This is a genomic window from Pseudoflavonifractor sp. An176 (genome assembly GCF_002160435.1).
GTDB classification, from domain to species: domain Bacteria; phylum Bacillota; class Clostridia; order Oscillospirales; family Oscillospiraceae; genus Enterenecus; species Enterenecus faecium.
The window spans coordinates 1-115,343 of sequence record NZ_NFKO01000003.1; the positions used below are offsets into that span (position 1 = coordinate 1).

Genomic DNA, 115,343 nt, shown 5'->3' on the forward strand with positions numbered 1-115,343 from the left:
GATCTACACTCATGTGGACAGCGAGGCCATGCGTCAGGCTGCCCAACTCAACCCTTTGGGAGATCGGTGCAAGAAAAAGTGAGCCTATCTCCTGCTGCTTTGGCACTTCGCACAAAGGGTATTGGGGTGGTGTATATAATTTGTCTTAAAAAAGATGGCTTGATACCTTGCAATTTGGGGCGAACGCTGTTAAAATGATGAAGTGCAAGACCAATTAATTCTACTAAGGAGTTGATTCAAATGCCACTGGTCACTACTACCGAGATGTTCAAAAAGGCATACGATGGTGGGTATGCAATTGGTGCTTTCAACGTCAACAACATGGAGATCGTTCAGGGCATCACCGAGGCCGCCAAGGAGGTTAACGCTCCCCTGATTCTTCAGGTTTCCAAGGGCGCTCGTGCTTACGCCAACCACACCTACCTGGTGAAGCTGGTTGAGGCTGCCATCATCGAGACTGGCCTGCCCATCGCTCTGCACCTGGATCACGGCGACAGCTTCGAGACCTGCAAGAGCTGCATCGACGGCGGCTTCACCTCCGTCATGATCGACGCCTCTTCCAAGCCCTTCGCTGAGAACATTGAGCTGACCAAGCGTGTTGTGGAATATGCTCATGATCACGGTGTTGTGGTCGAAGCCGAGCTGGGCGCTCTGGCTGGCGTGGAGGACGAGGTCCAGGTTTCCGCCGAGGACTCTCACTACACCCGTCCCGAGGAAGTTGAGGAGTTCGTCTCCAAGACCGGCTGCGACTCTCTGGCCATCGCCATCGGCACCAGCCACGGCGCTTACAAGTTCACCGCTGCTCAGTGCACCCGCAACGAGAAGGGCGAGCTGGTTCCCCCTCCCCTGCGCTTCGACATCCTGGACGAGGTCGTCCGTCGTCTGCCCGGCTTCCCCATCGTTCTCCACGGCTCTTCTTCCGTGCCTCAGGAGTATGTGAAGATGATCAACGAGAACGGCGGCAAGATGCCCGATGCCGTTGGTATCCCCGAGGAGCAGCTGCGTCAGGCCGCCCGCGGCGCTGTGTGTAAGATCAACATTGACTCTGACCTGCGTCTGGCCATGACCGGCACCATCCGTAAGTTCTTCGCTGAGCACCCCGACAAGTTTGACCCCCGCGAGTACCTGAAGCCCGCCCGCGCCAACATCAAGGAGCTGGTCAAGCACAAGCTGATCAACGTCCTGGGCTGCGACGGCAAGGCCTAATCAGCGCGTTTCAAACGCATCACAACATTAGGAGGATTCAAACATGTCTCAACTGAAAGGCGCATGTATCATTGGTCAGTCCGGCGGTCCTACCTCCGTGATCAATGCCAGCGCATACGGTGTCATTCGCACCGCTCTGGATAACCCCAACATTACCGCCGTGTACGGCGCTGCTCACGGCATCAAGGGCGTTCTCAACGATCGTCTGTATGACATGAGCCAGGAGGACGCTCACGAGCTGGAGCTGCTGCTGAACACTCCCTCTTCCGAGCTGGGTTCCTGCCGCTACAAGATCGCCGATCCCGATGTGGACGACACCGACTACAAGCGGATTCTGGAGATCTTCAAGAAGTACGACGTGCGTTACTTCTTCTACAACGGTGGTAACGACTCCATGGACACCTGCTCCAAGGTCAGCCGCTTCATGGCAAAGTCCGGCTATGAGTGCCGCGTCATGGGCGTGCCCAAGACCATCGACAACGATCTGTTCGGCACCGACCACTGCCCCGGCTTCGCCTCCGCTGCCAAGTACATCGCTACTTCCTGCGCTGAGGTGTACAAGGATGCTCGTGTGTACGACACCGGCATGGTCACCATCATCGAGATCATGGGCCGTCACGCTGGCTGGCTGACTGCCGCTGCCGCTCTGGCTGGCGTCGTGGGCTGCGCTCCCGACCTGATCTACGTTCCTGAGGTGGACTTCGACATGGACAAGTTCCTGGCCGACGTCACCTCCATCTACGAGAAGAACGGCAACTGCATCGTGGCTGTCTCCGAGGGCATCCACTATGCTGACGGCTCCTTCGTTTCCGAGGCTAAGACCTCCGCTACCGACGGTTTCGGTCACGCTCAGCTGGGCGGTCTGGCTGCTATGCTGGCCAACATCGTCAAGGAGCGCACCGGCGCCAAGGTCCGTGGCATCGAGCTGTCCCTGCTGCAGCGCTGCGGCGCTCACCTGGCTTCTCAGACCGACATTCAGGAGTCCTTCCTGGCTGGTAAGACCGCCGTGGAGGCTGCTGTGGCCGGCGAGACCGATAAGATGGTGGGCTTCGAGTGCTCCCGTGAGAACGGCTATGAGTGCAAGACCAAGCTGTTCAACCTCTCTGAGGTGGCCAACTTCGAGAAGAAGGTGCCCCTGGAGTGGATCAACGAGGCTGGCAACGGCATCAACCAGGGCTTCATCGACTACGCCCTGCCCCTGATCCAGGGTGAGAACACCCGCGCCACCGAGCACGGTCTGCCCCGCTTCGCCCGTCTGAAGAAGGTTCTGGCCAGCAAGTAAGAAGAGTAGACCTCTTCCCTACTTTGTGCTATGATGATGAGGAATTACAGTGATGTAATTCCTCATCATTTTTTATGTTCCGAAGGAGATGAAAAAGATGCTTCATATGGCTATTTTGGGAGCTGGCCGTATTGCCGCAACCATGGCGGAGACCATCAACCGCATGAATCAGGCGGGAAACCATGCCGTCTCCCTGTATGCTGTGGCAGCCCGGGATTTGGAACGGGCCCAGCAGTTTGCCGATACCCACGGCGTAGAGCGGGCCTACGGCAGCTATGAGGAGATGCTCCAGGACCAGCAAGTCCAGCTGGTGTATGTGGCCACCCCTCACTCTCATCATTATCAGCATGTCATGATGTGCCTGGAGCAAGGAAAGCATGTTCTGTGCGAGAAGGCCTTTGCCGCCAATGCCCAGCAGACGCGAGAGATGCTCCAGCGGGCCAAAGACAAGGGCCTGCTGCTCACCGAGGCCATCTGGACCAGATACCAGCCTATGCGGGAGATCATCTCTCAGGTGGTGAACTCCGGTGTCATTGGAGAGCCCCGAATGCTTACCGCCAACCTGGGCTATGAGATCATGGGAAAAGAGCGCATTGTGGAGCCTGCCTTGGCCGGAGGTGCCTTGCTGGATGTGGGGATTTATCCCTTGAACTTTGCCGAGATGGTGTTTGGTGCCCCGGACCAGGTCCATGCTGTGGGCGTCCTCTCGGACAAGGGAGTGGACCTCCAGGACAGCATGACCCTGACGTGGAAGGATGGAAAGATGGCAGTATTGAACGCCGGGGCCAACTGTGTCTCTGACCGGATGGGAGTCATCTACGGTACCCGTGGCTTTGCTGTGGTAGAGAATATCAACAATCCCCAGTCCATCACCGTCTATGACGCCCAGTACCAGCAAGTAGAGCATCACCCCTGCCCTGCTCAGCTCACTGGCTATGAGTATGAGGTGGTGGAGGCAGCCCGCTGTATTGAGGTGGGAGCGATGGAGTGCCCCTCCATGCCTCATCAGGATACCGTGCATATGATGGAGCTGATGGACGAGATTCGCCATCAGATGGGTGTGCACTACCCCTTTGAATAAGACAGAAAACCCCTCCGGTGTAGTTAGCACTACATCGGAGGGATTTTCATAGATTCGTTTATTTTTGAGGCTTCATGGACCAGAACACCACATTCATCAAGATGACAATGAGAAACACCACGCCAATGGCGACCCAAAATCCCATGTCAATGCCCCAAAGAGAAGTGGTTCCAAATACGTCCATCCACAGGTTTGCCCAGTTCATCATGATATTCCTCCGTTCTTATAACAATTCACCGTAGTGCCGCACATAGGCCTTTTTGAGACTGGTGGCCAAAATCATGTAGAGGAGAATGCACGGAATCAGATAGGCGAAGTAGGCGGCAGGCAGCGCCACAAACCCCAGAGCGGCTCCCAGCGGGGCAAAGGGAATGACGGTGAGCACGGTGATACCCGTCAGGGTCAGAAGGGTCAAGGGAGCGGAAGCACGGCTCTGAAGAAAGGGCAGCTTTGGGGTGCGAATCATGTGAATGACCAAGGTCTGGCTCCACATGGATTCCACAAACCAACCAGCCTGGAACAGTCCGATATACTTGGCCTGCATCAGGGCCAGTTCTGCCCCGCTGAAATGTGCGGGCAGATCGTTGAACAGCACGCCACCGGAAATAAACATGGGACAGAAGACGAAGTACATAAACAGATAAGTGGTAAAGTCGAAAATGGAACTGGTGGGCCCAATCCAGAGCATGAAGTTGCCCACGCTGGAGGCGTCCCATTTCCGGGGCTTGGCGATAAACTCCTCGTCCACATTGTCCCAGGGAATGGCGGTGCAGGACAAGTCATAGATCAGATTTAAAAAGATCAGGTGCACGCTCATCATGGGCAGGAATGGCAGCAGCGCAGAAGCTGCCAGCACCGAGAACATGTTGCCGAAGTTGGAAGAGGCGGTCATTTTGATGTACTTGATCATGTTGGCGTAGGTTTTGCGCCCCTCGATGATGCCCTGCTCCAAGACCATCAGGTCTTTTTCCAGCAGAATGATGTCAGCAGATTCCTTTGCCACATCCACGGCGGTATCAACGGAGATTCCGATGTCGGCAGACTTCATGGCCGCAGCATCGTTGATACCATCCCCCATAAAGCCCACGGTGTGGCCGTTTTGCCGGAGAATGGAGACTACACGGGCCTTTTGCTCGGGAGTCAGCTTGGCGAACACGTCGGTGGATTCGGCTGCTTTGGCCAGTTCGGCATCGCTCATCTTCTCCAAATCAGAGCCTAGGAGCATATTGCGCACTTTGATGCCCACCTGTTTGCAGATGGTGCGGGTCACTTTGTCGTTGTCCCCGGTGAGAATCTTGGTGGTCACACCGTGGTCTTTTAGCGCTTGGATGGCGTCTGCTGTGGACTCCTTGGGTGGGTCCAAAAAGGCCAGATATCCCATCAGAACCATGTCGCACTCGTCTTTGACGCCGAACGCACCCACAGGAGAAGGATTGCTCTTTTGAGCAATGGCCAGCACACGGAAGCCCTTGTCGTTGAGGCTGTCTACGGTCTGGAGAATGTGGCGACGCACCTCATCGGTCAGCGGCTGCACGCCGCCGTCATACTCTGCAAAGGTGCAGACGGAGAGCATTTCTTCTACAGCACCCTTCGTCACCATCTGGGTCTTCCCTGTCTGGTCCTGCACCACGGTGGTCAACCGACGGCGCGTGAAGTCAAAGGGAATTTCATCCACCTTCACATAGTGTTCCGACAAGTCCACCAGCCGGGGGTCCTCTGCCTCGGCTTCCTCGGTCTTGTGGATGATGGCCAGGTCCATCAAGTTCTTATAGCCGGTCTGGAAATAGCTGTTGAGATAGGCGTGGCGCAGGACACGGGTGTCGTCCTCGCCGTTGATGTTCAGGTGATATTCCAGCACCACTTGATCTTGGGTCAAAGTCCCGGTCTTATCGGTGCACAGAATATCCATGGCCCCAAAGTTTTGAATGGAGTTGAGATTTTTCACAATGGTCTGCTTCTTGCTCATGGACACCGCCCCCTTGGCCAGGCAGGTGGTGACGATCATGGGCAGCATCTCCGGGGTCAGACCCACGGCGATGGAGATACCGAACAAAAAGGCGTCCAACCAGTCTCCCTTGGTGATGCCGTTGATGAAGAATACCAGGGGGACCATAATGAGCATAAATCGGATAAGCACCCAGGAGACGGCGTTCACACCCTTGGTGAAGCTGGTCTCTACCGCCTCGCCTGCCACGGCGGAGGCCATGGAGCCAAACAGGGTGTGGTCACCTACGCAGACGGCCACAGCGGTGGCGCTGCCGGAGACCACATTGCTGCCCATGAAAGCGATGTTGGTATAATCCGTGATGCTCTCTGCGGCGTCACATACATGAGGGGTCTTTTCCACCGGCTCGCTTTCACCGGTGAGGCTGGCCTGGCTGACAAACAAATCCTTGGCCTCCAGAATACGCACATCTGCGGGAATCATATCGCCGGCGGACAGATGCACGATGTCCCCCACCACAAGATCATCCATGGGAATCTCCGCCTTTTCCTGTCCCCTGCGGGTGACGGTGCAGGTGGTGGTGATCATGGCCAGAAGCTTCTCCGCTGCGTTGCCGCTCCTGGATTCCTGTACAAACCGAAGGGTACCGGAAATCAGCACCATGGTGAGAATCATCACCACCGTCAGACAATCGAAATCCTCCGGTGTGCTGCCCAACAGGGAGAAATAGGGGAAAATCATATCGGTCAGGGTGGATACCAGGGCCAAGCAGAACAAAATGGCGGTGAAGGGATTGATGAAAGCGCCGGCCAGCCGTTTGGCCAGGGATTTCTTCTTTTCATGGGTCACTTTGTTGTTGCCGTATTGGCTGCGGTGGTGAATCACCGTCTCCTCGTCCAAGCCGCACAGGGCGGCTTGTAGGTTCATCAGGACATGTTTGTTGGAAGTGGTTGCCGCATCTTGGATGCGGCGATTTTGCTGTTTACGGGCGTTGTCTCTCTCGGCGGTGGGACGGACCGCCATGGATTTTTCTTTCAGGTGCATTGGTCTTACCTCCTTGCATAGAATCAAGGCAAAGACAGACATGTGTAGACATGGGACTCCGGGTCCCACATGCCGTGCCAAGCCTTCGCGTATGATCGTCAGAGTCCATGTCGTTCACCTCTCTTTCTCCGTAAGTATAAAAAATCGCAAGGAGAATCCCATGGTCAAAACCTTGCGATTTCCTTGCGATTTGGTCAGAATAGGCGGTTAGAGTTTGTCGTTAAACTTGTACCCAATGCCCCAAATGGTCAGGATATACTCCGGTGCATCCGGGTTAGGCTCAATCTTCTTTCTGAGTTTTCGGATAAATGCCATGATGTTGCTGTCATCCATCAGATAATCATGTTCCCATACGGCCTGATAGATCTGTTCCTTGGTGAACACCTCGCCCCGGTTGCGAGCTAGGAAATAGAGAATGTCAAACTCCTTGGGGGTCAGGGAGATCTCGGTGTCGTCCCGTCTCACCCGCCGCAGTCTCAGGTCGATGGAGAGCGCGCCGCATTGGATGGTTTCGATGGAAGGAATAACAGAGTCGGACTCTCCTATCTCCACCATCAGAGAGCTTGTCCGGCCATCCATCAAATCGGTCAGACCTTCCAGCAGTTCCTTGGCGGCAGGAGTATCTGGTGCGGAGGTGCGAAGCTTTTCCGTCAGCCACTTGGTGAGGGAGAAATCCAGAGCGATAAAACCGATGTTCTTTTTCATTCCAGACTCCTCCTTTCTCAAAGTAGTTCACGGTACTTCTTGATATAGAAGCTTTTTGCCCATGTGACCAGCAACAGGTACAGCAGGACCACCACCACCAGGAAGATGAAATAAGGGATGGGCAGCGCAGTCAATCCGATGAGGTGCCCCATGGGGGTGAAGGTCAAAATGGTGAAAAACAGAATGCCCAGAGTGGTGACCAACATCACAGGACGGGAAGGCCTGCTCTGGAGCAGCGGCACTTTTTTGGTACGGAGTAGGTGCAAAATCAAGACCTGTGTCCACATGGACTCCAAAAACCATCCCGTTTGAAATAGGGCGATAAATCGAAGCTGCTCCTCGCTCCCTGCCAGAGAAACAAAACTTCCATGGCAGACGGTGGGACAGAGTACAAAGAGCAGGAAGGCAAAGGTCACAAGATCGAAAATAGAACTGATAGGGCCAAAAAAACGCATGAAACGGCCCAGTGTGCGCCCAGACCATTCCAGCGGCTGGGCACAGGCTTCCTCATCCACGTTGTCCCACGGGAGGACCAGACACAACATATCATAGAGCAGGTTTAGCAGCAACAGCTGCACCGAGGTCATGGGGAAAAAGGGCAGGAATACGCTGGCGATCACGATGGAAAAGATGTTTCCAAAATTGGAGGAGGCCGTAATCTTGATGTATTTGGATACGTTGGAAAAGGCTTTCCGCCCCTCCTGAATGCCTGCCTCCAGCACGTTGAGGTCTTTTTTTAGAAGGATGACATCGGCGCCTTCCTTGACCGCGTCAGCAGCTGTATCCACCGAAATACCTACATCCGATTCCACAATGGCGGGCAAGTCATTCATGCCGTCCCCCAGGAATCCCACAGTATGTCCATTGGTCTGTAGGGTCTGTACAATCTGTACTTTCTGTTTGGGGGACAGCTCTGCAAAGACGGTGGTGCGTTCAATTTTGATGGGGAGCTCGTTGTCACCCAATTCCTCCAGCTCTGCTCCCGTCAAGGTCTCGGTGGCGTCAATGCCAAGCCTGCGGCATATGGAGACTGCCACACTTTTTTGATCGCCAGTCAGCACCCGAATACCCACGTGGTGGTCCTGTAATGCTTGGATGGCGGCGGCAGCGGTATGTTTGGGGGCGTCGAAAAAGGCCAGATAGCCCAGGAGAATGAGGCCTTGCTCATCTACCGTTTCCAGGCTCTCATGGCCCAAGGGCTTATAGGCGATGGCCAGGACTTTCATGCCGTCCTCCAGCATTTCGTCCACAATGGCACGGACGCTGGTAAGGCCATCTGTACCCATGACGCTGCGCTGGCCTCGATACTCCACGTGGCTGCACCGAGAACACACAGCGTCAATACTACCCTTGACCAGGAGCAACTTCTCCTCCCCCTGTTTTACCAGAATGCTGGCCAGCTTCCGGTCGTAGTCAAAGGGAAACTCGTCCAGCTTTCTGTACTCCGCTTCCAATGCTTGAAAATGGTCACCATGCCCCGGCATATTCCGACATGTGAGAATGGCATCATCCAGATGATTGCGCACTCCGGTATGGTACAGGCTGTTCAAATAGGCAAAGTCCAGCACCTGCTGGCTTTCGTTGCCCAGCACGTCCATATAATACTCCAGGGCAATGCGGTCTCCGGTCAGGGTTCCGGTTTTATCTACACAGAGCACATCCATACTGCCAAAGCCCTGCATGGCATTGATGTTTTTCACCACCGTCTGCTTTTTGCCCATGGCAGAGCTGCCTTTGGCCAGACAGGCGTTGATGACCATGGGGAGCAGTTCCGGAGTCAGACCCACGGCCACAGATAGGGCAAACAGGAATGCAGAGAGCCAGTTGCCCTTGGTGGCGCCACAGGCGATAAAAACCACGGGGACCAGAGCGACCATGAAATGAATCAGGACCCGCGCGATGGAATTGGCCCCCCGGTCAAATCGGTTGTTGCGGCTTGTCTCTGAGCTGGAGAAACCGCCGTAGACGGTATCCGGACCCACGGCTAGGACCACGCCTTCTCCAGTGCCTCCGATGACAGAGGAGCCCATAAAGGCCAGGTTGCTGTACTCTGCATAGGAGTGGGCTTTCCCCTGGGGGAGTGTTTTTGCGTGTTTCTCCAGAATGGTGCTCTCGCCCGTCAGGACGGATTGGGAGACAAAGAGGTCCTTTACATCTGTGAGACGGAGGTCTGCCGGGACCCGATCTCCTGCAACCAGGCGAACGGTATCCCCCACTACCAATTGTGTGGATGGCAACCTGACCCACTGCCCATTCCGAAGCACTAAGACGTTTGAGGCGATCATCTTGGTGAGGTGATCTGCCACACGTTTTGCCCGCAGTTCCTGAGTAAACCGTACCACCCCGCTGATGAGCAGCATACTCACAATGAGGGTCACAGTAGTAAAATTTCGGCTGAAGTTGGAGGCCAGAAACACATCGGTCACCAGGGAGATGGCCGCCAAGACAAACAGAATGATGGAAAACGGGTTGATAAAGGCACGGCGCAAACGATAGAGCACCGTGTCCGATGCCCGGCCGGACAAAATGTTTTTACCATATTGTCCGCGACTGGCCTCTACCTGCTCGTCGCTGTACCCCTGTTGGGAAATGTGAAACTCTTTGTACAGTACATCGGTTCCGGTATATGCATAATCCAGTACACGTGGGTGAATGGTTCGATCCCCTTTCACTTGCCTCACCTCCATGTGGTCTGGTCTATCATACCATAGAATGGCCAGTTGGAAATCTTGCTTTTTCCTTGTTTTGCACCGTAGCGAAAAAATAGCCTCAAGCCAAACCTGTGGCTTGAGGCTATTTTATCAATCGTTGAATGAATTAGCCGTGGACGCCGGTGAGGTCACGGAGCATGCACAGGCTGCCCTCGTCAATTTCCTTCTTCATGCCCAGGGCTTCGTTGATGTCGTAGTCCACAATGTCGTCCCCGTTCATGGCCACCACACGGCAGGTCTTGCCCTCGGCCAGGAGGCGGACAGCATGATAACCCATGTTAGTGGCTACCATACGGTCACGGGCGGTGGGAGAGCCGCCGCGCTGGACGTGACCCAACACGGTGACACGGGTGTCCAAAGCGGTGTACTCCTTGATCTGCTGGGCCACGCCGTAGCCGCCGCCGGGCACGCCCTCGGCCACGATGACCATGAAGTGGGTGCGGCCACCCAGACGGGCCTGACGGATGGGGGTGATGACGTCCCGCTGGAAGTCCACGGGCTGCTCAGGGACCAGCACCACGGTGGCACCGCAGGAAATGCCGACGGCCACGGCCAGGTGTCCGGCCCGGTGGCCCATGACCTCCACCACAGAGCAGCGCTCGTGAGACTTCATGGTGTCACGGAGACGGTCGATGCTCTCCAGAGCGGTGTTGCAGGCGGTGTCGTAGCCGATGGTGTAGGAGGAACAGGCGATATCATTGTCGATGGTACCGGGGATACCGATGACAGAGATGCCGCTCTCAGCCAGGGTCAGCAGACCACGGAAGGTACCGTCGCCGCCGATACCCACCAGGGCATCCAGGCCCAGAAGCTTACAGGTGGCCAGGGCCTTCTCACGGCCGGCAGGCTCCTTGAACTCCAGGCTGCGGGCGGAGTACAGAATGGTACCACCCCGACGGGAGATATCGCTGACGCTTTCAAAATCCAGACGGGCAAAATCGCCGTTGATAAGGCCGTGATAGCCACGACGAATGCCGATACACTCAATTCCCATGTGCAGGGACGTTCTGACAACGGCGCGGATGGCGGCATTCATGCCGGGAGCGTCTCCGCCGCTGGTAAATACGCCGATACGATGCACTGCTGTATCCATGTTCATTCCTCCCAAAATATAAAATTGATGCGTGAAATTAAACCTTGAGTTCGGTGTGAACTCCAGTCAGAGCCTGAGAATGGGCCCCCAGTACGGGGGTGATGCACTCAGCAATGAAATCCTCCACCTGCTGGGGGCAGCGGCCAATGTAGCGGGAAGGCTCCATGTGGGCCACCAGCTCCTCCCGGCTCATGCCGAAGAGGGGATCTTCTGCAATGAGGTCGATGAGGTTGTTGTTCAGGCCCAGGTCCTTCACATTGCGGCCAGCTTCCAGGGCGTGGACGCGGATGCGCTCGTGGAGCTCCTGACGGTCGCCGCCCTTCTTCACGGCGTCCATCATGATGTTCTCGCTGGCCATAAAGGGCAGCTCCTCCAGGATGTGCTTCTCAATCACCTTCTCGTGGACCACCAGGCCGGCGGACACGTTCTCGTAGATGTTGAGAATGGCGTCCACAGCCAGGAAGGCCTCGGGCACGGAGATGCGCTTGTTGGCGGAGTCGTCCAGAGTGCGCTCAAACCACTGGGTGGCAGCGGTGAAGGTGGGGTTCATTACGTCGGCCATTACATAGCGGGCCAGAGCGCAGATGCGCTCGCAGCGCATGGGGTTGCGCTTATAGGGCATGGCAGAAGAGCCGATCTGCTTGCTCTCGAAGGGCTCCTCCACCTCCTTGAGGTGGCACAGGAGACGCACGTCGGTGGCAAACTTGCTGGCGGACTGGGCGATACCGGAGAGGGTGGAGACGATGGCGGAGTCCACCTTCCGGGAGTAGGTCTGGCCGGATACGGGGACGGAGGCCTCGAAGCCCATCTCCTTGGCGATGCGGCGGTCCAGCTCCTTGCACTTCTCGTGGTCCCCTTCAAACAGCTCCAGGAAGGAGGCCTGAGTTCCGGTGGTGCCCTTGCAGCCCAGCAGCTTCAGGTTGGCGATGCGGTACTCGATCTCCTCCAGGTCCATGAGCAGCTCGTTCATCCACAGAGTGGCGCGCTTGCCCACCGTGACCAGCTGAGCGGCCTGGAAGTGGGTAAAGCCCAGGGTGGGCAGAGCCTTGTATTTCAAAGCGAACTGGGACAGGTTGGACAGCACCCGCACCAGCTTGTCGCGAATCAGCTCCAGGCCTTCCCGCATGATGATCACATCGGTGTTGTCGCCCACATAGCAGCTGGTGGCCCCCAAGTGGATAATGGGCATGGCCTTGGGGCACAGGGTGCCGAAGGTATGAATGTGAGCCATGACGTCGTGGCGCAGCTCCTTCTCCTTCTGAGCGGCCAGGTCATAGTCGATGTCGGTCAGGTGGGCCTCCATCTCCTGAATTTGCTCCTGAGTCACGGGCAGGCCCAGCTCCATCTCGGCCCGAGCCAGCGCCACCCACAGCTTGCGCCATGTGGAGAACTTCTTGTCCGGAGAGAAGATGTACTGCATCTCATCACTGGCATAGCGAGACGAGAGAGGACTTTCGTAAATAGATTTGTTCACGGTGAAAAGAACCCCCTTATTGGATATGAGCAGGGAAAAACCTTGGATTCCCCACTTCGTTCAGGAACAAAAAACGGCTATCATTTCAATGTCCCGTAATGATAGCATTATATCACAGTTCGACAACCGGAACAAGACGTCCTTAGAAAAACGTTACCATGAACTGGACAAATAAAAACGGAGTTGCCGAGAAGGCAACTCCGTTTGGATGCAACAAAGATAGAGGCTTAGCCCTCTTCACGCATCTTGGCAAAGCACTCGCTGCAGTAAACAGGGCGATCGGACTTGGGCTCAAAGGGAACCTTCGCCTCACGGCCACAAGCGGCGCAGGTGGCGGTGAAGTACTCACGGGGACCACGGGCGGCAGCCTTGCGAGCGTCGCGGCAGGCCTTGCAGCGCTGGGGCTCATTCTGGAAGCCGCGCTCAGCGTAGAACTCCTGCTCACCGGCAGTGAACACGAACTCCTGGCCACACTCTTTGCATACTAAAGTCTTGTCTTCGTACATGGAAATACCCTCTCTTTTGATGCCCAGAACCGGGAAATGCCTCTGCTGGGACTGTAATATTTGCGTCAGCTCTCGCTGAAATCGCCATAATATGGGGCAACCTTTCGTCGAATCCGTTGTACTGCGTTGTCCACAGACTTCACAGAGCGACCGACGTGGCAACTGATTTCCTGATAAGAGAGTCCTTGCAGGAACAGGGCCAAAACCTGCCGTTCAAGACAAGACAAACACTTGGTGAGCTGTTCCATCCGCTCCGTCTCTTCCTCTCTGGAGATATAGAGCTCTTCCGGACTGGAACCGCTCTCTGCCTCAATGGAGTCAAAGGGGACGCTGTCGTTCAAAGGTGTGTGTTTCCCCCGGGATGCAGAGGTAACGGCGGAACGAATGCGATTGCGAATGCAGACGTCGGCAAAGGTGCGAAAGGTAGCGTCACGACTGGGGTCAAATTCACGGATGGCTTTGATCAGTCCGAACATGGCCTCCTGAATCAAATCCTCGCTGTCGCCACCTGCCAAAAAGAAGGGGCGGGCGCAGATGCGGACCTGCCGCTGATAGCGCAGAACCAACACTTCCTCAGCCGTCAAATCGCCCTCTCTGGCCTTTGCACAAAGTGCCTCATCAGAATATTCTGTTGTCAACTCCTCAATGTCCTTCATACTGTAACCTTGTTTATTTTTATCACAAACTGGCGCGATTGTCAATGATTTTTATGCAAAATCTAAAAAGCATCTGGAAAGGTTCTGGAAAACCCGGCAATCAAAAGGAAAGTTGTTCCATTTCTCCTCGGTTGGGTGGTGTCAACCCCAGGTGTTCAAAGGCCTTATAGGTGACGCAGCGGCCCCGGGGCGTGCGGGTGAGAAAGCCCAGCTGCATCAGATAGGGCTCGTACACATCCTCCAGGGTGACGGACTCCTCGTTGATGGTGGCGGCCAAGGTGTCCAGGCCCACAGGCCCGCCGTTGTAATTTTCAATGATGCTCAACAGCATGCGGCGGTCGATCTGGTCCAGACCCAGGGCGTCAATCTCCAGCGCCTGCAAAGCCCGGTCGGCTACTCCCTGGGTGATGACGCCTCCGGCAGTGACCTGGGCGAAGTCCCGCACCCGCCGCAGCATCCGGTTGGCGATACGGGGTGTGCCCCGGCTGCGCCGGGCAATCTCCATGGCTCCGTCTGGCTCGATGAGCACATTGAGAATGCCGGCCGAACGGGTGACAATTTCACTGAGCTCTTCGGGGGTGTACAGCTCCAGACGGAGGGTGACGCCAAAGCGGTCCCGCAGAGGGGCGGACAGCTGCCCTGCCCGGGTGGTGGCGCCGATGAGGGTGAACTTAGGCAGGTCCAGGCGGATAGAGTTGGCGGAAGGGCCTTTGCCAATCATGATGTCAATGGCGTAGTCTTCCATGGCTGGGTAGAGAATTTCTTCCACCGAGCGGTTCAGCCGATGGATTTCGTCCACAAACAGAATGTCATTTTCCTGGAGGTTGGTGAGCAGAGCCGCCAAATCCCCCGGCTTTTCAATGGCGGGGCCGGAGGTGATACGGATCTGTACCCCCATCTCGTTGGCGATGATGCCGCTGAGGGTGGTTTTGCCCAGGCCCGGGGGGCCGTGGAGCAGCACGTGGTCCAGGGGCTCGCCCCGCATTTTGGCCGCCTGGATGAACACCTCCAGGTTGGCCTTGGCCTTGGATTGGCCGATGTACTGGTCCAGGGTCTGAGGCCGCAGAGAGGCCTCCCCATCGTCCGCTCGCGTCAGAGAGGTGCTGACCAGGGGCTCGAAGTCCGACCCTTCATATTCGTGGTTGGAAAAATCAATGCTCATATCTGTCACACCTCATTTAGCGGACCATGCGCTTGAGCGCCTGCTTGATGATCTCTTCCAAGGTCAGCTGGTCCACATCCAGGCCCTTCAACGCAGCGGCAATCTCCGGTTGGCTGTACCCCAGGACGGCCAGAGCCGCCGAGGCCTCGCTGGTCTTGTTTTCGGGAATGATGGTCACGCCGCCGGCAAAGGCTTCCCCGCTGCTGGTGGTGAGCTGCCCTTTGGACAGCTTGTCCTTGAGCTCCAGGATGATGCGCTGGGCGATCTTCTTTCCGATGCCAGGGGCGCAGGTCAGGGCCTTCTCGTTTTCCGAGACGATGGCCATAGCCAGTCCCTCCGGCGTATTGGAGGAGAGAATGGCCAGAGCGGCCTTGGGGCCCACACCGGACACCCCAATGAGCATCTGGAAGCTGGACAACTCGCTCTCCGTGGAAAATCCGTAGAGTTCAAAAATATCCTCCCGGACGTGGAGGTAGGTGTAGAGCTTGGCCTGTGCCCCGCGGGTCAGACCAGTCAGAGTATGGTTGGTGGTGCGGCAGGCATAGCCCACGCCGCCGCAGTCAATGACGGCCAGATAGGGGCCAATATGGGCCACCGTTCCGTTGAGATAGTAAAACATAGTTTGCTCCTTAGGTATGGTTCATAGATCGGGACAGCAGCGAGGTGCAGCTGCGGGCATGGCACAGGGCGATGGCCACCGCATCGGCGGCGTCATCCGGCTTGGGCACACTGGCCAGGTGAAGTAACTTTCGGGTCATCTCCATCACCTGCCGTTTTTCCGCCTTGCCGTATCCCACCACGGCCTGCTTGACCTGGGAGGGGTTATACTCCACCACAGGCAGACCACATTTCTCTGCAGTCATTAAAATCACCCCTCTGGCCTGGGCCACGCCGATGCCAGTGGTGACGTTTTGGTTGAAGAACAGCTCCTCAATCGCCAAAACCTCCGGGTGAAACTGCCCAATCAGCTCCTCCAGGTCTGTGGCAATCTGCCACAGTCGGGCGGGCAGACGCACCCCTGCCGGGGTGTTGATGGCCCCGCAGGCCACCAGCTGTTGTCTGCCAGGCTGGGAGTCGATGAGGCCGAATCCCACAATGGCATAGCCTGGGTCAATCCCCAATATCCGCACTCGATTCTCCCTCCCCTGCCCTGGAAATTTACTCGAACTATTGTATCATAATTTGCCACCAGCCGCAAGGGAAAGGGCGTACCGGGTACCATGGAGTTTTCAGCCCAAGGGAAGCAGAGAGAGCAACTTTTGGCACAACCCCGGGAGAAGGAATGGGAGTAAATGCCCTTGCAGGAAGTAGGAAAGACCAAACAGGGCCCCACAGCAGACCAGCGCAGACCATGGAGGCAGGAGTTTGGCCGAGGACTCCTGGGGGATACATTTGCGCAGGGCGTTGGTAAACGACCATTTTGCCACATACAGGGTGAGAGGCAGCACCAGGATGGCGGAGACCCCGAAGAATAGAGCGCCCCATCCTAGACCAGAGAGGCCGAACATGGCCACAAAGCTGGAGCAGGCATAGCTGAGGAGAAAGCACCGGATGAGGAGTACGCATGGTACCCCCACTACGCCGGGAGGACCAAAGCTCAGCAGCACCAATAGCAAGGGCCAGCAGAGAATGTCCCAGACGGTGGACCAAAAGGAGACGGGAGGAACTGTTCCCTGGGCCACCGACTGAAAATAGCTGGTCAATTGGTCGGAGAACTGGGGATGACGGCCCCCAAGCGCAGCAAAAATGCTGCCCAGCAGTACCCCCACTAGGCAGAATATGCATAGAAAGAAGAGCGGGCCTCTCTCCCGCCGTTTCCCCTGTCCCCGGGATGTTCGTGGCGAATATAGCCGCTTGGGATGCGTCATCGTTTCATCACCTCTTGCTAACCTATGCATCCCAGGGGAAACTATGCAAAAGAGAATCGCCGCCCCCTGTACGAAAAGGGGCGGCGATTGAGATAGCCTGAAAAGGAATTAGACCATACCGGCACGGTGGGCCTTCATGGCGATGGCGCACTCCAGACGCTTGCGCTGCATGTCGCAGCCAAACCGATTGGGAATCATCATGTCCCCGTTGACCTCCAGATTAGAGGCGGAGCAGCCGCCGCTGCAATAGAAGCGGGCCCAGCAGTCCTTACAGTCAGGGCGGGTGTAGATGTTCAGCCCGGCAAACTTCCGGGAGATGTCCATGTCAAAGGTGTTGTCATACACGTTGCCCAGCTTGTACTCTTCCTTGCCCACAAACTGGTGGCAGGGATAGATGTCGCCATCGGGGGTGATGGCCACATACTCACAGCCAGCGCCACAACCGCGCATGCGCTTGATGACACAGGGGCCCTGGGTGAGGTCCACGTTGAAGTGGAAGAAGTTAATGTCCTCCCGGTCCAGCAGCTCCCGGGCCAGGTTCTCGTACTCCTCCAGGATGCCGGGCAGGTCCTCCTCCTTGAAGGTATAGTCATACTTGGCATCGCCCACCACAGGCTCCACAGACACGTTGCGGAAGCCCTGGTCAGCGATGTGGATGACGTCCTGGGCGAAGTCCCGGTTGTGACGGGTGAAGGTACCACGCAAGTAGTAGTCCTTGTCACCGCGCCCAGCCACCAGCTTCTGGAACTTGGGGAGAATCACATCGTAGCTGCCCTTACCGTTGACGGTGGGGCGCATATTGTCGTTGACCTCGGGACGGCCATCCAGAGAGAGCACAGCGTTGGACATGTTCTCGTTGATGTAGTCGATGGTTTCATCGTCCAGCAGAATGCCATTGGTGGTGATGGTGAACCGGAAGTTCTTGTTGTGCTCCTTCTCCAGGGAACGGGCGTAGTCCACGGTGGCCTTGACGGTGTCCATGGCCATGAGGGGCTCGCCGCCGAAGAAGTCCACTTCGATGTTGTGGCGCTTGCCGGAGCGGGCGATGACAAAGTCAATGGCCTTCTTGGCAGTCTCCACATTCATGGTCATGCGGTGACCGGTACCGAAGTCGCCGGTGGAGGCAAAGCAGTACTTGCAGCGCAGGTTGCAGTCGTGGGAGACGTGGAGACACAGGGCCTTGACGGGGGCGTCCTTCTGCATGAGCACAGCGGCCTCAGGGTCGATGTAGGTATCGTCCGTGAAGAGAAGCCCCTGCTGCTGCAGCTGGTAGAGATCGTCCCAGGCGCAGTTGAGAGACTCGCGGTCGTACTGGGGCAACTTGGCGGCCACCTCGTCCGGGCAGTGCTCTGCCATGGGGCCGTCCAGCAGGGACAGCAGGTCGTAAGCGGTCTGGTCCAGCACATGCACGGCACCGCTGTTCACATCCACCGCGATATTCGCATCCAAACAGTGAAAAGTATGTACCATAATAACTAGTTCTCCTTCAAACACACAGAAAAAGGGTGGGACAAGGCCCACCCTTTCCGGTGTCTAATCAATGATTAGTGATTGTTCTCACACTTCTGATTGGCGACAGTGCAGGAAGTCTTGCAAGCGGACTGGCAAGAGGTCTGGCACTCGCCGCAGCCACCGTGAGCAGCGCTCTGCTTCAGAGTAGCACCGTTGAGAGTCTTGACGTGAGTCATGGATATCCCTCCATTCAGCTTATTTAATGGCATTGTACCACAGTTTTCACAGCATTTCAATATGCAGTTTTTGCGGGTGGCTGTCAACCTGGGTGAGGATGGCATAGGATGATGTGGCATGTGATGCTAAAATGTTTGAGGAGGCTATTCTTTTGAATATGAACGAACCCACCAACCGCCCCTGCGGTGACGGGATGGGGACACTCCCATCCTGCGCGCCCTTGGCGGTCCCCTATGTTCCGTTTCAGCAGAACGGGAGCCAGACCTATTCCCAGCAGGACGCTCTGGCCAACGGCACCCTGTTTCCCGGCCTGAATCTGCCCTTCCAGATCAACACGGTGGCGGCCACTCCGGCCCAGACTGGGGCCTTGGAGCTCCAGGCCTTGAGTTTTGTCCTCACCGAGCTGGGCCTGTATCTGGACACCCATCCCCAGGACAAAGAGGCGTTCGACCTCTTCCGGGAGTATGCCAAGCTGGCCAAGGAGGGCCGACGCCGTTACGAGGCCATGTATGGGCCACTCACCCAGCAGGCGGCGGCCAATCAGGACCAGTACACCTGGCTCAATGATCCCTGGCCCTGGGAGTATCGTCAGGAAGGAGGAATGCGCTGATGTTTGTCTATGAGAAAAAGCTACAGTACCCCGTGCGTATCAAGAATACCAATCCCAAGCTGGCTGCCCTGATTATCAGTCAATACGGCGGCCCAGACGGCGAACTGGGTGCTTCCCTGCGCTATCTCAGCCAGCGGTATTCCATGCCATGGCCAGAGCTGAAAGGGCTACTCACCGATATCGGTACAGAAGGGTCAAAATGATACCATGCAAGGTGCAGGTTCACACAGCCAGCCGAGGCAATAAAAAAGACACCACCGACCTTTGTCGATGGTGTCTTTTTTATTGGTCGGAGTGTAATTATAGGACTTGGAAAAATCCAGTCATATCAATGGTTTGCAAGTAACAAGTAAGAGGTTCTTATTAATTAATCGCTACCCACTTATTGAGGGTAGCGATTTTAGTAAGTCAAGTATAATGAGTAATTTGTGTCTCTAGCTTTCGAATAAGATGTTGTAGCTGTTTTTGAAATGAAGTTTCCTCATAGCTACGGTCTACTAATGAAATTAGGAATGCTCTGTATCCACACATGTATTGTATAAACTGAAAAACTGTATTAAAAGGGTATTCAGTTAAATCCCGATGTCGAAGAGGCAGTTTATTTATTTCTTGAAGAAACCTTTCGCTTCCAAACTCTTCAATGAGATTACGATTCTTTTTTGCAAAAGAAACAACATGCCTAATATCTGAAAGTCGACTTCTTGATAGACAAATACCCTTATTAGAAATTATATATCCGTTGAGGACTAACTCGTTTTCCCCATATTTGATTTTTGAATAATTTAACTTTAAATTTTGAGAAGATAAAATGTATTTAATCTTCTTTAAAAACCAATTTTTACTTTTAAAATTAAATCCCTCGCTAGAAAAAAGCAGATCATCGGCATACCGTGTATATCTTATATCAAAGACTTGACAATATTTCGTTATTCTTTGATCAATTCTGGCCATCACTAAATTGGATATGGCTGGAGAAGTACAAGCACCTTGCGGAAGGCAGTCATTTAATGTAGTTATATCACATATTAATTTTAATAGCTTCTCTTTTTCTTCATTCGAATTGCATGCCAACAACCTTGATAGCTCATTTTTTATTTGTTTTTCTGTTATTGATGGAAAGAATGAAGAAATATCTATTCTTAAAAAGAATTTTGAGCCAATATGTTCAGCCAAGAAGGAATGATAGCTTTCACCTTGCCGAAATCCTTTTACACAAACAGGCAAATCCTGCTTCTCAAGAAAGTTTTTAAGCAGTTTGTGCTGCAGATTCCACATGCTCGTATCTCTACCAAGATAATTTATTACTCTCGATCCGCCTTTTTTCGGGATTTCAAATTCCCCATATTCTTCTTTCGTCACACCTTGAGAAACTTTTGAATAAGAGGTTTCCCAAATGGCATTACAAAAAGATTCTATTGTATACATGGAATCCTCCCAAGCAAAAAGAAACAGTAAGTAGCGCACAAGTACTTTCCTATTAAATCGCGAAGCGCGTGCTATGAGCTGCACATGGATAATGAACACACGGCATGGCGGCGGGGGTAGAGCCAAATAGTGACCTCAGTTCCTTGGATCTTCAGTTTGCTACACTGACATCAAGGCCTTGATTACTCAAGTATTGCTACTTGTACGCTACTTTACTGCTTATTCATCAATCATACCACATAATCTTTCGATAAGCGAGTATAGTTCCAAAAAATTATTTTGAAATGAACGCAACAGGTTTTTCCTGTTATCCTCATTTTCTAAATATCGACGAAAGCTTTTTTCAGAAAAAGTCCCCTCTATTTCAACTACTGACTGGAAAAATTCATCTAAATATTTAGATACCCAGCCCGAGGCCTTTCCGCCGATTGTCACTTTTTCAAGTGTAAGCCTAGTGTTAGGATCTAAGGCGTTAAAGGCATCTTTCCTTGATCTGAGGAGATCGCTTTTTCCGTTAAACAGCATGCGCAAGAGATTTAACTGATCAACTTTTTGGAGTTGTTCCCAATATGCATGAAACTTTTCAAAATCGCATTTTTTGGTATGGCTCTTTAAAAAATCTGATGCAAAATCAGTGGTATTAGGATTGATCAATGCCCCCTCTATTGTGGTGCTAAGGCAAAAAATGTTATAAGACAAAAGATATTGTTGCAATGCGGCAACAAATTCATAATAATTTCTATCATTACAACTTAAAAAGGGCAAATAGTAGTGTATATGCAATTTGCTTTGCATAGCGTTTATTCGTTTTCGTTGCAAATAAAGGTATGGTTCAGATTCATGTTTGTTTCGATAACGAAAACGCTCTTTTTTGTTTTCTGGAAAATACTCCGATCTCAGGACGAATCTTTTTTTGCCTTTATCAAATGACATGGCTTTATCAATATCAATTAGGCACAGATATGGTGTCTGGCTATTTGATAGCTTAGGGCTCATAATATTTAAGATGGGCTTTTCACTTACAGCTTTAAATACATCAACTTTCTTTAGCTTAGGAAACAGAATTCTAAGATAGGGATTGGAAAAAAGCTCTAATTCAGTTTCTCCCTCTACAAAAAGGTTTACCCTTGAAAAATAGGCATTAATGTGATCATCAGCAACCCGATACTTTGATGTAGGACTGTACTGAGGAAATTTTTTCATTTGATGGATGGAAGAATATTTGTTAATTAGCTTTACATTATACAAGGAAATCGTGTCGGATGCTGTGATAAGATTTTTGGTTAAGCGTGATGAATGCGTTGACACCAGTACATTTAACCTAGAGTTTACATCTGTTATAGCCTCAGCTAACTCATCCAAGTAATTAGTATGTAAGCTAATTTCAGGTTCGTCAAATAGTATTATGGGTTCCTTCATTTTGACACGAGATAAGGCATCTATGGACTTTAACAAGAGTTCAATATATTTCACGGAATTTGTACCGGTAGAATAGTAGTCTAAGTGCCTGCCGCGCTGACGAATGCTGTTTCCTGAAAAAAACACTTTAGTTAAGTTAGTCGCATACTCTTTTGCCATAGCAGGTTTGACACTGACATTTGCTGCTTCAAAAATGCCTGTTATTACCTTTAGCTTTTGCGATGTTTCATGAGCGGGATCAAGCAATACATCGCTAATTTTTGCAGAAATATTTTTTCTTTCTGTATTTGATACCTTTGCCAACTCACCTAAAATATCCCATATATATCCCCATTGCGTTACATCTAAATTTCTAGTGTCAATATAAAAAATAGGAAAAAGGCTTTTGAATATTAACCTTTCTTCATAGGTGCAGTTCCATCGTATTGAGCGTCCTTTTACTTGCGATAGTTCAACACGAAGTTTTTTGTTTGATACTTTCGATGCCATGGATATTATTGCTTTGTAATATCCGCTATATCGGCTCTTTTCTGCTGGTTCTTCTTCTCCGAAATCTGGTATTTCTTCGGTATTCGATTTTGAAATTTTAACAAATTCAGAAAGATCATAAGTAAGAGAAATCCGCACCTCATTACTATAATGATTGTTTTCATCGAAAATTTCTGTGCTAATATTTGAACCTGTGAGATTATAATAAAAATAACTTATAGCATCGAGAAGATTGGTTTTCCCTGTTCCATTTTCTCCGATTAGCACATTCAAGTCAGATAATGTGATATCACAGTATTTAATAGATTTGAAATTCTTTATTGTTAATCGTGTAAGAGGCACTTTTTTCCCCCCTTAATTTAATTGAATTTATTGTATCATATATTGTTCCGCTTTACGACAATAATCTGCAAAAACGCCGCCCAACGGGACTATGGGCGGCGTTTTCATATATCCCAACGAGAAAGGAGGGATGTTCGCCTACAGGCCAGCCATCGGGCTGGCTTTTTCTATTTCACAACGAAGGAGGTTTTTAGGTGGCTGACGATAAAAAGAATATTCCAGACGCTGGGAAGGTAGACGAGCCTCCCAAGCCGGGAAAGGTGGAGCCTATCAAAGCCGATTCCACGGTGCAGGATCAGCCCGCCCCGGCCAAGGCGGAGGCCCCCGTGATAGAAGATGCGCCCAAGGTGGTAAAGCCCCTTACGGCGGAGCAGCCGGCTCCGGCGGGTAAGGAGGCTCCCAAAGAAAAGGACGCTCCTGCTAAAGAGGGTGTGCCGCAGCCGGGCAAGGACGAGAAGCAGACCACGATCCCCGACAAGGCCAAGCCGCAACCTCGGGACAAAATGTCCCAAAGCAAGCCGCCTGCCGGGAAAGGCGCTCCCGTCAAAGCAGAGGCCCCGACTGCAACCGAGCAGCTGCCCGCCCCTCGGGACGCTGCCCGTGGTGTGAAAGAGGAGATCGTGTATCTCAATCTTGCCGAGCTGCACCCGTTCAAAAATCATCCTTTTGGCGTCCGGGACGATGCGGAAATGCAGGGGCTGGTGGAGTCGGTCAAGGCCGCCGGAGTCAATCAGCCTGCGCTGGTGCGGCCCCGTGAGGGCGGCGGATATGAGATTATGAGAGCATTTCTCTATTGCCGTGTCGCCCATGACGATTCTTTCGCGTTGGAACACCAGCGGTTTCTGCTCCAGCTCTACGCAACGCAGGCGGGATATACCATCATCGGCGCTGCGGACGAATACGGCAGCGGGCTCACATTAGACCGCCCGGCGCTCCAGAAAGTGACCGAGGCTGTGGTCGCTGGCAAGGTGGATGTGGTGTTAGTCCATAACCTGACCCGGATAGGCCGGGAATGGGGCATGACCAAAAGCTACATTGACCTGCTCACCCGGCACAAGGTAAAGCTCCTGTGTATCCGGGATCGGCTGCTGTTTGATGAAAACGGTGCCGCCCCAATTTTGACAATAAAAAATGCGGAGTGTCCTTTGTAGGATACTCAGATCCTATAAGGACACTCCGCATGGTCCGAGTGACAGGACTTGAACCTGCGGCCTCTTGACCCCCAGTCAAGCGCGATACCAAACTTCGCCACACCCGGATGTTCAATTTTGCTTGGCCGATTGACCTTAGATATATTAGCATGCGAGAAAGAAAAATGCAAGAGGGAATTTGCGTTTTCTTGAAAAAATTTTTCGCCCAGGCGGCGGGGCTCAAAACTGCCCCGCCGCCCCAGAGGTTAACCGTCGTTGGTCACATCTCCGTCTCCACTGACGGGAATGGCTTCGCCTAGATAAGTAGGCTCAGGCTTCCAGATGGAGGTAAAGAAATCTTTGACCCGAGCCAGGACTTCCCGGGCATCTCTCTGCCACTGCCCTGCGTAGTCCTCCCCGTCGGCGGCGACTCCATAGGCATCCAGCCCCAGCGCCTGGGCAATGTAGATGGCCCGATACAGGTGGTATTCCTGGGAGACAATGACCACCTTCTGGGCTTGGAAGATCTCCTTTGCCCGGTACATGCTCTCATAGGTGGAAAATCCGGCGTGGTCCATAAAGACGTCGGAGGACGGAACGCCGGCGGCCATGGCATACTGCTTCATGGCGTTCACTTCGTCATAGCCTTCCCGTCCGTGATCGCCGCTCATCAGCAGTTTCGGAGCAACATTCAGTTCATAGAGCTCCACGCTCCGCTCCAGACGATCCGCCAGCATGAGACTGGGGGTGCCATCGGCCTTGACGCCGCAGCCCAGCACCAGAATGCAGTCCACGTTGGTCAGGTCTGCGGCCTGCTCTGCGGTGAGGATTCGCTCCCCTCCCACATGGGTGACCCGTGCGTTAATGGCAAATACGGACACAATGCCCAGCACCGTGCACGCCAGCACAATGCAGGTAAAAATCTTGGTGATACGCAGCAAGAGTTTCATTGGGGAATCTTCCCCCTTTCTGTATAGGTAGCCACAGTGTATCTCATTTGGCCACCGTTGTCCAGAAACAAACTGTGAATAACAGCAGCGATAAGCCAGGACTTACCGCTGCTGTTCAATCATAAAGTATGGTGTTGTTCCAGGGATAGAAGAAATCGCTTTAGTTCCAGCCCTCCGGCGTAACCGCCCAAAGAGCCGTCTGCTCCAATGACTCGGTGGCAAGGCACCACCAGCATCATGGGGTTTCGGTGGTTGGCCATGCCTACGGCTCGGTAGGCTTTGGGCTGGCCAATTTCTTCGGCAATGTCCCGGTAGCTCCGTGTCTGGCCGTATGGAATCCGGCATAGAGCCTGCCAGACCCGCTCCTGAAACGGAGTGCCATGAAGGGAATATGGGATATTAAAGACCTTGCGGTTACCCTGGAAGTACTCCTCCATCTGGCTGGCCAGTTGCCGGGTCAGCGGCGTGGGGGTTCCGTAGTCCGGAACAGGACCTTGCACAGCGGAGATGGAGACGATACAGTTTCCGGCCTGCTCCACTCGAAACGAGCCACAAGGGAAGGTGTATACAGCGAAAATCTCCGCTGCTTTCCGCTTATTCATGGGAGCAGTGTTCCCCGTGGTCATGACCACCACAGCTATGGTCACCACAGGTGTGATCATGGTGATGGTGCTCCCCGTGGTGGCTGCACGTTACATCGGGGCTGTAGTTCAAGGTCTGGGCCAACAGAGCCGCTACCGCCTCATCTGCCCTGCCGGAGACACCACCGTAGAGCTGAATGTTGGCGTTGGCCAGGGCATTCTGAGCGCCTCCACCAATACTGCCGCAGATGACGGCATCCACATGCAGGTTGCCGAGGAATCCAGCCAGGGCTCCATGCCAGCTGCCGTTGGTGTCCACAATCTGGGTGCTCGCCACGGCTCCATCTACGATGTCGTATACTTTGAATTGCTTGGTGTGTCCGAAATGCTGATAAATCTGTCCGTTGTCATAGGTAACTGCAATTCTCATGATAAAAACTCCTCTCGGTATTTGATATACAGATTTATTTAACCCGCAGAGAGCGCAAAAATGTCTTTTGTTCCGGGTCAATGCGAAAACTCTCCGTGGCCTTTTGGATGGTCTTGTTGTGAATCCAGGGGGAGAGTCGGTGTTGGGTGAGATAGGGTAAGGCGGCGTCTGGCTGCTTCACTAGGGCCTCTGCAAAGTACCATGCCACCATCATCTGGACATAGTAGTCCTCGGTATTCACCTCTGCGGCCCAATCCAGATACTCTGGCGAAAAATAGCTATCCAGATAAAAACGGAGTAGGACACCCAGGCCAAAGCGCACCGTATAGGTGTGGTTCGATTGCATCCAGGTCCACGCCTGGCGGGGCAAAGCCTCCGGGTGTTTTCCAAAGGCCTTGGGGCTGAGCAAATCACAGGTGGCCCAGTTGTCTACATAGGGGAGAAAACGGTTCAGGGCCTCTACGGTCTCCTCATATCCCTTGTACTCACACAGCAACAAGCCGTGGAGGTTGTTTTCCTCGTAGTAGGTGTGGGGGAGCTGGTTGAGAAAGTGTTCCGCCTCAGGAGTGCCCCGCAATTGCTTTGCCAGTCGGCGGAGATCGGGCATGCGTACGCCGATGACCACGTCTGGGCTGACCGTGGGCATGAGTTTACACTGAAACTTCTGATAGGTCAAATCTTGCAGGGCGAACAGGCGCTGCACAATGGGAGTGTCCACGGTACCCCCTCCTTTTCTGAGGATACCATTAGTATAGTCTTTTTCCTGCCCGCTGGCAAGCGGCGCTCCGTCTCGAAATCGGAACCTCATGGGGAGATGACACAACTTTAGCTCCACAATTCGCTGGGGGCAGACCGTGATGCTCTCCACCAGCAGCTTACATAGGGCATCGCTGGCCTCTGGGTGTTGGAGAATGTGCTCCACTGCTTCCTCTGGGATGATATCTGGCGAAGGTGCCTGCAACCGCTGTTCCAGGCTGGTGAGCTTTCGGTCATACGTCTCTTTCATGAGGGCCAATTCCTCCTTGGTGATATGCCCGGAGGCGTAGGCATCCAGAAGGACGGCTTTCCGGTTCAAGATGCGCAATTGTTCCCGCTCCATCTGTTCCCTGTTGGAGTTTTCTCCATGGAGCAGATGGGCGATGGAAGCAAGCAAGCTGGAATGGCCCAACTCCAGAGCAAACAGGGCTTGACGGAACATCTGTCTGGCATCATCGTCCCGGAGCATGCGGGCAATCTTACACCCTCCACGGACGGATGAGGCGCAGATCCACCGGAGGCTGACCTTTCCGTCTGGGCGCTTACGCCGCCGTGCTACGAAGGTGGCGCCACATACCCCGCATTTGATCTTACCGGACAGGGCATAATGCACGGAACAGCTGCGAGGGGTGTGCTTGCTGCGCTGCTGTAACTCCTGTTGTACGGTATTCCACAGCTCCCGGGAGATGATGGGAGGGTGATGGTCTTTCAGAGTAACCAGCGGCTCTTCTCCGTGGTTTTGCCGTTTTGCATGGCTGAGATAGTCGGGAGTATAGGTCTTTTTTTGTACCAGGTCTCCTACATACTTTTCATTTTTTAAGAGCTTCACCAAGTGGCTGCTGCTCCAATGGGAGTTCCCAGAACAGGTGCGCACGCCCTCCTGCTCCAGCATCCGGGCGATTTGTGTGGTACTCAGTTTTTCCACTCCATAAAGGTGGAAAATACGCTGCACCAGACGGGCTCCCTCTGGGTTGATGGAGAGTACCCCATCTTTCACATCGTACCCCAGCATGGACCGCCCGAATACCACCCCCCGCTCCATCTGCCGGGTCTGTCCCCATTTCACCCGGGCTGAGGTCCTTCGGCTCTCCTCCTGGGCAATGGAGGCCATAATGGACAGCCGTAGCTCTGCGTCCGGGTCCATGGTGTTGATGCCGTCGGTGAGAAAGAGAACCGAGACCCCCAGGGCCTTGAGTTTCCTGGTATAGGCGATGGTGTCCAACAGATTTCGGGAAAAACGGCTGACTTCCTTGGTGAGAATGATGCGAAATTTCCCGTCCTGGGCGTCCTGAATCATCCGCTGAAAGGCTACCCGCCGTTTGGTGCTGGTGCCTGTGATACCCTCGTCGGCATAGATGCGATACAGCTCCCACTGGGGGTGCTGGCGGATGTACTGGGAGAAGTAGCGCTGCTGAGCGGCAAAGGAGTTTGCCTGGTCCTCCTTATCGGTGGAGACTCGGCAATAGCTGGCCACGGAAATCATAGCCGTTTGCCCTTCTCTAGCTGCTCTAAGGCCAGGTCTATCTGCTCCCGCTCCAATATCCCTTGTTCGCCTAGGGCCAGAAGTAGACTGGTACGGAGCAGCTGAAAAAATTCCGGGTCTGTCTCCGGTGAGACAGGGCGGGCATCTTGGATTTCGTACAGGGTTGCAAATCTGGGCTTCATGTGTCTCCCCTCCTCCTTCTTGGCTTCATGTATACGGAGAGAGATAGGCAAAAATCCCTTGACAACCATCTACTTCAAGTGTAGTATATAATTAACTACTACATATGAAGTTGGTGATACCATGAAGCATTTGCCAGACAGCGAGCTGGAAGTGATGAAGGCCCTGTGGGCCTGCGGAGGTGATGCCTCCCGGGCGCAGCTGGAGGAGACCTTGGCGCCCCTGGGGCTTGCCTCTAACACGGTGAACACGTACCTGACCCGTTTGACGGAAAAGGGGTTTGTCAGTGCCAGACGAGACGGAAAGCTCAACCGATACACGCCTCTGGTGAGTCGGGAGGAATACCTCACCTTTGACAGCCATTCCATTCTCTCCAAACTGTATGACGGCTCCCCCCGCAAATTTGTGGCCGCACTGGCCAAGGGGGGGATGACGAAACAGGAGGTGGAGGACCTCCGGTCTCTCCTGGACCAATTGGGTGGAGGGGACCATGGATGAGTGTTTGATGGATCTATTTGCCCTGTCCCTGGGGGGCGGCGTGGTGGCGCTGGTTCTCATGGGAGTGGCACGAGTTACCCGGGCCAGATATGCGGCCAAGTGGCGGTGTGTGATTTGGGCGCTGCTGTGTCTACGTCTGATCATTTTGTTGCCCCTAGTACCCCAGGTCCAAGCCCCGGTTCAGATGACCGTGCCCCAGATGGACCGCCCAGTGGCGGTATCCGCTGCCCCATCAGTTACTCCGGATGAGGGAACCTCTTCCCCTCTGCGTCCCGATGGAAAGGAAGAAGCGCCAGCGCCTACCTTGTCTCACATCGTAAGTGGGGTATGGCTGTTGGGGATGTGCGGGGTTCTGGTGTGGAGCGGGGTGTCCCACATGAGACTGCGCCGCTATCTGAGACGCTGGGCGGCAGTGGAGACCCGGGAAGAGGTGTGCTGCCGATATGCGGCACAGGCCCAGCGGTTGAATCTTAAGCGTGTACCTAAGTTATTGGCGTGCCCCGGGCTGGAGGTACCTATGTTGACGGGACTGGTGGCCCCTGCCCTGATGTTAGCTCAGAACGCATCGCCAGAGGATGGATTGGACTATGCTTTGCTCCATGAGCTGATTCACTACCGCCGCAGAGATATCTGGCTGAAAGCGTTGGTGATGCTGACAGGTTCGGTGCACTGGTTCAATCCGGTGATGTGGCTGATGGTGCGTCAGGTGGACCGAGACATTGAACTGGCCTGTGACGAGATGGCACTGACCGTGCTGCCGGAAGAGGAACGTTTGGCTTATGGGGAGACCATCCTCCAGGCGGCAGCCAGAGTCCATCGACAAACATGATGGGAGGGATGGGAGATGCACAAGAGAAAAACCCGGGTGATGATCCTGGCAAGTGTAGGAGTTTTGGTGTTAGTTCTGGTCTTAGTTCTGCAATATTACGGTATTTTGTCCAAGCGGACCTACTCCTCCCAGCACTTCGGCATTGACGTGGTGTATAGCTCCCAGGACTATAACCTCAACGGCGTGGATGACTACACGGATTTTCTGCTGGGAGCCAAGCAAGACGCAGAGAACCACCCCACCTATGACGGCACATACTATGCTGGCGGTTATCCACCGGAGGACATAGGGGTGTGTACCGATGTGGTTTGGCGGGCGTTTCGGCAGGCGGGCTATTCTCTGCGGGATATGGTGGATCAGGACGTGCGCCAATACCCGGACCGCTATCCAGACATCCAATACCGGGATGCCAACATTGATTTTCGCAGGGTGAAAAATCTATGGGCCTTCTTCCAGGCTTACGCTCTGGAGTTGACCTGTGATATTACGGATATTGACCAGTGGCAGCCCGGTGACATTGTGATCTTCAACGAGGGCAAACACATCGGAGTGGTATCCGACCTTCGCAACCGCAGCGGCCAACCCTATATTCTGCACAATGCAGGTCAATTTCGCCGGGAAGAGGATTATCTGGGGCGGTCTCCAGTGGAGGCCCACTTCCGCTTTGATGCCTCCCGTGTGCCCCAAGAGGTCCTGGTGGCCTGGGGCGGCGTGTGAAAGGAGTTTGAAGCTATGAAGAGAAACAGGCATCCGGTTCCACCTCATTCTCCCTTTACCACGCCCTTTTCTCCAACGGCACAGGAGATGGGATTGCGTCTGCGCAGTCTGTTCCAGTGGAAGAAGAAACGGCCTCCCCTGGCGGTGCTGGGCCTGGTGTGTGCTGGAGTGGTGCTCAGCGGCTCTCTGGTCTCCTGCCAAACTGCCGCAGTGGATGACCCACCTCCTCTGGCAACGGACTCTGTGCCAGAGGGGACCGAGAAGCCACAAACTACGGGGATGCCAGAGGAGACAGAAACGCCACAGACTTCGGAGGTGCCTGACCTCAATTTCTTCTTTGGCGGTGGCTGGGGTGATCTTTCCTGGGAGGACCTGCTGAACAGCGGGGCGCGGTTTAATGGAAGTAGTCTATTGAATCCCGATGAGATCGCTCTGGACTATTCCATCCTCAACGGAAGCTTTACTCACACCATGCGTTTGCAGTCCGGCGATGTGTTGGATGTGGCGCTGCAGGTGGATGAAGGGACCTTGGGCATCGCCATTGAAGGGGGCGACGGCACCCCGCTCTACCAGAATGACAATCTAGATACCTCCCAATTCCATCTGGAGATTTCTCAAACTGATTCCTATCAAGTCACCATCACCGGGAGTCATACCAAGGGAAGCATTCATTTGAAGGTCTGATGATATGGGGTGCCATTTTGACCCTTCTGTAGGTACAGAAGCCCCTGAAATGTTCCTTTCAGGGGCTAACGCTTTTTTTGATGCTTTTGCAACCGTATAGCTCCATTTCATAGGAAGCAAATTCAGATATACATCAATGTTGTCCTTATCATTGACAACCATCTTATCTAAAATGTGCTTATAAAACTCATCATCGTATTCGACGCCGCAGACAATTTCGTTGATAGCATCTCTGATTTCCTGCACAAGCTCCTGCTGCTGCCTAATCATAGCCTGCTGCTTGTCGATACTGTCAATAACCGATTGCAGCTCGGCAATTTCAGCATCGCACTTTGACCGTGCCGCAGAAAATTCATCTTTGCTTATATCCCCAGACATATAAATGTCAATCAGTTTTGTACGCTTATCTTCGATAGTTGCAATCTGGGTTTTCAGCTTTTCAATATCTGTGCCTGTCGTATCCATAGCGATGATGGACTCTATAATAGAAGTAAGATTTTTCGTGATTTTCGTCTGTCTGAGCTTTAATTCCTTTGTTACAAGGAACATAATATGTGTCGCATCTTCATTGCGTATGCTTGCTCCCGTGCAGCCGATTTGATTTCCTGCTTTGTCAGTATGGGGGCTTCCGTGCTTTGCCGCTTCCTGACACCGCCACGCCTTATATTTGCTGCCGTCTTTTCTGGTTTTATACCTTGCCACATAGCTTGCGCCGCAATGTCCGCATTTGATTTTACCCGAAAACGGATAGCGGTTGCTGTGTTTCGCCTTGCCCTCTTGCGAAAGGGAACGCTCATCTAAAATACGGTTTGCTTCTTCAAACAGCTCACGGGATACAATCGGCTCGTGATGGTCTTTGATAATCACAAATTCCTCCTGACCTCGATTGTATTTCTTTTCGTGAGAGAGAAAATCTGGCGTATAAGTCTTTTTCTGCACCAAGTCGCCGCAGTATTTTTCGTTGCGGATAACACGGAGAATAACGGTATTCTGCCATTCCTTAACACGCATAGGCTCGATGCCTTCCTCCCGCAGCTCACGGGCGATGACATGAGTTCCTTTTCCTTCGTTCACAAACTTATGGAAGATAAGGCGTACAATCTTTGCGCCTTCCTCATTGATGGTCATTTTTCCGTCTTTTACATCATAGCCGAGCATACTGCGTCCAAACACAACGCCTTGCTCCATCTGGCGCTTTTGTCCCCATTTGACACGCTCGGAAGTCTTGCGGCTTTCCTCCTGTGCTATCGAGGACATTATGGCAAGACGAAGCTCCGCATCGCCGTCTAAAGTGTTGATGTTGTCATTCATAAAGATAACGCCGACACCGTGCTTTTTGAGGTCACGGGTGTAATATATGCTGTCGAGAGTATTTCTCGCAAAACGGGAAATCTCTTTCGTAATTATCAAGTCAAAGTCGCCGTTTTTCGCACAGGCTATCATTCGGTTAAACTCTTTCCGCTTTTTTGTGCTCGTTCCAGAAATGCCTTCATCGGCAAAAATCTCATACAGCTCCCAATCTGGATTGCGCTCGATATATTGCTTGAAATAGCGCTGCTGACTTTCAAATGAATTCGCTTGGTCTTCATTATCCGTGGAAACACGGCAATACGCAGCCACACGCTTTCTTTTTTCAATTATCTTGCGTTCTTCGTTTAAGCGTTCATATCTGTTCATTGAAAACTCCTTTCCCAGTAAACCGTGCTTACTGTATTTGCATTATAGGAAAATCTCTGAGGGATGTCGAATGTGCAAATCTTTGATTTACACTTATATATGTAAAAACGCCAAGCAGTCAAGCTCGGCGTTTACTTTTTTGACTTCGGCTGTACTGTTGTTCAAGCGCAGTCAGGCAGCGTTCCCTTTGAGTTCCCGTCAACAAGCCTCGTTTCTCAAGGGAAAAAAGGATTGACTTCTGAACATTTAATAGGAACTTTGCGTGTTCCTGCTCATTTAATTCTGGAACAGGGTCGCCGATATATACAAACTCTCTATGCTTCAGCCGCCAACACCTCCCTCGTTCTCAATATATGAGCGATTGCTTGTACCGTATAACGAGAGGGTTAGTCCTTTTTATCAAGCCCAAGACTGATTAAAAGTGCGTTGTCGGCTGTAAGAATTTGCTGGCTGTCAAGCATTCCGATATGCTCTCTCAGCCGTTTCTTATCAATCGTGCGTATCTGCTCCAACAGAATAACAGAGTCTTTGTTAAGACCCTCAAAATCTTTAATGGCGGTATGCGTGGGCAGCTTTGCCTTTGTGCGTACTCGGCTTGTGATAGCAGCGATAATGACCGTAGGGCTGTACTTGTTGCCTGTATCATTGGAAATGATAAGTACAGGGCGTGTCCCGCCTTGCTCCGAGCCGATAACAGGATTTAAGTCGGCGTAGTAAATGTCGCCACGCCTAATTGTTCTTTCCATTATGTTTGACCTCCTATCTGGATTTAGGCAGACAGCCTCTGCCTATGTAGGCAGCCAAACGCAAGGAAGTATTTAAGGTCGGGAGAGTATAAACAATTCTCTGTTTCCATAGACCGCCTTGCGTTCGGCTTTATGATAGGAGCACTTCAATTTGTCCTCGACGCCCCGAAATGCAAAGGGAAATCGTCAAACGGTCAGCAGCGAACTGACGCCACGGGAGTTTCACCCCAACTGACGGTCTGCCAGAGCCGCCCTCATTGCCTGCGACGGTTTTATCACGCTCGGACTGTGACTGGACGGGAGTATCATTATCCTCTTTGCGAGTTACGGCGAAATCGGGAGCTGCCCGATATTTTGAGTAGGTAGTTATCGCTCTCTGCCTTGCGGCAGGTCGTGGCGTACCTCTCGACACGCTTATGCTCATCACAATCGCAAAGAGAAGGTATTTGACGAATGATTATTCGGTTGTCAAGGGGCAGTCCTGTTTTTGCCACACAAAGGAAAACAGGGTGTGAGGATTTTGTCCTCTCACCCTGTAGCCCGTGGGGAACAGCGATTTTCCCCTCTACTCAAAAAACTTTTTTATTTTTTCTTTGAGCCTATCCATTCGTCTGTAAACAGCTTTCTCCGTAATGCTGAGAGAGTGAGCTATTTCGCAGGTAGAATAGCCCTGTATTTTCATCAAGGCGATTTGCAGGGTCAGCTTGTCCACCTTAACCAAAATCTGATAGAGCTGCTGGTTTTCGATACTGTTCAGAAAGTCTTCAACCGTCTTTATTTCGGGCTGCTGCGTATCATCGGCAACTCCATCAAGATATGTACCCGCTTCCTGCATACGCTGGTAGTACCGCCTGTCCGAATTGAAAATCGCCCAATCGTGAGTGCGGAGCGTTTCGATGGTGCTTTCGTCAACTCCGAGCTTCCTTAACTGTTTTTCTTCGGCTTCTTTCCAGAGCCGCCATTTCTTTTCTTCTCTGGCTTTGTTGTAAGCCATACCGTTTTACCTCCAATCTGAATTTTTTGAAAATCCAGATTGAAAGGCGGCGAACGGCAACCAACGCCAGATATGGGCTTTTCTTTTGTTGCGACAAATAACGACAAACAAAAAACCGCAAAGGTAGTCAGACCTTTGCGGTTATAGGCGATATAAACTCTATTGTGTAGATATTTGACTTCTATTTCAAGGGCGTAAGAGTACCACGAGCAACTGAGGATTTTTTTAACAGGTTATCCTCACTTATTCGTGATACTATGTAAGATAATTGCTGCTTCTGATAAGCAGCAAGGCGCTCAGGGCAGACCAGCGCATAAAAAATCCCTCCAAACTCAAAACGGGTTTAGAGGGCTGTGATATTTTGTTCGGGCGTGACGGAACAGCCCACCAAAGCACCGTTTTTTTTATTCGGTGGGCTTGTCCAAGTATAAGAGAAAGAGCCGATGACTGTGATTACTCACAAGTTCATCGGCTCTGCGTCTGTGCGTCTGGCTCTTTGATGACGGTTATATGTAGTTCCTTTGCATTTATCAAAGTTTCCTGCTTGCACTTCGGGCAATAGAGAGGAAAGTTTTTCATTTCAGTATCTTCTCGTATCTGCGACCTCGTTTTACTCCCGCAGACAGGGCAGCGTAACCATTCTGTTTTTTTCATCTAACCGTTTTTTCAATCTCCCCTAATATCTCTCGATTTCCCCACGAAAATTGTATGCTTTTTCCAGTAAGGGACCTTTTGCTCCCATTGTAAAAGCGATATCGCTGCTGCGGATAGATAACAGTTCCATTCCAGACTGTAATTCCAAAACTTCCAAAGTGCTTTGTGGCAATTTTATAATCCCATTGCTATCGATACCAAGCCAAGCATATTTACGCCCCTTATATTTAATAAATTCACCTTCGGAAAGCTGATATTCCTTTAACATGGGACACTCTTTCAATATATGACGCAACTTTGAATCCATCAGCAACGAATATGTAGTGACGCAAAACCCTCCCGTTATTTTACTTCCTGTAAAAATGATAACCTTTCCGTCCTGTATGGCATTATATTCTAATATCGCCTGCGGCGGGATATGTATTGTTAAATCATCCCTCACAACAGAAAGCCCGAATACAAATTTACCGCCTTTGTTAAGTTGTGGCATGAAAACCTCCTCTATCGCTCTTCCATTTTTGACTTGAATGTGATACAATAGTAGTATCATTTCAAACTACTTTATATATATAGTACTACATATACAACAAAATGTCAAGGAGGAAGCCATATGTTATCAAAGCCTGCCACAATGCTTTTAGGTCTTATTTATGAAAAGCCACTTAACGCATATGAAATAATCAAACTTTTAAACTATATGAATGTAAAATGGTGGTTTAATATCGCTGATTCAACAGTATATTCCACTTTAAAAGCTCTTGAAAAAAAAGAATACATAACAGGTACAACTGAAAAAGTCGGAAATATGCCAGATCGTACCGTTTATAGCCTTTCAGACAAAGGAAAAGCCATGTTTCAAGATACTCTCAAAAAATCAATCACACAATTTAATTATGATACAAACATATTTTCTATTGCCGCCTTCTATCTGAACACATTTACTCCTACTGAGCAACGAGAGCTTTTGCAGGAACGCCTTAGTGTTTTGCAGAAATATCGTAAAGGAATTGAAAAGCAAGTCAATCCCTTATGGGAAAGTGAAGTTTCTTCTATACATTCGGCAAATGTAAAGAGAATGATTGATTTAGTTGATGCGGAAATAGCAGGCACAAATCGCATTCTAAAAAGTTGTGATGAAACTTAATAGTTAAAATGAAAGAGCCGATGAGCTTCGAGGTATCTCGTAAATTCATCGGCTCTGCGTCTGTGCGTCTGGCTCTTTGATGACGGTTATATGTAGCTCCTTTGCATCAATCAAAGTCGCCTGTTTGCATTTCGGGCAGTAGAGAGGATAGTTTTTCAATACTGTATCCTCTCTAAGCCTATCACGAGTTTTGCTGCCACAAACAGGACATAATATCCATTCTGCTGTTTTTATCATATTTTCACCATTTGCTTCAATTATTTCTTTTTCTAATCGGATACCTTATGACGGTTTTCCACTTTTCAGGGGCAATTTTTCGTGTGTCAGACATATAAATTTCGTGATGCAGCCGAGTATCGCTTATATCATTGATATATCCGTTCTCGTTTAGAAACTTATCCATAACAGCAACAGTAGCAGGTTCATTATCAAACGACCCAATGTGCATAATCTGCACACATAAACCTTCTTCGATTGTCAGAAACTCCGCAGAGGAACAATCTAACTTTTTCTTTTTTGTTGCTGTGTCAACCGCCCAATCAAAATCTTTTTTTGTAACAAAATCAGGCAGACGAATAACGGAAATCCAATTAAAGGTATCTTTATTTGCATAATCTATGCTATGGCAACTATTCTGCCACCAAAATCCTTCAAGAGGGGGAACAACATAGTCATAAAACCCCTCTATTTTATGCTCAGTCTTATAGCTCATTTTCAATGTATATGCGACTGCGTATAGCACAGTTATTGCTTTCTGATAATCTCCACCATCTTCATTTGGGTTACCTTGTCCCCGTACCGCTATATAATTTGCCGTTGGAACAATCACAATTTCTGGTTTGCTCTTTGGCATATAAAACTCCTTGTATTCTTTCTTAAAATCAAAAGCCATCTATTTAACCTCACTTTCTCAAAAATATATTCATCTCGTTTCCAAATCCCAAAGGCTAAGTTGCTTACCTATATTGTTCTCCTCAAAAGTACGCAAATAGTTAAAAATCTGCTCGTTGTTATGGATTATTCCATACTGTTCGCACTTTTTATGAAACAAGTGCATTAAATTTGTATTGTTCGGACTGGCAATTATATATTGATTTCCGTATCGTTCAATGTATTTTTCCTTTAATCGTGGATATAAACGGTCTAATTGTTTATAAAAGTATTCTCTGTTCCCTTCACGAAGTGTCAGACCCATTCCAAAACAAATAATGCCATATACCTTTGCTTCAATACACATATCCAAAATGCCAGAGATGTTTTCTTCCGTATCATTGATAAATGGCAAAATTGGAGTCAGCCACACAACAGTAGGTATTCCTGCATCTCGCATCTGTTTCAAAACTTCAAATCGTTCGGCTGTTGTGCTGACATTTGGCTCAATTTTTCTACATACTTCTTCATCATAGGTCGTTAGGGTCATTTGAACGACACACTTTGTTTTTTCGTTTATCTTCTTTAACAGGTCTATATCACGCATAATACGGTTTGACTTGGTTATTACTGTAAAACCGCAACCATATTCATATATTAACGAAAGTGCCTTTCTAACATATCCGATTTCCAATTCTAATGGAATGTAAGGGTCGGTCATAGAGCCTGTCCCTATCATACATTTTTTCCGTTTTCGTTTAAGAGCATTTTCTAAGAGAGGAATAGCATTCGCTTTAATTTCAATATCCTCAAAATCGTGTTCCATATGGTAACAGTTACTTCTGGAGTCACAATAGATGCACCCGTGAGAGCAACCACGATATAAATTCATTCCATTTTTTGCTGACAAGATACCTTTTGCAGTCACATAGTGCATATTATTGTTCCTTTCCAATTCGCTATTTAGCAGTACAATTTTTCCTGTGTGCTTTTAGTTTTTTCATAGCCCAGTCATAATGACTTGCTGTAACACTAATAAAATATGACCCCAAAGTACTTCCGCCAACCCATTTATATACGCCTTTAGAAAACAGTTCTTCATTTGAAAAGTGTTCCATTAGCTGCATAACTTCTGTGTGTGATTTTTGAAGCATACTTTTTGCTTCTTCCAAAGTTGTTTTTTGATGTTTATTCCAAAACTCAACATTCATTTCACCATAGGTTTTCCAATTATATGGTGCAGGAATAAAGGTAGTATTATTACCCCCTCTATTTGATTGCACCCAATTAAGTAATAACTGATGCCATTCATAAAGATGAATTAAAATATCTCGTAAATTTTTATCTCTTTTCCAATGCGCTTCTTTTTTCTTTACATCGCTGGAAAAATCAAAAGGTGTCGATAATTCGTTCTCTGTTAATCCTGAAATCAAGGTATTCATTTTTTCATAGTTTGCTGTTGCTGCGTTTATTAAATCTGTTTTTGATGTTGGTCTACCCATAATCTTTTCTTTCCTCCAAATAACAATAATCTATCATAAGAGTACCACAATAATGTTGACACCTTGTGTCAAGGTTTATTTTTTTCATATATTTTTCTTGCCTGTTCAGCTAAGACTTCTTTTAAGTACAATGGTTCGATAATATCAACTTGTGTTCCGAAAGTTAACAAGTACCCAATCAGCCAAGCATCTTCGGGCATTTCAGTCGAAACAATTAAATCTCCATTTGTTTGTATTTCGACTTGTGTTATATCAAACTCATCATAAACTCTGTAAGCAACTTCCTTTGGAAATCTTAATACAATTTTTTTATAGACTGGCTTTGAAGCTATCTCTAATTCAGGAAACTCCTTATTAGAAAAACCTTCAGATAGAACTTCTATATTCATAATTCGAGTCAACTTGAAAATCCTATAATCTTGTTTCTGCGTACAATACGCTTTCAAATACCACGACATAGACTTATACAGAAGTTTTATCGGTTGTATAATTCTTTCCGTAATTTCCTCATAAGAGCTTGCATAAGCAATTTTTACGCATTTTTGATGGATAACAGCAGATTTTAATTGCTCAAATTTTTTGTTATCACTATGCGGCGTACCCCATCTTGAAAAATCAATTTCAAGCCAATTGTCTGTATTGAGATTAAATATTGCAGAGAGTTTTCTTATTATTTCATCATTGTTTTGAGCAATACTAAGGCTTTGCATTGCTAAAAGAATTTCTTGTTTTTCTTCATCGGATAGTACAGCTTTATCTAAAACAAACCCCTTCATCAAGTAAATGCCGCCATTTCTACCAGTTTCCGCATATATGGGGATACCCGCTCCACTTAATGTATCTATATCTCGATATATTGTTCTAACAGATACTTCAAAATGTTCTGCTAATTCAGGAGCAGTCGCTCGTCCTTTATCAAGCAAATAGTAAACAATTCTAAACAGTCTGCTTTCCTGCATTTAATCGTCCTCCGTTACAGATAAAATAGCACATAAAGCCTGACATCTTATGTCAAGTTTTATTATAATATCTGGGATAACTAATTTCAATAACGACCATATGTACTTTCAATTCTATCGATGACAAGCAGAACATCATAACAATTATTTGCAGACATAGCAGTAAAGTATAATATTTTAAAATTCAAAGAGCCGATGAGCTGTGAGTTACCTCACAAGTTCATCGGCTCTGCGTCTGTGCGTCTGGCTCTTTAATGACGGTTATATGTAATTCCTTTGCATTTATCAAAGTTTCCTGTTTGCATTTCGGACAATACAGAGGGAAATTTTTTAGTTCGGTATTTTCCCGTATCATTGTTCGGGTTTTATTGCCGCAGACAGGGCAGCGTATCCAATCACTTTTAGTATTTGCCGTATCCACTTAACCAAAATTCCTCCATAGCTGCATTAAATTTATCTGGTGTGTCCATATTCACACAATGTCCAGCTCCCTCGAAAATAATCACACAGCATTCTGGTTCATTTTTCTTCCACATTTCTACTGCGGATAGTTCCATTGGAATATCATACTTTCCGCAGCCAATAAGCAAAGGATATTTCCTTGGTTCTGTCTGCCGAACATTTACCATACTGCTTAAAGAAGATAAATACATAAATGACTTTTTAGGAAATTGAATATTCATCTCGTAAAAATCCTTTTGAGCCTGTAAAGTATAAGCAGATATTTTTTTATTCGACTTTGCAAACCATTTAATTGAAAATAAAGCTTTAAGCATCATAAGTGTCTGTGATGCGCTATTTTCTTTCTGCATTTTTGCATCAAAATTGTTTATATCATAACCGCCGAAACAAGCAAGTGATTGTACTGCTTCTGGATACTGGTTTGCAAAGTCTTGAGCTAATACAGCTCCCAATGAAATGCCGACAATATGTATCTTTTCAATTTTTTCTGTTTTTAGGATTTCGCTTATCCACGCCGACATTTTATCTATACTATCACCTTTTCGCACTTTCGTTGATTTACCGTGACCAATAATATCAAGAGTAAGAATATTGTATTTATCCCGAAAATAGTCGATTTGGGTTTGAAACATATTATGATTTACAAAAGCTGCGTGAATAAAAAGGATCCATTCTGTTTTTTCCTTTCTGCTGATATAATAAACAATAGGTGATTTCTCTAAATGGTATTGCTTCATATTTCTCCATTCCTCATCTTTTCTAATAAATTCTCGAACCAATCAATATTAAATTTGATTATATCTTTGCCATATAGTGCAGATACAAATTGATAATTAAGTATATCTTTGTGTTCTTCTAAAACATCAATATTCTTTACATTATCACATATTGTCGCTAACACATTGTATTGTTCTTTTAAATACATTAAATGTTGTTGTATGCTTGTCTCTCGATTTTTCTTATCTGAAAATCCCATAAAATAGACCTTTGCTAACTCTGGAATTTTAGGACTTTGTTCTTCTAAGGGTGCGTTTATCCACTCATAAAAATGCTGCTTTCCGCTTTCCGTTATGCAATAGATTTTCTTATATTTTCCATTATCAATAATCTCCTCATAACTGATATATCCGCAATTCAGCAGTTTTTTTACTGCAGCCTGTATGCTGCCCATACTGCTGCTATACATCAAATTTATCCCTTTGCTAATTCTATCCCTTAATTGATATATCGTTCTATTACACATAAGTAAAAGTCCAAGAATAATGTTATCCATTGTACATCCTCCGTATATTGCTATTAGTAATATTACTATTATATTCAGAAAAGGACCAAAAGTCAAGAGGTAGTTGTTTTTGTAAACACAAAGCGACAGAGCTTTTATCCTCAGCCGCTTGTCTGTTATATGTATAAACGATTCCTCATTCACAATCTCCATAGCACAAACCTGTATGTTATTCATTCGCCCAATCCATTCAAAAGCGTATTCAGCCTTTAACTGTTCCGTGATACCATGTGTCCAAGAGATAATATGAATTTTTAGCTCCATTTATAAGAAGTGAAATATCTTATAGTCGGCATTTTCACATCGTTTAATAAGAAGCCACAAATCCATACAATATAATAAGATAATTATATTGGTACAAGGTGGTGAGCTTATGGACGAGAGAAACAACGATTTTGATTTCGATTTTATGCCGATAGGACAGGCGATTAAGAAAGCCCGTGAAGCAAGAGGAATGACGAGAGAGCAGCTTTCTGGAATAATCGGCTATGCTCCCAGACACATTCAATCTATCGAGAATGAGGGAAAGTATCCAAGCATCGAGCTGTTTATTCAGCTTATTACAATGTTCGATGTTTCGGTTGACGAGTACATATTTCCTAATAAAAAAGTCAAAAAGAGTTCCGTCCGCAGACGCATAGACGCACAGCTCGACAACTTAGATGATAAAGAACTGTCCGTGATTGAAGCAACTGTAAACGGACTATGTAAAGCAAAAGAGCCAGAGGAATAAAATCCTCTGGTTTTCTTTTGCCCATTTTTAATAAGCGGGGATACCGTAACCATAGATAACGCTGCTGCCGACAGCGTAGCTGTTCTGCCTACAGGCGTCGCCAGAGTTACCCTCAACAGTATAGACTGTTCCGTTTTCCACACGCTCTACAATACCTACATGGTCTGTAAGACCGTCGCCTTCCCAGTCAAAGAAGATAATGTGTCCCGTCTCTGGCGTAAAGCTGCCGTCCTGCCATTGTCCTCTCTCCATAAACCATTCAGAGCCTTGTATGCAGCCTGCAAATTTTGGAATAACGCCGTTTTCAATATAACCGCACTCGTTAGCGCACCACGAAACGAAGCAGGCGCACCACTCGACACGGGAGTTGAAGCCGTACCACGACCAATAAGGCTGACCGCCTATATTACCGACCTGCGATAGAGCCACGGTCACGATTTCGCCGTCGCCTACGGAGATGCCGTAAAGCACCTGCGACCATAGCGAATTGTTTTCATCGGCAAGTAATTCGGATAACATCTGCCGCTGCTCATCGTCAAAACCGTATTGGTCTGCCATTTCCTCGGCTGTTTTGTGGCTGACTGTGATATACAGGTAAGTCCGTGTCTGGGTGGTTTCGGTCTGGACGATATTTCCGTGACCGTCATCGGTTTCGGTTATCACGGTTTCGGTCTTGCTTTCCGTTCTGGAGCTGATTTCGTTCATTTCCCAGAAGATGTCCGTCAGGAGCTGTTTTTTGTTATCGTCCATTGTCGCCACTTCCTGCGGATTGTCTGGGTCGGTAGTAGTCTTGACCGAGTAAACCGCAAGCACCTCTTTCCAGACGGCACGGCTCCCTGACATCTCCAGAACATCATAGGCATTCTCGTTTTTGACTTCATCAAGGCGGCTGTCATATTCGGTATTGATTTCTTGTACCACGGTCTGCATCGTCATTCCGCTGCCTGAGTCCTCGCCCGCAAAGAAGATACCGAACACCGAGCCTATGAGCATACCGATAAGGCAGATGACCAAAATCACAACAACCGCAATCCAGCCGCCCGCCGCAATCGCCGCAATCAGCGCCTTTGTTCCTGCGATAATCGCCTTAACCGCCGCCGCAGTCGCTTTGACCGCCGCTTTTACAGCAGCAATCGCAGCCCTTGCCGTGACTCTGGCTGCCTGTGCAGCTCTTTGAGCCGCTTTTACGGAAGCCTTTGCCGCCGCCTGTGTCGCTTTAGCAGTATGCTCGGCAGTTTTTATCGCCGCCTTTGAGGTCGCCTGTGCGGTTTTCACGGATTTTTGCGTAGTTTTTACCGTGCCTTTTGCGGCTGTTTTTATTGTCTTTTTTCCGCTTCGGGCAGTCTGCGTTATGGTCTTTTCCGCTTGATTTGCGCCCTTGACCGCCTTATCTGCGGAATGGCTGACGGTACTGCGGTAGGTCTGTACGCTGTTTCCAGACATACGCTTCTCGGCGGCTTTAGCGGCTCGTTTCTGCTTGAAATCGGATAGTTTATCCTTTGCCTTAACGATATTATCCTTTGTGGTTTTGACCGCCTTTTGACCCTGCTTGTTGAACTGATGAACGCCCTCATTCGTAATGCGCTCCGAAGCTGCCGAAACCTTATCGGCAGCATATTCGGTAGCGGAGCCTTCCTCAGCGTAATAGCCCTGCTCCGCCTTGTCCTTTATTTTGGAATAAGCCGACTTCATACGCTCGGAAGCTACCGCAGCCTTGTCAATGGTCTTAATCGTACCCTTGACCGCATCTCTGGTTTTTATATCAGCCATAGATAACCTCCTTCCCCAGAAGATGTGCAGTCAAATTCAAACTGCCTTTTTTGCGACCACCACAAGCCTGCCGTTCTGCGCTGAGTATTCGCAGGTAGAGAGTGTGATGAGCCTGTCGCCGTATTCTGCGTTTACGCCTGTTTCATACAATGCAAGCTCCTTGCATTTTTCAATGTAGGCGTTAAACTCGTCCTCGTTTTCCGCATCGACAAAATCATAGTAGCGGAAGCCCTGAGAGCTGTACGCCACAGTCTTAAAGACAGCGACAATCTCATATTCGCCACGCTGTGTTAGGGTATCAAACTGAATGGTCTTGTGTTCCTCATAAAAGCTCTGGGATTTGTAATCCTCCAAAGCCCCGAACATCTTGCCGCCCTTAATGTGATGACCGTAAATGACAAGGTTATCGCTGCTTGCAAGGTCGCAGTTTTCCTGAATATACGGCGTTCCCAAGTCGCTGTATTCTTTATCAAAGTTGCGTTTCAGATAGTAGTTCGGCGCATTCGGTGTCTGCATCACGGGGTAATTGACGGTTGTGCCTGCAATGGAAAGCCAGCCGACCATATCCGTGTTTTTCAAAAACAGTCCGCCGTACTCTGCAAGGACATTTTCTTCCTCAGTCAAGGGGACTTCTGGGGCGTTACTGTCCTCTGTCTGCGCCTGCTCCACGATTGCGGCAATTTCCTCAAAGGCTTCGGTCTGCTCGGCTTCGTGGGCATAATGGTCGTAAATGTGATAGCCGCAAAAAGCCGCCGCACCTAACAGGCACACGGCGGCAGTAAGGCAGATGAATTTTTTATAATCTTTCATAGGCTTTTGTCCTTTCTTATCTTGAAATTTCTGGCTGCTTTTGGAATGACAGAAGATGCCTGCATAAAAATAACGCCCACCCTGTAAAGGTGAGCGTTACCGATTGTGTTATTCGTTTCAATATTAGATACAAAATGCGGCGTAGAGAGGAACGGTCTTTTTATTGTCCTCAAAGCCAAAGTTTTTTGCAGAGAGCTTGATGGCGTAAGCAGGCTTATAGGTTTCCATATAGACCTTCAGGCTCTTTGCTCTGGTGTTGTCAGCCGACTTTACTTCAATAGGGATAAGCTGACCGTCACGCTGAATGACAAAATCTATCTCAGCCCCACGCTCGGACTCCCAATAGTAGGTCTTGTATCCGTTAATGGTAAGCTGCACATCGACATAGTTTTCCGCCATACCGCCCTTAAAGTCGTTCAGCTCCTCAACCATATAGAGGACATCGTTTGCCGCTAAGTCTTTCTTTGCACAGAGCAGTCCTAAGTCGGAAACATAAATCTTGAACGCATCAATATCACGGTAATTCTCCAAAGGCTTCTTGATTTGCTCCACCTTATACACCTGTGAAACGATACCCGACAGGCAGAGCCATTCGATAGCGTTTTCAAACTCGGAAGCCCTGCCGCCTTTCTTTATCAGCTTATACTGAAAACGGGTATTCTTTTTTGAGAGCTGTACCGTAATGTTGTCATAGGCAAGCCTTGTTTTTTTGATTTCGTTCACATTGTTGTACTTACTCATATCGTTGAGATAGCTTGCGAGTATGGTGTCCTGCGTGTGGCGCACAAGGATATAGTCCTTTGTCTGTGTGAACTGCAAGACGCACTCAGGCATACCGCCCACAACGAGATACTGCCTGTAAAGCAGCATTGCCGCATCGTGCAGGGCAGAGGGCATCGGCGTATCGGTTTCAAAGCACTTTTTAATCTGAGCTACCAGAGCGTCCTCGCCCATAGCCAGCATAAATTCCTCCATATCCATAGGATACAGGGTTTTCATATCAACCTTGCCCACAGGGAAAGAGAATTTCGCCCTGCCTACCGCTACGCCGAGCAAGCTGCCGAGAGCTACGATATGATAGTCTGGAGCGTCCTCACAAAAGTATTTCAGAGAAGTTAAAGCCCGTTCGCAAAGCTGTACCTCGTCAAATACTATCAGCGTCTTTTCCTTTACTATCGTCTGACCTGCGATGTGGGATAAAATGGGTATCAGATAATCAGGGCTGATATTTTCCTCAAAGGTTTCGTTCAGCTTTGGATTTGTTTCAAAATTGAAGTATGCCACATTTTCATAGTGGCTGCGCCCAAACTCTAAAATCGAGTAGGTTTTTCCGACCTGCCTTGCTCCCTGCAAAATCAGGGGCTTGCGGTGAACGCTATCTTTCCACGCTTCCAAGAAGCTCATTATTTTTCGATACATTGCCAGACCTCCTTTAAGGTGCTGAACATAGTATAGCACACATTCGTGTAAATATCAATGATTTTTTCTTGATTTCTAACACTAAATTACACGAGCTCTATTTTGAACTTCTCAAAATTCGACACGAACACCGTCAAGCCCTCTTTTTTACACCTCCCCGAATTTGGTAGTCATCAGCCTGTAAAGCTCCGTATTCCGTGGGAACTTGTTGATAAACGGCACAAGAGAGCTGCCGACCTTTAATAGTCCCTGACCTGCGCCGACATTCGTGATATAGCTCATCTGAAGGTCGGAGATATTTAAGAGCTTGGCAAGCTCAATCCTGTCGGTGGACGCCTGATTGAGCATAATGATAAACTCGCTGTTGGCAAGCATCGTCCTCGCCGTATGGCTCTGCAAAAGGTCGTCCACATTCTGGGTAATACCTGTGCAGTACGCCCCGTATTTCCGCACACGCTTCCAGAGGGTAAAGAGGAAGTTTGCCGAGTATTCGTGCTGAAAGAGCAGATAAATCTCATCAATGAAGATGAATGTATTTCTGCCTTTCGCTCTGTTCTGGGTAATACGGTTTAAGATGCTGTCAAGAACGACAAGCATACCGATGGGCTGCAACTGCTTGCCTAAATCCAGAATGTCGTAGCAGATAAGGCGGCTGTGGGTATCTACATTGGTATGCTTTGCAAAGGTGTTCAGAGAGCCGTCCGTAAACAGCTCGATTGCAAGGGCGATTTCCTTTGCTTCTGGCTCGTCCTGCTTTAAGAGTTCCTCACGGAAGTCCTGCAAGGTGGGCGGTACGCCCTGATAATTGCCCTGCTGATAGTGGCGGTACACGCCTGCCGTACAACGGTCAATGATTGACTTCTGTTTCGCACCCAGACTTGCGCCGCCGATGAGCTGCTCGCAGAGGGACAAAATAAACTCTGATTTCAGAATGACGGGGTTTGCGCCGTCACCGTAATCGGAGTTCATATCCATAGCGTTGATATGGTTTTCGCTCGTTGCCGAGATGTGAATGACCTCGCCCTGCATTGCCTTTACAAGCGGAGAGTATTCCCGTTCAGGGTCGATGATAATGACATCGGCGTTTGGGTCTGTGAGAATGATATTTACCATTTCTTCTTTTGCCGTGAAGGATTTTCCCGCACCTGATACGCCTAAGATAAACGAGTTGCCATTGAGCAGATGGCGGCGGTTTGCGATAATCATATTTTTGCTGATGGAGTTCTGCCCATAATACACGCCGTTTTCGTGATGGATTTCCTGTACTCTGAAAGGAATAAACACCGCAAGGCTTTCTGTTGTAAGGGTACGCATCGCATCAATCCTGCGGACACCAAACGGCAGGGCGGTATTCAGCCCGTCCATCTGCTGATATTTCAGCACCGCAAACTGACAAAGGTGCTTTCTGGCTGTGGTAAGGAGAGCTTCCGTATCATTGTCAAGCTGTTCCTTTGTTTCCGCCGTATGCACCATCGTCAAAACCGCAAAAAGCATTCTCTGGTCACGGGTCGTTAAATCGTCCAAGAACTCCTTGCTTTCCTTGCGCTGCTGTTCAAGGTCATAGGGAATGACCGCCGAAAAATTGTTGTTCTGATTTTGTTTGCGCTGCCAGTTTGTGATGTTGGTTTCCACGCCGAGCAGCCTGTTTTCGACCTCACGCACGGCTTCGTCTGTGGGTACGGGGATAATGTCAACGGACATCATCATATTGCGGTTAAGCTCGCAAAGCTCCGCCACCATACTGTCTTTGATATATGCCGCATATTCACGCAGGAAAATGACACGCCCATATCTGTCGCCCATACGGAAATAATCCTTTTCAAACTCAAAGGTATCGGGGCAGATAAAGTCCTTAAAATCGTGACCTTTACGCATTGTCTGCTTCAGGTCGAAATGGAACGCCGTTTCTTCTCCTGTGCGGTAAAAGTCGTGGAAAATACGGAGCTTTTCTTCCGCTTCAAGCTCTACGCATCTTGAGCCGAGCCGTGCAAAATGGGAAATCAGGTCTGCGCCTACACGGGCAAAATAATTCCTCGCTTCCTCGATATTCTTTTTGCAGACGGAAACCGTCACATACTTATCCTGCACGATAGAATTCGCTCCCGTTGCTTTATCAAGCAGCATTTTGTTGTATTCCTTACGGTACTTATCCAGTCCGTCCTCCGCCATAGGAATTAAAATGGTCTGCTCAAAATCAACCTTGTTGAGCCTACGGTTGTTGACCGTGATTTTTGTGGTTGCGCCGCTATCGAGAGAATTGAGAAGCTCCGAGTATTCGAGGAACATCGCTTCTTTATCCTCACGGCTTGCCACGGAATAGTTTATATCCTCAAACTTAAAGGTCTTTGCGTATTTGTTACTGCCGACAAGAAAAATGCCGTCCTCCCAGATAGTCTTAATCGGGATAATCGCCTGCACCGATTTGGGTACGACAAACTTTTCCTTATCCTGCTTAAACAGAGTTTTAAGAGTTTTCAGCATTCTTTACCTCCTTGCTGCGTTTCGCTTTTCTTGATTTTTTCGTCACGGGGCAAACGCCTTTTTCGTGGTTTTGAATTGTGGTTTTCAGCGTTTCATAGTAGAGATTGTCGGGGTTAAACATCAGCTTTTTCGGCATCAAAAACTCTGATTTAATCCACGCCCATACAAATTGCTCTGCGGTCATACCGTTGTACTTGACAAAGCCCATTACCGCAAAGGGCGCAGCTCCGAGAATACACACCCAACTAAGCGTTTCTATTCCGAAATACGGACGGAGAATAAAATACAGCCCTACCGCTACGCCGCAGGCAAGTAAAGAAAAAATGAACTGCCGTAGCGACAGTCCAAAAAACATACTCTCCGTGTAATTGCGGATTTCCTTATTTATCTTGACTTCCAAAAGTTACACCTCCTTATCGTTCCATACCGCTTTTTTGTCTGGACTGCTTTTTGTGGGACAGATATGGGATATATTCTTCTTCACCCGCAATAATACTGAACTCCGCTTTCAGAAACGGATGCGTTTCCTTTTCCTGATACTGACGGATAAGTTCAACAGCACTTTCCTTTGTAGCGGTGCTTCCTTGCTGTACTCCGTCCTTAAAAACATAAAACCGTTTCATTGCTTCCTCCTTATAAGCCCATCATTTCTCTTACAACACGGTCTGCCATTTTGACCGCACCGACCAAGACGAGCATATTAAATACCAGCTCTCCGATATAGCTCCATACCATAGATACAGGCGCAGCGTTCGGGTCAACCGCAGGTGGAGAAGCTGCAAAAAGGGAGAATATGATACAGGCAAGCACGATAATTGCGCCCTCCAGACAGACGGCGGCATACGATTTGATAAAGCTCTTGCCCACATTCTGGCTTGGCTCTCCCGCAAAAGTAGATAGAGGAACGGGAGCGATTGCGGTATAAAGATAAAGGCGGAAAAATCTACCGTACACAGACATAATCATAATGAATGATAATATCGTGATGAAAAGTCCGCCGATGAGAGTGACTGCCCATAGGGGAATACTCTCGAAAAATCCACAGTCCTCAACAGCCGTGACAATTTCCTGCGGCAATACCGTCTGTGCTGCCGAGCCGAAGCCTGCGGCGTTCATAATGGTTGATATTAAGCCCTGCACGATGTTAAACAGAGCCATCATCAGTTCCAATCCGTAAGTCACGATGCCTTTTGCAAGGGCAAAGCGAATAAACAGTTTCAGGGCGTGTTCGGGCTTTTTCACCTCTGCGAACGAGCCGCAGGTTTTCATCACGCCGACAACAAAGAAAAGCACGAGCAACGCAAGTCCGATTGCCTGTACTGCGCCGTGAATATTTACGATTACATTCCAAATTGTGCCGCCCTTAAACTGCTCTGGGGATTGGGTGATGAGCTGCCATATTTCCGATAGCTTGTCGTTCCAAGTCCGCAGAGCGTTCTCTAAGTTTTGCACAATCCAATTATCCGACATTAGACCACCTCCTTAGATAATTAGATAACGGGAGTAAATCCGCAAAGCGGATCTGCTCCCGTTATCTTGTCTTGTGTCAGTTTTTCAGCCCGTAATGAGGGTAAGGATTTCTTTCGCAAAGGTAATCACAACGCCGCCTGCAAGGGTCAAAAAGCCGTTTGCTCTCTGGGACGGGTCGTGAGATTTCAGCGACAGACCAATCTGCACCACGCCGAAGCCGAGCAAAATCATACCCACGGCACGGATTAAGCCGAAAATGAAGTCGGACAGATTATTGACTACGGTAAGAGGGTCACTTGCTGCAAAGGCAGTCATAGATGTGCCGACCACCAAAGCCGTTGTCATAACGGTCACGCAGTAAAAGCGAAAGCCCTTTTTTACCTTGCCAGACATCGGCAGCTTTGCGGTTTCCTTACTTTCGTTCTTCTGAAAAAGTTTCATAAATAAAAATCCTCCTTTAGATATTAAAGATTTCCTCCAAGTCCTCGTTGGAGAGAAGCTCATAGGAAGTGCTGACAGCTTTTACGCTTACGGCGTTCTTTGGAATATCGCTGTCAAACACAAGGGTTGCGACAGCCTGTGTCGGCTCTCCGTGGATATACGGCGGTTTACCTCCATCAGTTGTCATCTTTACATTCGGGTGCTTCATAATGTCATACTTGAAGTCCATTACAGGGCGTTCTCCACGCAAAAAAAGAAGTGCGTAACGGTTATCAAGCATACGCACTTCATCAGGCGTCATCAGTTCACGCCCAGATATTTGATAGTTGGTTGAGTAGCTGCCGCTTCGCCCCTCGCTCTTTCCGTAAGTGTTTGTATCAATCGTTTCCTTGCCTAAAAGCTCTGACACATATTTGTGGGTGCTTTGCTCATTGCCGCCCAAATAAAGAAAAGTATCGCAGTTGCCTACAATGCTTTCCCATTGTTTCTCAAACAAAGCCTTCAACTGTGCCAGATTTTGCAGGATAATGGATACGGACACGCCTCTTGAACGCATAACTGAAAGTATCTTATCAAAGTCATCGGGCAGCGAAACATTTGCGAACTCGTCCATTATGAAATGGCAATGCACTGGCAGGCTTCCTCCGTATTTGTGGTCTGCCAGATAGAAAAGCTGCTGAAATAACTGCGTATAGAGGATACTCACGAGAAAATTAAAGCTCGTATCGTTGTCGGGAATGAGAGCGAACAGCGCAACCTTCTTTTCGCCCAAAGAGGGCAGGTCAAGCTCATCGGTGGCGGTAAGCCCCGCAAGGCTTTCAAGGTTGAACTTTTCAAGCCTTGCGGCAAGGGTAATTTGGATACTCTTTAAGGTTTTCGCCGAGCCTGAGTGGTAATCCCTGTAATATTTCAGGGCAATATGCTCTGGGTTTACCATTTCCAGACGGTCAAACAACTCGTCAAGAGGGCTTACATAGCTGTCATCGTCCTCACGCACTTCTCCCGCACGGAGTAGCTCCATCACCGTCGGAAAGTTTTGCTCATCGGGCGGAGCTTCATATTTCAGATAGAACACCAAAGCCAGCAGTAACATACTTGCCGCCGTGTCCCAGAACGGGTCTTGTGACTGTGAGCCTTTCGGCGTGGTCGCCTTAAAGAGATTGGTTACAAGCCTTTGCACATCGTTATCGTTTCTGAGGTAGACAAACGGGTTGTAACAATGGCTGCGGTGCATATTGATAAGGTCAAGGACACGCACCTCATAGCCTTTCTTTTCAAGCAGCCCGCCGATGTCACGGACAATTTCGCCTTTCGGGTCTAAAATTACCATTGAGGTATTGCATTGCATAGCGTTCGGCTTACAGAAAAACCTTGTTTTTCCCGCACCAGAGCCGCCGCAGACCAAAATATTCAGATTGCGGCGGTGCTTTTTCCCGTCTAAGCCTATGCGGACATTCTGGGTAAGCAGCTTATTTGCGGACGGGTCTTTGTCACGGTATTTCTTGTTCAAAGCACCCGCATCGCCCCATTTTGCCGAGCCGTGTTCCTCCCGCCTGCGGTAGTTCCTGCGTGTGGAGAAATAAATGCCGATGCCCATAGCGTAGGCAAGCAAAAAAATAAGGACAGTCTTTGCGCTGTCCTCACACACCGTTATTTCAAGTGGATTGCCTAATGCCACGGGCAGACCTCGGATGATTTCAACCAGACCACCACCCACATAAGGTGCTGTCAACAGAGCAAGCCATATAACAGGAACTATACCGCAGACGGAAAGGATTAAGCCCGTCTTTTTGTCATCGTTCCTCATTGCACCTGCAATGCATGACTCGTATTTTTTTCGTTGGTGCGTTGGCTACCTTGTCAATCAGCTCGTCAACAGGCTCGGTGGGGCGTTCCTCCTGTATCTGCCGTGTCCGCAGGGTATTGAGCGCATTGATAACGATATTTTTATCGTACCTGTCAAGTGCGATATGGTATCGTTCTTCTTTCATAATCTGCACCTCCGATTACCGTTCCTGCTCTTTATTCCTTGCAGGCTTGTTTTTCTCCATACTCTTATACATATCGCTCTGGATTTCGCCCAGAACATCACGCATCGTACCAAGCTCTCCCTTGAACACCTGCGTATCCATTCCGTCATACTCTCTGGGAAGTCGGGAAAAATCAAAGCCTTTGGTATCTACGCCGTAACGGGAGCTTACCATATAGGCAACGCAAAAGGATTTGAAATCGGAAGCGTCACGGCTCTCATTGTACTTGAAGTCATAGACCGCCGCAGATACTTCCTTTGCCATACTGATAAACAACGCTTCTTCGGACAGTCCCTTTTTGACAAAGATGGTCTGCTGAGAGCCGTCATAGTAGGCAGGCAGCTCCAAGTCATCAACGGGAACGCAAGGCACGGGGCTTGCGTCGAGCAAAGCCGATACAAGCTCACGCATAGATTTCTGCTCCTGTGCCTGCGCTCTGTCTTTAGCCGATGTTTCGGAAATGTCATAGACTGCTTTGGCGTTATAGGAAATGCCCTTTGTACCGTCCTCACGGGTATATTCCTTGCTCGGCTCAAGGATAACGACCTTCTGTGCGTCCTTGTTTACATAGACACGGCTCTGCTTCCAAGAGTTGTAATCTTTAAGCTGTGTCGCTTCGGGCATCTGCGCCGATACCAAAATAGCGTTTGCAACCGAGTAACGGTCAAAACGCCCCTGTACATCAAGGTACTGGCGGAAGCTGTCGCCGCTTATCATCATTTCGGCGCAGGTGTTGTCAATCAGCTCATAGGCTTCCTTGCGCTGCGCCTGCTTCTGGGCTGCCCATTCCGCTTTATCAAACGGTTTGCTGCCGCCGCTAAATACATCATAAATGCTCATTCTGTTTTACCTCGTTTCTTTAGATTTGGGTTTCTTTTTCTTTCTCTGGGGCTGCTTATGCTCGGTCTTGCCTGCGGGCTGCTTCTTCGCCCTGTCAGAAGCAGAGCTTTTGTCAAGGGAAGAAGGCGTATCCGCTTCCTGTTCCTTGCGGCTCTCCTTGATTTTCCGCAGTTCCTCTCTGACGGACGGCTTTTCGTCCTTAGTCAAAGTAGCCCCCTCTGCGGACTTCTTTGGCTGCTCTGAGATAGGCTCGGACTGAGGGGATTTTTCGGTCTTTGCCACCGAGGGGTTTTGAGCGTTTTCCTCCTTTTGAACAGGCTTGCCCATAAGCTCATCGAGCAGCTTATCTTTCTCGGCTTTTTCCTGTACGCCGATGTCTGGCTCTGGCTGACCTGTTTTTTCCTCTTTGGATTTTTCTGCTTCGGTCACAATAGAAGCGGTGTTTTCCGACGCTAATTTGAAGCGTTCGGCAATACGGCTGATTTTCGATGCGTCCTCCGCACGGGCAATCACATCGACCTCCGCATTGGGGTCTTTGTTTCCTCTGTCCGCAAGGACACAGTAAAGCACACCGTATTTTTTAGCTTCCTGCGTAAACTTCTTCAGGTCGCCGTTCTTTACGGTAAAAACTTTCAGCTCCTTGCCAGAACGGAGCATATTGGTAAGCCTTGCCTTGCCCTTTGTTTTCTTTTCCTCCTTCAGAATGGAATAGAGGAGAACGGCGATATTCTTCGCACCTGCACCTGTGATTTTGGCTGCGACCTCAAATCCCTCCAAGCTCATTCGGACGATTTGCTCTGCCGCTTCGCCGCCTGTGTTCATTCGTCATCAGCTCCTTTCGTTGTTGTTCTTCGTCTGCCCGTATGGTGGATAGCTTTTCTTTGAGAGCAGCGTTACGGGCTTCGATGCCCTCGCACAGTCTGACCTCCTTTCGGATAACGCTCAGGCGTTTGGATAAATCGGAAAGCTGTGACCGTATGGCTTCCTTTTCTTCGCCGCCTGTTTTGCGGGATTTGGAATAGAGTTCCTTGCGCTTTTGAAGCAGGTCGGCTTTTTCCGTTTCCAAAGAGCCTTTATATGACAAGAGCTGCTCCACCGTATCAATGCGATTACGGCACAGCAGCCTTGTTTCCTGTGTGATGGCTTCCATTTTCATTAAGTCGTCTTTCAAAAGATAATGAAGCCTTGCGTAATTTGGTTTTTTATTTTTAGGCAGGATACCGAGCTTGTAGCAGTAGTGCAGATACAGCCCCCGCAGTCCGCCGATTTTCTTAGCTCCCTTTAGAGAGCCTTTGACACGGAACACTCTGACCGTACTTTGCGGCTCGGCAAATCTGGAGAACTTCACGGCGTAGGAGTTTTCGCTGATACGCTCCATTATCCTCTCGTTGGTATATTCCTCTCCGAGCTTATACAGCCGCTTCGGGCGTTTCCAGTTCTTGCCGATGACCGTCCAATATTTGCGGTTTGGGTCAAAGCTCACACGGTATCCCATTTCAGCCATAATGCGGTCAAAATCTTTCAGCGTGAACGACTTGCTGACAGCTTCGTCCACCGCCTGCCGTGTAACATTATCCCTTGTGGGCATACCGTTTTTCTCCGCCTGATACAAAGCGTATGGCTTTTTCTTTCCGCTTGGGTGTTCAATGACGGACAGAGCATACTCACGGCAAAGCTCATCGGAACGCTGGCGCAAAAGCCGCAGGTTTGCTTTGTTGTCGTGGTAATGCCTGCCGTCCGTGAAAGATACGGAGTTTACGACAAAGTGGTTATGCAGGCAGTCAGTATTCAGGTGTGTGGCAACGATTACCTGAAATCTGTCGCCCCACATCTTCTTAGCAAGTTTAACGCCGACCTCGTGCGCCTGCTCTGGCGTGACCTCACCGTGCTTAAAGCTCTGGAAGCCGTGATAGCAAACAATCTCGCTTTCATCGTTCCATTGCGCTTTTGCAATCATCATTTCATCTCTGGCGGTGGTCGGGTCGCAGTTTACGCCTGTGACAAAATAACGCTGCTCGGTTTTATCCTTGTTGGTGGCGTATTCCATTACATCGACCATAGCCTGCAAGTCCGCTTCGGTGTATTTGGGATTAGCTGTCTTTTCGGGATTTTCCGCATAATCTATGGGGTGGTCGAGCCTGCCACGCACATCCCATATTTCGCAGACCGCCATTACGGTGCTTTTCTTGGAAGCAGATATTTTTTTCGGACAGCGATTTGAAACTCGTGCCACCGCCTTGCTTCCTCTTTGAGCATCGGAGCGTCCACAAAGTTCAGGGCGTTGGCTTTTGCCGCAAGCTGATTGATACGGTTGCCGATGGCAGACAGCTCACGCATCATTTTATAAAACTCTGGGTCAGGCTTTTCGCAGAGCCGATAGCCTTTTACCATTCCTCTCAGGAACGCTTCTTTTGAACAGCCTGATTTTTTAACGAGAGAGTAGAGCTGTTCGGCTTCTTCCTCAGTCAAGCGGAAAAGTATCTGCACATTTCGTTTTCGCATTTTTCACTTCCTCTCTCTCGGTAAGTCGGTTTATCTGCAAGCAGCACATAATCACTACACCTGTCAGACCGCCGAGCATTACGCCGATGATGAAAAATATAAACTCAATCATTCTTAAACTCCTTTCTGTTGCGGGGTATTAGGGGTTGCCCCCTAACAAGCGAATTTGGATAACCAAATTCAGTGCTTGGTAAGACATTACTCGTTGCACTCGTCCTCACACATACATTCTCCGCACACGGGACAGAAGTACGGACAGTCCGAACAACATTCGTCCTCGTTCGCTTCTTCTTCGTCGGTATCTTCAGCACCGTCCTCACAAGACTCGTTGATTTTGGCTTCACCGCAGATAAAATCCTCATCGGTAAAGTTGATAAGGTCGGTATCGAACAGGATAATTTCGGTCTTTGCCTTTGCCTGTTCTGCGCTTTCAGCACAAACAGAAATGGTCTTTTCATAGTGGGCAGTCAGGGTTACATCATACTTTTTCAATGGTTATTTCCTCGCTTTCAACATTTAATTTTTTGGTTTGTCGTGTTATTCTTCGGGTCAAAATCTGCGGACAATCAACGGGCATCACTCCTTTCACGGCTTGAAATTGGTCTTGCAATCCCCAGATAGGATAATAAAAAATCGTTGAAGTCCTTACCGACAGGCGGCGGCTCATCAACGATTTTGTAGTCTTTCTGCAAAAGTTCTTTGAGGGCGGCGGTACAAAGCCTGCCCGTTCTGTCATTATCCAAATGCAGAAAAATAGTCTTGATATGGGGATTTGCTTTCAAAAAGGTGGTTAGGGCTATGGGGATTTTGCTTTCCTTAATCTCTTTCTTAGGCTGATACACACCCGAAAGAGAGAGCAGATTTTCCGATTTATAGTCCTTTCCCTCACACTTTAGATAGGTGGCGTAGGACAGTAAATCAATGGCAGCTTCAAATAAATGCACGGTATCACTCGGTTTGTCTGCCAGAAGTCGGAACGAATACCGCTTGTCGCTGCCAGAAGCGTCCCCCTTAAAAGAGCTTCCAATCGTGCCACGGTAGGCGGCATACTTGGGCGTTCCGCTTTCGTCCTTACCGATAAACACGACATTGTGATACTTGGAGCTTTCAAAAATCGTGCCGTCCGCAATACAGTCCTGTATGATTGAAAGGTCAATCCCACGCCCGAAAAGGTACTCGGTCACTCGGTTACAGTCCTTATTTTTCGGCGGTAAAAGCAGTTCCTTCGGCTCGTCTTTTGGAATAGGAACAGGCGGCGGTTTCCAATCCGCCGTGATACCCGTAAGCAGTTCTACGGCTTCAACAAAGCTGTATTCCTTAACCTTAATGAGATAATCAAGGGCAGAAACGCCTCCGAAGCCTCTCGACCACCAATACCATTTGCCATTGGAAATCTTCAAGCTGTCGTGTTCTTTGGTACAATATACATTGCTTGCTACACGCTTTAGGTTGTTCGGCTCATACCGTTGCAGGTAGGATAGTAAGTCCATTTGCCGTGCCTGCTCAATCACGGCAGGGTCAAGCTGCACATAAGGTCTGTTACTTCTCATTCAATAAAATCACCTCCAGAAATAGAAAAAGCCGAGGGATTTTCAACTCAGAAAACCTCTCGGCTATGTAAAACATATTTAATTGTAACTATAAATCAGAATTTGTATTTATTCATTTAAGAAAAAATTCATCACTTCTTGTTTGGTTTTCTTTTTATTCCCAGCAGTTTAACAAAATCATCAAATAAGGCTGTATCTGTTGGCTCAAACATTAACCATTTTCCGTCGTGATAGGTTTTAGTTTCATCATAAATTTTCTGCACTTCTTTTGAATAACTATTTCTATCTGTATCAAATTTTAATTGTTCATCTTTCCCTAAGATAATCATAAATCCTACACAGTTTTCCCTTGCGTACAATGCACAAAGCGTTTTTCCGCCACGACGATATTTATACTCATAAGTCCACGCTTTACCACCTTTGTTCCATAAACATTCCATGTCATACTTTTCATCAATTAAAGCACAAAGTTTATTCCATATATCATATAATGATTGTCCGATTAAAGCAGTCATTTCTTCTGCATTAGGTATTTTATCCAGCATATTCGTTTCTCCTTTATAACTTCCAATTTGTAATTTTAATTATAGCACATTCTTATGAACTTTTCTATCGCTAAGGCTATGTAAAAGCGGCATCAGCTTCACGCTGATGCCGCAACGGATTAGAGCATATTCAGTTTTTTAAGATAGCTGACGCAATCTATACAGCCTTTGAAATAAACCTCTTTCAGCCCTAAACCTGCCATCTCGTTTTTGTATTTCAGCACCTCGACCAAAGCGGTGCAATCCTCCTCAGACAGCTCGCAAGGTCTGTCTATATCAAGGACGGCTTTCACATTGGGGTGCTGTTCGTAGAGCGTTTTTATCTGCTCCGTCAGCTCTTTATACCTTTTGTCGGAATGACAAGCAGCGCTTGTCTTGCTGAGATAATCGAAAAAATCAGCATCGTATTCATCGAGAAATGTGCTGAAGCTCAAGTCCTTTGCCATCTAACCACCTCCGATTTTCATTTCACAGCCCTATTATACCGCCCCAAATAAGGCAATACAAATCTGCAAATTCCTTTATCGCTCACGATTTGCACATTTTCTCTCAGGCTGTTCCTCGGCTTGTTCTGGCTCTGCGTCAAGTACGGCAGGGGCTTTCTTATCCAGATTAAGCTCGATATTGAGAGCGTTCAGCCGTTCCGATTTTTCTTTCAGTTCCTCCTCAAATGCAAAGGGCTTTTGTACCTCGACCTTTGCGTTTTCAAGCTGTGCGATGGTTTCTGCCCGTTTGGTCTGTGCGGCTTCCAACCGTGCGGGGAGCTTGGCAAGCTCGTTTTCAATTCGGGTCAGGTTTCCCAGAGGGTCAGAGCCTAATTCTACCTTGTACTTTGCTTTTCCGCAGAGGTTAAGGCAGTAATGCGTACCCACCGTATCATAGAAAACCTCCATTTTGAAGCCACGGTAGGAGCCGATTTCAGTAGGTGCAGACAAGGGATATTCCTTGCAAATCGCAAGGAGCATTTCGCCTGCGGCGGCTTTTTCGGTATAGCTGACACCTCGCAGGGTCATCGGACAAAACTTTTCCTCGCCCTGCGGCTTGTGCTGCTCGGCAAGAGCTGTGTCTGCTTCATAGCAGACAATACGCTGCTCGCACTCTGCAATGGTCTGAGGGAAGTGTTTGAGTATCCTGTCCTCAAGGTCGTAACGCTCGGATAGATAGCTTTGTTTCAGCACTTTGAGCTTAGAAACCTGAATATCTAAGTCCATTTTCTCCTTAAAACGCTCGTCGCCTGTGGCAAGCATTTTGACCTCCGCAAAGGACAAAGCAACCTCGTCCACATCTTCGGCAGAACGGACAGGGCTTTTGCTCGTCATTATCTGGGATATGAATTTCTGTTTGCTTTCTACCAACTGATAGAGATAAGCGTCAAAGGTCTGCTCGGTTACATAGCGGTAAACCTCAACCTCTGGGAACATATTTCCCTGTCTTTCAATCCGTCCTTGCCGTTGTTCAAGGTCGCTCGGTCGCCACGGACAGTCCAGATTGTGAATGGCGATAAGCCTATTCTGAACATTCGTGCCTGCGCCCATTTTTTGAGTAGAGCCTAACAATACACGGACTTCACCGCTTCGTACCTTTGCGAACAGCTCTTTTTTCTGTGCGTCTGTGGTCGCTTCGTGGATAAACCGTATCTGTTCGGCGGGAATGCCACGGGCAATCAGCTTCTCACGCATATCGTCATAAACATTGAAAGTGCCGTCATTCTTCGGGGTGGAAAGGTCGCAGAATACAAGCTGTGCAGCTTTTGTATCGGTGTAATCCTCCCAGATACGATACACATTGTCGATGCAGGCGTTGACCTTGCTATTCGGGTCATCAGGCAGCATCGGGTCAATCATTCTCTGGTCGAGAGCCAGCTTGCGTCCGTCATTCGTGATTTTGAGCATATTATCAATGTTAGGCTCTACAAGCCTTGCCCTGACTTTCTCAGCTCGCTTTGCCAGAGAAGCTACCATTTCACTTTGTATCTCGCTCGGCTTTGTCTTGATATTGTGGTAATTTACTTTCGGCACGGGGAGTTTTAACATATCGGCGGTCTGTATATCCGCCACCTCACGAAACATCAGCATCAGCTCTGGCAAATTAAAAAACTTGGCAAAGCGTGTCTTTGCTCGGTAGTTTGTACCCTCTGGGGCAAGCTCCAGAGCCGTCACGGTTTCTCCGAAGGTTGAAGCCCAGCTATCAAAATGCTGCAAGCCGTTCCGCAGTAAAGTATCGTACTGCAAATACCGTTGAACAGAATACAGCTCTACCATTGAATTGCTGATAGGCGTACCTGTTGCGAATACCGTCCCTCGGTTGCCTGTGATTTCGTCCAGATAACGGCATTTTAGAAACAGGTCGCTTGATTTTTGCGCTTCGGTTTGGGCAATGCCGCCGACATTCCGCATTTTCGTGTAGAGATACAAGTTCTTGTAAAAATGGCTCTCGTCAATAAAGAGCCTGTCAATGCCGAGCTGTTCAAAGTCGATAACTGTGTCCTTACGCTTGGTATCGTTGAGCTTGTCGAGCTTTGTCTTTATCCCTTTTCGGGTTTTCATAAGCTGCTTGACCGTGAACTGTTCGCCCTTGCTTGCTTTCACATCGTCAATCCCACGCTCAATATCGTCGAGCTGCTGTTCGAGCTGTTCCCGTTGCCGTTCAATGCTCATCGGGATTTTTTCAAACTGACTATGCCCGATAATGACCGCATCATAATCGCCTGTGGCAATGCGGGAACAGAACTTTTTGCGGTTTCCCGTTTCAAAATCCTGCTTCCGTGTCACAAGGATATTGGCGCTCGGATACAGCCGCAGATACTCGGAAGCCCACTGACCGACAAGGTGGTTGGGGACAACGAACATCGCTTTATTGCACAGTCCGAGCCGCTTGCTTTCCTGTGCGGCGGCGACCATTTCAAAGGTTTTTCCCGCACCTACCTTGTGGGCAAGGAGCGTATTGCCGCCATAGAGGATATGAGCGATAGCGTTTACTTGGTGAGGTCTTAGGGTGATTTCTGGACTGATACCGCCGAAAGTAATATGACTTCCATCGTACTCACGGGGACGGACAGAGTTAAAAGTATCATTGTAATACCTGACAAGGCGGTTTCGCCGTTCTGGGTCTTTCCATATCCAGTCCTGAAACGCCTGCTTGATGACTTCCTGCTTTGCCTGCGCCGCCGTGGTTTCCTTTGCGTTGAATACTGCCTTTCTGTTTCCGTTCTCGTCATAGACATAATCGAAAATACGGGTGTCACGGAGATTTAGAGTATCCTCAATAATGCGATAGGCGGAAGCCCTCTTTGTACCGTAGGTGCTGTCCGCCTTTACATTTCCGTAATCGGAACTCTTATTCTCAATAAACCAGTCGCCGTTAATCGGCGTGTACCGTACCTTAATGCGGCTTGCCGCAGAGCTTGACGGAGTTAAAAGCTCCATTACAAACCTCTGAATATCCTCCTGTGGTATCCAAGTTGTACCCAGACGGACGGAGATTTCAGCCGCCGACAGGTCTTGCGGTATGACCTGCCTTAATGCCTGTGCGTTGACCGCAAACTCTGGATTTTCCTTTGCTGCGGCTTCGGCGGTTATGAGTTTTGCCCTTACATTGCCAGATAAATACTCATCGGCAGTCACATACTGAGCTGGCTCGGCTGCGGGGATACGGAAGATAACGCCCTGCAAGTCCTTTATGATTTCTTCTTTCGGTTTGCCTGTGAGCTGTTCCATATAGGGCAGGTCAACACAGGCTTTTTCACCGATAGACAGGGCAAGAGCTTCGCTTGCGGTTTCAACGGAAGTGATTTCACGGTGGGGCTTTATCGTCCTTTTCGTGAACATATCCGCTTTTCTTTTGAAATTGCCCTCATCGTCAAGCACCTCCAGAGAACACAAAAGGAAGTAGCTCTCGTCCGACGCAAAAGCGAGATAGTTTCCTCGGCTGTTGATAAGTCCGTACTGCTGCGTAAAGCCGTCATACAAACGGCTTAGATTTTCCTGCTCGGTGCGTATCAAATCATCTGGGTAATCCTCGGTCTGATACTCTATGAGCTTTCTCACACAATCACGGATTTGTATCAGTCCCTTGATACGGTTTTCTGCGGTAACAGACGCTGCCGCAGGGGTCATACGGTCATTTTCTCTGAAATAAACCTTGCCGTCCACCAGCGCATACGAAAAGTTACGCACATTCGGGTCGGCGGGAATGGAAGCGTCCTGCCCGTCAGAGATTTCGTCAAGCTCACTTTCGTACTCTGGCATTTCTCCCTGAATGTTCTGGACGGCGTTATGAAGCAGCTCCGACAGAGGTATATCCTGATAGGCTTTGCAGGCGGAGTCGAAACCAAAGCGTGTGCTTTCCATTTTCATCTCGCCCAAAATCATCTCTGGGTGCTGCACAAAATAGCTGTTCATCGTAATGCCGTTCTCATCGGTATCAAGGTGTACCCAATCTGGCTCGATGTCTGCAATGCGGTCACGCTTCTGCAAAAAGAGAATGTCACTTGTAACCTCTGTGCCTGCGTTCGCTCGGAAAGTGTTGTCGGGCAGTCGGACAGCTCCGAGCAGCTCGGCTCGCTGGGCAATATATTTGCGTATTTCGGGGCTTGCCTTATCCATTGTTCCCTTAGAGGTAATGAACGCAACGACACCGCCTGCACGGACTTTATCAAGAGCCTTTGCGAAAAAGTAGTCGTGAATGAGGAACTTCTGGGCGTTGTATCGGCTGTCGTTGACCTTGAAATCTCCAAACGGCACATTGCCGATAACCACATCAAAGTGGTCGTCTGGGAGCTTTGTTTCTTCAAAGCCCTGCACGGAGATATTTGCTTTTTGATAGAGCTGCTTTGCGATTTTTCCCGTAAGAGGGTCGATTTCTACACCGTGGAGCTTTGAGCCTGCCATCGTATCGGGGAGCAGTCCGAAGAAATTGCCCGTTCCGCAGGACGGCTCTAAAATACTGCCCTCGGAAAATCCCAAACGCTCAAGAGCTTCATACATACCTTTGATTACAACAGGCGGCGTATAAAACGCTGTCAGGGTGGACTCCATTGCCGCACGGTATTCTTCTGGGGAAAGACTTGCATACAGCTCTTTGAACTCATCAGCCCACGCCGCATTGTTTTCATCAAACGCCATAGACAGACCGCCCCAACCGACATACTTTGAAAGGATTTCCTGTTCTTCGGGTGTGGCAAGTCGGTTTTCAAGCTCCAACTCGTGCAAGAGATTGATAGCCGCCATATTATTACGGAACTTTTCTTTTGCGCCGCCGACACCCAAAGTATCCTCAGTAATGCGGTAATTGTGCCGTGGCTCTGAGGGAGCAGGGACAGGAGATACAGCCTTTTCGGGTTGTTTTTCTTCCTGTGCCTTACTGAGCAGACTGCGGATATAGCCGATTTTCTCAACACGGTTTATGGGAAAGCCCACGGCATTTGCAAAGGTCATATCCCGCATTGACACATCGCCGCTTATTTCGCTGATACTTTCAATGACATAGCGGCGGTTATCAATAAGGATTTCCTTACCGATGAGGTCAGAGTTATCCTGTATATCGGGCTGTTCCTGCTGGCTTCGTTCCTCATCTTTCTGGGCGAACAGCTTGACGATATTTTCGGCACTATTCAAGGTGTCGGCATATTCCTGTGCTTCTTCCTCGGTTTCAAAGGTCTGGTAAATACCGTCCACATCGTAATATTGCCCGTCCTCTCCGTATGGTACGGTGTTATCCCGTATGATGAACGGGTCGGCAAAGGCATCGGAAGTCAGTTCTACGGTATAATGCGGAACTTCCTCTATTGACAAGAACGGTGTCATCTCGTCTATGAGCTGACGGCAGACCTGCTTTTGCTCATCATCTTCTAATTCTTCTAACCACTCTGTAAGCTGTTCCACATAGCTTTGCACAAGCTCAGGGTTACTTAAATCATTGTTGATTTTCTGAATGGCATCTTCTTTTGTTTCTCCTACTTCAAGGGCGTCCATATACTCATAAGGAGAAACATCTTCCGCAAAATCTACCAGTCGCTCCGCAAGAGTGGCTTCCTTATCTTCTGGAACTCTAAACCAATCGCTTTCCGTTGCCATAATCTCCGCATAGAGCTTTTCGTCCTCTGGGGTGAGTGTTTTATGCTGCTCCAGATATGGTACAAACACATCTCGTCCCCATTGCAGGCTTTCTATTTGTTCACGGTAATAATCCTCGCCCTGTTTCTTCCATTCGGGAATAAACGGGCAATTCGGGGACAGAGAGTATTCGTAAAAGTTTTTGATATGGGAGATAAGGTCGCCCTCGCCGTCGCCAATATCAAACCGTCCTTCATAATGGAAATCTTCGCCGCCGATAGTAGCGGTAATCTCAAAATCGGTCTTATGATACCAACCGACATTATCCTTGCTTTCACGCTCTCTATGCTGCTTTTCGTCCAGAACGCCGAGAAGATAGTTACCCAGAGCAAAGCTCAAATCGGTATATCGGTCATTAAACTGCCTGTCATAAAAGGCGGGGTGTTCCGAAAATCCGATAGAGAACTTTATGCCGTCTGGCTTTTCTTCGGACGGTGTCTGAACACTCTGCTTTTCGGTAACGACTACTTTCAAATGGTCATTAGCAGGGTTTTCCTTTAACTTTTCCTCAAAATCAGCTCGGCTGAGTTCCTTGCCGAACAATGGAAAGTCGGGATTACGCAGAGAAACAGCGTTTTCATCAAACGCCGCAATCTCATATTTGTCTGCCCCGATATATACAACATCGTCCTCGTGATAGACATAGCGGAGAGGATACAGCTCCATAAGCTCCTGTGAAAACCGCCACGCATTGCTGCGGCTGTAAACATCGGCGGTCTTTCCCTGTACCAAAGCAAGAAAATCAATGAGCTGCTGAACAGTAGCGGGGTCGCCTAAATGCTGTTCCATTTGTTCGGCGGTCACATCTGCAAGGTCGGTACGCTCCACATTTTCAAGCAGGTCTTTCTCATAATTGTCTAAATCACGGATAAAATCGGACAGCCGCAAAGCAAGGGTATCTCTCTTATCGGCAGGCGGAAGGTCACGGTTTGCGTCAATGAAACGCTGCCTTGCCATTTTCCTTTGCGTGTCGATTTCGTACTGCGGAGCTTCCTCACTTTCGAGATAATCGGCGTAATGGTCTTTTTCCTTTTCATTCAGGTAGCGGTCATTCTTTATCAGCTCACGCAGCCGTTTTTCTACCTTTGCCCAAGAAAGAACAAGGTCGGGGGTTACAGATGAGCCATACTTTTCAATCGCAATGCCTTTCCCGTCGTGCCAAGTGTGTCCCTGCGTACCGTCTGGGAAATAATGCGTACCGCCGCCTGTGCCGTACTCTTTTTTGAGAAAATCAATATTGCTTTTGCCGTCCTCATTCTTTTGAAACTGACGGTAGATACGGTATTTACCATTCTGAAATCCGCTTCCTCTTAGGAGAACAGAGTCAATATCTTCCTGAGAAATAACAAAAGCAGAGGATTTTTCGTCCTCTGCTTCAGCTAACATTTCAATCTGTTCTTCTACGGTGGGGAGATTAACTGTGACCTGCTGTTCATCAGCGACATTTAGCTGTAAATCAGCTCGTTCAGTATCGTTTCCTCCGCTTGACTGCGGATATTGTTCATCAGTCCGACCCATTGCATCGGTGCTTTTTCTTTCAGTTCCTCCGTCACGCCTTGCTCCTTGCAAAGCTGTTTTGTCAGAAGCTCCAACCTCGTAAGAGCCGTCTGTTCCACCTCGTAAAGATGTTTGTTCAGCTCGCCCGATGTCAGCAGGTTGAGGTAGGTCACTCGTTTGTGCTGCTCCAGATAATCCCTGTGCATCAAAGCGTATCTGCCAAGCTGAATTTCTGGCTCTGTCGGTAATGTTAGGTCGGGAATAAGATAATCCCCTTGTTTGGTGTATGTGATTTCGCTCATTATGATTACTCCTTTCGGCTTGTTGTCTGCCTACATCATAGCGTGTTTGAGATTGCGGCGCAAAGGTGCGATTTTGACTTTTCTCCGCAATTTGCACATCTCGGATAGTCTGAGAGATTTCCCTGAGTGCCATTTCAGAAATATCGCTTGTAGCAATACCGAGAGCGTTGATAGTGGCAGGAGTATTAAAGTTAATGATTTCCGCAAAATCCTCACGCTCAAATACCGCTTCGGTATCAACACCGCAACGGCTCATCAGCATATATGCTACGCTGTTGACCGCAAGCTGTCGGTAAATGACCTCGATATTATATTCGTCAAGTTCCTCTAACAAACTGTCCTGCGTACAGGATTTGAGCTGCGGCATATAATCCTGCAAATTGTCCTCAACTGCGTTTTTTGCCGTTTCCATCAGCACCGAAGCAAGGTCGGTGCTTTCCACATCGCCAAATCTGTCGGAAAGCCGTTCAATAACTGCCTGCTCGTATCGCTCACTCATCTGCCATATCGGAACAGGGCGGCTGCCGTAATAACCCTCGTGCGTATCGGATATATCAAAATAGTATTTCAGCGTGTTCCTGCGACCTTTTGGGTCGAACGCCGCAATGCCTTTGCTGTCTTTGTTTACCCAACGCTTAAACTGCTTGTTCCAAGTTTCAAGCTGTGCTACCGCAACAGCGTCAGGGCGTTGAGCGTAAATCAAGAGCTGTTCATCAAATCGGCATTTATAGTTACGGCAAGCGGCAGACAAAAAACTCTGCCACGCCTGCGGATTTCTAGCAACCGCCACGCCTGTGCGCCGATACAGCTCTGTAATTAGCTGATACTTCGCAGCCATTCTTTGCACACCTCCTTATCGTTCTAAATCTCGGTTTTTGTGTTTACGGTCATACTCGCCGCATCGCTCGGCAATCTCAGCGTACATTTTGTTACGCATTTCACGCTCAAAGGCTCGATATTCCTTCGCCTTTTCTGTCGGCTTGTACCATACGCTGTCCTTATCCGCTTTGTCCATCTGTTCGTATTTGTCGTCAATTTGGTCGGTATATTTTTTATAGATGGCGTGAGCAGCAGGACTTTCAATCGCATAGCGATAACGGTCAAGGCTTTTATGACTGCCACGAAGCTGTGCGTATTCATACAGCATACAGACGATTTCTCGGTCAAGTCCTGCCTGTCCCTCGGCGGCATAGATTTCCGAAAGGCTTTTACACCGCCAAGCGTGAAAAGGGGCGGTATCATTTGAACTGTGTGAGGACAGATATACACCGTCTTTCTTTACTGTAATACGATTGATAAGTTCTGTACTCATTCAGCATTACCCCCGAAAAAGGAAATGACCTTGTTTGCTTTGATACTCTTTTGCAGCTCATTGATAATGCCGATGTCGGCTATGGTGATACCCTGTATCGCAAGAATATCGTCCATTGTCATAGCGGCAATCGACTTTTCATCAGTAAAGCCTGCTTCAAAGACCTTACCAAGTACCTTGATTGCCTTTTGGTTGAGTGCCATTTTCAAAACCTCCTATCGTTCTAAATCTTTATGCTTTGGGGCTTTTGTTACCGTCTGCGGCTCTGTGGGCTTTGGCTCATAGGTCGCTCCGTTTTGTTCCATACGCTCGGCAAACTCGCAGATATGGAAAATGTTATTTCCAATCTCGGTATGATACTCGTCAATAAAACGGCAGGGGCGTTCGGTTTTTTCTCCCCACGATGATGTGATGATGATTTTGCCGCCGTCTGGGATACGAAACAGCTCTTTGTAATTTGGGTCGATAAATCGGATACCCTGTTCAGCTTTTTGGATATGCTTATCAAGCCATTCTTTCACAAAGCAATAGCAGTAAAAATTGTAATCGCCCTTAGTCGGATTGCACCGAAACAGAAAGGCGTGTTTTTCCGTATCCACACGGAAATCGTACTCGGTGCAATAGCTTCCTGCAAATGCGCTTTCGGGATAATGCTTTGCAAACGCACTCATATCATAGCGGTTGTGCAAAAGTCCCTTGTCCTCACGAAGCGAATTGATAACCTCGTCAAGCTCATTTTTGAAATCGTCTGTTTTCAAATCCCGCCTGCGGTCAAACCAAGAGGAATAGAACTCCTTGCCGCCTGCGCCGAAGTCGCCACGCAGATAACCGATACTGCCTGTCTGTCCTTCAAGCTGCATACTCTGAGCATAAGTGTATTTCTGTTCGGCAGGGGTTAAGGCTCGTATCTCCATATCAGCGTTCCTCCCGATTTTTCTGTTTGTTTTCTTTTTGCTGCGCCTTGATTTTTGCAAGAGCTTCCTTTGCCCAAGCTGGCATACATTCGGGCTTGATTTCACCCAACACATCGTACCGTTCCCATCTGGACTTTTCGCCTGTGGCAAGGCAAGTACCAAAGACAGCGTTGCCTCTGCCGCCTGTTGCGCCATTGCCGCCCTCCGCTAAAACAAGCTGAAAAGCAGGGTGCTGATATTCATACCGTTTCGGCTCTGCATTGATAACTACAACCTTGCCGACAATACTGCTGCTGCGTTTGTCTGGAATACAATGCTCTTTCGTGAACACGGTATTGTCAAAAGTGAATTTGGATAATTCGGATTTGGTTTGTTCTATCTGGGAATGTACTCGCTGAATGAAAAGCTCCATCGCTTCCAGATAATCGTCACAGCCGACGCTTTCGGTTGCCCACGGCACACCAAGCGGATTATGGCAGTCGCAGTAGCTTACAAGAAAAGGGTATTTATCGCTTTTATCCACGCCGAAAACAACCTCTTTGTCGCCAATATAAATGCTGTTCACGACCTCATAATTGCCGAGCATTCGTTTTTCTTCACGCATTTGATTGCTCCTTTCGTTTCTTTTCCTCTTTCTGTTCGTCTAAAATCCTGCGGATACAGACATCGCAGAAAATAACAGACCCGTCCTTATATCGGGGATAAGGACAGGTCGTGCAGTCATATTTTCGTTTATCGCTCACGGTCATCACGGCTTTTCTGCTTTTTATCGGGCTGGTTATAGGGCATACGGCACTCTCTCTGGTAGCGTTCATTCAGCTTTTCTCTTGCTTCAGATAACTGATTGCAGTAATATCCCCAGAAATAATCCGAGCCGTCCTTGCAGTACCAGCACACATACGGGTTGGGGGCTTTGGAGTTATGACCGATGACAAGCTCGTTGTTCCCGATAGTACAGCTCTCAATAATCTCATAACCGCCGTTTATGCGCTTTTCCTCCATTTCACACCTCATTCCTTAGCGTATTTGCGGTATGCCTTTTCGCCCTCGGCACGAAGCCGCCTTACACGGGCGTTCCCCGCAAGCTCTGGATATTTTGCTTGCAGCTTGCGGCGTGTTCTGCCCACGCTCTCAAAACTCGGCAGACCGAGATATTTATACTGTTCCATTACTTCCGCAAAGGGCATTGCTCCTGCACCTTTCAAATAGGTGTTGCACACAATCAGATAGAGGGTCATATCATCGTTTCTTGCGTCCTCGTTCTTTTGCAGAATAGCCTTTACCTTAGCTTCAATGGTTTTCAGATTTTTCATAGATTGCCTCCATATATGGAAAGAGGGCGGCTTATCAACATAAGCCGCCCTTTTCCTGTCATATCGGGTTATTTCTTCTTTCTGTTTCGGATATTAAGCCATATTGCCGCACCGACGATAAACACTACAAGCACAATGGCGATAATGGTTTTAGCGTCCATAAATCAGTCCTCCTTTTTCTTTTTCTTGAAGCCGACAAAGCCGAGAACGCCTGCACCGATAACGGAAGCAGCCGCAAGGCTTACCCACAAGCCCAGATTGAAGTCATCGCCTGTTTTTGGCGTATCCCTGAACTCGTTGTGCATTTCAACAATAGTAGTAGAGTCTGTTTTGACGGTTGCCTGTTTGTCGGCAGGAAGGATATATCCTGCGGAAGCCGAGTCGCTGACTTCGGACACGGTGTATTCACCGATACGCAAGCCCTCAATAAAGATTTCTCCATTCTTGTCTGTCTTAAAGGTCTGGTCGTAGCCGTCAGCACTTGTCACACAGAAAGAGAAGCCCTCAACTTTACCGTCAGAGGAAGTCTTTACGATTTTGAGAGAGCCTTTCTGTGCGTCATTGATAAAGCCAACGCCTGCTTTGTTTTCTACGGTATAGGTCTTGCCGTTTTCCTCGATGGAAACGCCGTACACGCCATCATCAAGCACAAAGCCGTCTGGAGCTGTTTTTTCACGGACGAAATACTTGCCGTAGCGCAGCTCGGTCATTTGATAAACGCCGCCCTCAAGCTCAGTCATTTCGCCGCACAGCTTATCGTCTTTATCAAATTCGCCGTTGCCGTTTGTATCGGCATACACCTCAAAGACCGCACCTGTGAGCTTATTGTCGGGATAATCTGCGTCAACCTTAGTCAGTTCAATATTCCCCTTGATAAAGTAGTTCACAAGCTCGATTTCCACGACCTCATCAACTTTGCCGACAGTTATGGCGATTTCTTCCTCGGAGAGTACAAAACCTGTGGGACTTTCAATTTCACGGATTACCCAAGTGCCATACGGCACTTTTTCAAAAGAAAAACTACCATTATCGGCTGATGTGGTAGTCTGGATAGCATTTTCTTTTGTAAACTCCTCTGTACCTGTCTTAAAGATACCGATAACCGCACCGCCCAGAGCGTTTCCGTCCTCATCGGATTTCAGACCGCTTACCGAGCCGTAAATGATTTCATTCTCAATAGCTTCGCCGTCATTGGCAGAAAGATGAACAATCGCCGTGTCCTGACCTGCGTACTCAAAGTGGACAGGGTATTTCTGCTCATTCAGCACATAGGCGGAATTGGTTGACAGCTCTTTTACATAGTAGCTGCCGAACGGAAGGTCGCTATTGACCGTGCCTTTGCCATTTTCGTCCAGAGAAATAATCTCAATCAAACCATCGGCGGGGATAACCGTACCGTCTGCGGCGGTAAGGTCTGTTTCTGCATACAATCCAAAGGTTACATCAAAGATTTCACCGTTATTGCCAACACCGTAGGCTTCGTCTGTTTCAAGGCTCTTTACAAGGTCAATTTCCACACGCTGCCTTTCATTGTAAAAGCTCGTTTCGGTTTCGGTAACAGCAATATTTTGACCTGCATACACAAGCTCGACAGCGTGAATTTCGTCATTCAGCACCATTCCGTAAGGAGCTGTGATTTCCTTGACCTCATATTTGCCCAGATACAGCTCTTTGGATTTTGCAGTTCCGTCCGTGCCTGTGGTAATAGTGTCAACAACCTCTCCCTTAGAAGCTCTCAGCGTTCCGTCCAGAGTATAAATATCCTCGGCGGCGGTAATCTCATAAACCGCACCTTCAAGCCCCTGTACTGTAAATACGGGCTGATACATTCCGTTATTCTCAGAAACGGAAGTGAACACTTCGCCAGATTTGGAAACGGTAATTGTGCCTTTCTGTGCCATATTGGAGCGAACTACCTCAATGACCGTAATGCCGCTTTCTTCGGCAGAGCCGTCCTGCGTTACATCAAAATAGACAGGCTCGGAGTTTAAGACATAGCCATACGGAGCCTGTACCTCCACGATGGAATATCCCTTTCCGTATTCCAAAGTCTGCGGCGTAATGAGTTCGCCGTCTGCCGTGGTATAAAAGGTGTCAATGGTCGTCACTTCGGGATAAGTGAAAGTCATCGTCACAAGCTCGCCGTTGGGGTCATAAATCTGGAAGCCTGCGCCTGCATACGGAATGGTATTGCCTGTTTCCGCATCTTTCTTTACGATTTTGATATAGCTTTCAAAATTAGCGTTATTGATGAGATAGCGGTAGGTCTGACCGTCCTGATTGATGAACACATCAAAAGGCTTCATCAATTCCAGTCCCTCCAGACCAGAAGCGGTCTGCTCTACGGTATAAATACCGTACACCAAGTCTTTTGTCTGAGCGAAGCCGTTTTCGTCACAGATGAGTATATCCCGTTCGGTTTCCTTTGCAGCGTCATAACTGCCTGCGGATTTCAAATGGACTTCAAAGGTAGCTCCCGTTTCAGGCGTTTCAATCTGGGTTTCTCCGTCATCGGTATGCTTGATGATGGCGATATTGCCCTTGATAATCTGCTCGGTCACATCGTTTGCGGTGCTGTTGCGCTCTACGGTATAAAGCTCTGGCTCTGCGCCGATATGATGAATTGTAGTATCGAGCAGATAGCCCTCGGACGGGCTGATTTCTCGGATAGTCCAGTCATCATCGCAGATATAATAGTCGGTGGTGAACTGCCCGTTCTCGTCCGTGGTGTAGGTGTCAATCAGTTCCTCGCCCTTATAGATGCCGTAAACCGCACCTGCAAGAGAAGCGTCGCCCTGCGCCGTGCCTGTTTCCGCATCGGATTTCGTCACGGTTACATTGAACTTTTTAAGAATGTTCGTAAAGCTGCGGCTTGTGACCTTTTCCCATTCAATCGGAGCTGTCTGACTTTCGGGAACGACATAGCGGACAGCCGTATCCACTTCCTCAACGGTGTAAGGCGTTTCGCCGCTGATTAGGACATTTTCAAATCTTGCCACACCGTTTTCATCGGTAACGGCATACTCATCAACAGGCAAGCCGCTAAGAGATGTGCCGTAAAGGTGGAACTTCACACCCTCCACAAGATTGTCCTCAGAGTTTTTGATAATCTCCAGACTGCCACGCTTCAAGGTGTTGTTAAAGGTTACGGTAGCAGTATGACCGCTTACAATCGTTACCCTTTGAACACTCTGTGGCTCGTATCGGTCAATGGACTGCTCTGTGACGGTGTAAACCCCCGGCATTAGCTGAACATCTACCGTACCGTCTGCGCCTGTGGTAACGGTTTTGTTGACGCCGTTTCCAGAAATGTTGAAGCTGATGCCAGATACAACGCCGTCCTCAGAAGTCTTTTTAATCTGTCCTGTGCCGTAGGTTTCTGTGTTGATTTTGAGATAGAAATATACGGGGTCGGAAGCTCCAGAAACCATTGTCTGCTTGCCGACACAGCCCCAGATGAGCATTTCGTCACAATCGAGATTGACATCTTTCTGCGCCGATACCGTTACAGGCGAGGTAATCATCTTATCGCTTGTAAAAGTATATTGGTTGCCGCTTCTTGTTACGGAAATACCGCTTGCGGAGAACTGAATATCAGACAATGTGTTGTTGGTGTCCTCCAGCGTCAGGCTGTATTTCTGTGTGTCGGGATTGTATTTCAGCGTGTAGGTGTCCGCACTGTTCTGGCTTCTCGCAGCAAAGCTCGGAATGGTATAATGCTTTGCCATCTGCGACAAAATCCAGTTGTAGCATTTCTCGGCGGGTCTGCCTTGCAGGGAATAGTAGTAGGTGTCCGCATCAATCCCGTTTGCGCTGTGCAGGTCGGTTGGGCTTGTGCGGAGCTGCTGCTGGTATTCCCAGATAATCGTCTGGGTCGCAAAAGCGTAATCATCTGCGTTTGTGCCTGCAACGGGAGAGAACTTACCCTCACGCCAGCCGTACATCAAAGCCATCATAATACCGAACTGAGCGTCAGTCGGCAGGTTTTGAAAATACGAGCTGTTCTTGCCGCTTTCAGACACATAGGAATTACCCGTGTTGAAATCAACGCCAGACTCTACGCAGTAAACCTGATGCGTCCCGCTGTTATCTGTCATCAGATATTCCCGTTTCGCATTGCCTCCGTTCGCCGTTCTTACAGAAATATCGCCGTTGCTGTCATAAACAATGAACGAATACGGGGCTTTGCTGCGGTAATACTCGCCGTCCGAGCCGACATAGTAATCGCCAAAGGAAGATGTGCAGCTTTTACCTTCCTCGCTCGTCCACGCAAAGGCGGACATCGGCAAAGCTGTTACCATCATCAGCAAGCAGAGAGCCGCCGACAGGATACGCCTGCCTTTCTTTGTAAACTTCGTTTTCATAGGCTGTTAAACCGTCCTTTCTTGATTTTGGGCATAAAAAATCCCTCTGTCTTTGAACAGAGGGAAAAGCCTGATAGCTGCTCACGCAAAGAGGAAATAAATCGAGTAGCTGCCGTTTCCTCTTGCTTCGCAATAAATATTAAAAGCTGTGATTTCATCAATTCCGTATGCGCCGAGATTTTCGACAGTATGGAATGTGATATAGCGTTCAAGGCTCTGCTTTAATGCTTCACCCTGATTGTTCTGTGATGCCGTTACAGGTTTCCACCAAGTAGAATTACTCGGAGTGAGCGAGCTGTCTAAGGCAAGCCCCATCCCAAGACCAATGCCGATGCAATCCGCTTTAACCGCTTCAATGTCAAATTCATAATCATAGGCGGTCTTAGGCTTTGCATCTTCTGGGACTGTCTGCGGCGGTATTACCACGGGCGGCTCTGTTTCCTCTGATTTCTCGGAAGGAGCAGAGCTGCTTTCTGTTACCGCAGGCTTGGTTTCATACACATTGTTTTCCTCTTGTAGCACAGGCTCGGTCTGCTTTGGAGTTTCGCTTTCAACAGGCTCACACGCCGTAGCTTCTGCATCACTTTCAAGCGCAGTATTCGTTTTCGCACTTTTGCTTTCTGTACTTTCCGAGAAAGAACTGCTTTCCGTGCTTTCTGTTTCGGCGGCGGCTTCTGTTTCAGTCACAAGCTCGTAATTATCACTTTCTTCGGGAACTGTTGAAACATCGGCACAGCCGCTTAATGTCAATATCAGCACAAATAGCATTGCAATCATTTTTTTTCGCATAGCATAGACCTCCTTTGCGGCTTCATTATACGAAAAACCTCAGAAGCTCTCAAAGGTAGAAAATCTTTCAAACAAAGAGTTTTGCATATATTCTTTTTTCGGATAGTCTTGGTAGTAGCAAAGGGGGTGAGGTGTGGAGAGGGGGAAAGCCGAAAAAGCGGCTATCCACGCAAACGGACAGACCTCGCCCTCGGTGTGCGGCTATCGTTCCTGAGCTTTGTTTCGCTGCAAGTGTCGGTTGTAAAACTCCAACGCTTTTACAACAAAATCCGCTTCCTGTCCTTTGGGAACAGATTTAGGAATGAGTTTGGTTATCCTCTCGTCACGGAAAGCAGGCTTTTCCCTTTGATTGGGTTTTTCTTCCTCCATAATGCTCTGGATAACCTCGCCTGTCAGCTTACCCTCCTGCATAAACTTCTTCATTTTGATAGCCTGTGCAAGCGACGGGGTAGCGTCGTTGTAGCTCATAGCTTCAAGCAAGGTGTATTGCTGTTCTTCGGTCAGATAAGAGATTTCAACGGCAGGACGAAAAGCAATCTGCCTTTCATCTACCATTTGCAGGATTTCGGGAACAAGCTCGGTCAGACGGATAAAACGGCGGATTTGGTCTTGACTTTCTCCGACAAGTTCTCCTAATTTTTCACGAGAAGTCTTTTTTTCGGACTTCTGTGCCATTGGCACAGAAGTTAAATCAGTCCTTTGTCCTTGCCTGTTCATCGCTTCAAGCCGCATTTTATAGGCAAAGGCTTTCTCGCTCGGCAAAATCGTTGACCTCTGCAAATTGCTTTCTACCATTACAATAATGGCTTCATCACGGGTCAGCTCTTTAACCTCGCATTTCAGCGTTTCAAGCCCCGCAAGCTCGCAAGCCTTTTTTCTTCTGTGACCGCTTACAAGCTCGTACCGTCCGTCCTCTTTGAGCCGAACGGTAGCAGGAGTCATTATGCCGTTTCGCTTAATGCTCTCGACAAGCTGCTGCATATCCTCGTCCATTAAAACCTTGAACGGGTGGTCTGGAAACTCGTCAATCTGCGATACGGGAATATCCCTGATTTTACTCAGCTTTGCTTCCGCACGGCTCTCATCTGTCTGAAACAGGTCATCGTAAGCGGTCAGCTCGATTTTGGGAGCGTTGTTTCTCGCCAAGCTCTGCCACCTCCTTTCCGAACTGCTCATAAGCTGCGGCAATCTTACCGCTTTTGTCATAGGCAAAAATACTCTTGCCCTCTGCGGTAGCTTCCACCGCACGGATAGAATGGGGTATCTCCGTATCAAAGACCTTGATTTTCTGCCCATAAGCATTTTTGACCGTTGCCGTGATTTCCTTAGAAATGTTGGTACGGGGCATTACCATTGTCATTAAGATACCGTCTATCCGCAGCTTGGGATTGATTTGCCGCTTGACCATTGACACAGAGCGAAGCAACAGCTCCAGACCTTTCGCTGAAAGATAGTGCGGCTGTGTGGGGATAATCACGCTGTCAGCCGCCGCCAGAGCATTTATCGTTATCATACCGAGTGAGGGCATACAGTCGATAAGCACATAATCGTAATTCTTCTTAACCTCATTCACATAGGTTTTCAGAACACGCTCACGGCTCATAGCATTGATAAGCCTTACCTCAAAGCCTGATAACTCAATGTTGGACGGAAGCAGGTCAACGCCCTCGCCGTGGTGTATGATACCTTGCGAAGCATCAAAGGATTTATCGTCTACGATGTTCTGCATTACGGTGGAGAGCGTTATGGGTATATCGTCAGGTCTGTTATAGCCGAGTGCCATTGTGAGATTTGCCTGCGCATCAGCATCAATGAGCAGGACTTTCTTTCCCTGCTGTACCAGACCTACGCCCAGATTGACCGCCGTGGTCGTTTTACCAACGCCGCCTTTCTGATTGGTCAGGGCAATCACTTTGCAATTTGACATTTGTGCGTCCTCCTTTCGCATAAATTTAGCCGCTTTGTCAAGGCGGCTATGTAAAAAAGAGTGAGAGAACGCAAAAAAGCCGCTTACTCTTAGGGAAATAAGAATAAGCGGCTATGTGCGATATGTCTTAGATATGTTCAATTTTCATTTTCTTGACAGGCGCATTGACAACCTTGAAAATCAGCTCGTCAACGCAGTCCGTGTATCTGCCTTCCTGTATCAGCCTGTTTTTCAGCTCTACAAGGCTATGTATTACCAACTGTCGCTCGTGGCTATCCAGATATGCGTGATAGGTTTTATCTCTCATAGACTTGTCCTCCTTACACTTTCATTATATTTATAATCTCATCTAAATTCCAATGTGCAAATGCTTGTCCGTTTATGCCACATCAGGAACAGCAACACATATATTGATAGTGCGTTTTTCGCCACGCTGAATGACCGCAGGGTGTTCCGCAAAGTCAAACTGATTGTTTATACCATACCTTATAACCTTATCTGTGGTACGGAAGGTATGTAATCGAAAGCCGTAAAAATGCGGATTTTCAGCGTTTTTAAGGATATGGAACATTTCCGTTGCTTCTGTAGGTCAAAACTCCTTTCAAATAGCACACTTCATATTATTTAATCTAAACATCTATTTTTGAACAAGTACATCATTTATACTAACGCCACTTTTAGCAAATATTTTTGTCAAATTAGTTTGGAAATAATTTGCATTATGGTTGCTTAATTTCACAATAATCAGTTTACTTTTTGCTCGTGTAACAGCAACATAATGATTGCATAAACTTGATACATCAGATAGGCGATAGTCTTCAGCAAATATTATGACTTGCTCAAATTCTAATCCTTTTGAAGAATGGAATGTAATTGCAATATGCCGATATTTTTCAGCCTCGAAAGCAACATGAAATTTCTCATCAGTTATAGTTTGATATAATTTCTTTAGATGGTCAGTTCGTGTTTCATATCCTAAATATACAGCTAAATCATCAACTGCCAAATAAAAAGCATTCTCATCAATAATAGCCTGCTCAATTTTACTTAACATTCGCTTAATGTTGGATACTATTTTACGGGTTTCATTTCCTTCAACAGGTATTTCAGAAATAACATCGTAAGCTGAATATTTTTCTAAAATAATATACTTAGCAATGGCAGAGTATAACCAGGCTGTATCCGTAGTGATTTCCGCAACAGGCGTCTGAGGTATATAAATATACTCGACTCCACTGGTAGATAACTCACTCGCACCTATTCTTGCATTATCATTACTAAATCGGAGCAATGCGGATTTCTTATTAGGGTCAATATATTTCAAAACTTCAGTTGCCCAATTAGTTGTCGTAGGTGATAGCCAAATTATATTACTCAAATCATCAGTCTGAGAGTACAAATCCTGCGTCTCATCATATAACAAATTTGAATAGTTTTGTATTTGCTTACAGGAGCGATAATTATCGCCCATAAATATTTTGTTAAAATTTTCTTTGTTCCATATGCTTACAAAAGCATCTGGATATGCTCCACGCCAGATATAGATAGATTGCTTTTCATCACCTATTACAAATGTTTCAATTTTCAATGTATCACATAGATACATAAACAATTTATGCATAGATTTATCACAATCTTGATATTCATCAATATAAATTTTAAAGAATTTTGCTTGAAGATATAATCTGCAAGCAGTAGAATTTTCCACTATTTCTTGAGCTAACTCGAATATAAAATTTTTCTTATTGTCTGTGTAGGAACAAAGCACTCCTTCATTTTTAATTTTATCAATAGCATCTTGAAAAGTTTCGACTTTTGCTTCCCGTGAATAATCTGTACTCATATCTATATCATAATCAGAGCCATACACATCCTTCATAAAGGGTTTTATGATTTCTTCTATCACGAAGCTATTATTTGTTCCTATAAAGTGTTGAGTAATATCTACAGACAATCTATCTTTAATCTCTTGTGCTGCTTTAATGGTAAAAGTAATAGCTGCAACAACCTTGTGAGTATGATTATCATTGATTTCCTTAGCAATTTTATTGACCATTGTGTGCGTTTTACCTGTCCCTGCACTTGCTCGAACAATTAAATTACCAGGGGTATTGATAATTTTTTCTTGAACGGGAGATAATGTCATTCAGCAACCTCCTTCAAACACGCAAAGTTATAATGGTTATATATTGTTCTGCAATCTGCGTCAGTAAGTTTTTCAATTAATTCTACCATATGGTAATGTTTTGAATCCTGCAAATAATCAACAGGTGAGGCTTCTCCTAATAAAGTCGATAGCCTATCATGCATTACTTCATCTAAATCGTTTTCTAAATCCACTTTGGATAAGAAAATACTATATTCACTGCGTATTTTATCAAGAGTTTTTATATTTGCGTTATATAATGCCCGTTTTGCCGATACAGACTTTTCTTGGATTTGCTCTGTAGGTAGCAATTCCTTTCCAATATAATTATTACAGCGTGAAAAACCTAATACACTGTATGTACCTTTGCCCTTTACAGCTCTCAAATCATTGTCAGTTTTAATAACATTAAATATTTCAAGTTTATTTAATATAGAAAAATACATACTAAATCCCACACCATCAACAGGCAAGATATAAATCCCATCCACTTCATAAAACGGGTGTACTACTGACAGAACTTTACTGAACAGCATATGCTCAGATGGACCTTCTACCAAGAGAACTTTGTTGGCGAAAATCGCTTCAGATAAACAGCGATTAAGCAGTTTTCTTGCTTTTTCATAATTCTCTGGAACTTTGTAGAAAGTGCTAATGCCATTGATTTTTCTGTCACTGTATATCCGAACTAAATTCACATCATCCATTTCATAAAGGATAAATGGAGAATGCGTTGTAACAAACAGATATGTGTATTTATTGTTTGTAAAAAGAATTTGTGACAACGCAATCTGCATAGATTTGTGCAAATGATTTTCTGGCTCTTCAATTAAAAAGAGTGTTATTTTTTTCTCCGCGTTTTCATCTGCCAAAATATCAAAAATCGAGTAGGCTAACAGCTTTTTCCGACCTTCCCCAGCGGTTGGATATAAGTTTTCATCATCGTCTTGCTTGATATACGGGATAATATTTGAATATAGACCTTTAACAGCAATCTCAGATTTGATTGATACCGAGATTCCTTCATCACGGAACTTTTGATATTCTGGCGTAAGTTTTTCTTCAAATTCCTTAATCCCCGATAAGGAAGATATATGGGTATTTAACTCATCAACAGCTTTTTGAATATTCGTCAAAACTACCTTATCATCATCATTTTCATTTTTTATTAGTTGACTTACATTCTTTTTGAATAACGAATACAAATCCACATATGAATCGATATAAATTACATTGAATACATAGTCAATTTCGTAAAGATACCCTCGTTGCTTCATTTCCTGAAGATTGTCTAAATCTCCGCCCCAATATAGTATTGGCAACGCAAGCAACTCGCTTTTATTGTATTCGGCAAGTAATTTTATATAGACATTATTATGTTTGCTTTGTAAAGCCCCTTTGAGTTGAGCACGAAGTTTTTGACAGTCGCTATTAGCAGTGTCGCTTATGTCTAAGGTCACAATAATCTCAATTGGCTTTTCAATCTGCTTGTTATGAAAGTCAGAGTCTGCAAAATTTAGCCTCCGTATATCTTTATCAAACACATAACGCAGTGCATATAAAAAATTTGTTTTTCCAACATCGTTTAGCCCAAAGAAAATATTCTTGTTTGATAAATTCAACTCAATATCTTCAAAGTTTCTAAAATTCTTTATTGTAATAGATTCAAACTTCATAATGACCTCCATCCACTAATTGTAGTCCACTGTTTTTGCCATTCATCCTCATTCACAATCGCATCAAACACAGGCTCAAGGAAAGTCTGAATTGCCTGAATGACTACCGAAAATGCAAGCGTATCGTCTTTTATTGTTTTCAAAAAGTTTTTCCACCGCTTTTGCATATCCTCGTCTTCGGCAAGTGAAACAAGCCGCTTAAAGCTATCTTTATCGTAGGGAGTGCCACGACGCTTCAATGTTTTAAAGATAGCAGATTGCAGTTTTGCTCCCTCAAAATCGAATGTCCTCGAAAGATAATAAATGTCATAAAAATCTTTCATTCTGCTTGTCAGTTCAAACCGTTGCAGTATGGCATCAAACTTTTCGGCTATGGTGCTTTCAAGGGAATAGGTTTTGATGATAGGAGCCTCAAAGTCTGGAAGTTGCGTATTGATTTTTCGGTGTTCTGGCGTTGGTACAACAACATCGCCTACGCCTATGTCAATATTAAATGGTACACGAACATTTTTGATTTGTGCGATAATCTGTGTGCTGATACCGTGGTACTTCCTCTGCGGGGAAATTTCCTCAAAGCACTGTGCCGTCATCGTGATGTAGTCATTGCCTGTAGGTGTATCTATAATTTTGCAAATTAAATCCTTAACTGTATCTAATGAGTTTTCATACCCAACCAGTAGAAAGTCAACATCAATCGTCGCTCGGCTTTCAAAGTTTGTCAAAGTATAGATGAACAAACCGCCTTTCAATATCAGAAAATCATCATAGCCAGACTTGGACAGCTTGCGCAGAAATTCTTCCTGTACAAAAAGCTGTAGGCACTGCTGATAGGTGATACCAGAAGCCTTTGCCTTATTTTTCAGCTTTGCCAGAACAGAAGCTGCTATATCCGCCATTACAACCACACTCCTATCAAATCGTTTACTTTCTTTTGCACTCTCAATGCTTTTGCATATTCCATAAGGTTAGGGATATTTTTTTGAGGGTCTTTTACATAGTTCTGAATTGCCTTATTGAAAATTTCCTTATCTATTTTACTCATATTTCGTAGGACATCGCAAACAGTACGGTCACGGTCATATATACGAACTTTTGTAAACTCGATAATACCGTCCGTCTCGCCAAGAGAGAGCAACGCTGGCTCTACTCGGTATGCCTTGACAAAAGGATAATCAATATTCGTTCGCTGTCGGGAAGTATTTTTATCAACAGTAATATTCCATTCCGCAGGGTTTCTGTCGCTGTACTTATAATAAAACAGAGCCGTTTCCATACAAAATACTGCATCGGGAAAAAGGCTGTTGATTATAGCAACCTCACTTGTACCGTAATCTTCAATCCAATGATAATAACCTCGCTTGACCTTTTCAATCAAACCTTCGTCCAACATTCGCTGAATATCTCTATAGTACAGCTTTTCCTTATTCAGTTGGGCTGTTGTCATCGTAAAATTATAATTCAAGAAGATTTTACCGAGAAATGTTTTATCTTGTTCACTAAGCATAGGCGCACCTCTACATTAAATCAATTGTATTTTTTCCTTCGGTGGTGTGTTTTAATACATTATACCCGATTTTAAGTGTTGAATCAAGTGCGGTAAAACATATCGAAATATTTTTTCGGTTGTGTGGTTTAGTGTAAAAATCAGACCCGCTTGTCCATAAAAAAGGCAAACGGGTCTGGTATTAATTTAGACAGCAATTTGAAATTTTGTAGAAGCAATGGCATACAGATTTATTGTTCGTTTTGTCCTGCCAACCTCGATAGAATAAGGCTTTTCAGCACTTTCCGCATTATCAGTTTCATCGTATTTTTTGATTTTCTCAAAGGTCGAAAAGCTATGTACCTTAAAACCAAAAACCTCACGCTTGTCCTCATATTTAATAGATTGGAACATTTCCGTTGCTTCTGTAGGGACAGAGGAACTGGGACACCTGGAGATGATCGGCACCATTGTCCATCAGCTCACCCGAAATCTCACCCAGGAGCAGCTGCGAGAAGGCGGCTTTGCCCCCTACTTCATCGACCACACTGCCAGCGTCTATCCTACGGCCGCCTCCGGTTCCCCCTGGAATGCCGCCGGGATTGGGGTGAAGGGCGATATCATCGCAGACCTCACCGAGGACCTGGCCGCGGAGCAGAAGGCCCGTGTGACCTATGACAACATCCTGCGTATGTCGGATGACCCCGACGTCAACGATGTCATCCGTTTTCTGCGGGAGCGGGAAATCGTCCACTTCCAGCGCTTTGGCGAGGCCATTTACCGGGCCAAGGAGCGGATGGACCAGAAAAATGTCTATCTCACCAACCCCGCCTTCGATCAAAAGAGATCATAAGCGTAAACTTGGGCCCGTTGCCGCATCTGGCAACGGGCCCAATGATGTTTTTTTGTTTACTTTTCGGGGACGATCTCAATCCAGTACCCATCGGGGTCGGTGATAAAGTAGATGCCCATGTCGGGGTTCTCGTAGCAGATGCATCCCATCTCCTGGTGCCGGGCGTGGAGCCCCTCGTAGTCATCGGTGACAAAGGCCAGGTGGAACTCGCACTCGCCCAGGTTGTAGGCCTCCGTGCGGTCCCGCAGCCAAGTCAGCTCCAGCTGAAACGGAGTCTTGCCGTCTCCCAGATATACCAGTTTAAAAGAACCATCTTCCGGGACGTATTCCCGCACGACCTCCAAGTCCAGGGCGTTTTTGTAGAAGGTCAGGCTCTTGTCCAGGTCCAAAACGTTAAAGTTAAAATGCTGAAAATGAATCATAAGGGGTCACTCCTCCAGGTAAAATAGACAAGCCATATTATACCGTCTCCTGTGTCGCCTTGCAATATGGTTGACGGGAGAGGTGATACCCCTTACAATGAAATGGATGATCCGAAGCTCCAGGAGGAATTGCAATGAATTTGACGTTTTTGGCCCAGACTCCTCTCTTTCGAGGGATAGCCCCTCAGGATATCACCGCCATGCTGGGGTGTCTCCACGGCAGGGAGCAGTCCTTTTCCAAGGGACAGCTGATCTATGGAGCTGGAGAATGTGTCACCGCCATGGGGATGGTGTTAGAGGGCAGCGTCTGCATTCAGCGGGATGACTTCTGGGGCAATACCAGCGTGTTGGACTCGGTGCAGCCGGGGCAAATGTTTGCAGAGACCTACTCCTGCATCCCGGATGAGCCGCTGATGGTCAGTGTGGTGGCGGAAAAGTCGTGTACCGTTCTCTTCCTGGAGACGCCCCACATGCTCCAGGTGTGCAGCAATGGGTGTGGATTCCACCAGAGACTGGTGCAGAACCTACTGTCCATATCAGCCCAGAAGAATTTGGCTCTCTCTCGGAAAATTGCCTTTACCACCGCCAAGACCATCCGGGGTCGACTGCTGACCTATCTCTCTGCCCAGGCAGCAGAGCACAAGAGCCCTTCTTTCGCAATTCCCTTCAATCGTCAGCAGCTGGCAGACTATCTCAATGTGGAGCGTAGTGCCCTGTCCAACGAGTTGAGCAAAATGCAGCGGGATGGCCTGTTGACCGTGGAGGGCAGACAGTTTGTGCTGAAGGTACAGGAGGAAAACCTCCTATAAGACTGGAAATGAAAAACCCATTGCCAGGTGGAATCTTTTCGTATACAATAGAGGGCTGTCAATTGATGCACAAATGAAGGAGGACGCACCATGCGTGACTTTTTGCCAATTTCCAAAGCGGATATGGAGCGGCGAGGCTGGGAACAGTGTGACTTTGTCTACGTCATTGGGGATGCCTATGTGGACCATCCCTCCTTTGGCCATGCCATCATCAGCCGTGTGCTGGAAGCGGCAGGATATAAGGTGGGATTCATCTCCCAGCCTGATTGGAAGAACCCACAGTCCATCACAGCCCTGGGTCGGCCCCGTCTGGGCTTTTTGGTCACTGGCGGCAATATGGACTCCATGGTCAACCACTACAGCGTGTCCAAAAAGCACCGCAAGATGGATGCCTTTACACCCGGTGGGGTGATTGGGAAGCGGCCGGACTATGCCACGGTGGTGTACTGCAATCTCATCCGCCGGGTGTACAAGGATATCCCCATCCTCATCGGCGGCATTGAGGCCAGCTTGCGCCGCATGGCCCACTACGACTACTGGTCGGACAAGCTGAAACGCTCCATTCTGCTGGACAGCCAGGCGGACCTGCTCATGTACGGCATGGGCGAGCGGTCTGTGGTGGAGGTGGCGGACGCTCTGGACGGCGGCCTGAAACCCCAGGACATCACCTTTGTCAATGGTACGGTGTACCGTGCCACTCAGGTGGACCTGATGGTACCCTATGTGACTCTCCCCTCCTATCAGGAGCTGTGTGAGGACAAGCGCAAGTATGCCCAGAGCTTCTATACCCAATATTGCAACACGGACCCCTTTTCAGGAAAAACACTGGTGGAGCCCTATGGCCCCCGGGAATATGTCATCCAGAACCCCGCTCAGAAGCCGCTGAGTCAGGCGGAGATGGACCGGGTGTACGGTCTGCCCTATATGCGTACCTATCACCCTTCCTATGAGGCCGCTGGTGGTGTGCCCGCCATTGAGGAGGTACGGTTCAGCCTGGTATCCTGCCGTGGCTGCTTTGGTGGGTGTAGCTTCTGTGCCCTCACCTTCCACCAGGGGCGTATCATCCAGACCCGGAGCCATGAGTCCATTCTGGCAGAGGCCCAACAGATGGTGTGGGAGCCGGACTTCAAGGGATACATTCACGACGTGGGCGGCCCAACCGCCAACTTCCGTCAGCCTGCGTGTAAAAAGCAGCTGACCAAGGGTGTGTGCCCCACCCAGCAGTGCCTCTTCCCTAAGCCCTGTAAAAACATGATTGCGGACCACAGCGACTATCTGGCTCTGCTTCGCAAACTCCGAGCCATCCCCGGGGTAAAAAAGGTGTTCATCCGTTCCGGTATTCGCTTTGACTATCTGTTGGCCGATCAGAATGACACGTTCTTTAAAGAACTGGTGAAGTATCATGTGTCCGGCCAGTTGAAGGTGGCTCCCGAGCACATCGCCGACCCGGTGCTGGAGAAGATGGGCAAGCCGCCCCGGGCTGTCTACGACAAGTTCCTGGCCAAGTACAAGCGGCTCAACGAGCAGTGTGGTCTGAAACAGTACGTGGTGCCCTATCTCATGTCCTCCCACCCAGGCTCTACGCTGAAAGAGGCAGTGGCTCTGGCGGAGTATCTGCGGGACTTGGGCTATATGCCCGAGCAGGTTCAGGACTTCTACCCCACCCCCTCTACCCTGTCCACCGCTATGTACTACACGGGACTGGACCCCCGCACCATGAAGCCGGTGTATGTGCCCACTAATCCCCATGAAAAGGCCATGCAACGGGCGCTCATCCAGTACCGCAACCCCAAAAACTATATGCTGGTCCACGAGGCCCTGGTGAAGGCAGGACGGGAAGATCTGATCGGTTACGACAAGCACTGCCTCATCCGTCCCAAGGGTGGTCAGTGGTCCGGGAAGAAACCTGGAGCCTCCAGCCAGCGCCCCAACGCATCCAAGGGCGGAAAGCCAAAGGCCAAGGGGGACACTTCCCGCACCACTGCGCCGAAAGAGCACAAGAAGAAAAAGGCCGGATGGGCAGTGGCCAAGCCCAGCAATTCCCGCAAAAAGCGGACCGGAAGAAAATAATCAGGTGAAACCATGAGTATTTCTCAATATTTCCCCATTTGGGACCAACTGACCCCAGCCCAGCAGGAACTGCTCGCTGCCTCTGCCTCCAAAGCCCAGGCCACCAAGGGGACCGTGCTCCACAACGGTTCGGCGGACTGCCTGGGGCTGCTGTTGGTGTGCAGCGGACAGCTGCGGGCGTACATTCTCTCGGACGAGGGGCGGGAGATCACCTTGTACCGCCTCTTTGAGCGGGATATGTGCCTGTTTTCTGCCTCGTGTATGCTGCAAAGCATCCAGTTTGACATTCAGATTGAGGTGGAGAAGGATGCGGAATTCTGGATTATCCCACCGGACGTGTACAAATCCCTCATGGAGCAGTCCTCTGCCGTGGCCAACTACACCAATGAGGTGATGAGTGCTCGGTTCTCTGAGGTCATGTGGCTGATGGAACAGGTGATGTGGAAGAGCTTTGACAAGCGTTTGGCCGACTTTCTCCTCCAGGAGAGTGTGCTGGACGGCACGGACCAGCTGGTCCTCACCCACGAGAAAATTGCAAACCACATGGGGACAGCTCGGGAAGTGGTCACACGAATGCTTCGGTACTTCCAGTCCGAGGGTCTGGTCTCCCTCTCCCGAGGCGTGGTGAAGATCGAGAATGAAGCTGCATTGCGACAATTAAGTGAGCGATAAAAAAGCTGCTGCGATTTCCTCGCAGCAGCTTTCCTCTACTTATTTTTCTTTGTATTTTGCCTGGCAGATCAGCTGGGTCATGGTGCCCATGGGGCAGTAGACACACCAAGAGCGGGGCTTGAAGAGCACCATGGTCACAAGACCCAGCAGCGTGGAGGTGAGCATGACGCTGTAGAATCCAAAGGCAAACTGAGCCACACCGGGAGAGAACAGAGTGCCGTGGTAGGCCCAGTGCCAAGGCAGCCGGAAGGTCCATAGCAAGGTCACCACCTGGGAGAGATCCTGGGCACCTGCAAACACCAGATACGTATTCCACAGCATGAGAAAGAACATGGCAAAGAAGAACACCAGAAAGCCGTAACGGAATCCCCGACTCTTCATCCACTTGGGCATGTCTTTCCGCCGGGATAGACCAAACCGGCCTCCCAGCAGGCCCAGAAGCTGACCTCGCCCACAGTAGCGGTTGCAGTAGCTCTTCTGCCCGGTGGCAACGGCCAAAATCAGAGGAATGAAAAAGCACAGCAGGCCCAGCCAGGCAAAAAGAATGTTGAAAAAACCTAGGACTAGGTAGAGGGCTGTGGCAATCCACAGATAGTCGTACCAGCGCTTTCCATTCATGCTCCCACCTCCTGAATGGTGATGATAGAGGCCGGGCACTCTTTGGCGCACTTCCCGCACCCCACGCAGCGGGCCGGGTCTACCTTGGCATACAATCCATGAAATACCTCAACAGCTGACAAGGGACAAACTTTGACACAACAGCCGCAGGCCACACACAGGGCTTGGTCCACCACGGCGTTTCGTTTGACAACACGCATCTGTCTTCCTCCCACGATTTGATACGTGTATCATACTATGTTGAGTGCTTTCGTTCTGTGACCAGATCACATAGCGGTAGAAAAGACCCGCTTTGCAATGTCTACGGAGTCTTTGGCGTCTTTGGCATAGAAATCAGCGCCGATTTGAGCGGCATATTCCGGGGTAAGCACGGCTCCACCCACCATCACCTTGCAGGTCAATCCGGCCTGACGGAGTTGGGCGATGGTCTCTTCCATGTTCTTGACGGTGGTGGTCATTAGGGCGGACAGTCCCACCAGCGGGGCTTGGTGGCGCTGGGCGGCCTCCACTACCTTCTGGGGGTCTACATCCCGGCCCAGGTCCACCACGGTGTAACCGTAGTTCTCCAGCAGTACCTTGACGATGTTTTTGCCGATGTCGTGGATATCCCCCTTCACCGTGGCGATCACGATGGTGCCCCGGTCCACTTGCTCCTGGTTTCCCGTGGTCATGTGCTGGCGGATGACGTCAAAGGCGGCTTGAGCGGCTCCGGCAGACTGGATGAGCTGAGGCAGAAACACCCGGTTTTGTTCGAAGTCGGCCCCTACCTTGTCCAGAGCGGGAATGAGCATCTCATTGACAATGTCCATGGGCTCCCGCTGCTCCAACAGACTGTGGGTGGCAGCGGCGGCTTCTGCTTTTAGCCCAGCCACTACGGCTTCTTCCAGCGTTCGAGTGCCGGAGGTACTGGTGGGAGAAGCGGAAGTCCCGGCTGTGGTGGTGATGGAGGTGGATACGGTGGCGTTGCCGTAGGCGGCGATGAAATCGGCGGCGTTCTCATCCACTGTGGTCAGCAGATGGTAACAGCGCACGGCTGCCATCATGGCGTCCACGTTGGGGTTGAGGATGGGCAAGTCCAGACCCGCCGCCATGGCCATGGTGAGAAAGTTCTGGTTGACCAGTCCCCGGGCGGGGAGGCCGAATGAGATGTTGGACACCCCCAGCACCGTTTTCAGGCCCAACTCCTCCTTCACCTGCCGGAGGGCCTGGAGGGTCTGCACGGCCCCGGTGGGCTCGGCGGACACTGTGAGGGTGAGACAGTCAATATATACGTCCTGCTTGGGAATGCCGTAGGACATGGCTCGGTCCAGAATGTGGCGGGCGATGTCCACCCGTTTCTGGGCGGTCTGGGGAATTCCCTCTTCGTCCAGGGTGAGGCCCACCACAGCGGCGCCGTATTGTTTCACCAGGGGGAGAATTGTGTCGCTGGTAGCATCTTCCCCGTTCACTGAGTTGACGATGGCCTTGCCGCAGTACACCCGCAGGGCCCGCTCCAGCACGGCGGGGTCGGTGGAGTCCAGCTGCAAGGGGGCATCTGTCACCCCTTGAATGGCCTTCACCGCTGCCACCATCATCTCAGCCTCATCAATATCGGGCAAACCCACGTTGACATCCAGAATGTCTGCCCCTGCATCCACCTGAGCCAGGGCCTGACCCAGCATATAGTCCACATCTCCCCGGCGCAGGGCTTCCTTCATCAGCTTTTTGCCCGTGGGATTGATGCGCTCACCGATGACGCGCACTCGGTCAATGGGCACCACTTTGGTGGCGCTGCACACCGCCGGAGGCACGTGGCGGGGCACCTGGCGCACCTGGGTTTGGCTGAGCGCCTCCCGCAGCAGCCGGATATACTCCGGTGTGGTGCCGCAGCAGCCGCCAAATACCTGTACCCCCATCTGGGCCAGGGAGGCCAGACTCTGGGCAAACTCCTCCGGAGTGATGTCGTAGCCAGAGCCATCCGGGTGGGGCAGGCCTGCATTGGGCTTGAGCACGATGGGAAGATTGGTCCAGGTGATCAGTTCTTCCACCAGGGGAGGCATCTCCCGGGGGCCCAGGGAACAGTTGATACCGATGGCATTTGCCCCCATTCCCTCCAGGGTCAGAGCGGCGCAGGTGGGGCTGCAACCCAAGAAGGTGCGCCCGGTGGACTCATAGGTCATGGTCACCATGACGGGCAAGGAACTATTCTCTTTCACGGCCAGCAGAGCGGCTCGGGCCTCCTGTAGATCAGTCATGGTCTCGATGACGGCTAGGTCAGCCCCAGCGGCCACACCGGCCCGTACCACTTGGGCGAAAATATCCACCGCCTCTTCGAATTCCAGAGTGCCAGTGGGCTGGAGCAGCTGGCCAATGGGGCCGATATCCAACGCCACCAGTCCCCTGCCCTGGGCGGCTTGCTTGGCCAGAGAGACGGCGGCTTGTACGACTTCTTCCACAGTGACCCCGCAATGGGTCAGTTTTTCTCGGTTGGCCCCAAAGGTGTTGGCGTAGACAATCTGACTGCCTGCGTCCAGATAGGCTGTGTGAATGTCCAGCAACCACTGGGGGTGTTCCAGGGAAACCAACTCAGGGGTTGCGCCTGTGGGCAGCCCTTTGGCCTGGAGCATGGTGCCCATGGCGCCGTCCAGCAAGATGGGTTGACCGGAGGTGAGTAACTTATTTAGATCCACAGTGACCGCCTGCCTTTCGATATTGACAATGCTCCCCGGCAGGACAGCTCAGACAGCTTCGCTTGGCGTCTGTCACAGGTGTGTGAGACACACCGATGAGAGCAGTGACCGATTTTCGGGGGGTTAAAATGTGGGTGGCGCTGGCGCACAGTCCGATTTTTCGGGGGGCGTCCAGCAGGGCCAGCAGCGGGCCCTGGAGAGACAGAGGCAAATCCCCGTACCCGGGGCTATACCGGAAGGGGAAATAGCATCCTGGATACTCTCCGTGAAGGAACGTCTCGATTTCATCGCAGACCTGTTCCACCGCAGCAGTGGCGCAGCAATCCAAAGCTAGGGCCTGGAGCATGTCCCGGCTCTCCGCCTGCCGGATGAGACTGTCCACCTGTGGGGACAGGGTGGCGCAGAACACTGCCACCTGATGGCAGCCGCTGAGGTGAGTGCGGAGGTCCTGCCCAGGTAGAAGAAGCCCGGTGGACAGGCGCACCCCCTCCTCCTCCAGAGAGATGGAGAAGGTGCGATAGGTCCACCGGGGACGAGCCGTTTTTACAAGTGCCTGGGCGCAGGTCGTTACCGTCTCCACCAGCGCTTGGTCCGCCTGGTGGGCGGGACAGCCCATATACCGCAGAACCTCAGAGATGTCCAGGGACGAAAGCTGTACTTCCATCATACGCTGCGGATGGCGGTGATGCTGTCACTGATCTGACGGGCCACCTGAGGATTGTTCATGGTGTACAGGTGAATCCCGTCCACACCGGCGGCGATCAGGTCAGAGATCTGGTCAATGGCATAGGCGATACCTGCCTCCCGCATGGCCTGGGGGTGATCACCGTAGCGGGCCAGAATACGGGTCAGCTTCCGAGGCAGAGAGGCGCCGCACATGGACACCATACGCTGAATGGAGGCCTTGCTCAGCACAGGCATGATACCCGCCTCAATGGGCACTTCAATCCCCGCCAGACGGCACCGTTCCCAGAAACGGAGAAAATCGTCGTTGTCAAAAAACAATTGGCTAACCAGGTGAGTCACACCGGCATCCACCTTTTGCTTGAGATAGCGGATGTCAGAGACCACGTCGGGGCTCTCCGGGTGTCCCTCTGGATAGCATGCCCCGGAAATACCAAAATCCCCGTGCTGCCGAATCCAGGACACCAGGTCATCGGCGTGGAGAAAGTCCGTGTGAGAGACTGCGTTGGGGTTGTGGTCTCCTCGCAGCGCCAGAATATTCTCCACGCCTCCAGCCTTGAGGGTGTTCATCACCTCTAGAGCACTCTCCTTGGTGCAGCCCACACAGGTCAAATGGGCCATAGCGGTAATGTGGTACTCATTTTCAATCATGCAGGCAATCTCTTGGGTGGAGTGGTTGACGTTACCGCCACCCCCTGCGCCGTAGGTCACACTGATGAAATCAGGGCGAATGTCCTTCAATCCATCTAACGTGCGATAGATGCTGTCAATGGGGGAATCCCGCTTGGGCGGGAAGATCTCACAGGAGAATACAGGGCGGCCTTGGCCGAACAATTCTGCAATTTTCATGGGGTACCTCACTCGTTTGCTTTTTTTCGCTAAATAGCTGTATCTTTTGTGAGTATACAGGAAAATAAGGCAAAATGCAAGATGTCTTGGGAAGCGAAGGGAAAATGTTAACAAAGTATGAAATATTGATTTCCTCACAAAAATTCGACCATTTATGAAAAAGGATATCTGAAACGAGAAAACAGGAAAAATTGTCGTGGTATGGAAGGAGTTTCTAGATAAATGTGGTACAAATCAAATCAGAACGGTTAAATCGAATTAGAAAAAACCGGAAAATGCAAGACGGGAAAAATGATCTTGCAAGAAAAGAGTGGTTGACAAGTCGCCGTCAAGTTTGATACTCTACGTGTAGTATGTTAAATTTCAAACTATGTCACGGAAAAGAGGTTGCGGTACATGAACGTGTTGTTGGAAGAGTTTGTGCTCCCTCCCGACCTGGAAAAGATACTGGACAACAGCCCTAGTATCATCATTCCCAAGACGGAGGAGATGCTGTACGGCCTGATTTTTGGCAATAACGGAACCAATACCAATCAGGTGGATGTCTGCTACCGGGTCAATGGTGAGCTAGTGAAGGAGGCAGTGGTCTCCCGCTGCAAGAACGGTGCTGCCGTCAACTTCACCGAGGACTATATGCGCCGTCGTGATCCGGACTGTATGCGCATTGGCGATGATCTCCCCACGGATAAGCCCCGCTTTAAGGATGTGTACGGCTACGACTTCGAGAAGTTGAAGATCGAGACCTATAAGTGGCTGGCCCGTCAGGAGTTGATTCTGGTGCCCTTTATGGCGGGCGGCAAGGAGTATGGCTATGAGGCTCTGCTGGTGTGTCCCCGCAATGCGGCCTTCTTTGCCTTTGCTCTGTCTCAGCTCCAGTCCTTTGTCAGTGGCAAGGACATCCACAACTTTAAGCCCCGCGCCATTGTCTATGTCGCTCCCCCCTTCCGCCACACCCACTTCAACGGCAGACAGGTGTGCGTGCACAATCGTCTGGAGGATCGCCACGAGGTGTTCTCTTATAACCTCTATCCCGGCCCCTCCGCCAAGAAGGGTATTTACAGCGTGCTGCTGGATATCGGCGAACAGGAGGGCTGGGTGACTGCCCATGCCTCCGCCGCCCGTATTGTCACTCCCTATGAGAATGAGATGGTGATGATGCACGAGGGCGCCTCTGGCGGCGGCAAGAGCGAGCTGCTTCAGGATGTGCACCGTGTGTCCGATGGCCGTGTGCTGCTGGGCACCAACCTGGAGAACGGCGAGCGGGATTACCTGCACATGAGCGATACCTGTACCATTCACCCGGTCACCGATGATATGGCCATCTGCCACCCCTCCTTCCAGACGGAGAGCGGCAAGCTGGCTCTGTACGACGGTGAGGACGGCTGGTTCCTCCGTGTGGACGGCATCACCGAGTATGGCAGCGATCCCATGTACGAGCGCATCACCATTGAGAGCGAGAAGCCTCTGATGTTCTTCAACATCGACGGTGTTCCCGGTGCTACCTGCTTGGTTTGGGACCACACCATGGACTCCAACGGCAAGCCCTGCCCCAACCCCCGTGTGATTATTCCCCGCACCATGGTGGACAACATCGAGATGTCCCCTGTGGAGGTGGATGTGCGCAGCTTCGGCGTGCGTATGCCCCCCTCCAGCGCCGCTCACCCGGACTACGGTATCATGGGTCTGATGCACATCATCCCCCCTGCTCTGGCTTGGCTGTGGCGTCTGGTGGCCCCCCGTGGCTTTAAGAACCCCAGCATCAGCGGAAACTCTCCCCTGGCCAGTGAGGGCGTGGGCTCCTATTGGCCCTTTGCCACTGGCCGTAAGGTGGTGCAGGCTAACCTGCTGCTGGAGCAGATTCTGAACTCCCCCAATACCAAGTATGTCCTGATTCCCAACCAGCACATCGGTGTGTATCGCATCGGCTTTGCTGCGGAGTGGATTGCCAGAGAGTATCTGGCCCGCCGCGGCGGCGTGAATATGAAAATGGACCGTCTCACCCCCGCCCCCTGCTCCCTGCTGGGCTACTGCATGAAGGAGATGAAGGTGGACGGCCAGGAGATCCGCACCACCTTCCTGCACCCTGAGACCCAGGAGCAGATGGGAATGGAGGGCTACCAGAAGGGTGCCCAGATTCTCTACGACTTCTTCGCCAAAGAGCTGGAGGCCTTTGACGTGGAAGAGCTCCACCCCGTGGGCAAGGAAATCCTGGAGTGCTTCAAGAAGCACGGCACCATCGAAGACTACTGCGCAATTACTCCCCTCGGCCTGAAATGAGAACCAGCACCCTCAGCTTTCCGGCAACAGAAAGCTGAGGGTGTTATTTTGCGCCCACTTGAAAAGAATACCACTTGTGCTCCGCGCAATTTTTGTTTATGATATATAAAAGCATTCTACCGATGACAGGAGGCGGTCATGATGACTTTGGAAATCTGTGTCGACAGCGTGGAATCGGCCCGTGCTGCAGCGGCGGGTGGCGCCACCCGACTGGAGCTGTGCGGCAATTTGATCATTGGCGGGACCAGTCCCAGCCCCTATCTCATTGAGGCAGTACAGAAGTTGGATGTGCCGGTGCGTGTGTTGCTTCGCCCTCGCTTCGGCGATTTCCTGTACACCCCCTCCGAACAGGAGATCCTGTACAAAGAGGTGGAGTTGTGCCGCTCTCTTGGTGTAGACGGCGTGGTGATTGGTGCGCTGTGCCCGGATGGGACCTTGGATGTCCCCTTCCTCTCTTCCCTGGTTGAGGCCGCCGGACCTCTGGGGAAAACGCTGCACCGGGCGTTCGATGTGTGCGCCGATGCCCAGCAGGGCCTGGAGGCGGCGATCACTCTGGGCTTTGACACCATCCTGACCTCCGGCCAGGCGGCCACAGCCCTGGAGGGAGTGGAGACTTTGGCCCAGCTGCAACAGCAGGCGGACGGGCGGATTACCCTGTTGGCAGGCAGCGGCGTGAGCCCGGAGAACATTCCTGTCATCCGGGAGCGCACAGGAATTTCTGCGTTCCACATGTCGGGAAAACGCACGGTGGAGGGCGGTATGCAGTTCCGTCGGGAGGGAGTTCCCATGGGATTGCCCTTTGCCAGTGAATATGAGCGATTTTACACAGATGAGGGCTTAGTACGCAGCGCTTATGCAGCACTAACCCAAAAATGACCTAAAATGCAAAGGTAAATATCAACAAAAATTTCAGTGAAATTTTGTGAATGAGTCCGGTCTTATCTCTTTTGTCTAAAATACTATTGACAAATCCAAGCTTATTTTATAATATTTATCCAGTAGCTTGGATTGTTACCGCATAGGCGGGCAAAACCGGGACTCACCTTGACGAAATTACAGAGCTGATGTGTCTGGGCGGTGCCCAATTCTCTGTTACGGGTGAGGCCTGGTTTTTCTCTTTTTTCGTCCTTTCGATTTCCGTTCAGAGGAGGAATTACGGTGGTATTCCATGTGCTTAAAACGATCAATAATAACATTGTTAGCTGCTTAGACGAGAACAAACAGGAACACATCGTCATGGGACGCGGACTTGGGTTTGGTGTCAAGCAGGGCGCGGTGATTGATCAGGAGCGCGTGGAAAAGGTGTTCAGCATCTCCAATCCCGCCAATCTGGAACAGTTGAAGGACCTGCTGGCCCGCTGTCCCCAGCCTCAGGTAGAGTTTTGTACAGAGCTGATTCAATACGCCACTCAGGTGCTGGATCATCCCCTCAACGAGGGAATTTATCTGACGCTGTGCGACCACATCTGCTTTGCCATCCGCCGGGCGGAATCCGGTATGGGGTTTACCAATGCCCTGCATACGGAAGTCCGTCTGTTTTATCCCCAGGAGTACAACATCGGCTGTCACGCTTTGACGGAGATTCAGCGTCGTTTCAATGTGACGCTTCCCCAGGATGAGGCGGCCTCCATCGCCCTACACCTGGTCAACGCTGAGCATGAGATGTCTCTGGGTATTACCTTAAAGGTCACCCAGGCGCTGGGCCAGATGCTGCACACGCTGGAGTCCAATGACAAGTTCCATTTGGATCGAACTACTATCTATTATGATGAGTTGGTCATTCATCTGAAGTTCTTGGCATTGGACCTCTATTCCCCCCGGGATACTCTCCCGGCAGACGAGCAGTTCTCTGACCTGATTATGCAGGCATTCCCGCAGGACTATCATCTGGCGGAAATCCTCACCAAGGAGCTGGAAACAGCCTGCGGAAAAGAATTATCCAAGGAACAGAAAGCCTATCTGGCTGTTCACTTACACCGCATCAATAAAGGAAAAGAAGGAGTGAAGGAACATGGGACTATTTGACAAATTGCTGGGCAAGTCTTCGCATGCAGACGATCTGGTGATCTACGCCCCGATGGACGGAGAGGCCGTTCCGGTCAGCCAGGTCAACGATCCTACGTTCAGCGAGGAGATCCTGGGCAAGGGCATCGCCATCCGCCCCACTGGCACTCAGGTGGTTGCTCCCTGTGACGCCACCGTGGAGATGATGTTCGACACCGGCCACGCTGTGAGCCTCCAGGCTGACAACGGTGCTGAGGTGCTCATCCACGTGGGACTGGACACCGTGAACCTGAAGGGTGCCCACTACACCGTTCACGCCGCCAACGGCGACAAGGTGAAGAAGGGTCAGCTGCTTATCACCTTTGACCGTGAGGCCATCAAGGCGGACGGTTACGACACCATCACCCCCATGGTGATCTGCAATTCCGATAACTTTTCCACTGTGGAAGGACACACTGGCCCCGTGAAGGCTGGCGATGTGCTGCTCACTCTGAAAAAGTAAAAAAAGAAATCAGATAAATTTAGGAGGCACATTATGATACGAGGTTCGGGATTGCCGGTTTGCTCCGGCGTGGCCATCGGCCCAGTTTATCTCTATCGCAAGGGGCAGGCCACCCTGCCCGTCTCCTGCGGCGACCCCGCCGTGGAGCAGCAGAAGTTTGACAAAGCCAAGGAGGTTGCTCTTTCTCAGCTGCAGCACCTGGTGGATCAGGCCACTAAGGAGCTGGGCGAGGAGCAGGCCATGATTCTGGATGTCCAGATGATGATGCTGGACGATCTGGACTATCTGGAGAGCATCCAGGCCAAGATCCAGAACGGCCTGGGCGCCGCACAGGCTGTCAAGCAGACTGGTGAAGAGTTTGCCATGGATTTTGCTTCCATGGATGACTCCTACATGCAGGCCCGTGCTACGGACGTGCGCGACGTGTCAACCCGTGTGGTCAACATCCTGTGTGGCGGCAGCTCTGGTTTTGAGATGGATCGGCCCGGCATTCTGATTGCCGAGGACCTGACTCCCTCTGAGACCGTTCAGCTGCCTAAGGACAAGATCCTGGCTTTTGTCACTCAGCACGGTTCCGCCAACAGCCACACCGCCATTTTGGCCCGCATCATGGGTATCCCCTCCCTGGTGAAGGCTGACATCGCCATGGATGACTCCCTGAGCGGTCAGATGATGGTGGTGGACTGCATCGAGGGCAACTATTACATCCAGCCCGACGATGAGACGCTCAAGACCATGACCGAGAAGCGCGAGGCCGTGATTCGCCACCAGCAGGAGCTGGAGGCCTACCGTGGTAAGCCCTCCGTGACCCGCAATGGTCAGAAGATCAAGCTGTATGCCAACATCGGTAACCCCTCCGACGTGGAGCACGTCATCAAGGGCGACGCCGAGGGCGTGGGCCTGCTGCGTAGTGAGTTCCTCTACCTGGGCCGCGAGGATTATCCCACTGAGGATGATCTGTACCAGGCCTACCGCAAGGTGGTGGAGGGCCTGCAGGGCCGTCCCTGCGTCATCCGTACTCTGGATATCGGTGCGGATAAGCAGGCTGACTACTTCAACCTGGACGCCGAGGAGAACCCCGCTCTGGGTCTGCGCGGCATCCGTATCTGCATCCGCCGTCCCGAGGTGTTCCGCACTCAGATGCGCGCCATCTACCGCGCCAGCGCTCACGGCCCCGTCAGCGTCATGTTCCCCATGATTGCCTCTGTCTGGGAAGTCAAGCGTGTGCGTGAGATGTGCGATGCCTTCCGCAAGGAGCTGGAGGAGCAGGGCATCCCCGTGGGCGAAGTGGAGCACGGCATTATGATCGAGACCCCCGCCGCCGCCGTCATCAGCGACGAGCTGGCCAAGGTGGTTGACTTCTTTAGCATCGGCACCAATGACCTGACCCAGTACACCCTGGCTGTGGACCGTCAGAACCCCTCTCTGGAGGAGTTTGGCGATACCCACCACCCCGCCATCATGCGGCTGCTGCGGATGATTGCCGAGAACGCCCACAAGGCTGGCATCTGGTGCGGCATCTGCGGCGAGCTGGGTGCCGATCCGTCTTTGACCGAGACATTCCTGGATATGGGCTACGACGAACTGTCCGTCTCCCCCACCCGGGTGTTGGAACTGAGAAAGAAAGTTTGTGAAAGTGAGGGAAAACCCCAATGACTACCTTTACCTATGTGATTCAAGATCCCCTGGGCATCCACGCCCGTCCCGCCGGCCAGCTGGCTAAGACTGCCGCTACCTTCGCCGACTGTGACATCAAGGTTTCCGCCAACGGTCAGACCGCCGATGCCAAGCGCATCATGGGCCTGATGAAGCTGGGCGCCAAGCAGGGCCACACCCTGACCATCACCTGCGAGGGTGGTGACGAGGCCGCCGCTGCTGCCGGCATGGAGGCCTTCCTGAAGGAGAACCTGTAAGAGGGTCTCTCCTGCATCTTAATTAGCATACTCCTGCATTCTTTTTGGGTGTACAAAGGTGGCCGTTGTGGGCAACGGCCACCTAAAATAAGGGTCAGCGGATGCTGACCCATACATCTATTGAGGGAGGGTATCATTTTTATGATGCGATTTTTACAACGTCTCGGCAAAGCATTGATGCTGCCCGTGGCAACTTTGCCGATCTGCGGTATCCTGATGGGTATCGGCTACGCTCTCAGCCCCCATGCTATGCAGGGCGGCACCATTGAGGGCATTCCTGCTATTATTGGTTTCTTCCTGATCAAGGCCGGTGGCGCTCTGATCGACAACATGGCTATTCTGTTTGCCATCGGTGTCGGCGTCGGTATGGCTGATGACAAGGATGGCACTGCTGGTCTGGCTGCTCTGGCCTCTTGGCTGATGATCACCAGCCTGCTGAACACCAATGTAGTGGCCACCATTGCTCCCCACATGCTGCCTCTGAATGCTGATGGTGTCATCGATACCACTAGCACCAACTATGTGGCTTTCTCCAAGGTCGCCAACCCCTTCATCGGCATCCTGTCCGGTCTGATCGGTGGTCTGAGCTACAACAAGTTCAAGAACACCAAGCTGCCTGACTTCCTGTCCTTCTTCAGCGGCAAGCGCTGCGTGGCCATCGTGGCTGGCATGATCTCCGTTGTGGTTTCTGCCATCCTGCTGTTCGTGTGGCCCGTGGTGTTCGGCGCTCTGGTTGCTCTGGGTAAGGGCATCGCTAGCATGGGTGCTGTTGGCGCCGGTCTGTACGCCTTCTTCAACCGTCTGCTGATCCCCACCGGTCTGCACCACGCTCTGAACAACGTGTTCTGGTTTGACACCATCGGCCTGGGCGACCTGTCTGCTTACTGGGGCTCCCTGGTTCAGGGTGACACCATGGCCAATGGCACCAAGATCACCTGGTCCGTCGGTATGTACATGTCCGGCTTCTTCCCCTGCATGATGTTCGGTGTTCCCGCTGCTGCTTTCGCTATGTATCGTAGCGCTAAGCCCGAGAAGCGCAAGGTTGCCATGGGCATTCTGCTGTCCGCCGCTATCGCCTCCTTCGTGTGCGGCGTGACTGAGCCCTTCGAGTTCGCTTTCATGTTCCTGGCTCCCGGCCTGTACGTTGTGTATGCCGCTCTGTACGGCATCTTCGTGGCTGTCACCACCATCGTGGGCTTCCGTGCCGGCTTCTCCTTCTCCGCTGGTCTGACTGACCTGGTCTTCTCCTCCACTCTGCCCGCTGCTAAGAACACCTGGATGATCATTCCTCTGGGCGTTGCCGCTGCCATCATCTTCTACGTTGTGTTCCGCTTCGCTATTGTGAAGTTCAACCTGAAGACTCCTGGCCGTGAGGATGACGATCCCGATGAGGTTTCCGACGGCGCTCTGGCTAACAATGACTACACTGCCATTGCCAAGGCCGTTCTGGAGGGCCTGGGTGGCGCTTCCAACGTGACCACCGTGGACAACTGCATCACCAGACTCCGTCTGGAGGTTAAGGACTCCACCCTGGTCAACGAGAAGGCCATCAAGGCTGTCTCTTCCGGCGTGATCCGCCCCAGCAAGACCTCCGTTCAGGTCATCATCGGGCCCAAGGTCCAGTTCGTGGCCGACGAGTTCAAGAAGCTGGTAAAGTAATTTTTACCAAAACTCCCAAAAAGAATGCTTTTCATGAGAGAAATCTCATAGAAAGATTACCTGTCCTACAGCCCACTGTAGGACAGGGTTTTTTTATTCGTGTAAGTTATAAGAGCACAGTTCGAGATCATCTCGAACTGTGCTCTTATACTTTGCCCAATAGGCCATTTTTCACTGTGGTGGATAGGGAGAACTTCTTCTCCCCTGCTTGCGAAAAGAAGATGGTCACAATGTCCTGGGATAGGTCAATGATCTTCCCTTCCCCGTATTTTTTATGCCGAACCTTTACGCCCGGATGGAACATGGCCGCATGGACTTTAGCCACTTGCTCCTTTGGCGTAATGGGAGGAAACAGCTCCTGAGCAAACGCAGAGGGCAACTCCTGTGCCTTGTAAGAGAGCACCCATAGAGAGTCCTGCGCCCGGGTCATAGCCACATAGAAGAGCCTGCGCTCTTCCTGGTAGGTATCAAAGTCGGGGTCCTCTGCGGAGACATTAAATACTTTGGGGAGAATCCCGTCTACCACATCCATAAGGATGACGTGAGGGTACTCCAAGCCCTTACTGGAGTGGATGGTGGACAGGGTGACGACACTCTCCTGCTCGGTATTAGGGCCCTCCCGCATCAGCTGATACAGGTCGTTTAACCGGTCTAGCAAATCCATAGGGGTGGCTTCTTGAAAGCCTAACGCTTCCAGAATTTCTGCTTTGCGCAAATCACCACCGCGATCTTCCACATACCTCCCGTACCCCATGTAGTGGACAATGCGATGAATGGCCCGGTGGGCTGGTTGTTGCAGCAGGTAGGAAACATGGGATTGTAGAGCTGCACACTGCTTTCTAGACCATGGGGAGAGCATGGTGCACTTGGACAGATACTCCAGGATGGTTACCCCCTCCCCTTCACATCGATTGACCGCCTCTACTGCGGCCAACCGGGTGATTCCGGCCCCAAGCTTGTAGTATAGATCCAGAAAGAGCTCCCCATTGCATGGCTGGGCGGCAAAGCGAATGATGTTACAGATATCCCGCACCACCCGATGGGTGAAGAAGCCACAGTCCACTTGACGGCACCGATAGGGAATCTGCTGGCGCTGGAAGAGATCGATGAGGGGGATGACACTGTCGTTGTCCCGATAGAGAATGGCGATGGGATGGGTGGCTCTCTTCGCCACAGTGGCCAGATAGGCATACTGGCTGGTTCGGTTCTGCACCATCACTTGACGAATGCTGGGCCCGGTGCGCCCTGTGGAGACCATGGTCTTAGGGTGGCGGTTTTTGTTCTTCTCAATAAAGGTCTGAGCGGCACTGACAATCTCTTTGGTAGAGCGATAATTGGTCTCCATGTACAGCACCTGCGCCTTGGGATAGAGCTCCTGAAAGTGGAGCAGGGCCTGGGGATAAGCTGCTCGAAAGCCATAGATGCTCTGGTCCTCATCTCCCACCATGAACAGATTTCCACTGCTTTGAGCCAGGAGGGAGATGATGGCGTGTTGGATTTTAGAGGTGTCCTGGGCCTCATCCACACAAAAATATCGGTATCGTGCCTGGAACTGGCGGAGGACTGGCGGACAGAGCTTCAGAATTTTCCGGGCATACACCAGCTGGTCGTCATAATCCATCTTTTGTTGCTGTTGCAGGGCCTGACCATAGGCATGGTACAGGGCTGGAAAGTCGGTCACACCTTCCACTTCCACCTGCGCCAGCTCCTGCTCCGAGGTGATCATCTGGTTTTTTACATAGGTGATGGCGGTTTGTACCGCCTTGATGGTACTCTCTGTAGCATATTCTCCAGTCAGACAATGGTAGAGGGTCCCAATGAGGGAACTCTGCTGGGAAGTCTGTTCCATCAGGGTGTAAGCTTTCCGTCCGGTGATGCGCTCATAGCAGGAGATGATACGGCTGCATACCCCGTTGATGGTACGAAACTCCAGCCGCTGGGCCATCTCCGCCCCAAAGAGAGAAGCAAAACGCTGTCGCATGTCCTGAGCAGCCGATACCGTGTAGGTCATGGTGAGAATGGACTCTGGGGGAATGCCACACCCCAGGACCATATATCCAATGCGGCTGACCAAGACGGTGGTTTTGCCGCTGCCTGGAACGGCCAACAGCAGCACCGGGCCATCCAGAGTTTGGACGGCTCGCTGCTGCTGTGCATTCAGGGACAGCCGATAAGTATGCAGAAATTGCGTCAATGTCATATGTATCTCCATGGTGGATCAGATTATGGGTGACATAGGCCACAGGGGGAGTATCCCTGTTCCACCAGTGCCGCTCGGCTGCCCTGATAGTCCTGGCGGTTGGAGCCATTCATATCCCGCACCCCAGAGCATTCTGGCAGGTGGAACTTTTTTGAGCTGGTATTGAGGACATAGTGGGTGGCGGTTACTTCTGAGGTCCAGCTCTCCCCCGTGGCGTAGTCAATGGTAATGCCAGGCTGGACGTTGTAGACATACACGTTAAAGCATACGCCCTCTCCCTGGTCCTCCACCGACCAGGCCTCCATCTGTACCCCAGAGGCCACCAGGTTGTCCCCGTAAAAGATGGGAGTGACGCGGTATAACACATGGTTTTCCGTTTTCTCCACATAGTCTGCCACCTGATTCTCAAAAGGCAGCATGCCCTCCACATTCATATATCGGGTGCCAGTGATGAGATTTTGCTCATTGGCGTTTTCCCCCGCCAGCTGAAATCCGATGAGATGGCAGCGGTTGTAGAGATATCGCCCGTCCACATTGTCATAGGTAACCGTATGCCAACCGGAGGGCTTTACCTGACCGATGGAGCCTCGCTCCTCGGTGGGCATCAACTCCGTGCAGATGTTGGCGTAGGCTACCCCGCAGCGGTCCAGCTCGTCCAAAGGAGAGTAGGTCTCAAAGGCCTGGGTGGTGAAGTCAGAGGAATCAAAATCCGGGACATTGTTCTGGAGAACCACATAGGGTTGGTCTGTATAAGGGGGGATGGTGTCCAGCTCATAGCTGACTACCTGGGCGGTAGGAGTGGGAGTTGGGGTAATCTCCGTGAGAAGAGAGCAGCCAGACAGTTGGAGGCTGACTAACACCCCTGCCAATAGAAGGGTAACTTTATGCCTCATGGTCAATCATTCCACTCGCTTCCACAGCGGCTACAATCTCCTGCATCATCGATACTGGCTGTACCAGGGCAAAGCGCACATGCCCCTCACCCAAGGGACCGAAGGCGGAGCCGGGGGTACACAGCAGCCCAGAGCGTTCCAGCAGCTCAAAGCAGAAGTCCACGGAGTTGGAGTACCCCTTGGGCAGGGGCGCCCATACAAACATGCTGCCTTGGCTATCCGGCACGTTCCAGCCAATGGAGCGAAGGCCGCCGCACAGGGCATCCCGCCGGGCCTGGTACTCAGCACGGTTGCGTGCGACACTGTCCTGGGGCCCGTTGAGGGCGGCGATGGCGGCGTGCTGTACCGGGAGGAAAATACCGTAGTCGATTTGCGAACGCAGCCGCCGAAAGGTCTGGATGATCTGGCGGTTGCCCAGCACAAAGGAGATGCGGGCACCCGTGAGGTTGTAGGTCTTGGACAGGGAGTTATACTCCACACCTACCTCCTTAGCCCCCTCGTAGGCCAGGAAGGACTTCCCTACCCGTCCGTCAAAGATGATGTCCGAGTAGGCGTTGTCGTGAAGGATGATGATATTGTGGGCTTTGGCAAAGGCGATGAGCTTGTGATAGAACTCGTCGGGAGCAGTGACGCATACAGGGTTGGCGGGATAGGACACCACCATCATCTTGGCTCGGTCTGCCAGTTCCGGGTCCATCCCGTCCAAATCGGGAAGGTAGCCGTTTTCTTCCTTCAGCGGGTAGTGGACGATTTCTGCCCCACACAGGGCGGGGCCCATCTCAAAGATGGGATAGCCGGGGTCAGGCACCAGAACCACATCTCCTGGGTCACACAGAGCCCAGCCGATGTGGGTCAGCCCTTCCTGAGAGCCGTAGATGCTCATCAGTTCATCCGGCTCCAATTCCACGCCATAGCGGCGCAGATACCAGTGCTGGACCGCCTCCACCAGCTCCGGCAGCTCCGTGAGAGAATAGCGGTAGTTGGTGGGCTGGCTGGCCGCCTGGGCCAGGGCTTGTACCACGTGGGGTTCCGGGAGAAAGTCCGGGGTGCCAATGGACAGATTGTACACCGGAAGCCCCTGGACCAGCCGCTGCTGGCGGCGTTCATCCAAGACATTGAAAATACCAGGCTGGAATTCCTCCATGCGCTGGGCAACATTGAGTTTCATGAAAGGATTACCTCGATTCTATTTCTGGGTGGTGAGGTCGGTGAGAATGGGCTGGTACTGTTGGGGATCATCGCTGATGAGCTGAAGGAACTGGGCCTCGTCCAGCACAGGGATCCCCAATTCGTTGGCCTTTCGAAGCTTGGAGCCTGCCGCCTCTCCGGCAATGACACAGCTGGTCTTTTTGGATACCGAGCCGGACACCTTGGCCCCCAGGGCCTCCAGCATCCCCCCTGCCTCCTTGCGGGAGCAGTGGGACAGCTCCCCGGTGAGCACGAAGGTGAGGCCCGCCAGACGGTCTCCCACGGGAGCGGCGGTGCTCAAGGTATTTACTCCGGCCTGAGCCAGACTGTGCATCAGGTGCTGGCTCTGAGGGGAGGCAAACCAGGCCGTGAGATACTCAGCAGTGATGGGTCCAATGTCGTCAATGGCGGTGAGCTCCTCCACCCCTGCCTGGGCCAGCGCCTCCAAAGAGCCGAACTTGGCGGCCAACACCTTGGCGGCCTTCTGCCCCACTTGGCGAATACCAAAGGCGAAAAGCAGCTTGGAAAGGTCATTGGACTTAGAGCGCTCAATGGCGGCCAGCAGGTTTTCCGCCGACTTCTGCCCCATCCGGTCCAGAGCAGCCACCTGTTCCTGCTGAAGCTGATACAGGTCTGCGGGAGTGTGGACCAGCCCCGCCTGTACCAGCCCTTCTACCACCGCAGGTCCCAGGCCCTCAATATCCATGGCGTCCCGACTGGCAAAGTGGGTCAGGTTGCGCAGCAGCTGGGCAGGACACTCGGCCCCGGTGCACCGTACGTGGGCCCCGTCCTCGTCCCGTACCACCGGAGCACCGCACACGGGGCACTGGTGGGGCAGCTCATAGGGGACGGTGCCTTCCGGGCGTTTGGAGGTGACCACAGACACGATCTCCGGGATGATCTCCCCTGCCTTCTGCACCACCACGGTGTCCCCGATGCGGATATCCTTCTCCGTGATAAAGTCCTGATTGTGAAGGGTGGCGTTGGTCACAGTCGTACCCGCCAGACGCACCGGGTCCACCACCGCCTTGGGGGTGAGCACTCCAGTACGGCCCACCTGCACCACGATATCCCGAACCACACTCTCCTTCTGCTCCGGCGGGTATTTGAAGGCGGCAGCCCAGCGGGGAAATTTAGCTGTCTCGCCTAGAGTCTCACGGTCAGACAAGTCATTTACCTTTACAACGGCGCCGTCGATATCAAAGGGGTATTTCTCTCGCTGATCGCCCAGCTTCTGAATCTCCTCTTGAATCTTCTCCATGTCTGTGGACTTCACATAATCAATGACTTTGAAACGGAGACCACGCAGGTAGTCCAGGCTGTCACTGTCAGTTGTAAAGGAGATATCGTTTACATATTGGATGTTGAAAATCAGAATATCCAAGCCCCGGGATGCTGCCACTTTCGGGTCCAGCTGACGCATGGACCCGGCAGCGGCGTTGCGGGGGTTGGCAAAGAGCGGCTCGCCCCGCAGTTCCCGTTCTTGGTTGAGGCGCTCAAAGGTTTTCCGGGGCATATAGACCTCGCCACGGACGATGAGGGTTTCGGGGGCGCCCTCCAGCACCATGGGGATGGAGCGAATGGTGCGCAAGTTTTCGGTGACGTCCTCCCCCACCATGCCGTCTCCCCGGGTGGCGCCCCGGACAAAGACTCCGTTCTCATACTCTAGGGCTACGGACAGGCCGTCCACCTTGGGCTCAAGGAGGTATTCGGTGGTCCCTCCCTGTGAGACTCGCTGGTGGAACTCCATCAGCTCCTCGGGGGAAAAGACGTCTTGCAGGGACTGGAGGGGGACCCGGTGCACCACCTGGGAGAAGCTGTCCAGGGGCTTCCCCCCCACCCGCTGGGTGGGGGAATCGGGGGTAATCCACTCCGGGTGGGCCTGCTCCAACTCCTCCAGCTGACGCAGCATGCGGTCGTATTCAAAATCGGAGATGGTGGGCTGGTCCAAGACATAGTACAGATAGTTGTGGTGGTTGAGCTCCCGGCGGAGCTGCTCAATTTGCTGCAAGGAATCCATATCCGTTGATCTCCTTTGTGATGAGTTATCCATTTTGTATATAGGTGTTTGGTACGGTGCCGATGAGAACCGTCTCAGCCAGACACACCGTGGTATCCACGGTGACAGAGGTGATCTCCCCAGGGATAAATAGGTGGACTGTGACGGAGATATCCATGAGCACCTGGTGATGGGTCTGATTGATCCCGGCACTGTCAAATTGGTTGTGGACTTGGGTCATGACGTCCCCCACCGAGTCGATGGAGACCCGAAGCTTGGGGCCCAGTCCGGAGAAAATCATCCATCCGGTAAGGTTGCCCAGGGGGACTCCAAGCTGCCCGGAGTCCAGGTCCTCCAGCTGCTCCACCAGAGCTTGGGTAATCTGATTACGTAGCTGGTTAATGGTGGCTGTGCGCCCAGTGACGGTGGTCAGACCGTCGCCGTCGGAAGGTTGCAGGTTCATCAGATCATTGTAGCCTAAGTTCTGCTCCTCCATGCACTGGTCCACCACATCCGCCACCAGCACCGAGATGAGATTGGTGGCCTGGCTTACCGCCACCGTCTCCACTACTGGGCGCATACTCCGGGAAAATTGGAAGAAGACCACAGCGATGAGAAGCATGGCAATGAGGATGGGCAGCAGAATGAAACATAGAGGCTGCTGTTTCCACCGCCTCCAACGGCGGCGCAGCGGTACCGACACGACAATCACCCCCGGGGACATTGTATGCCCCCGGGGGCCTGACCCATTCAGTGACCCAGCAACTCTTGAGCGGCCAGCATCAGACCGGCCTTGCCCGACTCGTAAGTCAGGCCGCCCTGGAGATATACCGTATAGGGCTCCCGCATGGGGGCGTCTGCCGACAGCTCAATGGAGGCACCCTGAATGAAGGCACCAGCTGCCATGATGACCTGACAGTCGTATCCGGGCATGTCCCAGGGCTCTGGGGTGACATAGGAGTCCACAGGGGCGCCGGACTGAATTCCCCGGCAGAAGGCTTTGACACCTTCCCCGTTGCCCAGGTGAATCATCTGAATGATGTCGTGGCGTGGTGCCAGAGAGTGGGGCTCAGTCTCATACCCCATCTGCTCCATGAGAGCCGCTCCAAACACAGCGGTTTTCAACGCCTGGGCCACGGTGTGGGGGGCCATGAATAGCCCCTGATACAGCAAACGGTTGTTGCCTAGGGTGGAGCCGCATTCCTTGCCGATACCGGGGCAGGTCAGACGCATAGCGGCCCCTTCGATGAGGTCGTGGCGTCCGGCCAGATAAGCTCCGGTGGGGGCCAGACCGCCGCCGGGGTTCTTGATGAGGGAGCCCACTACCAGGTCAGCGCCCACGTGGGTGGGTTCCTTCTCCTCCACAAACTCCCCGTAGCAGTTGTCCACCAAAATGGCAACATTGGGGTTGTGCTGGCGGATGATCTCGCACATGTGGCCAATCTCGTCCACAGACAGAGAGGCCCGGGTGGAGTAGCCCTTGGAGCGCTGGATAAGCACCGCTTTTACCTTGCGATCGGACACAGCCTGGGCCAGTCCCTCCAGGTCGGGCGTATTCTCCGGGGTGAGGTCCACCTGGCGGTATTCCACGCCGAAGTCCTTCAGGGACCCGGTGCCCTTGTCCGTGACACCGATGACACCCAGCAGGGTGTCGTAGGGAGCGCCAACAGCGGAGACCAGCACGTCTCCGGGACGCAGGCAGCCAAACAGGGCCGCAGAAATGGCGTGGGTGCCATTGACAAACCCGATGCGCACCAGGGCGTCCTCCGTGCCAAATAGGTGGGCGTAGATCTCGTCCAGCTTGTCCCGGCCCAGGTCGTCATAGCCGTAGCCGGTGGTTCCGGCAAAATAACTCTCCGCCACTCGATACTGGCGGAAGGCATCCAGCACCCGCAGGGTGTTGGCCTCAGCCACTGCGTCAATGCGGGCAAACTGCTCTTTCAGCGTCTCCTCTGCCCGGCGGGCCAGGGTACGCAACTCCTCAGAAAACTGTAAAGACATATTCCTTAACACTCTTTCTCTAACTTAGTTTGGGCCAGTGCGGTCACCAGCTCCACGCAGGCCTCCACATCGGCGGCACACACCATCTCACAGGGTGTGTGGGTGTAGCGACAGGGGATGGAAATCCCTCCGGTACACACGCCGCTGCGGGTCTGATGGATGGCTCCGGCGTCGGTGCCACCCGCTTGAATGACATCTCGCTGGGCGGGAATGCCCTGTTTCTGGGCTAGCTCCATCAGAAGGTTTACCATTTCGGGGTGGCAGATTACCGAGCGGTCCATCACCTTCACCGCCGCCCCTTGCCCCGCCAAACTGCTGGCGGTGTGCTTGGCACCGGGAATGCCGTCCTCACTGGTGACATCTACGGCGATGCCATAGTCTGGGTCAATGGACCATGCGGCGGTTTTGGCTCCTCGCAGGCCCACCTCCTCCTGGGTGGAGAAGACAAAGTACACGTCGTTGGGGCATTCGTGCAGCCGCTCCATGGCCTGCAGCAGCACCAGGCAGGAGATGCGGTTGTCCATATAGGGTCCGGCTACCAGAGCACCCGCTGGGAAAACGGGAGTGTTGTACACCGCCACATCGCCAATCTGCACCTGTTGTTCCGCCTCCTCCCGGGAGGTGGCTCCAATGTCCAGGTACAGGTCAGCCATGGTTCGCTTTCCCGGCGTGGAGCCCACCTGGGCGGCGATGACGCCGCAGGTGCCGTTTTGAAAGCGCACCGGGGTGTTGACCACGGCGTCGGCGTGAACGCCGCCGATGGCTCCCACTCGCAAAAAGCCCTTGTCGTCGATGTGGGTCACCACCAGGCCAATGCTGTCCATGTGGGCGGAAAACATGAGCCGGGGGCCACTTCCCCTTTTGCGGCAAATGAGATTGCCCATGGTGTCCCGGGTGATCTCATCCACATAGGGGCGGGCCATCTCTTCTATGATCTGTGCCACTCCCCCCTCGGCCCCAGATGGGCCAAAGGCGTGGCACAGGGTATTGAGTGTATTGATCCATTCCATGTTGGGTTCCTCCTGTCAGCAATCCCCGGCAACAGACTGTAAAAACAGCCAGGCCAGTTCCAGCACCTGCTCCACATCGTTCATGTTCACTACACTGGCAGGGGCGTGAAGATATCGCACGGGGGCAGAGATACCGGCTACTCGCACACCGGACTTGGTGCGTTGAATGGCTTTGGCGTCGGTGCTGCCCGCCACGTAGTGTTTCAGCTGCCAGGGAATGTGATGCTCCTGGGCCACAGTACGCAGGCGCTCAAACAGGTCCCGGTCATAGATGGTGCCTTTGTCCATCCAAGACAGCACCGGGCCTTGCCCCAAGTGGCAGATTTGAGCCTCCGGGTCCTGGCTGGGGGCGTCCGCTGCGGTGGTGCCTTCCAGCACCAGGGCGATGTCTGGAGTCACAGAGAAGGCTGCTCCAAAGGCACCCCGGGTCCCCACCTCCTCCTGGACAGTGAAGACGAAGGTGCAATCCATGGGAAGGTCCCGACGCAACAGCTCCAGGAGAACTGCGCAGCCAACACGGTCGTCTAAAGCCTTGGCCTTGAGGCATCCGTCTCCAAACTCCACACAGTCGCTGCGGAAGATGCAGGGGTCTCCCACCTCCACCAGTGTCTCCGCCTCTTCCCGGCTGGAAGCTCCGATGTCGATGTAGTAGTCCTCCAGTTTGGGGACCTTCTTGCGCTCCTCGGCGGTGGTCATATGAATGGCTTTCAGGCCAATGACGCCGGGGACCTGGCGGTCTCCCACCAGCACCTGCTTGCCCAGCAGCACCCGGCGGTCCATCCCCCCCACACAGACGAATTTCAGATACCCGTCCTCGGTGATGGAGCGGACCATAAGCCCCACCTCGTCCATGTGAGCACAGAGCATCAGCTTAGTTTCAGTGGCCTTTGCGCCCTTTTTGAAGCAAATCAGATTGCCCATAGCGTCCACATTCATGGTGTCCACATAGGGGGCGACCTGTTCTTTGATGTAATCTCGTACGGCGTCCTCAAAGGAGGACACACCGGGGAGGGCACACAGCTGTTTCAACAAATCCATCATACCTGTGCTCCCTCCTCTCCCAGCTTTCGGGTGAAGGCGGCCAACAGCTGAGCAGTCTGCTCCAGGTCAGCCAGGTCCACCACCTCCACGGGGGTATGCATATAGCGCAGGGGCAGAGAGAGCACCGCTGTGGCAATGCCCTCATTGCAAATCTGCATGCCCCAGGCGTTGGTTCCGGTGTCTCCGCCCATGACTTCCTTTTGGACTGGAATGCCCAGCTCTTGGGCTTTGTCCAGCATGCGACGGGTCATCCAGCGGGTCATATTGGGGCCAATGCCCACGGCGGGGCCGCCGCCCAGGTCATAGGCCCGACCTTTGGCGCTGTCCGGAGTGGCACCGTGGGTGACATCCACCGCCACGCAGAAGTCAGGGTCGATGGTACAGGTGCCTACCATGGCACCAGTACCCCCGGTTTCTTCCCGGGTGCTGCCCATGATGTACAAATCCACGTCCAGTTGCTCTAGGTTGAGCAATTCCACGGTACGCAGCAGAGCGGCGAAACAAGCCCGGTCGTCCAAAGCGCCGGAGCAAATCTTTCCACCGGCCAGCTCTAAAAAGCTCTCCCGGAACACCATTGGGGTGCCCACGGGAATCTCCCGCTCCACCGTCTCCTGAGAGAGGCCGGTGTCCACATAGTATTCCCCTAGGGCTGGGGCCTTCTCCCGGTCCTCCGCCGACAGTACATGGGGAGGCAGACATGCAATCACGCCCAGTCTGGGCGGCTGGGTGAGGATGGTTACTTCCCGGTCGGGGAGCATCCGGGGGTCTACCCCGCCGATGGAGGCAAAGCGCAGGTACCCGTCTTCTGCTCCAGTGACCATTAGGCCAATCTGGTCCAGATGGGCGTCCAGCAGCAGCTTTTTGGCGTTGGGGTTGCCACAGCGGCGCAGGCCGATGACGTTGCCCAGCCGGTCCGTCCACACCTCATCCATCCAGGGGGTGAGAAGCTGGGCGGCCAGGTCTGCCACGGGTGCCTCATAACCGGAGGGGCCTCCGGTCTGGCACAGGGTTTTGAGACATTCCAGGGTATTCAATGGGCGGTCACTCCCTCCAGGGCATTGACGTACTGCTTGAACTTGTTGCCCCGCTCCTCAAAGTTGCGGAAGCAGTCAAAGGAAGCGCTGGCGGGAGACAAAATCACCACGTCTCCAGGCTGTGCCACGTCGTGGGCGGTATGGACGGCCTGTTCCAGATTCTCGCAGCGCCGGATTTCGGGATTGCCAGGGGTGTAGTCTGGAGCCTGCTGGGTAGCCTGTTGGATTTTATCCGAGGTGGCACCGGTGAGAATGAGGCACTTCACAGATTTGACGATCTCCGGGCCCAGCACATCGTAGGGAATGTGCTTATCGTAGCCACCGGCAATGAGAATCACCTTCTCCGAGAAGGAGCGCAGGCCGGCAATGGTACGGGTGGGGCTGGAGGCGATGGAGTCGTTGTAATAGCGTACACCGTCCAGCTGGCGTACCAGCTCAATGCGGTGAGCCACACCGCCAAAGGACTTGGCGTACTCTCGAATGGTCTCATCGGACACCAGACCATCCACTGCGGCAATGGCGGCCATGTAGTTTTCCAGGTTATGGACACCGGGAATGAGAATGTCGTCGGCCGCCAGGATGGGGCGGGTGTGGTAGCAGATCATCCCGTCCCGGACACAGACGCCCCGCTCCAGGTTCTTTTTGCGGCTGAATAGGGTGACTTCGCCCCGGGCCTGAGAGGCAAATCCAGCGGTGATCTCATTGTCTGCATTGAGCACCAGCTTGTCCCCGGTGTCCTGATAGGCGAAGATGTTGCGCTTGGCGGCAATGTACTCCTCCATGTCCTTGTGGACGTCCAGGTGGTTGGGAGACAGGTTGGTGATGACAGCCACGTTGGGACTCTGACGCATGGTCATCAGCTGGAAGGAGGACAGTTCCAACACCACCATGTCGTCGGGACGGATCTCGTCCACCTCGCACAGCAGCGGGTGGCCGATGTTGCCGCCCACAAAGGTGCGATAGCCTGCCGCTTTCAGCAGTCCGGCAATGATGGTGGTAGTGGTGGTCTTTCCGTCCGAGCCGGTGACTGCAATGACACTGCACGGGCACAAGTCCAGAAATGTCTCCATCTCGGAGGTCAACTGTGCGCCTGCCGCCACGGCGTTGGCGATCTGGGGCAGGTCAGGCCGCACACCAGGGGTGCGGAAAATCACATCTGCCCCCTCCAGGCCGTCCAGATAGTTGGGGCCCAGGCTCACCTTCAAGCCCTTGGACTCCAGCTCAGACAGACCGTCAAAATCATCTCTCTCTCGTTTATCACACACACGGACCGTCAGTCCGGCCTGTAACATTTTCTTTACCAGCGGGGCGTTGGACACCCCCATGCCGATGACGGCAATTTTTTTACCCTTGAGTGAATTCAAATAATCCCATAGAATTGATTGCATGGACCGTTGCCTCCCTTTCCTCATAGGAGTAAAATGACATCAGATTATTATAACGCATAAACTCCCATTTGACAATCATGCAAAGTTGAAGTACAATCATAGAGCAAGTAAGCTGGACAGCCGCGTGGGCAGGTCGAAAGGCCGTCCATGAGGAAAGTCCGGGCTCCGTAGGGCAAGGATAACGGGTAACGCCCGCCGAAGGCGACTTCAGGAAAAGTGCAACAGAGATATACCGCCTTGCTTTTGCAAGGTAAGGGTGGAAAGGCGGAGATAAGCGCCCGCCCGATGACTGGGAACTGCTCATCGCTGTAAACTCTATCCGGAGCAACACCGTGGAAACGCACACAAAGCCGGCCCGGCTGCGTTGAGGAGGTGGCTGGAGTGCAGCGGCAACGCTGTGCCTAGATAGATGGCTGTCTTAAAGGACAGAACCCGGCTTACAGGCTCACTTGTACCAAAAACGGCTTGCCCCGTCCGGGGTAAGCCGTTTTTCTCTTGACAGGCGGGGAAAATCCGCTATAATAAAATCCGCAATTCCATAACAGACAGTTCGGAACCATCCTGTCTCTAAACAAAACTACGGGAAAGCCACAGCCTTGGGCTGTGGTGCGCTTTTGTGCGCAAACAACGAGGATGGTGTACGCTCCGAAACCGGAGGGTGCACCTTATTTTTTGTCCATGGAGGGATTCAAGGTGGAACTCAGTCGCTATTCTGTCATCGAAGATAAAAACCCGCGGGAAATTGTTTTGCTGCGGGGCCGGGGGTGCGCCTGGAAGCGGTGTCGGTTTTGCGATTACCATCTGGATGCCTCCCAGGACGAGGAAGCCAACCTGATTCTCAACCGGGAGGCGCTGTCCCATGTCACGGGGCGCTATGGCCGCCTGGAAGTCATCAACTCCGGGTCCTTTGCCGAGCTCCACCCCTCTACCCTGGCGGAGGTGGACCGGGTGTGCCAGGAGCGGGGCATCCGGGACCTGCATGTGGAGAGCCACTGGCTGTTTCGCAAGACCATTCCGGCTCTGCGGGAGCACTTTGCAAAGCTGGGGGTGACCCTCCACGTGAAAATTGGAGTTGAGACCTTCGATGCCGACTACCGGGAGCGCATCTTGGACAAGGGCATTGACGAGACGGACCCTGCCGCCATTGCTGCCCCCTTTGATGAGTGCTGTCTCCTCTTTGGCCTGTCGGGCCAGAGTGTGGAGGGCATGAAGCGGGACGTGGAGACAGGCCTTGCTCACTTTCACCGGGTTTGTATCAACGTGATGGTTCCAAACACCACCCCAATTCTTCCTGATTTGGAGGTTCGGGCAGCCTTTGTGCGGGAGGTCTACCCTCTGTACAAGGACAACCCCCGGGTGGATATTCTGTTGGAGAATACAGACTTTGGTGTAGGAGAGAAATTATGAGAAATGAACTGCTATTGATTGTCACCCTTTTGGTTCTATACGGCTCTGTGCTGCTGTGGTTTTTCCTGTTTGGCACCAGTGGCCTCATGTCCTTTACCGTCTTTGCCACCATTGCCGCCAACATCGAGGTGCTGATTTTGGTCCAAGCCTTTGGCATGGAGATGACCCTGGGCAATATCCTCTTTGCCACGACCTTTTTGGTCACGGATATTCTCAGCGAGATTGCAGGAAAAAAGCAGGCCCAACAGGCGGTATGGATTGGCATTGCCGCCAATGTTCTCTTTGTGCTGGTCTCCCAGTCCTGGCTGATGTATGTGCCCTCGGTGAACGACTGGGCTACTCCGTATATGCAGGCCATTTTCTCCAATACCCCCCGGCTTATGCTGGCCTCTCTGGCCGTGTACGCCATTGTCCAGGTGTTTGATGTGTGGCTGTACCACAAGTGGTGGGAGTTCACCCAGCGCCGCAGCGGAGATCGGCGGGCCTTTTTGTGGGTGCGAAACAACGGCTCTACCCTGGTTTCCCAGCTGCTCAACGCTATTTTATACACCCTGTTTGCCTTCTACGGCAGATACGACCTGCCTACCCTGGTGTCCATTATCCTCTCCAGCTACGTCATCTTTATCTTTACCTCTCTTTTGGACACCCCCATTGTGTACTGGGCTCGGCTCATCCACGAAAAGCGTCAGGCGGTTGGATAAAATTTTCCCCCTCCACGGTGCAAACCTGTGGAGGGGTTTCTCTTGTGAAACGAAATGATCTATGGTATAATCACCGAGATTTCATAGGTTTTGATATAAAGGAGAGACAAGCAATGATCAAACTGGTTGTCAGCGATATCGACGGCACCCTGCTGCCCTACGGGGAGACCAAGCTGTCCGGAGAAATCTTTTCTCTCATTGAGCAGCTCAAAGAGCGGGGCATTCCCTTCTGCCCTACCTCCGGTCGGCAGTACCACTCCATCCGCTCCCTCTTTCCCCACATTGCCGATGAACTGTCCTATGTGTGCGAAAACGGCGGCGTGATTTACGGACCAGGCACCGAGGACACCGCCCCCATCTTGGGTTCTACGCCCATGGAGCGCTCCTCCGCTCTGGCTCTGGCCCGGGAAATTTTAAACTTGCCTGACAGCCAGCTGCTGATCACCGGCCCCAAATATGCCTACCTGTGCCAGTGCACCCAGGACTACGTGGTGCACATGCGGGATTTCAAGGGCTTCCAGTTGAAAATTGTAGAGGACGTGGAAGAGATCCCGGAGGAGATTCTGAAGGTGTCCGCCTACTGTCCTCTGGGCACCAAGCCCGCCGCAGAGGCCCTGGGCCCTGCCTGGTCCACCGTCTTCCACATGGCTGTGGCCGGAGAGGACTGGCTGGACTTCACCCTGGCGGACAAAGGCGTGGGCGTGCTAGGCCTGTGCCGCTCCATGGGCATTGACCCAAAGGACGTGCTGGCCTTCGGCGACAACTGGAACGATGCGGCCATGCTCTCTGTGGTGGGCCATCCTTACCTCATGGCTGCC

The 115,343-nt window shown here is 50.6% G+C and carries 111 protein-coding genes, 1 tRNA gene, 1 other RNA gene and 3 pseudogenes (1 of these 116 running past the window's edge); 27 read left to right on the top strand and 89 right to left on the bottom strand.

Features of this window, described 5'->3' with window-relative positions:
* Positions 1-240 precede the first annotated feature (240 nt).
* The 3 genes from fba (at position 241) to B5F12_RS02565 (ending at position 3,569) form a co-directional block, all read left to right on the top strand.
* Entirely contained in the window at positions 241-1,206 is a 966-nt protein-coding gene (fba, locus tag B5F12_RS02555; protein WP_087229829.1) for a class II fructose-1,6-bisphosphate aldolase, read from the top strand.
* 43 nt (positions 1,207-1,249) lie between these two features.
* The gene (locus B5F12_RS02560) at positions 1,250-2,488 is read left to right on the top strand and encodes a 6-phosphofructokinase (RefSeq protein ID WP_087229832.1); all 1,239 of its coding nucleotides are present in this window, start codon (positions 1,250-1,252) and stop codon (positions 2,486-2,488) included.
* A 97-nt stretch (positions 2,489-2,585) separates the two neighbouring features.
* Positions 2,586-3,569 carry a Gfo/Idh/MocA family oxidoreductase gene (locus B5F12_RS02565; RefSeq protein WP_242954869.1) on the top strand — a complete coding sequence of 328 codons (984 nt, stop codon included), beginning with the start codon at positions 2,586-2,588 and terminating at the stop codon, positions 3,567-3,569.
* A gap of 58 nt (positions 3,570-3,627) precedes the next feature.
* Here B5F12_RS02565 and B5F12_RS11965 read toward each other — a convergent pair whose 3' ends face one another.
* The 14 genes from B5F12_RS11965 to scfA form a co-directional block, all read right to left on the bottom strand.
* Positions 3,628-3,777 (bottom strand): hypothetical protein, encoded by a 150-nt coding sequence (locus B5F12_RS11965; protein WP_087229838.1) that lies wholly within the window; start codon positions 3,775-3,777, stop codon positions 3,628-3,630.
* A 15-nt stretch (positions 3,778-3,792) separates the two neighbouring features.
* On the bottom strand, positions 3,793-6,558 hold the full coding sequence (mgtA, locus tag B5F12_RS02575; RefSeq protein WP_087229841.1) for a magnesium-translocating P-type ATPase: 2,766 nt from the start codon (positions 6,556-6,558) through the stop codon (positions 3,793-3,795).
* A gap of 207 nt (positions 6,559-6,765) precedes the next feature.
* Positions 6,766-7,263, bottom strand: a complete 498-nt coding sequence (locus B5F12_RS02580) for a helix-turn-helix domain-containing protein (protein WP_087229844.1) — start codon at positions 7,261-7,263, stop codon at positions 6,766-6,768.
* 17 nt (positions 7,264-7,280) lie between these two features.
* Positions 7,281-9,935 (bottom strand): magnesium-translocating P-type ATPase, encoded by a 2,655-nt coding sequence (mgtA, locus tag B5F12_RS02585; protein ID WP_343286306.1) that lies wholly within the window; start codon positions 9,933-9,935, stop codon positions 7,281-7,283.
* A 145-nt stretch (positions 9,936-10,080) separates the two neighbouring features.
* Entirely contained in the window at positions 10,081-11,067 is a 987-nt protein-coding gene (gene pfkA, locus B5F12_RS02590) for a 6-phosphofructokinase (protein WP_087229850.1), read from the bottom strand.
* Positions 11,068-11,104: 37 nt separating this feature from the next.
* The gene (gene purB, locus B5F12_RS02595) at positions 11,105-12,541 is read right to left on the bottom strand and encodes an adenylosuccinate lyase (RefSeq protein ID WP_087229853.1); all 1,437 of its coding nucleotides are present in this window, start codon (positions 12,539-12,541) and stop codon (positions 11,105-11,107) included.
* 227 nt (positions 12,542-12,768) lie between these two features.
* Positions 12,769-13,047: a zinc-ribbon domain containing protein gene (locus B5F12_RS02600; RefSeq protein WP_087229856.1), complete on the bottom strand. Its 279-nt coding sequence runs from the start codon at positions 13,045-13,047 to the stop codon at positions 12,769-12,771.
* A gap of 65 nt (positions 13,048-13,112) precedes the next feature.
* The gene (locus tag B5F12_RS02605; protein ID WP_087229859.1) at positions 13,113-13,703 is read right to left on the bottom strand and encodes a sigma-70 family RNA polymerase sigma factor; all 591 of its coding nucleotides are present in this window, start codon (positions 13,701-13,703) and stop codon (positions 13,113-13,115) included.
* Positions 13,704-13,803: 100 nt separating this feature from the next.
* Entirely contained in the window at positions 13,804-14,865 is a 1,062-nt protein-coding gene (ruvB, locus tag B5F12_RS02610; protein WP_087229862.1) for a Holliday junction branch migration DNA helicase RuvB, read from the bottom strand.
* 16 nt (positions 14,866-14,881) lie between these two features.
* Complete coding sequence (gene ruvA / locus B5F12_RS02615) at positions 14,882-15,484, bottom strand: Holliday junction branch migration protein RuvA (protein WP_087229865.1); 603 nt, start codon at positions 15,482-15,484, stop codon at positions 14,882-14,884.
* Positions 15,485-15,494: 10 nt separating this feature from the next.
* Positions 15,495-15,995, bottom strand: a complete 501-nt coding sequence (ruvC, locus tag B5F12_RS02620) for a crossover junction endodeoxyribonuclease RuvC (protein ID WP_087229868.1) — start codon at positions 15,993-15,995, stop codon at positions 15,495-15,497.
* Positions 15,996-16,094: 99 nt separating this feature from the next.
* Positions 16,095-16,634 (bottom strand): hypothetical protein, encoded by a 540-nt coding sequence (locus B5F12_RS02625; RefSeq protein WP_143482311.1) that lies wholly within the window; start codon positions 16,632-16,634, stop codon positions 16,095-16,097.
* A 207-nt stretch (positions 16,635-16,841) separates the two neighbouring features.
* Positions 16,842-18,203 (bottom strand): thioether cross-link-forming SCIFF peptide maturase, encoded by a 1,362-nt coding sequence (gene scfB, locus B5F12_RS02630; RefSeq protein WP_087229874.1) that lies wholly within the window; start codon positions 18,201-18,203, stop codon positions 16,842-16,844.
* Between the two features lie 74 nt (positions 18,204-18,277).
* Positions 18,278-18,421 (bottom strand): six-cysteine ranthipeptide SCIFF, encoded by a 144-nt coding sequence (gene scfA / locus B5F12_RS02635; RefSeq protein ID WP_087229878.1) that lies wholly within the window; start codon positions 18,419-18,421, stop codon positions 18,278-18,280.
* 158 nt (positions 18,422-18,579) lie between these two features.
* On the opposite strand from scfA, the gene B5F12_RS02640 reads away from it, so the two are divergent.
* Both B5F12_RS02640 and B5F12_RS02645 read left to right on the top strand, forming a co-directional pair.
* Positions 18,580-19,032 carry a spore coat protein CotJB gene (locus B5F12_RS02640; protein WP_087230319.1) on the top strand — a complete coding sequence of 151 codons (453 nt, stop codon included), beginning with the start codon at positions 18,580-18,582 and terminating at the stop codon, positions 19,030-19,032.
* A pseudogene (locus B5F12_RS02645) lies at positions 19,032-19,223 on the top strand (manganese catalase family protein); the annotation flags it as partial. The gene B5F12_RS02640 and the pseudogene B5F12_RS02645, both read left to right, overlap by 1 nt.
* A gap of 217 nt (positions 19,224-19,440) precedes the next feature.
* Here the strand turns inward: B5F12_RS02645 and B5F12_RS02650 are convergent.
* Positions 19,441-20,496, bottom strand: coding sequence for a reverse transcriptase family protein (locus tag B5F12_RS02650; protein ID WP_087229884.1), 1,056 nt, complete (start codon positions 20,494-20,496; stop codon positions 19,441-19,443).
* A gap of 180 nt (positions 20,497-20,676) precedes the next feature.
* Positions 20,677-22,707: a retron Eco8 family effector endonuclease gene (locus tag B5F12_RS02655; RefSeq protein ID WP_087229887.1), complete on the bottom strand. Its 2,031-nt coding sequence runs from the start codon at positions 22,705-22,707 to the stop codon at positions 20,677-20,679.
* Positions 22,708-22,901: 194 nt separating this feature from the next.
* On the opposite strand from B5F12_RS02655, the gene B5F12_RS11970 reads away from it, so the two are divergent.
* The gene (locus B5F12_RS11970; protein WP_242954870.1) at positions 22,902-23,858 is read left to right on the top strand and encodes a recombinase family protein; all 957 of its coding nucleotides are present in this window, start codon (positions 22,902-22,904) and stop codon (positions 23,856-23,858) included.
* 30 nt (positions 23,859-23,888) lie between these two features.
* Here B5F12_RS11970 and B5F12_RS02665 read toward each other — a convergent pair.
* The 6 genes from B5F12_RS02665 to B5F12_RS02690 form a co-directional block, all read right to left on the bottom strand.
* Positions 23,889-23,965 (bottom strand) — tRNA-Pro (locus B5F12_RS02665).
* A 138-nt stretch (positions 23,966-24,103) separates the two neighbouring features.
* On the bottom strand, positions 24,104-24,787 hold the full coding sequence (locus tag B5F12_RS02670; protein WP_087229890.1) for an ElyC/SanA/YdcF family protein: 684 nt from the start codon (positions 24,785-24,787) through the stop codon (positions 24,104-24,106).
* A 119-nt stretch (positions 24,788-24,906) separates the two neighbouring features.
* Positions 24,907-25,449, bottom strand: coding sequence for a methylated-DNA--[protein]-cysteine S-methyltransferase (locus B5F12_RS12245; RefSeq protein ID WP_275532690.1), 543 nt, complete (start codon positions 25,447-25,449; stop codon positions 24,907-24,909).
* Positions 25,382-25,798 carry a NifB/NifX family molybdenum-iron cluster-binding protein gene (locus tag B5F12_RS02680; protein ID WP_087229896.1) on the bottom strand — a complete coding sequence of 139 codons (417 nt, stop codon included), beginning with the start codon at positions 25,796-25,798 and terminating at the stop codon, positions 25,382-25,384. The genes B5F12_RS12245 and B5F12_RS02680 overlap by 68 nt, the downstream gene beginning before the upstream one ends.
* A gap of 34 nt (positions 25,799-25,832) precedes the next feature.
* Entirely contained in the window at positions 25,833-28,037 is a 2,205-nt protein-coding gene (locus B5F12_RS12310; protein WP_087229899.1) for a recombinase family protein, read from the bottom strand.
* Entirely contained in the window at positions 28,034-28,219 is a 186-nt protein-coding gene (locus B5F12_RS02690; RefSeq protein WP_087229902.1) for a hypothetical protein, read from the bottom strand. Before B5F12_RS02690 ends, B5F12_RS12310 begins: the two co-directional genes overlap by 4 nt.
* A gap of 121 nt (positions 28,220-28,340) precedes the next feature.
* Here B5F12_RS02690 and B5F12_RS02695 point away from each other — a divergent pair, with 121 nt between their 5' ends.
* The 4 genes from B5F12_RS02695 (at position 28,341) to B5F12_RS02710 (ending at position 30,945) form a co-directional block, all read left to right on the top strand.
* Positions 28,341-28,715 carry a BlaI/MecI/CopY family transcriptional regulator gene (locus tag B5F12_RS02695; RefSeq protein WP_087229905.1) on the top strand — a complete coding sequence of 125 codons (375 nt, stop codon included), beginning with the start codon at positions 28,341-28,343 and terminating at the stop codon, positions 28,713-28,715.
* Positions 28,708-29,544, top strand: a complete 837-nt coding sequence (locus B5F12_RS02700) for a M56 family metallopeptidase (RefSeq protein ID WP_087229908.1) — start codon at positions 28,708-28,710, stop codon at positions 29,542-29,544. The genes B5F12_RS02695 and B5F12_RS02700 overlap by 8 nt, the downstream gene beginning before the upstream one ends.
* A gap of 15 nt (positions 29,545-29,559) precedes the next feature.
* Positions 29,560-30,261: a DUF1287 domain-containing protein gene (locus tag B5F12_RS02705; protein ID WP_087229911.1), complete on the top strand. Its 702-nt coding sequence runs from the start codon at positions 29,560-29,562 to the stop codon at positions 30,259-30,261.
* 93 nt (positions 30,262-30,354) lie between these two features.
* A complete protein-coding gene (locus B5F12_RS02710) occupies positions 30,355-30,945 on the top strand; it encodes a hypothetical protein (RefSeq protein WP_087229913.1) in 591 nt (196 codons plus the stop codon).
* Here B5F12_RS02710 and B5F12_RS02715 read toward each other — a convergent pair.
* From B5F12_RS02715 to B5F12_RS02745, 5 genes are all read right to left on the bottom strand, one after another.
* Positions 30,844-32,622: a recombinase family protein gene (locus tag B5F12_RS02715; RefSeq protein ID WP_087229916.1), complete on the bottom strand. Its 1,779-nt coding sequence runs from the start codon at positions 32,620-32,622 to the stop codon at positions 30,844-30,846. The two genes, B5F12_RS02710 and B5F12_RS02715, sit on opposite strands and share 102 nt — an antisense overlap.
* A 386-nt stretch (positions 32,623-33,008) precedes the next feature.
* Positions 33,009-33,368 (bottom strand): type II toxin-antitoxin system PemK/MazF family toxin, encoded by a 360-nt coding sequence (locus B5F12_RS02720; RefSeq protein ID WP_087229919.1) that lies wholly within the window; start codon positions 33,366-33,368, stop codon positions 33,009-33,011.
* Between the two features lie 565 nt (positions 33,369-33,933).
* Positions 33,934-34,362, bottom strand: a complete 429-nt coding sequence (locus B5F12_RS02730) for an ECF-type sigma factor (RefSeq protein WP_087229922.1) — start codon at positions 34,360-34,362, stop codon at positions 33,934-33,936.
* A gap of 465 nt (positions 34,363-34,827) precedes the next feature.
* On the bottom strand, positions 34,828-35,016 hold the full coding sequence (locus B5F12_RS02740) for a cysteine-rich KTR domain-containing protein (protein WP_087229926.1): 189 nt from the start codon (positions 35,014-35,016) through the stop codon (positions 34,828-34,830).
* Between the two features lie 22 nt (positions 35,017-35,038).
* Entirely contained in the window at positions 35,039-35,506 is a 468-nt protein-coding gene (locus tag B5F12_RS02745) for a hypothetical protein (protein WP_087229929.1), read from the bottom strand.
* Positions 35,507-35,626: 120 nt separating this feature from the next.
* On the opposite strand from B5F12_RS02745, the gene B5F12_RS02750 reads away from it, so the two are divergent.
* Positions 35,627-36,160 carry a PadR family transcriptional regulator gene (locus B5F12_RS02750; RefSeq protein WP_087229932.1) on the top strand — a complete coding sequence of 178 codons (534 nt, stop codon included), beginning with the start codon at positions 35,627-35,629 and terminating at the stop codon, positions 36,158-36,160.
* 45 nt (positions 36,161-36,205) lie between these two features.
* On the opposite strand, the gene B5F12_RS02755 is transcribed toward B5F12_RS02750, so the two are convergent.
* The 9 genes and pseudogenes from B5F12_RS02755 to B5F12_RS02795 all read right to left on the bottom strand — a co-directional run.
* Positions 36,206-36,394: a cysteine-rich KTR domain-containing protein gene (locus B5F12_RS02755; RefSeq protein ID WP_087230324.1), complete on the bottom strand. Its 189-nt coding sequence runs from the start codon at positions 36,392-36,394 to the stop codon at positions 36,206-36,208.
* Positions 36,395-36,413: 19 nt separating this feature from the next.
* Positions 36,414-37,052, bottom strand: coding sequence for a GyrI-like domain-containing protein (locus tag B5F12_RS02760; RefSeq protein ID WP_087229935.1), 639 nt, complete (start codon positions 37,050-37,052; stop codon positions 36,414-36,416).
* A gap of 30 nt (positions 37,053-37,082) precedes the next feature.
* Positions 37,083-37,967 (bottom strand): radical SAM protein, encoded by an 885-nt coding sequence (locus B5F12_RS02765; RefSeq protein WP_087229939.1) that lies wholly within the window; start codon positions 37,965-37,967, stop codon positions 37,083-37,085.
* A gap of 22 nt (positions 37,968-37,989) precedes the next feature.
* Positions 37,990-38,532 carry a ClbS/DfsB family four-helix bundle protein gene (locus B5F12_RS02770; RefSeq protein ID WP_087229942.1) on the bottom strand — a complete coding sequence of 181 codons (543 nt, stop codon included), beginning with the start codon at positions 38,530-38,532 and terminating at the stop codon, positions 37,990-37,992.
* Between the two features lie 68 nt (positions 38,533-38,600).
* Positions 38,601-39,491 carry a YafY family protein gene (locus B5F12_RS02775; RefSeq protein WP_087229945.1) on the bottom strand — a complete coding sequence of 297 codons (891 nt, stop codon included), beginning with the start codon at positions 39,489-39,491 and terminating at the stop codon, positions 38,601-38,603.
* A gap of 220 nt (positions 39,492-39,711) precedes the next feature.
* Positions 39,712-39,912 carry a cysteine-rich KTR domain-containing protein gene (locus B5F12_RS02780; RefSeq protein WP_275532691.1) on the bottom strand — a complete coding sequence of 67 codons (201 nt, stop codon included), beginning with the start codon at positions 39,910-39,912 and terminating at the stop codon, positions 39,712-39,714.
* Positions 39,893-40,690 (bottom strand): alpha/beta hydrolase, encoded by a 798-nt coding sequence (locus B5F12_RS02785; RefSeq protein ID WP_087229951.1) that lies wholly within the window; start codon positions 40,688-40,690, stop codon positions 39,893-39,895. The genes B5F12_RS02780 and B5F12_RS02785 overlap by 20 nt, the downstream gene beginning before the upstream one ends.
* Positions 40,687-41,226, bottom strand: coding sequence for a helix-turn-helix transcriptional regulator (locus B5F12_RS02790; RefSeq protein WP_087230327.1), 540 nt, complete (start codon positions 41,224-41,226; stop codon positions 40,687-40,689). The genes B5F12_RS02785 and B5F12_RS02790 overlap by 4 nt, the downstream gene beginning before the upstream one ends.
* 141 nt (positions 41,227-41,367) lie before the next feature.
* Positions 41,368-41,463 (bottom strand): annotated as a pseudogene (locus B5F12_RS02795) (TnpV protein); the annotation flags it as partial.
* Between the two features lie 145 nt (positions 41,464-41,608).
* Between B5F12_RS02795 and B5F12_RS02800 the strand changes: the two are divergent.
* Positions 41,609-41,968 carry a helix-turn-helix transcriptional regulator gene (locus B5F12_RS02800; RefSeq protein ID WP_087229956.1) on the top strand — a complete coding sequence of 120 codons (360 nt, stop codon included), beginning with the start codon at positions 41,609-41,611 and terminating at the stop codon, positions 41,966-41,968.
* 27 nt (positions 41,969-41,995) lie between these two features.
* Here B5F12_RS02800 and B5F12_RS02805 read toward each other — a convergent pair whose 3' ends face one another.
* From B5F12_RS02805 to B5F12_RS11940, 37 genes are all read right to left on the bottom strand, one after another.
* Positions 41,996-43,738 carry a CHAP domain-containing protein gene (locus B5F12_RS02805; protein ID WP_087229959.1) on the bottom strand — a complete coding sequence of 581 codons (1,743 nt, stop codon included), beginning with the start codon at positions 43,736-43,738 and terminating at the stop codon, positions 41,996-41,998.
* A 36-nt stretch (positions 43,739-43,774) separates the two neighbouring features.
* Complete coding sequence (gene srtB, locus B5F12_RS02810) at positions 43,775-44,548, bottom strand: class B sortase (RefSeq protein WP_087229962.1); 774 nt, start codon at positions 44,546-44,548, stop codon at positions 43,775-43,777.
* A 123-nt stretch (positions 44,549-44,671) separates the two neighbouring features.
* Positions 44,672-45,967, bottom strand: a complete 1,296-nt coding sequence (locus B5F12_RS02815; protein WP_087229965.1) for an ATP-binding protein — start codon at positions 45,965-45,967, stop codon at positions 44,672-44,674.
* A gap of 147 nt (positions 45,968-46,114) precedes the next feature.
* A complete protein-coding gene (locus B5F12_RS02820; RefSeq protein WP_087229969.1) occupies positions 46,115-48,448 on the bottom strand; it encodes a DUF87 domain-containing protein in 2,334 nt (777 codons plus the stop codon).
* Positions 48,432-48,848, bottom strand: coding sequence for a PrgI family protein (locus B5F12_RS02825; RefSeq protein WP_087229972.1), 417 nt, complete (start codon positions 48,846-48,848; stop codon positions 48,432-48,434). The genes B5F12_RS02820 and B5F12_RS02825 overlap by 17 nt, the downstream gene beginning before the upstream one ends.
* A 13-nt stretch (positions 48,849-48,861) precedes the next feature.
* Positions 48,862-49,071, bottom strand: coding sequence for a hypothetical protein (locus B5F12_RS02830; RefSeq protein WP_087229976.1), 210 nt, complete (start codon positions 49,069-49,071; stop codon positions 48,862-48,864).
* Positions 49,072-49,081: 10 nt separating this feature from the next.
* Positions 49,082-49,918 (bottom strand): hypothetical protein, encoded by an 837-nt coding sequence (locus B5F12_RS02835; RefSeq protein ID WP_087229980.1) that lies wholly within the window; start codon positions 49,916-49,918, stop codon positions 49,082-49,084.
* Between the two features lie 84 nt (positions 49,919-50,002).
* Entirely contained in the window at positions 50,003-50,359 is a 357-nt protein-coding gene (locus B5F12_RS02840) for a glutamyl-tRNA amidotransferase (RefSeq protein WP_087229983.1), read from the bottom strand.
* Positions 50,360-50,375: 16 nt separating this feature from the next.
* Positions 50,376-52,166 (bottom strand): type IV secretory system conjugative DNA transfer family protein, encoded by a 1,791-nt coding sequence (locus B5F12_RS02845; RefSeq protein WP_087229986.1) that lies wholly within the window; start codon positions 52,164-52,166, stop codon positions 50,376-50,378.
* The gene (locus tag B5F12_RS02850) at positions 52,153-52,350 is read right to left on the bottom strand and encodes a hypothetical protein (protein ID WP_087229988.1); all 198 of its coding nucleotides are present in this window, start codon (positions 52,348-52,350) and stop codon (positions 52,153-52,155) included. Before B5F12_RS02850 ends, B5F12_RS02845 begins: the two co-directional genes overlap by 14 nt.
* A gap of 15 nt (positions 52,351-52,365) precedes the next feature.
* Positions 52,366-53,229 carry a hypothetical protein gene (locus tag B5F12_RS02855; protein WP_087229991.1) on the bottom strand — a complete coding sequence of 288 codons (864 nt, stop codon included), beginning with the start codon at positions 53,227-53,229 and terminating at the stop codon, positions 52,366-52,368.
* A gap of 6 nt (positions 53,230-53,235) precedes the next feature.
* Complete coding sequence (locus B5F12_RS02860) at positions 53,236-54,051, bottom strand: PcfB family protein (RefSeq protein ID WP_087229994.1); 816 nt, start codon at positions 54,049-54,051, stop codon at positions 53,236-53,238.
* Complete coding sequence (locus B5F12_RS02865) at positions 53,993-55,402, bottom strand: relaxase/mobilization nuclease domain-containing protein (protein ID WP_087229996.1); 1,410 nt, start codon at positions 55,400-55,402, stop codon at positions 53,993-53,995. Before B5F12_RS02865 ends, B5F12_RS02860 begins: the two co-directional genes overlap by 59 nt.
* Complete coding sequence (locus tag B5F12_RS02870) at positions 55,402-55,731, bottom strand: plasmid mobilization relaxosome protein MobC (RefSeq protein ID WP_087229999.1); 330 nt, start codon at positions 55,729-55,731, stop codon at positions 55,402-55,404. Before B5F12_RS02870 ends, B5F12_RS02865 begins: the two co-directional genes overlap by 1 nt.
* Positions 55,691-55,843, bottom strand: coding sequence for a DUF3789 domain-containing protein (locus tag B5F12_RS02875; RefSeq protein ID WP_087230002.1), 153 nt, complete (start codon positions 55,841-55,843; stop codon positions 55,691-55,693). The genes B5F12_RS02870 and B5F12_RS02875 overlap by 41 nt, the downstream gene beginning before the upstream one ends.
* Before the next feature lie 86 nt (positions 55,844-55,929).
* Complete coding sequence (locus tag B5F12_RS02880) at positions 55,930-56,223, bottom strand: hypothetical protein (protein WP_032521089.1); 294 nt, start codon at positions 56,221-56,223, stop codon at positions 55,930-55,932.
* A gap of 74 nt (positions 56,224-56,297) precedes the next feature.
* A complete protein-coding gene (locus B5F12_RS02885; RefSeq protein WP_087230005.1) occupies positions 56,298-57,281 on the bottom strand; it encodes a DUF3991 and TOPRIM domain-containing protein in 984 nt (327 codons plus the stop codon).
* Positions 57,282-57,412: 131 nt separating this feature from the next.
* On the bottom strand, positions 57,413-57,826 hold the full coding sequence (locus B5F12_RS02890; protein ID WP_070087530.1) for a DUF3788 domain-containing protein: 414 nt from the start codon (positions 57,824-57,826) through the stop codon (positions 57,413-57,415).
* A 119-nt stretch (positions 57,827-57,945) separates the two neighbouring features.
* Positions 57,946-58,272, bottom strand: coding sequence for a DUF6664 family protein (locus B5F12_RS02895; RefSeq protein ID WP_087230008.1), 327 nt, complete (start codon positions 58,270-58,272; stop codon positions 57,946-57,948).
* A 75-nt stretch (positions 58,273-58,347) separates the two neighbouring features.
* Positions 58,348-65,457, bottom strand: coding sequence for an LPD25 domain-containing protein (locus B5F12_RS02900; protein WP_343286307.1), 7,110 nt, complete (start codon positions 65,455-65,457; stop codon positions 58,348-58,350).
* The gene (locus tag B5F12_RS12125) at positions 65,385-65,738 is read right to left on the bottom strand and encodes a TnpV protein (RefSeq protein WP_087375893.1); all 354 of its coding nucleotides are present in this window, start codon (positions 65,736-65,738) and stop codon (positions 65,385-65,387) included. Before B5F12_RS12125 ends, B5F12_RS02900 begins: the two co-directional genes overlap by 73 nt.
* A gap of 853 nt (positions 65,739-66,591) precedes the next feature.
* Positions 66,592-67,050, bottom strand: coding sequence for a hypothetical protein (locus B5F12_RS02905; protein ID WP_087230014.1), 459 nt, complete (start codon positions 67,048-67,050; stop codon positions 66,592-66,594).
* Positions 67,047-67,253, bottom strand: coding sequence for a hypothetical protein (locus B5F12_RS02910; RefSeq protein ID WP_032521093.1), 207 nt, complete (start codon positions 67,251-67,253; stop codon positions 67,047-67,049). Before B5F12_RS02910 ends, B5F12_RS02905 begins: the two co-directional genes overlap by 4 nt.
* 12 nt (positions 67,254-67,265) lie before the next feature.
* A complete protein-coding gene (locus tag B5F12_RS02915; protein WP_087230017.1) occupies positions 67,266-67,964 on the bottom strand; it encodes a hypothetical protein in 699 nt (232 codons plus the stop codon).
* A 1-nt stretch (position 67,965) separates the two neighbouring features.
* On the bottom strand, positions 67,966-68,568 hold the full coding sequence (locus B5F12_RS02920; protein ID WP_087230020.1) for a hypothetical protein: 603 nt from the start codon (positions 68,566-68,568) through the stop codon (positions 67,966-67,968).
* Between the two features lie 128 nt (positions 68,569-68,696).
* Complete coding sequence (locus B5F12_RS02930) at positions 68,697-68,966, bottom strand: hypothetical protein (RefSeq protein WP_087230026.1); 270 nt, start codon at positions 68,964-68,966, stop codon at positions 68,697-68,699.
* A gap of 8 nt (positions 68,967-68,974) precedes the next feature.
* A complete protein-coding gene (locus B5F12_RS02935) occupies positions 68,975-69,277 on the bottom strand; it encodes a hypothetical protein (RefSeq protein ID WP_032521095.1) in 303 nt (100 codons plus the stop codon).
* A gap of 164 nt (positions 69,278-69,441) precedes the next feature.
* Positions 69,442-73,641: a SpaA isopeptide-forming pilin-related protein gene (locus B5F12_RS02940; protein WP_087230029.1), complete on the bottom strand. Its 4,200-nt coding sequence runs from the start codon at positions 73,639-73,641 to the stop codon at positions 69,442-69,444.
* An 81-nt stretch (positions 73,642-73,722) separates the two neighbouring features.
* Positions 73,723-74,430 (bottom strand): hypothetical protein, encoded by a 708-nt coding sequence (locus tag B5F12_RS02945; RefSeq protein ID WP_087230032.1) that lies wholly within the window; start codon positions 74,428-74,430, stop codon positions 73,723-73,725.
* A 201-nt stretch (positions 74,431-74,631) separates the two neighbouring features.
* Entirely contained in the window at positions 74,632-75,576 is a 945-nt protein-coding gene (locus tag B5F12_RS02950; protein WP_087230035.1) for a ParB/RepB/Spo0J family partition protein, read from the bottom strand.
* Positions 75,530-76,357, bottom strand: coding sequence for an AAA family ATPase (locus B5F12_RS02955; protein ID WP_087230038.1), 828 nt, complete (start codon positions 76,355-76,357; stop codon positions 75,530-75,532). Before B5F12_RS02955 ends, B5F12_RS02950 begins: the two co-directional genes overlap by 47 nt.
* A gap of 127 nt (positions 76,358-76,484) precedes the next feature.
* Positions 76,485-76,664, bottom strand: coding sequence for a hypothetical protein (locus B5F12_RS02960; protein WP_087230041.1), 180 nt, complete (start codon positions 76,662-76,664; stop codon positions 76,485-76,487).
* Between the two features lie 330 nt (positions 76,665-76,994).
* Entirely contained in the window at positions 76,995-78,503 is a 1,509-nt protein-coding gene (locus B5F12_RS02965; protein WP_087230044.1) for an ATP-dependent helicase, read from the bottom strand.
* Positions 78,500-80,179, bottom strand: coding sequence for an AAA family ATPase (locus tag B5F12_RS02970; protein ID WP_087230047.1), 1,680 nt, complete (start codon positions 80,177-80,179; stop codon positions 78,500-78,502). Before B5F12_RS02970 ends, B5F12_RS02965 begins: the two co-directional genes overlap by 4 nt.
* The gene (locus B5F12_RS02975) at positions 80,176-81,075 is read right to left on the bottom strand and encodes a nucleotidyl transferase AbiEii/AbiGii toxin family protein (protein ID WP_087230050.1); all 900 of its coding nucleotides are present in this window, start codon (positions 81,073-81,075) and stop codon (positions 80,176-80,178) included. The genes B5F12_RS02970 and B5F12_RS02975 overlap by 4 nt, the downstream gene beginning before the upstream one ends.
* The gene (locus B5F12_RS02980; RefSeq protein WP_087230053.1) at positions 81,075-81,683 is read right to left on the bottom strand and encodes a type IV toxin-antitoxin system AbiEi family antitoxin domain-containing protein; all 609 of its coding nucleotides are present in this window, start codon (positions 81,681-81,683) and stop codon (positions 81,075-81,077) included. The genes B5F12_RS02975 and B5F12_RS02980 overlap by 1 nt, the downstream gene beginning before the upstream one ends.
* Before the next feature lie 186 nt (positions 81,684-81,869).
* Positions 81,870-82,076, bottom strand: a complete 207-nt coding sequence (locus B5F12_RS11940) for a hypothetical protein (protein WP_162607924.1) — start codon at positions 82,074-82,076, stop codon at positions 81,870-81,872.
* A gap of 13 nt (positions 82,077-82,089) precedes the next feature.
* On the opposite strand from B5F12_RS11940, the pseudogene B5F12_RS02985 reads away from it, so the two are divergent.
* Positions 82,090-82,515: pseudogene (locus B5F12_RS02985) on the top strand (manganese catalase family protein); the annotation flags it as partial.
* A gap of 56 nt (positions 82,516-82,571) precedes the next feature.
* Here B5F12_RS02985 and B5F12_RS02990 read toward each other — a convergent pair.
* Complete coding sequence (locus B5F12_RS02990) at positions 82,572-82,937, bottom strand: VOC family protein (protein WP_087230059.1); 366 nt, start codon at positions 82,935-82,937, stop codon at positions 82,572-82,574.
* A 134-nt stretch (positions 82,938-83,071) separates the two neighbouring features.
* Here B5F12_RS02990 and B5F12_RS02995 point away from each other — a divergent pair, with 134 nt between their 5' ends.
* From B5F12_RS02995 to B5F12_RS03005, 3 genes are all read left to right on the top strand, one after another.
* The gene (locus tag B5F12_RS02995) at positions 83,072-83,746 is read left to right on the top strand and encodes a Crp/Fnr family transcriptional regulator (protein WP_087230062.1); all 675 of its coding nucleotides are present in this window, start codon (positions 83,072-83,074) and stop codon (positions 83,744-83,746) included.
* Positions 83,747-83,836: 90 nt separating this feature from the next.
* The gene (locus B5F12_RS03000) at positions 83,837-85,816 is read left to right on the top strand and encodes a YgiQ family radical SAM protein (protein WP_087230066.1); all 1,980 of its coding nucleotides are present in this window, start codon (positions 83,837-83,839) and stop codon (positions 85,814-85,816) included.
* Between the two features lie 12 nt (positions 85,817-85,828).
* A complete protein-coding gene (locus B5F12_RS03005) occupies positions 85,829-86,488 on the top strand; it encodes a Crp/Fnr family transcriptional regulator (RefSeq protein ID WP_087230069.1) in 660 nt (219 codons plus the stop codon).
* Between the two features lie 39 nt (positions 86,489-86,527).
* Here B5F12_RS03005 and B5F12_RS03010 read toward each other — a convergent pair whose 3' ends face one another.
* The 5 genes from B5F12_RS03010 to metF all read right to left on the bottom strand — a co-directional run bounded on the left by B5F12_RS03010 (position 86,528) and on the right by metF (position 91,308).
* Positions 86,528-87,106, bottom strand: a complete 579-nt coding sequence (locus B5F12_RS03010) for a hypothetical protein (protein WP_087230071.1) — start codon at positions 87,104-87,106, stop codon at positions 86,528-86,530.
* The gene (locus tag B5F12_RS03015) at positions 87,103-87,306 is read right to left on the bottom strand and encodes a 4Fe-4S binding protein (protein ID WP_087230074.1); all 204 of its coding nucleotides are present in this window, start codon (positions 87,304-87,306) and stop codon (positions 87,103-87,105) included. The genes B5F12_RS03010 and B5F12_RS03015 overlap by 4 nt, the downstream gene beginning before the upstream one ends.
* Positions 87,307-87,372: 66 nt before the next feature.
* On the bottom strand, positions 87,373-89,775 hold the full coding sequence (locus B5F12_RS03020) for a homocysteine S-methyltransferase family protein (RefSeq protein WP_275532694.1): 2,403 nt from the start codon (positions 89,773-89,775) through the stop codon (positions 87,373-87,375).
* Positions 89,762-90,442 (bottom strand): methionine synthase, encoded by a 681-nt coding sequence (locus tag B5F12_RS03025; protein ID WP_143482312.1) that lies wholly within the window; start codon positions 90,440-90,442, stop codon positions 89,762-89,764. The genes B5F12_RS03020 and B5F12_RS03025 overlap by 14 nt, the downstream gene beginning before the upstream one ends.
* On the bottom strand, positions 90,439-91,308 hold the full coding sequence (metF, locus tag B5F12_RS03030; protein ID WP_087230080.1) for a methylenetetrahydrofolate reductase [NAD(P)H]: 870 nt from the start codon (positions 91,306-91,308) through the stop codon (positions 90,439-90,441). Before metF ends, B5F12_RS03025 begins: the two co-directional genes overlap by 4 nt.
* Positions 91,309-91,704: 396 nt before the next feature.
* Between metF and B5F12_RS03035 the strand changes: the two genes are divergently transcribed.
* The 7 genes from B5F12_RS03035 (at position 91,705) to nagE (ending at position 99,663) form a co-directional block, all read left to right on the top strand.
* Positions 91,705-93,585 carry a DUF4914 family protein gene (locus B5F12_RS03035; RefSeq protein WP_087230083.1) on the top strand — a complete coding sequence of 627 codons (1,881 nt, stop codon included), beginning with the start codon at positions 91,705-91,707 and terminating at the stop codon, positions 93,583-93,585.
* 138 nt (positions 93,586-93,723) lie between these two features.
* Positions 93,724-94,461: a copper homeostasis protein CutC gene (locus tag B5F12_RS03040; RefSeq protein WP_087230086.1), complete on the top strand. Its 738-nt coding sequence runs from the start codon at positions 93,724-93,726 to the stop codon at positions 94,459-94,461.
* A 294-nt stretch (positions 94,462-94,755) separates the two neighbouring features.
* Entirely contained in the window at positions 94,756-95,610 is an 855-nt protein-coding gene (locus B5F12_RS03045; protein ID WP_158096731.1) for a PRD domain-containing protein, read from the top strand.
* On the top strand, positions 95,597-96,091 hold the full coding sequence (locus B5F12_RS03050) for a PTS glucose transporter subunit IIA (protein WP_087230092.1): 495 nt from the start codon (positions 95,597-95,599) through the stop codon (positions 96,089-96,091). The genes B5F12_RS03045 and B5F12_RS03050 overlap by 14 nt, the downstream gene beginning before the upstream one ends.
* Before the next feature lie 33 nt (positions 96,092-96,124).
* Positions 96,125-97,747: a phosphoenolpyruvate--protein phosphotransferase gene (gene ptsP / locus B5F12_RS03055; RefSeq protein ID WP_087230095.1), complete on the top strand. Its 1,623-nt coding sequence runs from the start codon at positions 96,125-96,127 to the stop codon at positions 97,745-97,747.
* Positions 97,744-98,004 (top strand): HPr family phosphocarrier protein, encoded by a 261-nt coding sequence (locus tag B5F12_RS03060; RefSeq protein WP_087230097.1) that lies wholly within the window; start codon positions 97,744-97,746, stop codon positions 98,002-98,004. The genes ptsP and B5F12_RS03060 overlap by 4 nt, the downstream gene beginning before the upstream one ends.
* A gap of 141 nt (positions 98,005-98,145) precedes the next feature.
* Positions 98,146-99,663, top strand: coding sequence for an N-acetylglucosamine-specific PTS transporter subunit IIBC (gene nagE / locus B5F12_RS03065; protein ID WP_087230100.1), 1,518 nt, complete (start codon positions 98,146-98,148; stop codon positions 99,661-99,663).
* Positions 99,664-99,808: 145 nt separating this feature from the next.
* On the opposite strand, the gene B5F12_RS03070 is transcribed toward nagE, so the two are convergent.
* The 10 genes from B5F12_RS03070 to murD are packed head-to-tail and all read right to left on the bottom strand — an operon-like array spanning position 99,809 to position 112,417.
* Entirely contained in the window at positions 99,809-101,863 is a 2,055-nt protein-coding gene (locus tag B5F12_RS03070) for an ATP-dependent helicase (RefSeq protein ID WP_087230103.1), read from the bottom strand.
* A gap of 23 nt (positions 101,864-101,886) precedes the next feature.
* The gene (locus B5F12_RS03075; RefSeq protein WP_087230106.1) at positions 101,887-102,756 is read right to left on the bottom strand and encodes a DNA/RNA non-specific endonuclease; all 870 of its coding nucleotides are present in this window, start codon (positions 102,754-102,756) and stop codon (positions 101,887-101,889) included.
* Entirely contained in the window at positions 102,746-103,924 is a 1,179-nt protein-coding gene (locus B5F12_RS03080) for an aminotransferase class I/II-fold pyridoxal phosphate-dependent enzyme (RefSeq protein ID WP_087230109.1), read from the bottom strand. Before B5F12_RS03080 ends, B5F12_RS03075 begins: the two co-directional genes overlap by 11 nt.
* Positions 103,925-103,942: 18 nt before the next feature.
* Complete coding sequence (gene ligA, locus B5F12_RS03085; RefSeq protein ID WP_087230112.1) at positions 103,943-105,964, bottom strand: NAD-dependent DNA ligase LigA; 2,022 nt, start codon at positions 105,962-105,964, stop codon at positions 103,943-103,945.
* Between the two features lie 25 nt (positions 105,965-105,989).
* Positions 105,990-106,646 (bottom strand): sporulation protein YunB, encoded by a 657-nt coding sequence (gene yunB / locus B5F12_RS03090; protein ID WP_158096559.1) that lies wholly within the window; start codon positions 106,644-106,646, stop codon positions 105,990-105,992.
* Between the two features lie 47 nt (positions 106,647-106,693).
* Positions 106,694-107,944, bottom strand: a complete 1,251-nt coding sequence (locus tag B5F12_RS03095) for a methionine gamma-lyase family protein (protein ID WP_087230118.1) — start codon at positions 107,942-107,944, stop codon at positions 106,694-106,696.
* A gap of 5 nt (positions 107,945-107,949) precedes the next feature.
* Positions 107,950-108,954, bottom strand: a complete 1,005-nt coding sequence (locus B5F12_RS03100) for a M42 family metallopeptidase (RefSeq protein WP_087230122.1) — start codon at positions 108,952-108,954, stop codon at positions 107,950-107,952.
* A 15-nt stretch (positions 108,955-108,969) separates the two neighbouring features.
* Positions 108,970-109,995 (bottom strand): M42 family metallopeptidase, encoded by a 1,026-nt coding sequence (locus tag B5F12_RS03105; protein ID WP_087230125.1) that lies wholly within the window; start codon positions 109,993-109,995, stop codon positions 108,970-108,972.
* Entirely contained in the window at positions 109,992-111,029 is a 1,038-nt protein-coding gene (locus tag B5F12_RS03110; protein ID WP_242954871.1) for a M20/M25/M40 family metallo-hydrolase, read from the bottom strand. The genes B5F12_RS03105 and B5F12_RS03110 overlap by 4 nt, the downstream gene beginning before the upstream one ends.
* Positions 111,026-112,417: a UDP-N-acetylmuramoyl-L-alanine--D-glutamate ligase gene (gene murD / locus B5F12_RS03115; RefSeq protein WP_087230128.1), complete on the bottom strand. Its 1,392-nt coding sequence runs from the start codon at positions 112,415-112,417 to the stop codon at positions 111,026-111,028. The genes B5F12_RS03110 and murD overlap by 4 nt, the downstream gene beginning before the upstream one ends.
* Before the next feature lie 104 nt (positions 112,418-112,521).
* Between murD and rnpB the strand changes: the two genes are divergently transcribed.
* The 4 genes from rnpB to B5F12_RS03135 all read left to right on the top strand — a co-directional run.
* An RNA gene (gene rnpB / locus B5F12_RS03120) (RNase P RNA component class A) lies at positions 112,522-112,873 on the top strand.
* A 237-nt stretch (positions 112,874-113,110) separates the two neighbouring features.
* A complete protein-coding gene (locus tag B5F12_RS03125; protein ID WP_343219382.1) occupies positions 113,111-113,824 on the top strand; it encodes a radical SAM protein in 714 nt (237 codons plus the stop codon).
* Positions 113,821-114,525, top strand: coding sequence for a queuosine precursor transporter (locus tag B5F12_RS03130; protein WP_087230134.1), 705 nt, complete (start codon positions 113,821-113,823; stop codon positions 114,523-114,525). The genes B5F12_RS03125 and B5F12_RS03130 overlap by 4 nt, the downstream gene beginning before the upstream one ends.
* A 113-nt stretch (positions 114,526-114,638) precedes the next feature.
* Positions 114,639-115,343, top strand: partial view of an HAD family hydrolase gene (locus B5F12_RS03135; RefSeq protein WP_087230137.1) — the 5' portion only. The gene runs 93 nt beyond the window's last position; 705 of the gene's 798 nt are visible here — the first part of the coding sequence; it begins with the start codon at positions 114,639-114,641; the stop codon falls past the right edge of the window.

Excerpts from the sequence above, each read along its gene's own strand:
- fba (WP_087229829.1), top strand. The coding sequence starts at position 241 with ATGCCACTGGTCACTACTACCGAGATGTTCAAAAAGGCATACGATGGT.
- B5F12_RS02960 (WP_087230041.1), bottom strand. The coding sequence starts at position 76,664 with ATGAGAGATAAAACCTATCACGCATATCTGGATAGCCACGAGCGACAG.
- B5F12_RS02940 (WP_087230029.1), bottom strand. The coding sequence starts at position 73,641 with ATGAAAACGAAGTTTACAAAGAAAGGCAGGCGTATCCTGTCGGCGGCT.
- B5F12_RS02840 (WP_087229983.1), bottom strand. The coding sequence starts at position 50,359 with ATGAAACTTTTTCAGAAGAACGAAAGTAAGGAAACCGCAAAGCTGCCG.
- ptsP (WP_087230095.1), top strand. The coding sequence starts at position 96,125 with ATGATACGAGGTTCGGGATTGCCGGTTTGCTCCGGCGTGGCCATCGGC.
- B5F12_RS02820 (WP_087229969.1), bottom strand. The coding sequence starts at position 48,448 with ATGCTGAAAACTCTTAAAACTCTGTTTAAGCAGGATAAGGAAAAGTTT.
- B5F12_RS02680 (WP_087229896.1), bottom strand. The coding sequence starts at position 25,798 with ATGAGAATTGCAGTTACCTATGACAACGGACAGATTTATCAGCATTTC.
- B5F12_RS11965 (WP_087229838.1), bottom strand. The coding sequence starts at position 3,777 with ATGATGAACTGGGCAAACCTGTGGATGGACGTATTTGGAACCACTTCT.
- metF (WP_087230080.1), bottom strand. The coding sequence starts at position 91,308 with ATGAAAATTGCAGAATTGTTCGGCCAAGGCCGCCCTGTATTCTCCTGT.
- B5F12_RS02900 (WP_343286307.1), bottom strand. The coding sequence starts at position 65,457 with ATGGGTCGGACTGATGAACAATATCCGCAGTCAAGCGGAGGAAACGAT.
- B5F12_RS02670 (WP_087229890.1), bottom strand. The coding sequence starts at position 24,787 with ATGAAACTCTTGCTGCGTATCACCAAGATTTTTACCTGCATTGTGCTG.
- B5F12_RS03105 (WP_087230125.1), bottom strand. The coding sequence starts at position 109,995 with ATGATGGATTTGTTGAAACAGCTGTGTGCCCTCCCCGGTGTGTCCTCC.
- B5F12_RS02930 (WP_087230026.1), bottom strand. The coding sequence starts at position 68,966 with ATGGAGGAAAAGCGCATAAACGGCGGTTATGAGATTATTGAGAGCTGT.
- B5F12_RS02740 (WP_087229926.1), bottom strand. The coding sequence starts at position 35,016 with ATGAAAAAAACAGAATGGTTACGCTGCCCTGTCTGCGGGAGTAAAACG.
- B5F12_RS02975 (WP_087230050.1), bottom strand. The coding sequence starts at position 81,075 with ATGGCGGATATAGCAGCTTCTGTTCTGGCAAAGCTGAAAAATAAGGCA.
- B5F12_RS02920 (WP_087230020.1), bottom strand. The coding sequence starts at position 68,568 with ATGCGTGAAGAAAAACGAATGCTCGGCAATTATGAGGTCGTGAACAGC.
- B5F12_RS03000 (WP_087230066.1), top strand. The coding sequence starts at position 83,837 with ATGCGTGACTTTTTGCCAATTTCCAAAGCGGATATGGAGCGGCGAGGC.
- B5F12_RS02895 (WP_087230008.1), bottom strand. The coding sequence starts at position 58,272 with ATGGCAAAGGACTTGAGCTTCAGCACATTTCTCGATGAATACGATGCT.
- B5F12_RS02850 (WP_087229988.1), bottom strand. The coding sequence starts at position 52,350 with ATGAAAGAAGAACGATACCATATCGCACTTGACAGGTACGATAAAAAT.
- mgtA (WP_087229841.1), bottom strand. The coding sequence starts at position 6,558 with ATGCACCTGAAAGAAAAATCCATGGCGGTCCGTCCCACCGCCGAGAGA.
- B5F12_RS03070 (WP_087230103.1), bottom strand. The coding sequence starts at position 101,863 with ATGACATTGACGCAATTTCTGCATACTTATCGGCTGTCCCTGAATGCA.
- B5F12_RS02785 (WP_087229951.1), bottom strand. The coding sequence starts at position 40,690 with ATGAAGCAATACCATTTAGAGAAATCACCTATTGTTTATTATATCAGC.
- B5F12_RS03025 (WP_143482312.1), bottom strand. The coding sequence starts at position 90,442 with ATGATGGAAGTACAGCTTTCGTCCCTGGACATCTCTGAGGTTCTGCGG.
- B5F12_RS02745 (WP_087229929.1), bottom strand. The coding sequence starts at position 35,506 with ATGCCACAACTTAACAAAGGCGGTAAATTTGTATTCGGGCTTTCTGTT.
- B5F12_RS02885 (WP_087230005.1), bottom strand. The coding sequence starts at position 57,281 with ATGAGAAGTAACAGACCTTATGTGCAGCTTGACCCTGCCGTGATTGAG.
- B5F12_RS02915 (WP_087230017.1), bottom strand. The coding sequence starts at position 67,964 with ATGGAGATACGAGCCTTAACCCCTGCCGAACAGAAATACACTTATGCT.
- B5F12_RS02730 (WP_087229922.1), bottom strand. The coding sequence starts at position 34,362 with ATGGCTTACAACAAAGCCAGAGAAGAAAAGAAATGGCGGCTCTGGAAA.
- B5F12_RS03010 (WP_087230071.1), bottom strand. The coding sequence starts at position 87,106 with ATGAATGGAAAGCGCTGGTACGACTATCTGTGGATTGCCACAGCCCTC.
- B5F12_RS02640 (WP_087230319.1), top strand. The coding sequence starts at position 18,580 with ATGAACGAACCCACCAACCGCCCCTGCGGTGACGGGATGGGGACACTC.
- B5F12_RS02860 (WP_087229994.1), bottom strand. The coding sequence starts at position 54,051 with ATGAACACAGGCGGCGAAGCGGCAGAGCAAATCGTCCGAATGAGCTTG.
- B5F12_RS02605 (WP_087229859.1), bottom strand. The coding sequence starts at position 13,703 with ATGAAGGACATTGAGGAGTTGACAACAGAATATTCTGATGAGGCACTT.
- B5F12_RS02865 (WP_087229996.1), bottom strand. The coding sequence starts at position 55,402 with ATGGCGGTCTGCGAAATATGGGATGTGCGTGGCAGGCTCGACCACCCC.
- B5F12_RS02910 (WP_032521093.1), bottom strand. The coding sequence starts at position 67,253 with ATGGCACTCAACCAAAAGGCAATCAAGGTACTTGGTAAGGTCTTTGAA.
- B5F12_RS02945 (WP_087230032.1), bottom strand. The coding sequence starts at position 74,430 with ATGCGAAAAAAAATGATTGCAATGCTATTTGTGCTGATATTGACATTA.
- B5F12_RS02955 (WP_087230038.1), bottom strand. The coding sequence starts at position 76,357 with ATGTCAAATTGCAAAGTGATTGCCCTGACCAATCAGAAAGGCGGCGTT.
- B5F12_RS03080 (WP_087230109.1), bottom strand. The coding sequence starts at position 103,924 with ATGAAACTCAATGTTGCCCAGCGCATGGAGGAATTCCAGCCTGGTATT.
- B5F12_RS02560 (WP_087229832.1), top strand. The coding sequence starts at position 1,250 with ATGTCTCAACTGAAAGGCGCATGTATCATTGGTCAGTCCGGCGGTCCT.
- B5F12_RS02990 (WP_087230059.1), bottom strand. The coding sequence starts at position 82,937 with ATGATTCATTTTCAGCATTTTAACTTTAACGTTTTGGACCTGGACAAG.
- B5F12_RS02980 (WP_087230053.1), bottom strand. The coding sequence starts at position 81,683 with ATGCTTAGTGAACAAGATAAAACATTTCTCGGTAAAATCTTCTTGAAT.
- srtB (WP_087229962.1), bottom strand. The coding sequence starts at position 44,548 with ATGAAAGATTATAAAAAATTCATCTGCCTTACTGCCGCCGTGTGCCTG.
- B5F12_RS02890 (WP_070087530.1), bottom strand. The coding sequence starts at position 57,826 with ATGCTGGATAAAATACCTAATGCAGAAGAAATGACTGCTTTAATCGGA.
- B5F12_RS12125 (WP_087375893.1), bottom strand. The coding sequence starts at position 65,738 with ATGAGCGAAATCACATACACCAAACAAGGGGATTATCTTATTCCCGAC.
- B5F12_RS02995 (WP_087230062.1), top strand. The coding sequence starts at position 83,072 with ATGAATTTGACGTTTTTGGCCCAGACTCCTCTCTTTCGAGGGATAGCC.
- B5F12_RS02565 (WP_242954869.1), top strand. The coding sequence starts at position 2,586 with ATGCTTCATATGGCTATTTTGGGAGCTGGCCGTATTGCCGCAACCATG.
- B5F12_RS02815 (WP_087229965.1), bottom strand. The coding sequence starts at position 45,967 with ATGTATCGAAAAATAATGAGCTTCTTGGAAGCGTGGAAAGATAGCGTT.
- B5F12_RS02830 (WP_087229976.1), bottom strand. The coding sequence starts at position 49,071 with ATGAAACGGTTTTATGTTTTTAAGGACGGAGTACAGCAAGGAAGCACC.
- B5F12_RS02705 (WP_087229911.1), top strand. The coding sequence starts at position 29,560 with ATGCACAAGAGAAAAACCCGGGTGATGATCCTGGCAAGTGTAGGAGTT.
- B5F12_RS02690 (WP_087229902.1), bottom strand. The coding sequence starts at position 28,219 with ATGAAGCCCAGATTTGCAACCCTGTACGAAATCCAAGATGCCCGCCCT.
- B5F12_RS02700 (WP_087229908.1), top strand. The coding sequence starts at position 28,708 with ATGGATGAGTGTTTGATGGATCTATTTGCCCTGTCCCTGGGGGGCGGC.
- B5F12_RS02855 (WP_087229991.1), bottom strand. The coding sequence starts at position 53,229 with ATGAGCATTTATGATGTATTTAGCGGCGGCAGCAAACCGTTTGATAAA.
- B5F12_RS12245 (WP_275532690.1), bottom strand. The coding sequence starts at position 25,449 with ATGATCACACCTGTGGTGACCATAGCTGTGGTGGTCATGACCACGGGG.
- scfA (WP_087229878.1), bottom strand. The coding sequence starts at position 18,421 with ATGACTCACGTCAAGACTCTCAACGGTGCTACTCTGAAGCAGAGCGCT.
- B5F12_RS03130 (WP_087230134.1), top strand. The coding sequence starts at position 113,821 with ATGAGAAATGAACTGCTATTGATTGTCACCCTTTTGGTTCTATACGGC.
- B5F12_RS02760 (WP_087229935.1), bottom strand. The coding sequence starts at position 37,052 with ATGGCTTTTGATTTTAAGAAAGAATACAAGGAGTTTTATATGCCAAAG.
- pfkA (WP_087229850.1), bottom strand. The coding sequence starts at position 11,067 with ATGGATACAGCAGTGCATCGTATCGGCGTATTTACCAGCGGCGGAGAC.
- B5F12_RS02695 (WP_087229905.1), top strand. The coding sequence starts at position 28,341 with ATGAAGCATTTGCCAGACAGCGAGCTGGAAGTGATGAAGGCCCTGTGG.
- B5F12_RS03095 (WP_087230118.1), bottom strand. The coding sequence starts at position 107,944 with ATGTCTTTACAGTTTTCTGAGGAGTTGCGTACCCTGGCCCGCCGGGCA.
- B5F12_RS03035 (WP_087230083.1), top strand. The coding sequence starts at position 91,705 with ATGAACGTGTTGTTGGAAGAGTTTGTGCTCCCTCCCGACCTGGAAAAG.
- B5F12_RS02765 (WP_087229939.1), bottom strand. The coding sequence starts at position 37,967 with ATGCACTATGTGACTGCAAAAGGTATCTTGTCAGCAAAAAATGGAATG.
- B5F12_RS02905 (WP_087230014.1), bottom strand. The coding sequence starts at position 67,050 with ATGAGTACAGAACTTATCAATCGTATTACAGTAAAGAAAGACGGTGTA.
- B5F12_RS03050 (WP_087230092.1), top strand. The coding sequence starts at position 95,597 with ATGGGACTATTTGACAAATTGCTGGGCAAGTCTTCGCATGCAGACGAT.
- B5F12_RS03015 (WP_087230074.1), bottom strand. The coding sequence starts at position 87,306 with ATGCGTGTTGTCAAACGAAACGCCGTGGTGGACCAAGCCCTGTGTGTG.
- B5F12_RS12310 (WP_087229899.1), bottom strand. The coding sequence starts at position 28,037 with ATGATTTCCGTGGCCAGCTATTGCCGAGTCTCCACCGATAAGGAGGAC.
- B5F12_RS02775 (WP_087229945.1), bottom strand. The coding sequence starts at position 39,491 with ATGCAGGAAAGCAGACTGTTTAGAATTGTTTACTATTTGCTTGATAAA.
- B5F12_RS03040 (WP_087230086.1), top strand. The coding sequence starts at position 93,724 with ATGATGACTTTGGAAATCTGTGTCGACAGCGTGGAATCGGCCCGTGCT.
- B5F12_RS02800 (WP_087229956.1), top strand. The coding sequence starts at position 41,609 with ATGGACGAGAGAAACAACGATTTTGATTTCGATTTTATGCCGATAGGA.
- B5F12_RS02805 (WP_087229959.1), bottom strand. The coding sequence starts at position 43,738 with ATGGCTGATATAAAAACCAGAGATGCGGTCAAGGGTACGATTAAGACC.
- B5F12_RS02770 (WP_087229942.1), bottom strand. The coding sequence starts at position 38,532 with ATGGGTAGACCAACATCAAAAACAGATTTAATAAACGCAGCAACAGCA.
- B5F12_RS03100 (WP_087230122.1), bottom strand. The coding sequence starts at position 108,954 with ATGGAATGGATCAATACACTCAATACCCTGTGCCACGCCTTTGGCCCA.
- B5F12_RS02875 (WP_087230002.1), bottom strand. The coding sequence starts at position 55,843 with ATGATTGAGTTTATATTTTTCATCATCGGCGTAATGCTCGGCGGTCTG.
- murD (WP_087230128.1), bottom strand. The coding sequence starts at position 112,417 with ATGCAATCAATTCTATGGGATTATTTGAATTCACTCAAGGGTAAAAAA.
- B5F12_RS02600 (WP_087229856.1), bottom strand. The coding sequence starts at position 13,047 with ATGTACGAAGACAAGACTTTAGTATGCAAAGAGTGTGGCCAGGAGTTC.
- B5F12_RS02965 (WP_087230044.1), bottom strand. The coding sequence starts at position 78,503 with ATGACATTATCTCCCGTTCAAGAAAAAATTATCAATACCCCTGGTAAT.
- scfB (WP_087229874.1), bottom strand. The coding sequence starts at position 18,203 with ATGGTACATACTTTTCACTGTTTGGATGCGAATATCGCGGTGGATGTG.
- B5F12_RS02580 (WP_087229844.1), bottom strand. The coding sequence starts at position 7,263 with ATGAAAAAGAACATCGGTTTTATCGCTCTGGATTTCTCCCTCACCAAG.
- B5F12_RS02835 (WP_087229980.1), bottom strand. The coding sequence starts at position 49,918 with ATGTCGGATAATTGGATTGTGCAAAACTTAGAGAACGCTCTGCGGACT.
- B5F12_RS03060 (WP_087230097.1), top strand. The coding sequence starts at position 97,744 with ATGACTACCTTTACCTATGTGATTCAAGATCCCCTGGGCATCCACGCC.
- B5F12_RS02845 (WP_087229986.1), bottom strand. The coding sequence starts at position 52,166 with ATGAGGAACGATGACAAAAAGACGGGCTTAATCCTTTCCGTCTGCGGT.
- ruvA (WP_087229865.1), bottom strand. The coding sequence starts at position 15,484 with ATGTTTTACTATCTCAACGGAACGGTGGCCCATATTGGCCCCTATCTG.
- B5F12_RS03005 (WP_087230069.1), top strand. The coding sequence starts at position 85,829 with ATGAGTATTTCTCAATATTTCCCCATTTGGGACCAACTGACCCCAGCC.
- B5F12_RS03075 (WP_087230106.1), bottom strand. The coding sequence starts at position 102,756 with ATGAGGCATAAAGTTACCCTTCTATTGGCAGGGGTGTTAGTCAGCCTC.
- B5F12_RS11940 (WP_162607924.1), bottom strand. The coding sequence starts at position 82,076 with ATGTTCCAATCTATTAAATATGAGGACAAGCGTGAGGTTTTTGGTTTT.
- B5F12_RS02870 (WP_087229999.1), bottom strand. The coding sequence starts at position 55,731 with ATGCGAAAACGAAATGTGCAGATACTTTTCCGCTTGACTGAGGAAGAA.
- B5F12_RS02790 (WP_087230327.1), bottom strand. The coding sequence starts at position 41,226 with ATGGATAACATTATTCTTGGACTTTTACTTATGTGTAATAGAACGATA.
- ligA (WP_087230112.1), bottom strand. The coding sequence starts at position 105,964 with ATGGATTCCTTGCAGCAAATTGAGCAGCTCCGCCGGGAGCTCAACCAC.
- ruvB (WP_087229862.1), bottom strand. The coding sequence starts at position 14,865 with ATGAGCATTGATTTTTCCAACCACGAATATGAAGGGTCGGACTTCGAG.
- B5F12_RS02935 (WP_032521095.1), bottom strand. The coding sequence starts at position 69,277 with ATGAAAAATCTGAAAACCATTGAAGCTAAGGTAAAGGCTATTCTGCAA.
- B5F12_RS02720 (WP_087229919.1), bottom strand. The coding sequence starts at position 33,368 with ATGGAAAGAACAATTAGGCGTGGCGACATTTACTACGCCGACTTAAAT.
- nagE (WP_087230100.1), top strand. The coding sequence starts at position 98,146 with ATGATGCGATTTTTACAACGTCTCGGCAAAGCATTGATGCTGCCCGTG.
- B5F12_RS02715 (WP_087229916.1), bottom strand. The coding sequence starts at position 32,622 with ATGAACAGATATGAACGCTTAAACGAAGAACGCAAGATAATTGAAAAA.
- B5F12_RS02970 (WP_087230047.1), bottom strand. The coding sequence starts at position 80,179 with ATGAAGTTTGAATCTATTACAATAAAGAATTTTAGAAACTTTGAAGAT.
- B5F12_RS02750 (WP_087229932.1), top strand. The coding sequence starts at position 35,627 with ATGTTATCAAAGCCTGCCACAATGCTTTTAGGTCTTATTTATGAAAAG.